This window comes from Streptomyces sp. NPDC025273 (assembly GCF_040638585.1).
Lineage (GTDB): Bacteria > Actinomycetota > Actinomycetes > Streptomycetales > Streptomycetaceae > Streptomyces > Streptomyces cinereorectus.
Genome location: NZ_JBEZYP010000007.1, coordinates 115,343 through 210,502 on the forward strand (window position 1 = coordinate 115,343; position 95,160 = coordinate 210,502).

The 95,160-nt window shown below is 72.4% G+C and carries 75 protein-coding genes, 2 pseudogenes and 1 riboswitch (1 of these 78 running past the window's edge); of the genes and pseudogenes, 20 read left to right on the forward strand and 57 right to left on the reverse strand.

The annotated features are described in order from the left end of the window. From AB0F38_RS14405 to AB0F38_RS14430, 6 genes are all read left to right on the forward strand, one after another. Positions 1-884: the 3' portion of a SulP family inorganic anion transporter gene (locus AB0F38_RS14405; protein WP_361891786.1), read on the forward strand. The gene continues 850 nt to the left of window position 1, outside the view; only the last 884 of its 1,734 coding nucleotides appear in the window; the start codon falls outside the window, past its left edge; the stop codon is at positions 882-884. Next, positions 881-1,306: an ATP-binding protein gene (locus tag AB0F38_RS14410; protein ID WP_361891789.1), complete on the forward strand. Its 426-nt coding sequence runs from the start codon at positions 881-883 to the stop codon at positions 1,304-1,306. The genes AB0F38_RS14405 and AB0F38_RS14410 overlap by 4 nt, the downstream gene beginning before the upstream one ends. A gap of 19 nt (positions 1,307-1,325) precedes the next feature. Next, complete coding sequence (locus AB0F38_RS14415) at positions 1,326-1,724, forward strand: STAS domain-containing protein (RefSeq protein WP_361891791.1); 399 nt, start codon at positions 1,326-1,328, stop codon at positions 1,722-1,724. A 49-nt stretch (positions 1,725-1,773) separates the two neighbouring features. Beyond that, a complete protein-coding gene (locus AB0F38_RS14420; protein ID WP_361892186.1) occupies positions 1,774-2,130 on the forward strand; it encodes a zinc ribbon domain-containing protein YjdM in 357 nt (118 codons plus the stop codon). Positions 2,131-2,299: 169 nt separating this feature from the next. After that, a complete protein-coding gene (locus AB0F38_RS14425; RefSeq protein WP_361892188.1) occupies positions 2,300-2,662 on the forward strand; it encodes a metalloregulator ArsR/SmtB family transcription factor in 363 nt (120 codons plus the stop codon). A 266-nt stretch (positions 2,663-2,928) separates the two neighbouring features. Beyond that, positions 2,929-4,350, forward strand: a complete 1,422-nt coding sequence (locus AB0F38_RS14430; protein WP_361891794.1) for a hypothetical protein — start codon at positions 2,929-2,931, stop codon at positions 4,348-4,350. On the opposite strand, the gene AB0F38_RS14435 is transcribed toward AB0F38_RS14430, so the two are convergent. Genes AB0F38_RS14435 through AB0F38_RS14445 form a run of 3 tightly spaced genes read right to left on the reverse strand, consistent with a single transcriptional unit; the run spans position 4,322 to position 8,552 of the window. Continuing rightward, complete coding sequence (locus AB0F38_RS14435) at positions 4,322-5,563, reverse strand: hypothetical protein (protein ID WP_361891797.1); 1,242 nt, start codon at positions 5,561-5,563, stop codon at positions 4,322-4,324. The two genes, AB0F38_RS14430 and AB0F38_RS14435, sit on opposite strands and share 29 nt — an antisense overlap. Then, entirely contained in the window at positions 5,560-7,293 is a 1,734-nt protein-coding gene (locus AB0F38_RS14440) for a lipopolysaccharide biosynthesis protein (RefSeq protein ID WP_361891800.1), read from the reverse strand. Before AB0F38_RS14440 ends, AB0F38_RS14435 begins: the two co-directional genes overlap by 4 nt. Continuing rightward, positions 7,290-8,552, reverse strand: coding sequence for a glycosyltransferase (locus AB0F38_RS14445; RefSeq protein WP_361891803.1), 1,263 nt, complete (start codon positions 8,550-8,552; stop codon positions 7,290-7,292). Before AB0F38_RS14445 ends, AB0F38_RS14440 begins: the two co-directional genes overlap by 4 nt. Before the next feature lie 117 nt (positions 8,553-8,669). On the opposite strand from AB0F38_RS14445, the gene AB0F38_RS14450 reads away from it, so the two are divergent. Continuing rightward, positions 8,670-9,119, forward strand: coding sequence for an adenylyltransferase/cytidyltransferase family protein (locus AB0F38_RS14450; RefSeq protein WP_361891805.1), 450 nt, complete (start codon positions 8,670-8,672; stop codon positions 9,117-9,119). Here AB0F38_RS14450 and AB0F38_RS14455 read toward each other — a convergent pair. Continuing rightward, positions 9,088-9,822, reverse strand: coding sequence for a CDP-alcohol phosphatidyltransferase family protein (locus AB0F38_RS14455; RefSeq protein WP_361891808.1), 735 nt, complete (start codon positions 9,820-9,822; stop codon positions 9,088-9,090). The two genes, AB0F38_RS14450 and AB0F38_RS14455, sit on opposite strands and share 32 nt — an antisense overlap. Positions 9,823-10,005: 183 nt before the next feature. Between AB0F38_RS14455 and AB0F38_RS14460 the strand changes: the two genes are divergently transcribed. Continuing rightward, on the forward strand, positions 10,006-10,374 hold the full coding sequence (locus tag AB0F38_RS14460) for a nuclear transport factor 2 family protein (protein WP_361891811.1): 369 nt from the start codon (positions 10,006-10,008) through the stop codon (positions 10,372-10,374). Positions 10,375-10,380: 6 nt separating this feature from the next. Here AB0F38_RS14460 and mnhG read toward each other — a convergent pair whose 3' ends face one another. The 9 genes from mnhG to AB0F38_RS14505 all read right to left on the reverse strand — a co-directional run bounded on the left by mnhG (position 10,381) and on the right by AB0F38_RS14505 (position 19,247). Further along, complete coding sequence (gene mnhG, locus AB0F38_RS14465) at positions 10,381-10,758, reverse strand: monovalent cation/H(+) antiporter subunit G (RefSeq protein ID WP_361891814.1); 378 nt, start codon at positions 10,756-10,758, stop codon at positions 10,381-10,383. Beyond that, complete coding sequence (locus tag AB0F38_RS14470; RefSeq protein WP_361891817.1) at positions 10,755-11,078, reverse strand: monovalent cation/H+ antiporter complex subunit F; 324 nt, start codon at positions 11,076-11,078, stop codon at positions 10,755-10,757. Before AB0F38_RS14470 ends, mnhG begins: the two co-directional genes overlap by 4 nt. Beyond that, positions 11,075-11,707: a Na+/H+ antiporter subunit E gene (locus AB0F38_RS14475; RefSeq protein WP_361891820.1), complete on the reverse strand. Its 633-nt coding sequence runs from the start codon at positions 11,705-11,707 to the stop codon at positions 11,075-11,077. Before AB0F38_RS14475 ends, AB0F38_RS14470 begins: the two co-directional genes overlap by 4 nt. Beyond that, positions 11,704-13,356 (reverse strand): Na+/H+ antiporter subunit D, encoded by a 1,653-nt coding sequence (locus tag AB0F38_RS14480; protein WP_361891823.1) that lies wholly within the window; start codon positions 13,354-13,356, stop codon positions 11,704-11,706. Before AB0F38_RS14480 ends, AB0F38_RS14475 begins: the two co-directional genes overlap by 4 nt. Next, positions 13,353-13,967, reverse strand: a complete 615-nt coding sequence (locus tag AB0F38_RS14485; RefSeq protein WP_361891826.1) for a Na(+)/H(+) antiporter subunit C — start codon at positions 13,965-13,967, stop codon at positions 13,353-13,355. The genes AB0F38_RS14480 and AB0F38_RS14485 overlap by 4 nt, the downstream gene beginning before the upstream one ends. Then, positions 13,964-16,867, reverse strand: a complete 2,904-nt coding sequence (locus AB0F38_RS14490) for a Na+/H+ antiporter subunit A (protein ID WP_361891828.1) — start codon at positions 16,865-16,867, stop codon at positions 13,964-13,966. Before AB0F38_RS14490 ends, AB0F38_RS14485 begins: the two co-directional genes overlap by 4 nt. 140 nt (positions 16,868-17,007) lie before the next feature. Then, a complete protein-coding gene (locus tag AB0F38_RS14495; protein WP_361891831.1) occupies positions 17,008-17,439 on the reverse strand; it encodes a (4Fe-4S)-binding protein in 432 nt (143 codons plus the stop codon). 282 nt (positions 17,440-17,721) lie between these two features. Next, a complete protein-coding gene (locus AB0F38_RS14500) occupies positions 17,722-18,123 on the reverse strand; it encodes a RidA family protein (protein ID WP_361891833.1) in 402 nt (133 codons plus the stop codon). After that, entirely contained in the window at positions 18,120-19,247 is a 1,128-nt protein-coding gene (locus tag AB0F38_RS14505) for an acyl-CoA dehydrogenase (RefSeq protein ID WP_361891836.1), read from the reverse strand. Before AB0F38_RS14505 ends, AB0F38_RS14500 begins: the two co-directional genes overlap by 4 nt. Before the next feature lie 113 nt (positions 19,248-19,360). Between AB0F38_RS14505 and AB0F38_RS14510 the strand changes: the two genes are divergently transcribed. The 3 genes and pseudogenes from AB0F38_RS14510 to AB0F38_RS14520 all read left to right on the forward strand — a co-directional run. Further along, positions 19,361-20,980, forward strand: coding sequence for an AMP-binding protein (locus AB0F38_RS14510; RefSeq protein ID WP_361891838.1), 1,620 nt, complete (start codon positions 19,361-19,363; stop codon positions 20,978-20,980). 4 nt (positions 20,981-20,984) lie between these two features. Further along, on the forward strand, positions 20,985-21,809 hold the full coding sequence (locus AB0F38_RS14515) for a PaaX family transcriptional regulator C-terminal domain-containing protein (RefSeq protein WP_361891841.1): 825 nt from the start codon (positions 20,985-20,987) through the stop codon (positions 21,807-21,809). Positions 21,810-21,854: 45 nt separating this feature from the next. Further along, positions 21,855-22,670: pseudogene (locus AB0F38_RS14520) on the forward strand (GNAT family N-acetyltransferase); the annotation flags it as partial. A 448-nt stretch (positions 22,671-23,118) separates the two neighbouring features. Here AB0F38_RS14520 and AB0F38_RS14525 read toward each other — a convergent pair. Both AB0F38_RS14525 and AB0F38_RS14530 read right to left on the reverse strand, forming a co-directional pair. After that, the gene (locus AB0F38_RS14525) at positions 23,119-25,416 is read right to left on the reverse strand and encodes a bifunctional salicylyl-CoA 5-hydroxylase/oxidoreductase (RefSeq protein ID WP_361891844.1); all 2,298 of its coding nucleotides are present in this window, start codon (positions 25,414-25,416) and stop codon (positions 23,119-23,121) included. A gap of 4 nt (positions 25,417-25,420) precedes the next feature. Next, positions 25,421-26,248, reverse strand: a complete 828-nt coding sequence (locus tag AB0F38_RS14530) for an enoyl-CoA hydratase family protein (protein WP_361891847.1) — start codon at positions 26,246-26,248, stop codon at positions 25,421-25,423. A gap of 324 nt (positions 26,249-26,572) precedes the next feature. Between AB0F38_RS14530 and AB0F38_RS14535 the strand changes: the two genes are divergently transcribed. After that, on the forward strand, positions 26,573-27,034 hold the full coding sequence (locus tag AB0F38_RS14535; protein ID WP_361891849.1) for an ATP-binding protein: 462 nt from the start codon (positions 26,573-26,575) through the stop codon (positions 27,032-27,034). Here the strand turns inward: AB0F38_RS14535 and AB0F38_RS14540 are convergent. The 17 genes from AB0F38_RS14540 to AB0F38_RS14620 form a co-directional block, all read right to left on the reverse strand. Continuing rightward, complete coding sequence (locus AB0F38_RS14540) at positions 26,985-28,460, reverse strand: amino acid permease (RefSeq protein WP_361891852.1); 1,476 nt, start codon at positions 28,458-28,460, stop codon at positions 26,985-26,987. The two genes, AB0F38_RS14535 and AB0F38_RS14540, sit on opposite strands and share 50 nt — an antisense overlap. A gap of 222 nt (positions 28,461-28,682) precedes the next feature. Further along, a complete protein-coding gene (gene argF / locus AB0F38_RS14545) occupies positions 28,683-29,684 on the reverse strand; it encodes an ornithine carbamoyltransferase (protein ID WP_361891855.1) in 1,002 nt (333 codons plus the stop codon). A gap of 125 nt (positions 29,685-29,809) precedes the next feature. Continuing rightward, on the reverse strand, positions 29,810-31,042 hold the full coding sequence (locus AB0F38_RS14550) for an arginine deiminase (protein ID WP_361891857.1): 1,233 nt from the start codon (positions 31,040-31,042) through the stop codon (positions 29,810-29,812). Between the two features lie 67 nt (positions 31,043-31,109). Further along, entirely contained in the window at positions 31,110-33,653 is a 2,544-nt protein-coding gene (locus tag AB0F38_RS14555; protein WP_361891859.1) for a polynucleotide kinase-phosphatase, read from the reverse strand. Further along, complete coding sequence (locus tag AB0F38_RS14560) at positions 33,650-35,146, reverse strand: 3' terminal RNA ribose 2'-O-methyltransferase Hen1 (protein ID WP_361891862.1); 1,497 nt, start codon at positions 35,144-35,146, stop codon at positions 33,650-33,652. Before AB0F38_RS14560 ends, AB0F38_RS14555 begins: the two co-directional genes overlap by 4 nt. Before the next feature lie 43 nt (positions 35,147-35,189). Continuing rightward, positions 35,190-36,125 carry a homocysteine S-methyltransferase gene (mmuM, locus tag AB0F38_RS14565; RefSeq protein ID WP_361891865.1) on the reverse strand — a complete coding sequence of 312 codons (936 nt, stop codon included), beginning with the start codon at positions 36,123-36,125 and terminating at the stop codon, positions 35,190-35,192. Positions 36,126-36,199: 74 nt separating this feature from the next. Then, entirely contained in the window at positions 36,200-37,123 is a 924-nt protein-coding gene (locus AB0F38_RS14570) for an LLM class F420-dependent oxidoreductase (protein ID WP_361891868.1), read from the reverse strand. Between the two features lie 40 nt (positions 37,124-37,163). Continuing rightward, on the reverse strand, positions 37,164-37,688 hold the full coding sequence (locus AB0F38_RS14575; protein ID WP_361891871.1) for a DUF6099 family protein: 525 nt from the start codon (positions 37,686-37,688) through the stop codon (positions 37,164-37,166). A gap of 135 nt (positions 37,689-37,823) precedes the next feature. Then, entirely contained in the window at positions 37,824-38,183 is a 360-nt protein-coding gene (locus AB0F38_RS14580) for a nucleotide pyrophosphohydrolase (RefSeq protein ID WP_361891874.1), read from the reverse strand. Then, positions 38,180-39,433, reverse strand: coding sequence for an ATP-binding protein (locus AB0F38_RS14585; protein WP_361891877.1), 1,254 nt, complete (start codon positions 39,431-39,433; stop codon positions 38,180-38,182). Before AB0F38_RS14585 ends, AB0F38_RS14580 begins: the two co-directional genes overlap by 4 nt. Positions 39,434-39,440: 7 nt before the next feature. Then, on the reverse strand, positions 39,441-39,854 hold the full coding sequence (locus tag AB0F38_RS14590; RefSeq protein WP_361891880.1) for a cell division protein SepF: 414 nt from the start codon (positions 39,852-39,854) through the stop codon (positions 39,441-39,443). Between the two features lie 75 nt (positions 39,855-39,929). Next, a complete protein-coding gene (locus tag AB0F38_RS14595) occupies positions 39,930-41,213 on the reverse strand; it encodes a cytochrome P450 (RefSeq protein ID WP_361891883.1) in 1,284 nt (427 codons plus the stop codon). Further along, positions 41,210-41,824 carry an ATP/GTP-binding protein gene (locus AB0F38_RS14600; protein WP_361891886.1) on the reverse strand — a complete coding sequence of 205 codons (615 nt, stop codon included), beginning with the start codon at positions 41,822-41,824 and terminating at the stop codon, positions 41,210-41,212. The genes AB0F38_RS14595 and AB0F38_RS14600 overlap by 4 nt, the downstream gene beginning before the upstream one ends. Continuing rightward, the gene (locus AB0F38_RS14605; RefSeq protein ID WP_361891889.1) at positions 41,802-42,155 is read right to left on the reverse strand and encodes a DUF742 domain-containing protein; all 354 of its coding nucleotides are present in this window, start codon (positions 42,153-42,155) and stop codon (positions 41,802-41,804) included. Before AB0F38_RS14605 ends, AB0F38_RS14600 begins: the two co-directional genes overlap by 23 nt. Next, positions 42,152-42,574 carry a roadblock/LC7 domain-containing protein gene (locus AB0F38_RS14610; RefSeq protein WP_361891891.1) on the reverse strand — a complete coding sequence of 141 codons (423 nt, stop codon included), beginning with the start codon at positions 42,572-42,574 and terminating at the stop codon, positions 42,152-42,154. Before AB0F38_RS14610 ends, AB0F38_RS14605 begins: the two co-directional genes overlap by 4 nt. Then, positions 42,571-43,974 carry an ATP-binding protein gene (locus AB0F38_RS14615; RefSeq protein WP_361891894.1) on the reverse strand — a complete coding sequence of 468 codons (1,404 nt, stop codon included), beginning with the start codon at positions 43,972-43,974 and terminating at the stop codon, positions 42,571-42,573. Before AB0F38_RS14615 ends, AB0F38_RS14610 begins: the two co-directional genes overlap by 4 nt. An 81-nt stretch (positions 43,975-44,055) precedes the next feature. Beyond that, a complete protein-coding gene (locus tag AB0F38_RS14620) occupies positions 44,056-45,054 on the reverse strand; it encodes an MBL fold metallo-hydrolase (protein ID WP_361891897.1) in 999 nt (332 codons plus the stop codon). A 400-nt stretch (positions 45,055-45,454) separates the two neighbouring features. Between AB0F38_RS14620 and AB0F38_RS14625 the strand changes: the two genes are divergently transcribed. Continuing rightward, complete coding sequence (locus tag AB0F38_RS14625) at positions 45,455-46,348, forward strand: sugar isomerase (RefSeq protein WP_361891900.1); 894 nt, start codon at positions 45,455-45,457, stop codon at positions 46,346-46,348. 71 nt (positions 46,349-46,419) lie between these two features. Here the strand turns inward: AB0F38_RS14625 and AB0F38_RS14630 are convergent, their stop codons facing one another. Together AB0F38_RS14630 and AB0F38_RS14635 are read right to left on the reverse strand one after the other, a co-directional pair. After that, complete coding sequence (locus tag AB0F38_RS14630; RefSeq protein ID WP_361891903.1) at positions 46,420-46,944, reverse strand: hypothetical protein; 525 nt, start codon at positions 46,942-46,944, stop codon at positions 46,420-46,422. 420 nt (positions 46,945-47,364) lie between these two features. After that, a complete protein-coding gene (locus tag AB0F38_RS14635) occupies positions 47,365-48,225 on the reverse strand; it encodes a LysM peptidoglycan-binding domain-containing protein (RefSeq protein ID WP_361891906.1) in 861 nt (286 codons plus the stop codon). A gap of 4 nt (positions 48,226-48,229) precedes the next feature. Then, a riboswitch (cyclic di-AMP (ydaO/yuaA leader) is annotated at positions 48,230-48,415 on the reverse strand. A 358-nt stretch (positions 48,416-48,773) separates the two neighbouring features. Here AB0F38_RS14635 and AB0F38_RS14640 point away from each other — a divergent pair. After that, on the forward strand, positions 48,774-49,010 hold the full coding sequence (locus AB0F38_RS14640) for a hypothetical protein (RefSeq protein ID WP_361891909.1): 237 nt from the start codon (positions 48,774-48,776) through the stop codon (positions 49,008-49,010). A gap of 97 nt (positions 49,011-49,107) precedes the next feature. Here AB0F38_RS14640 and AB0F38_RS14645 read toward each other — a convergent pair whose 3' ends face one another. The 3 genes from AB0F38_RS14645 to AB0F38_RS14655 form a co-directional block, all read right to left on the reverse strand. Further along, on the reverse strand, positions 49,108-49,734 hold the full coding sequence (locus tag AB0F38_RS14645) for an SMI1/KNR4 family protein (protein ID WP_361891912.1): 627 nt from the start codon (positions 49,732-49,734) through the stop codon (positions 49,108-49,110). A gap of 323 nt (positions 49,735-50,057) precedes the next feature. Beyond that, positions 50,058-50,264 carry a ferredoxin gene (locus tag AB0F38_RS14650; RefSeq protein WP_361891915.1) on the reverse strand — a complete coding sequence of 69 codons (207 nt, stop codon included), beginning with the start codon at positions 50,262-50,264 and terminating at the stop codon, positions 50,058-50,060. 94 nt (positions 50,265-50,358) lie between these two features. Next, positions 50,359-51,579, reverse strand: coding sequence for a cytochrome P450 (locus tag AB0F38_RS14655; protein WP_361891918.1), 1,221 nt, complete (start codon positions 51,577-51,579; stop codon positions 50,359-50,361). 420 nt (positions 51,580-51,999) lie between these two features. Here AB0F38_RS14655 and AB0F38_RS14660 point away from each other — a divergent pair, with 420 nt between their 5' ends. After that, positions 52,000-52,395, forward strand: a complete 396-nt coding sequence (locus AB0F38_RS14660; RefSeq protein WP_361891921.1) for a helix-turn-helix transcriptional regulator — start codon at positions 52,000-52,002, stop codon at positions 52,393-52,395. A 226-nt stretch (positions 52,396-52,621) separates the two neighbouring features. Here the strand turns inward: AB0F38_RS14660 and AB0F38_RS14665 are convergent, their stop codons facing one another. The 8 genes from AB0F38_RS14665 to AB0F38_RS14700 all read right to left on the reverse strand — a co-directional run bounded on the left by AB0F38_RS14665 (position 52,622) and on the right by AB0F38_RS14700 (position 59,484). After that, positions 52,622-53,074 (reverse strand): flavodoxin family protein, encoded by a 453-nt coding sequence (locus tag AB0F38_RS14665; protein WP_361891924.1) that lies wholly within the window; start codon positions 53,072-53,074, stop codon positions 52,622-52,624. 145 nt (positions 53,075-53,219) lie between these two features. Beyond that, positions 53,220-54,038: an enoyl-CoA hydratase/isomerase family protein gene (locus AB0F38_RS14670; protein ID WP_361891927.1), complete on the reverse strand. Its 819-nt coding sequence runs from the start codon at positions 54,036-54,038 to the stop codon at positions 53,220-53,222. Then, on the reverse strand, positions 54,035-55,225 hold the full coding sequence (locus AB0F38_RS14675) for a cytochrome P450 (protein ID WP_361892191.1): 1,191 nt from the start codon (positions 55,223-55,225) through the stop codon (positions 54,035-54,037). The genes AB0F38_RS14670 and AB0F38_RS14675 overlap by 4 nt, the downstream gene beginning before the upstream one ends. A gap of 232 nt (positions 55,226-55,457) precedes the next feature. Continuing rightward, complete coding sequence (locus AB0F38_RS14680) at positions 55,458-56,846, reverse strand: cytochrome P450 (RefSeq protein ID WP_361891930.1); 1,389 nt, start codon at positions 56,844-56,846, stop codon at positions 55,458-55,460. A gap of 68 nt (positions 56,847-56,914) precedes the next feature. After that, positions 56,915-57,505, reverse strand: coding sequence for an ATP/GTP-binding protein (locus AB0F38_RS14685; RefSeq protein ID WP_361891933.1), 591 nt, complete (start codon positions 57,503-57,505; stop codon positions 56,915-56,917). Then, positions 57,480-57,854 (reverse strand): DUF742 domain-containing protein, encoded by a 375-nt coding sequence (locus tag AB0F38_RS14690; RefSeq protein ID WP_361891936.1) that lies wholly within the window; start codon positions 57,852-57,854, stop codon positions 57,480-57,482. The genes AB0F38_RS14685 and AB0F38_RS14690 overlap by 26 nt, the downstream gene beginning before the upstream one ends. Beyond that, positions 57,851-58,255 (reverse strand): roadblock/LC7 domain-containing protein, encoded by a 405-nt coding sequence (locus AB0F38_RS14695; RefSeq protein WP_056789331.1) that lies wholly within the window; start codon positions 58,253-58,255, stop codon positions 57,851-57,853. The genes AB0F38_RS14690 and AB0F38_RS14695 overlap by 4 nt, the downstream gene beginning before the upstream one ends. Further along, positions 58,252-59,484, reverse strand: a complete 1,233-nt coding sequence (locus AB0F38_RS14700; RefSeq protein ID WP_361891939.1) for an ATP-binding protein — start codon at positions 59,482-59,484, stop codon at positions 58,252-58,254. The genes AB0F38_RS14695 and AB0F38_RS14700 overlap by 4 nt, the downstream gene beginning before the upstream one ends. 622 nt (positions 59,485-60,106) lie before the next feature. Here AB0F38_RS14700 and AB0F38_RS14705 point away from each other — a divergent pair. Then, positions 60,107-60,922, forward strand: coding sequence for an SAM-dependent methyltransferase (locus tag AB0F38_RS14705; protein WP_361891942.1), 816 nt, complete (start codon positions 60,107-60,109; stop codon positions 60,920-60,922). Positions 60,923-60,989: 67 nt separating this feature from the next. On the opposite strand, the gene AB0F38_RS14710 is transcribed toward AB0F38_RS14705, so the two are convergent. Next, positions 60,990-62,057, reverse strand: coding sequence for a glycoside hydrolase family 43 protein (locus AB0F38_RS14710; RefSeq protein ID WP_361891945.1), 1,068 nt, complete (start codon positions 62,055-62,057; stop codon positions 60,990-60,992). A gap of 332 nt (positions 62,058-62,389) precedes the next feature. On the opposite strand from AB0F38_RS14710, the gene AB0F38_RS14715 reads away from it, so the two are divergent. Continuing rightward, positions 62,390-62,971, forward strand: coding sequence for an MSMEG_1061 family FMN-dependent PPOX-type flavoprotein (locus AB0F38_RS14715; protein ID WP_361891948.1), 582 nt, complete (start codon positions 62,390-62,392; stop codon positions 62,969-62,971). 258 nt (positions 62,972-63,229) lie between these two features. Here the strand turns inward: AB0F38_RS14715 and AB0F38_RS14720 are convergent, their stop codons facing one another. Beyond that, entirely contained in the window at positions 63,230-64,798 is a 1,569-nt protein-coding gene (locus AB0F38_RS14720; protein WP_361891951.1) for a pectate lyase, read from the reverse strand. 45 nt (positions 64,799-64,843) lie between these two features. Between AB0F38_RS14720 and AB0F38_RS14725 the strand changes: the two genes are divergently transcribed. From AB0F38_RS14725 to AB0F38_RS14735, 3 genes are all read left to right on the forward strand, one after another. Beyond that, positions 64,844-65,038, forward strand: a complete 195-nt coding sequence (locus AB0F38_RS14725; protein WP_361891954.1) for a hypothetical protein — start codon at positions 64,844-64,846, stop codon at positions 65,036-65,038. A gap of 433 nt (positions 65,039-65,471) precedes the next feature. Further along, on the forward strand, positions 65,472-65,804 hold the full coding sequence (locus tag AB0F38_RS14730) for a GYD domain-containing protein (protein WP_361891957.1): 333 nt from the start codon (positions 65,472-65,474) through the stop codon (positions 65,802-65,804). Positions 65,805-65,810: 6 nt separating this feature from the next. Beyond that, positions 65,811-66,329, forward strand: a complete 519-nt coding sequence (locus tag AB0F38_RS14735) for a flavodoxin domain-containing protein (protein WP_361891959.1) — start codon at positions 65,811-65,813, stop codon at positions 66,327-66,329. 78 nt (positions 66,330-66,407) lie between these two features. On the opposite strand, the gene AB0F38_RS14740 is transcribed toward AB0F38_RS14735, so the two are convergent. The 10 genes and pseudogenes from AB0F38_RS14740 to AB0F38_RS14785 all read right to left on the reverse strand — a co-directional run bounded on the left by AB0F38_RS14740 (position 66,408) and on the right by AB0F38_RS14785 (position 95,137). Next, a complete protein-coding gene (locus tag AB0F38_RS14740) occupies positions 66,408-67,757 on the reverse strand; it encodes an FtsX-like permease family protein (RefSeq protein ID WP_361891962.1) in 1,350 nt (449 codons plus the stop codon). A gap of 48 nt (positions 67,758-67,805) precedes the next feature. Continuing rightward, positions 67,806-69,344: an ABC transporter permease gene (locus tag AB0F38_RS14745; protein ID WP_361891965.1), complete on the reverse strand. Its 1,539-nt coding sequence runs from the start codon at positions 69,342-69,344 to the stop codon at positions 67,806-67,808. A gap of 2 nt (positions 69,345-69,346) precedes the next feature. Continuing rightward, positions 69,347-70,084, reverse strand: a complete 738-nt coding sequence (locus tag AB0F38_RS14750; protein WP_361891967.1) for an ABC transporter ATP-binding protein — start codon at positions 70,082-70,084, stop codon at positions 69,347-69,349. Between the two features lie 271 nt (positions 70,085-70,355). Further along, the gene (locus AB0F38_RS14755; protein WP_361891969.1) at positions 70,356-71,015 is read right to left on the reverse strand and encodes a DUF4389 domain-containing protein; all 660 of its coding nucleotides are present in this window, start codon (positions 71,013-71,015) and stop codon (positions 70,356-70,358) included. A 5-nt stretch (positions 71,016-71,020) separates the two neighbouring features. Further along, positions 71,021-71,161, reverse strand: a pseudogene (locus AB0F38_RS14760) (BON domain-containing protein); the annotation flags it as partial. Between the two features lie 8 nt (positions 71,162-71,169). Then, a complete protein-coding gene (locus AB0F38_RS14765) occupies positions 71,170-71,823 on the reverse strand; it encodes a CBS domain-containing protein (RefSeq protein ID WP_361891971.1) in 654 nt (217 codons plus the stop codon). A gap of 416 nt (positions 71,824-72,239) precedes the next feature. Beyond that, positions 72,240-72,422 carry a hypothetical protein gene (locus AB0F38_RS14770; RefSeq protein WP_361891973.1) on the reverse strand — a complete coding sequence of 61 codons (183 nt, stop codon included), beginning with the start codon at positions 72,420-72,422 and terminating at the stop codon, positions 72,240-72,242. Between the two features lie 123 nt (positions 72,423-72,545). After that, positions 72,546-73,199, reverse strand: a complete 654-nt coding sequence (locus AB0F38_RS14775) for a type VII secretion system-associated protein (RefSeq protein ID WP_361891976.1) — start codon at positions 73,197-73,199, stop codon at positions 72,546-72,548. Continuing rightward, entirely contained in the window at positions 73,192-73,944 is a 753-nt protein-coding gene (locus tag AB0F38_RS14780; RefSeq protein WP_361891979.1) for a type VII secretion system-associated protein, read from the reverse strand. The genes AB0F38_RS14775 and AB0F38_RS14780 overlap by 8 nt, the downstream gene beginning before the upstream one ends. A 67-nt stretch (positions 73,945-74,011) precedes the next feature. Beyond that, a complete protein-coding gene (locus tag AB0F38_RS14785; RefSeq protein ID WP_361891982.1) occupies positions 74,012-95,137 on the reverse strand; it encodes a lonely Cys domain-containing protein in 21,126 nt (7,041 codons plus the stop codon). Positions 95,138-95,160 lie beyond the last annotated feature (23 nt).

Consider the following 95,160-nt stretch of genomic DNA (forward strand, 5'->3'; position numbering starts at 1 on the left):
GGCACGACCCCGACAGGGAACTCTTCGGGCAGGGCATCGCGAATCTGGCCGCCCCGTTGTTCGGCGGTGTCCCCGCCACCGCGGCGATCGCCCGCACCGCGGTCAACGTCCGCACCGGAGCCGTCTCCAGGCTCGCCGCCCTCACCCACGCCGCCGTCCTCGCGGTCATCGTCTTCGCCGCCGCACCCCTCGTCTCCAAGATCCCCCTCGCCGCTCTGGCGGGAGTGCTCCTGGCCACCGCGGTCCGCATGGTGGAGGTCGGTGCCCTGCGCGCGATGGTCCGCGCGACCCGCTCCGACGCGATCGTGCTCGTCCTGACCGCGGTCGCCACACTCGCGCTCGACCTGGTCTACGCGGTCGTCATCGGCCTGGTCGTCGCGGGCGCGCTCGCGCTGCGGGCGGTCGCCGACCAGGCCCGCATGGACCAGATCGACTTCACGGCGGACCTGCCCGGCGAACACAGCGAGGAGGAACACGCCCTGCTGGCCGAGCACATCGTCGCCTACCGCATCGACGGGCCGGTGTTCTTCGCGGGTGCCCACCGCTTCCTCCTCGAACTCTCCGAGATCTCCGACGTCCGCGTCGTCATCCTGCGGATGGCGCGCATCACCACGATGGACGCCACCGGCGCGCTGGTGCTCAAGGACGCCGTGGAGAAGCTCAACCGGCGCGGCATCGCCGTCATGACCTCCGGGATACGCCCCGGCCAGCGGCGCGCCCTGGACTCCGTCGGCGCCCTGGACCTGCTGCGGAAGGAGGGGCGGGAGTACGCCACCACGCCGGAGGCCATCGCCGGGGCTCGCGCCCACCTGCATCACACCGGGATCCTGCCGCCCCTCCCCGGCCGGACCGCCACCCCGGTCAAGGAGGCGGCTTCCCGATGACCGTCAACCTCGAAGCCCTGCCCCTGCGGCATGTGCTGACCGTGCCCGCGATGGGCTCGGCGGTCCGGCTCGCCCGCGAGACCACCGAGCAGGTACTGGCCGAGTGGGGCATAAGGCGGCACCACCCCACGGTCGACCCGGCGCTGCTGATCCTGTCCGAGCTGGTCAGCAACAGCGTCCAGCACGCCGCCGTGCTCTCGCCGAACGTCACCGTGATCTACGCGGCCGGGGCGGACACCTTCGCCTTCGCCGTCCACGACCGCCATCCGTACCAGCCCGCCCTGTTCGCGGCGGTCGCCGGTGACCGCGGCAGCGGACTGACCACGGTCATGGAACTCACCCTCGGCCTGGGCGGCACCGCCGTCATCCGCGGCGACGCGGACGGCCAGGGGAAAAGTATCTGGATCACCCTCCCTCTGTGAAGGACCGAGGCAGCAGCAGATGACCATCGAATGGAGCTACACCACCCGCCCCGGCCTGGGCGTCCTCTCCCTGGCCGGATATCTGGGACCCGAGGCGGTCGGCCGTTTCACCGGCGCGATCGGCTGGGCCCTGGCACGCGGTACGGGGCCGGTCATCCTCGACCTGACCGGCCTGCGCGGCTGGTCCGCCGGGGGGCAGACGGCCGTGGCCCAGGCCGCCCGCCGGCTCGCGGACGAGGGACGGCGCCTGGAGCTCGCGGCCATCCCCCCGGACGGCTCCCTCGTCCCCGACGCCGCCCATCCGCCGATCCCGGTCCACTGCGACCTGACCGCCGCCCTCGCCGCCCACCAGGTGACCGCCGAGGAACAGAGACGGTGGTGCAGCGACGAGTGGCCCGGCGCGGTATCCAAGGCCTGACGCGAGAGACGCACAGGAACGAACGAGGCGAGGAAAGACCATGAGTGATGTGCACGAGACGCTGCCGCCGTGCCCCGCATGCTCCAGCGCGTACACCTACGAGATGGGCGCGCTCCTGATCTGCCCCGAATGCGGCCACGAGTGGTCGCCCGCGTCCGCGGAACCCGCGGGCGGCGGCACCGAGGACGGGGTGGTCAGGGACGCGGTCGGCAACGCGCTCACCGACGGCGACACGGTCACGGTGATCAGGACGCTGAAGGTCAAGGGGAGTCCGGGCGGGATCAAGGCGGGCACCAAGGTACGCAACATCCGCCTGGTGGACGGCGTGGACGGCCACGACATCGACTGCCGGATCGACGGGTTCGGCGCCATGCAGCTCAAGTCCGCCGTGGTCAAGAAGGCCTGACCGTCCCGTCCGCCCACGGCAGAACACACCCGCGAGGCCGTCACGGGGCGGTGGGGCGCGAGGATGTCCCCATGGCGAACAGTTCTGGGTGGATGCGATGCACGAGGCACGTACGACGACGGCCGTCCGGCAGCGGCCCGGCGGCCCGTACGGGCGCGGGGCGGACGTGGTGAGCGCGCCGCTCTACCAGCTGAAGGCGGAGTTCTTCAAGACCCTCGGGCACCCGGTACGGATCAGGGTGCTGGAACTCCTCAGCGAGCGGGAGCACGCCGTCTCCGAAATGCTGGCGGAGGTGGGCATCGAAGCGGCCCACCTGTCCCAGCAGTTGGCCGTACTGCGCCGGGCCAACCTGGTCGCCACCCGCCGGGAGGGCTCGGCCGTCCACTACTCGCTGGCCAACCCGCAGGTGGCGGAGCTGCTCCAGGTGGCCCGCACGATCCTGTCCGGGGTGCTGGCGGGCCAGGCCGAGCTGCTGGCCGACCTCAAGGCCGCCGAACCCGGCGCCGTGCCCCGCCGGCGCAGATCGCCCTGAGGGCCGGCCCCGCGAACCCCGGTGTCGTCGTGCGCCCACCGGAGGTCGCGGGACAGCCCCTGGACGGCCCCGCCCCGAAACGGGGCCGTCCCCCGGCGGCACCGGTCATCGGATCACCCCAAGTGGGTTGATTCGTTAGAGTGTTCACCGACCACGAGGTCGGTGAACGGGGGGCCATGACGTCCGTGCACGAGGCGCCTGCGGCCGTGCCCGCTCCGGGGCCGGGGACCGGCCGGCGCCCGCCGTTGCTCCCCCCGGCGAAGCCCATGTCGTGGACTATGCTGTCCCGGGCGCTGTCGGTGCCGCTCATCCTGGGGCTGGTCTGCTTCCTGCCCGCGGTGATCGCCGCCCAGCCCGGTTCGGGCGTCCGTGACAACGCGTACTGGCTGCAGCTGGTCCTGACCTGCTACGCGGGGGCCCGGCTCGCGACGATGATCCTGTCCACCCGGCGGCGGCTGCTGCAGGGCGTGTTCTGGATGTTCGTGTACATCGCGATGGGGGTCGCGCCGTTCGCGCAGGCCGTCATCGGGCAGACGCCGACCCCGATGGTGGGGCCACGGTCGGATCTGGTGACGGCGGTCTCGCTGATCCTGGTGGGCTGTGCCGCGTTCGACCTCGGGGCGCTGCTGGCGTCCCGGCGTCCGCTGACCCGCCGGCCGAGCACCCCGGACGGGCGGGGCCCGGCCACCGCGCACCGGGTCAGGCTGCGGCTGCTGGTGCTGCTGGCCTTCGCGGCGAGCGGCTACTACGTGATGAAGCTGGGCGGCCCCGCCATCTTCTTCTCCAGCCGGCAGGAGATCAGCGCCTCGGTCGCGGTCAGCGGAGTCGCGGCCACCGGGTCGAACGTGGGATCGGCCTTCCTGAAGGGCTTCGGCACCGTGCCCGCGCTGCTGGCGCTGCTCTTCTGCACCCGGCGTCTGGTGACCTCGCGCCGGGCCCGGCGCTCCCCCTCGGCCGTGCTGGTCTGGGCGGCGCTCGTGGCCCTCAACCTGGTCGTCAACAACCCCATCTCCAATGCCCGTTACTGGTTCCTGACGGTCCTGGTGTCACTCCTGTTCACCGCGTTCCCGAGCAGCTCGGCGATGTACCGCTCGGTGCTGGCCATGGGGGTGGTGGGGGCGCTGGTGCTGTTCCCGTACGCCGACCGCTTCCGGTACGACGACGAGGGGTACCGGCCCGTCCAGTCCGCGTCCGTCTTCGAACCACTGGCCACCAAGGACTACGACCAGACGGTGATGTTCGCCAACACCATCTCCTGGGTCGACACCCGGGGCCACACCTACGGCCGGCAGCTGGCGGGCACAGGGCTGTTCTTCGTGCCGCGTGCGGTGTGGAGCGGGAAACCGGAGGACACCGGTGTCCGGGTGGGCCAGTGGATGGGGATGAACATGACCAACCTCTCGGCGCCGCTGTGGACCGAGTTCTGGGTGGACTTCGGCCCGGCGGGCATGGCCGGCGGTCTCGCCCTGATCGGTTACGGAGCGGCCCGCACCGACCGGCGGTACGCGCTCGCGGTGCTGCGGGACGGCCCGGGCAGTGTCCTGGCCATCGCCGCGCCGCTCATCGCCGGGTACACCTTCATCCTGCTCCGCGGGCCGCTGCTGCAGTCGGCGGGCAAGCTCGCCATCGCCGCGCTGTGCCTCCTGCTGGTGACCAGCTTCAGGCGGAACCGGCCGCGTCCGCACTGACCGGGTCCGGTCGCGCGTCCTCCCGGCGGCGCAGCCGGGCCACCCGGGTCCAGGTGGCGACGGCCTTGCAGACGGAGCCGAGGCACAGCCCCCAGGCCGCCCCCGGCACACCGGCCAGCGCGTAGCCGCCGGCCAGGAGGGCGACGGCGAGGAGCGAGAAGACCACCTGGACGGACAGGGTCGTGCGGGGGTCCAGCATCCGCAGGGCCAGCAGCCCGCAGGTGCCGACGGCCATCGCCGCGTACTGGCTTCCGGTCGCGGGAAGCAGGGCAGCCGCCGTGGGCCAGGTGTCGCCCAGCAGTTGCCGGCCCGCCGCGTCGGGCAGCAGGGACAGGACGATCGTCCAGGCCACGGCGGTCGCGGCGAGCACGGCCGCGAGGGCGGCTGTGGCACGAACGCGACGGCGTTCGCCGTCGAGCCGGCCGAGGAGCGGGGGGCCGAAGCCCGTGGCGGAGGTGTAGAGCACGTTGAGCGGCCCGAAGAGCGTGGTCGCCCCCCGCAGCGCGCCGACCACCAGGGGGCTGCCGACGGCACCGAGCCCCAGGACGGACAGCTGGCCGGCGGCGTTGCCCACGCCGAACTCCACGACGAAGCGGCGGCCGAGGTGCCCGCGCCGCAGCAGGACCCGCATCCGCAGCGGTGTTCCGGCCGCCCGGCGGTGCAGCAGGACGGCGGACAGCAGCAGGGCGGGCAGTGCGGACAGTCCCCAGACGAGGACGAGCCGCGCCGCCCCCGCCCCGTACGGCTGCACGGCCAGCGCGCCCAGGACGCAGACCAGCCGCAGGGTGTCGCCCGCCAGTGCGGCGTGCGGCAGACGCAGCGTGGAGAAGGCGTAGCGCATGGTGTCCTGGCCGAGGACCACGGGCAGGACGAGTCCCAGCATCACCAGGGCGCGCGCCGTGTCCCCCGGGAGGAGCAGGCACACCGCGGCGAGCGGGACACCGGCGGCGGTGGCGGCCAGCAGGGTGAACACGACCGCCGACCTGCACGCCCCGGCCCTCTCCTCGTCCCCGCCGCGCCGCAGCACCAGTGGCTGCCCGGTGTAGGCGCCGAAGACGCCGAGCAGCACGGTGAAGACGAGGTACACCGCCGAGAAGCGGGCGAAACCGGCCACGGTGGAGAGCCGGGCCGCCGCCACCAGCACCAGGATGTTGGTCAGTGCGGCGACGCCTTGGTCGGCGACCGAGCAGGCGATCGCGGTGCGTGCCCTCACCGGCGCCCGGCGGGGGCGCCGAACGGGAAGCGCAGTCCGAGCGTATCGGTGGGGTCGCCGGTGCTCTCCGGCCCTTCCGCGCCGTCGGACGGGGAGGCGGGACCCGGGTCGGGGTCTCCGGCTCCGGGACCCGGGCCGCCGCGCCGCCTGCCGCCTCCGGACCTCTTGTGCGTCCGGCGGCCCTCCTTGAACGCGAGCCGGCTGCGGCCCGGCTGGAGGAGTGCCCCGAGCACCGAGCCGCCGGACGCCCCGATGACCTCACGGATGCGTTCCAGGTCGCTGCGGTGCACTTCGCGCGGGTCGCAGACGATCACCACGCCCTCCACCCGGTCGACCAGGGCCACGGCGTCCGCGTACGACAGGACGGGCGGGGCCAGCACGATGACGACGGTTCCCGGCCGGTCGCCCTCGGCGACGATCCGGCCGACGGGTGCCGAGGTCAGCGCACGGGGCACGTTGTCGACGGGCCGGCCCGCGATCAGGGTGAAGGCACCGGAACCCGGTACCTCGACCGTGGCGCGGCTGCCCGAGGGCCAACTGCCGTCCTCTTCCTCGCTGGTGGCCCAGCGGGGCCGGGCCTCGCGCGCCGCCGGGCCCAGCTCCGCGGCCAGCGAGGGCGTCCGCAGGTCGGCCTCGACCAGCAGGACCTCGCGGCCCATCTCGGCGAAGGCGGCGGCCAGGTTGGCCGCGGCGGCGGCCGCCGCCGCGTTGTCGCCGCGCGGTGCCGTGACGAGCAGCCGGCGGCTCCGGGCGAACGCCGGGTCGTAGGCGAGCCGGAAGGCGACCGCCCGGTACTCCTCGGCGAGCCTGCTGCCGCCCCGTCCGATGGCCAGCGGCTCCCGCGCGGATCCGCGCTCCCGGGGCAGTGTGCCGAGCAGCGGGGCGCCCAGCGAGCGGACGAGCTCGCGGGTCGAGCGTACGGCCGGGTCGAAGACGAGCCGCACCCAGGAGAGCAGCAGTCCCAGGGCGAGTCCCACCAGCCCGCCGAGTCCCAGCAGCAGCGGCAGGCCGGCGCCGGTGGGCACGGTGGGTTCGACGGGCTTCTTGTTCAGATAGCCGGGGGTGGTGTCGAGCGCCTTCAGCTCCACGATCTTCCGGTTGAGTTCGGAGATGGCGACGACGAGGTTGGCGCGGGCGCTGTCCGTGTCCTCGGCGCCGGTCCCGGCCGTCTGCTCCTCCAGCTGGTCGCGCTGCTCGACGAGCGGCTGCAGCTGGGCGCGGTAACCCTCGGCCATGTTCTCGATGCTGCCCTCGGTGCGCTGTCTGCGTATCTCCAGGTAGGCGTTGGCGAGCGCGTCGGCCCGGGTCTTCGCCAGGGCGGGGGTGCCGGCGGTGTAGGAGAAGCGCAGGGTCAGGGTGTTGGGCGGGTTGGTGACCTGGAGGCCGGCGAGCAGCTTGCCCGCGTCGACCGGGTCGCCGTTCCCGGCCAGGCTGCGGGCGGCCAGGGTGCCCACGGTGTCGCTGACGGCGGTCTGCCGCTCGGAGCCGATGTTGATGCCCTTGTCCGCCGACGCGCCGGTGGCGAAGGGGTCGGCGGTCGCCGAGCGGACCTGCACCTCGCCGGTGGCGGTGTAGGTGTCCTCGCCGCCCAGGGCGAGGAAGCCGCCGCCCAGCAGACCGGCCACCACGCCCCCGGCGAGCAGCGCGCGGTAGCGCAGGAGCTGGCGGAACTGGTCCCGCAGCAGGGCTGGTTCGTCCTGGTCCTCCAGGGTGCGGATCGGATGCGTCATCGGCGTGCTCTCCCTTGTGCGTCCCCGAGGACCTCGGTGAGCAGGGCGTCGAAGCGGGCGAGGCCCGCTTCCCGGCTCAGGTGGTGTGCGACGTACCGGGGCCCCTGCGCGCCCAGGGCGTCCGCCGCCTCCGGGTCCTCGGCGAACTTCCGTACGGCGGCGAGGAGCGCGGCCGGGTCCTCGGGAGCGACGAGGGTCCCGGCTCCGGAGCGGCGTACCTCCTCGGCGGTGCCGCCCCCGTCGGCCACCGAGGCGACGACGGGGCGGCCCGAGACGAAGTACGAGGTGAGCTTGGACGGCACGCTCATGTCGAGCACGGAGGCCCGCTGGGTCACCGCGAGCACATCGGCGGCGGCGAGCACATCGGTGAACTCGTCCGCGCCGGCGGGCGGCAGGAAGTCGATGTTGGGCAGTCCCCCGGCACGCTCACGCAGCCCGTCGCGCTGGTTGCCGTCGCCCATCAGCACGACGCGGATGTCCGGGGCCAGCCGGGCCAGCTCCACCAGCACGTCGAGCCCCTGTTTGAGGCCCATGTTCCCGGAGTGCAGCAGCACCGGGGTGCCCTCGCGCCAGCCGAGCCGGGCCCGGGTGGCCGCCCGGTCGCCCGAAGGGCGGTCCACATGGGTCCAGTTCGGGACGAGGCGGATGCGCCCGGGGTCCACGCCCAGGGCGGTGACCCCCGGCACGAAGCTCTCGTGGATGACCCCGACCACGGCGGCCCCGCGCAGCGCGTACCGCTCGGCCGCCGCGGCGAGCGCCGCGGCCCTGTCCCCGCCGCGGATGCCGCTCTGCGCGGCGGCGGCCCCCATCAGGTCCTGGACGACGGGTATGTGGGGGACGCGATGGCGGCGGGCGATCCGGGCGGCGACGACGCCGCCCGCGAGGCTCGGCATCTGGGAGATCACCGCGTCGGGCCGCCCCGGCGGCGGGGCGAGCATCCCGTGGGCGAGCACGGACGCCTCGAACGCGGCCCTGCGCAGGGCGCTCTGCCGGGGCGGCACGTAGTGGCGCCGCCGGTGCACGCTCACTCCCTCGCGGACCTCGTGCTTCCGCCACACCCCGCGGTACCGCTCGTCGACGCGCCAGGCCGGGTAGTGCGGCATACCGGTCAGGACCTGGGTCCTGGCACCCGATGCCGCCCAGTGCTCGGCGAGCTGGGTGGCGTACGGGCCGATGCCCGTCAGTTCGGGGGCGTAGTTGGTGGAGACCACGAGAATTCTGCGGTTCTCGAACGGTTGGTGACGCTCAGCAGCGGACATCGGACGATCGCCTTCCCCCCGGAACAGCCTCCCCTTGAGCTTATCCGTTCACGGCTTGCACAAGTGTTCTTCACAGTAAGGTCGTTGGACCAGTTCCACCGTGGGGGGAGAGAACGGATGGTGCAGCACAGGGTCGGTTACGCACCGGGGGTGTACGACCTGTTCCACGTCGGCCACCTGAACATCCTGCGGCATGCCCGCAGCCAGTGCGACTACCTGGTCGCCGGGGTCGTCTCCGACGAGATGGCCGCGCTCGCCAAGGGCCACAAGCCGGTGATTCCGCTGACCGAACGTCTGGAGATCGTGCGGAGCGTGCGTTTCGTGGACGCGGCGTTCGTGGAGACCGTTCCGGACAAGGTCGAGACATGGCAGCAGGTGCGCTTCGACGTCATCTTCAAGGGCGACGACTGGCGGGGCACCGAGAAGGGGCAGCGCCTGGAGCGCGACTTCGCCGAGGTGGGCGTGGAGGTCGTCTACTTCCCGTACACGGTGCACACGTCCAGCACCCAGCTGCGCCGGGCACTGGATGTGCTCGTCAGCCGGCCCGGAGCGCTCTCAGCTCCCTGAACCACTTGGCCAGGAAGGCCACGAGGAACAGGGCGTGCACGGCGGCGAGCAGGGCGTATCCGGCCCGGAACACCGCGGGTGCGCCGAGCAGCAGGAAGACCAGGCAGAACACCCCGTAGTCCGCGGGCAGCAGCGCCACGGCCCGTGTCCGGGACACCGGGGCCGTGGTGCCGCCGACGGACGCGGGTGCGGTACGGGCCGCCGCCTTGCCGAGCTGCTCCCGCAGGAGGCCGGCGCAGAAGGTGAGCACGGCGGTGAACAGGAATCCGAGCGGAAGCAACAGCCATGCCTCGGAGGGCAGTTCGGTGAAGCGGTAGAAGGAGATCAGTACGGCGGTGTGGACGAGGATCATCTTGGCGCAGTCCACGACATGGTCGAGCCACTCACCGTCCGGCCCGCCCCGCCCCGTCAGCCGGGCGAGCTGCCCGTCCGCCGAGTCGAAGGCGAAGCCGACGGCCAGACCGGCGTACACGCAGACGCCGAGCCACCAGGCGGGTTCGGCGAGCGCCACGGCCGCGAGGGCGGAGATGGTGAACGCGGCGCTGATCAGCGTGACGTGGTTGGGCGCCAGTCGGGCGCGGTAGGCACCCGCCGCCAGCAGGCGTCCGGCCGGCCGGTTCACGTACCGCGAGTACAGCGAGACACCCTTGGACGACTTCTGTGCGCCGCGCAATTCGCGCAGCACCGTACCCGTGCTTTCCATACGCCCCCCAGCGCCCGGCCGAACCGTCCGGTGCATCATGGCAGACATGCGGTGACGGGCAAGGGTGCGGCCGGTCCGACGGCCGCATGACCTGGCAGGTAATCGACGTACCGCCGGCCCCCGGGACAGGCTGTTCCTGTCGCCACGGACCACCGTGGCGGCGGACCCCGGAAGGAACCGACCATGACCGTTCACGAGGACGCCGTCCAGCGCTACTTCGCCGCCTGGAACGCGGACACCGCCGAGGAGCGTGCGAAGGCGGTGGCCGCCGCCTTCACCGAGGACGCCACGTACACCGACCCGCTGGCCGAGGTACGGGGCCACGAGGAGCTGGCCGCGGTGATCGGCGGCGCGCGGGAGCAGTTCCCGGGCTTCGACTTCGTGCCCACCGGGAAGCCGGACGCGCACCACGGCCTGGCCCGCTTCACCTGGGACCTGGTCTCGCGGGCCGACGGCTCGGCCCCGGTGGCCGGGTTCGATGTGATCACCCTGGCCGGGGACGGCCGGATCAGCTCGGTGAGCGGGTTCCTGGACCGGCTGCCGGGAGCCTGAGCAGCGTCAGACCTGCTCGGGGCCCGGCTCGGGCCCGGACTCCGTGAGCTGTTCGTCGAGGTCGTCGAAGAGCAGTTCGCCGTGCACGACCTGACCGGTCCGGTAGGCCGACCGTGCCACCAGATGGGACGCCACCGGGCTGGTCAGCAGCTGGAAGAACCCGACGAGGGCCAGCGTCGCCAGATCCATGCCGCCGCGCAGGCGCAGCGCGACCCCGGCCAGCACCAGCAGCAGGCCGAGGGTCTGCGGCTTGGTCGCGGCGTGGCTCCGCGACAGGACGTCGGGCAGCCGCAGCATGCCGATCGCGCCGAGCAGACAGATCACCGCGCCCGCGAACACCAGGGCGGCACCGGCCGTGTCGCTGATCTGCAGCAGGACGTTCATCGCGGCTTCTCCTTCCCGGCGGGCGGCCGGCGGGCCGGCGGCCGGTCGCGTACGGCGATGAAGCGGGCGATGCCCACCGATCCGGTGAATCCGAGGAAGGCCAGGACCAGCATGACCGGGAAGTAGAACGAATCCAGGGCGAGCGCCGACCTGGCGCCGAGACCCCCGATGATCAGGGCGGCGCAGACATCGAGTGCGATCGCCCGGTCCAGCATGGAGGGACCGCGCCAGATCCGGACGAGCAGCAGCGCACCCGCGACGACGAGGACCACCACGGCGGCGGTCAGCAGCACACGGTCGACGGTCTCGGGGCCGCTCATGCCCTGTCCCTCCCTTCGCCGGGCGGCTCGGTCCGGGGCGGCGGGGCGGACACCCGGTCGATCTCGTCCCTGGTCCCGAACGCCCGTACCGTCAGGGCCTCCAGCCGCCACACGGAACGCCGGGCGGCCTCCAGCGTCTCCGGCCGGTCCGCGTCGAGTACGTGCAGGAAGAGCGTGCCGGTGGCCCGGCGCACCTCGATGACGGATCCCCCGGGCACGTTGGACACGGCGACGGCGGTGGCGGCGAGCATCAGGTCGCTGCGGCAGCGCAGCGGTACGCCGATGACGGCGGGCCGGTGCGGACGTCCGGCGAAGATCTGCCGGGTGACCTTCACGCCCGAGGTGTACATGTCGTAGAGGAGGTACCCGGCGAAGACCAGGATGCCCCACGGGTGGAACCGCAGCCCGAGGTCGACCTTCGGCAGCGGGAACGCCAGGCAGACGACCACCGCGACGACCACGCCGGTGACGACGTTGGCCCAGGTCAGGGTGGACCACAGCAGCACCCAGACCAGGGTGAGCCAGGCGATCAGCGGCAGGTCCAGCACGCGGCCCCGGCGGCCGGGGAACACGTAGCTGAAGGGCGGCAGGTCGGGGTCGCGGAAGAACAGGGTGACGAAGCGCCTCACCGGCCGAGCACCTCCTCCACATAGGGGGTCCGCGCGATGAGTTCGGCGGCCGAACGGTCGGTGTACGCGGCCAGGGGTCCGGCCAGCACGGTGAAGGCGAGACCGAACGCGACGGCCCCCGCGGTGGCCGCGGTCATCGCCCCGGGCGGCCGGGTCGTGGTGGTGACGGCCTGTCCGTGGAGGGTTGCCGCGACGGCCCGCCCTGCCGGTCCGGGGGCGCCGGAGACCCGTTCGTCACCGGTCCCGGGGATCCGGTCGGGGCCGGTGTCGACGTCGTCCTCACTCTCGTCGGCGGACTCCAGGACCGTGCCGAAGGCGGCCTGGTCCGGGGGTTCGGCGCGCCAGAAGGCCAGGTTCCACACCTTGGCCATCACGTACAGCGTGAGCAGGCTGGTCACGGTCGCACCCGCGACGAGGATCCAGGCCCAGACCCCGCCGTCGGCGACACCGGCCCGCATGAGGCCGAGCTTCCCGATGAAGCCGGACAGCGGGGGGATCCCGGCGAGGTTCATCGCGGGGACGAAGAAGAGGACCGCGAGCAGCGGGGCGGCTTTGGCCAGTCCGCCGAGCCGGGTGAGCTCGTTGGTGCCGCCCCGGCGTTCCATGAGTCCCGCGACGAGGAACAGCGTGGTCTGGACGGTGATGTGGTGGGCGACGTAGAAGATCGCGCCGCCGTAGGCGTCCCGGGTGGCGAGGCCGATCCCGAAGACCATGTAGCCGATGTGGCTGATGAGGGTGAAGGACAGCAGTCGCTTCAGGTCGGTCTGCGCGACCGCGCCGAGGATGCCCACGACCATCGAGGCGAGCGCGGCGGCCATCAGCAGGTCACCGAGCCGGTTGCCGGGGAAGAGCAGGGTCTCCGTGCGCAGCATGCAGTAGATGCCGACCTTCGTCAGCAGGCCGGCGAAGACGGCGGTGACGGGGGCGGGGGCTGTCGGGTAGGAGTCGGGGAGCCAGGCGGCGAGGGGGAAGACGGCGGCCTTGATGGCGAAGACGGTGAGCAGCATCGCCTGGATCAGGGTCTGTACGCCGAGCGGGAGTTCGGGCAGCCGGACCGCCAGCTGGGCGAAGTTGACCGTACCGGTGGCGGCGTAGGTCATGGCGATGGCGGTCAGGAACAGCATCGAGGAGAACAGCGAGATGATCACGTACGTGGAGCCGGCCCGGATCCGGGGGCCGGTGCCGCCGAGGGTGAGCAGGACGAAGCTGGCGACCAGCATGATCTCGAAGCCGACGTAGAGGTTCACGAGGTCGCCGGCGAGGAAGGTGCACGACACCCCGGCCACCAGGATGAGGTAGGCGGGGTGGAACACCGCGACGGGTGTCTCCTTGTCCCGGTCGGCCATGCCCTGGCCGAGCGAGTAGACCAGGACGGCGAGGGTGACGGCCGAGGAGACGGTGAGCATCAGCCCCGACAGCCGGTCGGCGACCAGGGTGATGCCGAGCGGCGGGGCGAAGTCGCCCAGGTGCACGGACAGCGGGCCTTCTCGGTCGGACACGACCATGAGGACGACCGAGAGCCCGAGTACGGCGCTCAGCACGGCGACGCTGATGACGCGCTGGACGCGGGCGAGCCGGGTGCCGATGGCGAGGCTCAGCCCGGTGGCGCAGAGCGGCAGCAGCACCGGCAGCGGAACGAGCGCGTTCATCGGGCGGCTCCTCGGTCGGGGTCCTGGCCGTGGGTTCCGGGTCCGGCGTCGCCCGGGTAGTCCTCCGGGTCGGCTCCCAGCACGTCGTGCCACAGGTCGCCGCCGGCGTCCCGGCCCCGGGCCTGGAGTGCGCGGTCGGCGCGCAGCCGGGCGCGCAGCCGGTGGCGCTCCTGGCGGTAGCGGGCCCGTTCCTCGGGGGTGCGGCCGGACTCCGTCCGGTACTCCTCGCGCAGTTCCGCCCACTCCCCCAGCACCTCGGCCCGCAGCACGATGCGCCGGTCCTCCAGGTCGTCGTGGACCTCGTCCGTGCCGGTCAGCTGGTGGCTGCGGTAGGCCATGGCCAGCAGGAACGCGGTGGTGGCGAGGGTGATGACGAGGGCGGTCAGTGCGATGGCCTGCGGCAGCGGGTCGGTGACCCGGCGCAGCGGTACGCCGTAGAGGAGCGGTGCCGCTCCCGCGGAGCCGGTGGCGCAGAGCACCAGCAGGTTGATGCCGTTCCCGGCGATCACCGCGCCGAGCAGGATGCGGGTGAGCGGCCGGGTCAGCATGAGGATGCCGCCGACCGCGCAGAGGACCACGGCCGTGGCGAGGAGCGAGACGCTGACCGTCATCGGCCGGGGCCCTCCGCCCCGGTGCCGGGGGCGGGGGCGAGCGCGCCCGCCGCCCGTTCGATCTGCCGGTCGACCTTGGCTCCCAGTGCCCGGACGATGTCCAGGACCACGCCGAGGACCAGCAGGTAGATCCCGGAGTCGAAGAGGACCGGCGTCGCCAGGTGGTAGTCGCCGAACACGGGCAGGCGGCCCTGGTACGTCCACGCGTGGAGCACCGTGCCCTCCGCGAGGCCGAAGAGGGCGACCCCGGTGGACAGGAACAGGCCGAGCCCGGTGAAGAGGCCGGGCTGCAGCGGGGCGGCCTCCGCGAGTTCGAACCGGCCGCCCGCCAGGTAACGGGTGATGAAGGCGAGACCGGCGACGAGTCCGCCGACGAAGCCGCCGCCCGGCATGTTCTCCGCGCAGAACAGGAGATACAGGGAGAGGACGAGGATCGGGTGGAAGACGAGCCGGGCCACCACCTCGAAGACCACGGACCGGTGTTCGGGCGCGAGGGTCGAACCGGCGGCCAGCCAGTCGCGTTCGGGGGCGGTGTCGTCGCCCTGCGGGAGTCCGGTCAGCCCGCGGGTGGTCAGTGACCAGGCGGTGGCACCACGCAGTTCCTCCCGCGTCATGGGTCCTTCGCTGCGGCGGTGCAGGTAGATGAGGCTGGTCACGCCGACCGCGGCGGCGGCGAGCACGGCGGACTCCCCCATCGTGTCCCAGGCGCGCAGGTCGACGAGGATGGTGGCCACCACGTCCTTGAGCCCGTCGTGGGCGACCTCCTCGACCATCGCGGCGCCCGCCGGGGCCGCGACGCGCGCGGCGCCCGCCACCCACACGACCACGCCGAGTGTGGCCGCGGCGCCGAGCGCCACGGGTACGCGGATCGCGCGCCGCCAGGAGCTGACCGACTCCTGGAAGCGCACCGGCATACGGCGCAGCACCAGGACGAACACGATCATCGACACGGTCTCGACGCAGAACTGGGTGAGTGCCAGATCGGGCGCGCCCTGGACGACGAAGAGCAGCGCGGCGCCGTACCCGGTGAGTCCCGCCAGGACGACGGCCTTCATCCGGCGGCTGACGGTCAGGCAGAGCAGGGCCGCCGCGCAGGTCAGCACGGCCACGGCGCCCTGGAGCGGGGTGTCCCAAACCCGAGGGGCGACCGCTCCTTCCCAGGGACGGTCGGTGATCAGGACCGCCAGCTGTCCGACCAGCATCACCAGCAGGGTGGTGGCCAGGTACACGGACAGGGAGCCGCGCTGGACGAATCCGGTGATCTGGAGGGCGAGACGTTCCAGGCCGAGCAGGAGATGGCCGAAGACGCTGTCGGCGGTCGGCCAGGCGACCCGCCGGGAGATCCGGGTGACGGTGGTGCGCGCCGTGAAGAGCACGGCGCCGCCCGCCCAGGTGAGGGCGGACAGGAGCAGGACCGTTCCGAAGCCGTGCCAGAGTGCCAGGTGGTAGGGGTGGGCGGGCGCCGGGAAGGCGTCGGCGTACGCGGCGAACAGCCGGTCCGTCCACCCGGCCCCGGGGCCGAGGACCAGACCGGCCACGGCGAGCAGCGCGGGCGGGGCCGGGAAGAGGGCGCCGACACGGCGCACGGGGGTGTCCGCGACGCCGGGCTTGCGGAAGAACGCTCCCCACACGAAGCGGAGGGTGTACGCCACGGTGAGCACGGAGCCGACGACGGTCGCGGCCAGCACCCAGCGGTCCGAGGTGTCGCCGTGCTGCAGGGCGTGGAAGGCCGCCTCCTTGGCGGCGAAGCCGAGGAGCGGCGGCAGCGCGGCCATGGAGGCCGCCGCGAGCACGGCGACCGTGCAGACGTACGGCAGCGCGCGGCCGACGCCGGACAGCCTGCGCAGATCACGGGTGCCGGTCGCACGGTCGACGATCCCGGTGACGAGGAACAGCGCGGCCTTGAACAGTGCGTGGCCCAGGATCATCGCGGCGGCGGCGAGCGCGGCGTCCCGGGTGCCCGCCCCGGCGAGGACGACGAGGAAGCCGAGCTGGCTGACGGTGCCGTAGGCGAGGACGAGTTTCAGGTCGTTGAGGCGCAGCGCCCGCCAGCCGCCGAGCAGCATGGTCGCGGCGCCCAGCACGAGGACGACGGGCCGCCAGACGGGGACGTCGGCGAAGGCGGGGGCGAGCCGCGCCACCAGGTAGACGCCGGCCTTGACCATGGCCGCGGCGTGCAGATAGGCGCTGACGGGGGTGGGGGCGGCCATGGCGTTGGGCAGCCAGAGGCTGAACGGCCAGATCGCGGATTTCGCCAGCGCGCCGCACAGGACGAGGACGACGGCCACCGACACGGCGAGGGTCGCCTCCGGTGGGTCGGCGACGATCGCGGAGATCCGGTAGGTGCCGGCCGCCTGACCGAGGATCAGGAAGCCGACCAGCATGGCGAGGCCGCCGAGCGTGGTGACGGTGAGGGCCTGGAGGGCGGAGCGGCGGTTCTGTTTCCGTTCGCTGGCGTGACCGATCAGCAGGTAGGAGAAGACCGTGGTCAGTTCCCAGAACACGTAGAGGGAGATGAGGTCGTCCGCGAGGACCAGGGCGAGCATCGCACCGGCGAAGGCCAGCAGATTCCCGGCGAACGAGGCCAGTTGCGGGGAGTCGTCCGTGAAGTAGGAGGCGCAGTACAGCAGGACGAGCGTGCCCACGCCGGCCGCGAGCAGCACCATCAGTTCGGCGAGCGCGTCCAGCCGCAGGCCCACCCCCACGTCGTACGCCGGGATCCACTCCCAGGTCCAGGTGACCGCCCGTCCGGCCGCTGCGGTGCTCCACTGCGTCGCCGCCCAGACGGTGGCGGCCGCGGGAGGCAGCGCGAGCACGAGGAAGGCGTGCCGGCCGAGACGCCGCACCAGCGGACGCGCGCAGGCCGCCAGGGCGAAGTGGCAGACGATGAGCGCGATCACGCGGGGGCATCCGGAACGAAGGGCACCGAATACAGATATATCGCCCGGCCCCGTTCACCCGTCCGGCGCGCCGCGCGCCCCTCCGGCCGCTGTTTCCCGCCGGTTCGGACCCGACGGGGCCGGGTCGCCGATGAGCCGGTTCACACGTGGCGGGCGCAGGCTCCGCTGTGGTCGCAGAACGGCACGTTCCCGGTCCTGCCGCAACCGCAGACCATCACCCGGGTCTCCTGGCGAGGGCCTTCCGGCGTGGCCACCTCCAGGTCCCCGCGCACATGGACGACCCCGTCGGCGTGCAGGGAGACATGCGTCGGCAGGTCGGGGACCTCGTCGGCCATCCCGTCGGTGCGGTGGTAGCGGAGCGCCCCGCTCGGGCAGCGGTGGATGACGTCGGCCACGTCGTCGGCCGGGGCGTTCCGGGGCATGATCCACGGCCTGCGTCCCACCTGGAAGACGTCCGGCAGCCCGTGGACGCACTCCGCGGCATGGAGGCAGCGGTGCGCGTCGTAGCTCACGGTGATGCCGTCACCCTCGTACGACCTGGTCGCGGGGTGCGGGGGCGGTTCGCTGGTCACCGCGGTCCCTCCCTCTGCGGGCCGGTGCTGGATACCTGCCCCTCCAGGCTGACCCCGGAGCAGGCCGGCCGCTACTCGAGCGGATCGGCCTGCGCCGTTCCCCGGATCCATGTGTCCGACTTCTCATCGGTCTTGACCGGTCACCGGCCGGCATCCCCTGCGCTCGCGCGCGTCACGGGCGGACCGGCTCGACACCCATGTCGTGGCGGACAGCCCCGCTCCCCGGACGGACCGGCCGCCCCGGCCGCGTCACGCCGCACCGCGCCCCCGTCGAGCCGTTTCTCAGTCGAGCACCGCGATGCCGTCGAGCTCGACCATGGCCTGCTCGTCCCAGAGCCGGGCCGCTCCGATCACCGCCATCGCCGGGTACTCGCGCCCCGCGAGCCGGCGCCAGATCTCGCCCAGTTCGGGGGCGTGGGCGCGGTAGTCGGCCACATCGGTGGCGTACACGGTGACCCGGGCCAGGGCCGCCGGGGCGCCGCCCGCCGCGCGCAGGGCGGTGAGCAGATTACCGAGCGCCGTCTCGAACTGCTCGGGCAGGGTGGCGCCGACGACCTTCCCGTCCCCGTCCAGGGCCGTCTGGCCGGCCAGGAAGACCAGCCGGCCGCCGGTCGCGGTCACGGCGTGCGAGAAGCCGGCGGGCGGGGCGAGTTCGGTGGGGTTGATCCGGATGATGGGGTTCATGCGGTCGTCTCCTGGGTCGCGTACAGCTCCTTGGCGATGATGGTGCGCTGTACCTCGGTGGCGCCCTCGTAGATCCGGGGCGCGCGGACCTCGCGGTAGAGGTGCTCGAGCAGATGGCCGCGGCGCAGCGCGCGTGCGCCGTGCAGCTGGACGGCCGCGTCGACGACGTACTGGGCGGTCTCGGTGGCGTACAGCTTGGCCATGGCGGCGCGCCCGGGCACGCCGGGCTCGCCCGCGTCGTGGGCCGCGGCGGCGGCGTACACCAGGAGGCGGGCGGCCTCGGTGCGGGTGGCCATCTCGGCGACCTGGTGGGAGACGGCCTGCAGATCCTTGAGCGGGCCACCGAACGCGGTGCGGTGCGCCGTGTGCTCCAGGGTGGCGTCGAGGGCGGCGCGCGCCATGCCCACGGCGAACGCGCCGACGCTGGGCCGGAAGAGGTTCAGGGTGTCCATGGCGACCCGGAAGCCCCGGTCCGTCTCCCCGAGGACGTCCTGCGCGGTGACGGGTACGCCGTCGAAGTCCAGGGTGCCGATGGGGTGCGGGGAGAGCATGTCCAGGGCCGTGCCGCTGAGCCCCGGGCGGTCGGCGGGGACGAGGAAGGCGGTGACGCCGCGGGCTCCGGCGCCTTCGGTCGTGCGGGCGAAGACGGTGTAGAAGTCGGCCTCCGGGGCGTTGGAGATCCAGCACTTCTCGCCGGTCAGCCGCCAGCCGTCCGGGGTGCGGCGGGCGGCGAGGGTGAGGGCCGCCGCGTCCGACCCGGCGCCCGGCTCGCTGAGTGCGAACGCGGCGACGGCGCGGCCCGCGCGCACCTCGGGAAGCCAGCGTCCGCGCTGGGCCGGGGTGCCCGCCTGGACGACGGGGTACGTGCCCAGGCCCTGCAGGGCGAGTGCCGTCTCTGCCTCGGTGCAGCCGCGCGCCAGCGATTCGCGCAGCAGGCACAGGTCCAGCGCACCGGAGCGCAGCATCCGGTCCAGCAGGCCGTGCTCGCCGAGTGCGGCGAGCAGCGGGCGGTCGACCCGGCCGGGGGCACCCTTCTCCGCCAGCGGGCGCAGTTGCTCCCGGGCAAGTGCGTACAGCTCGTCACACCAGGCGGTCTGACCGGGTTCGAGCGAGAATGCCGTCATACCGGCGCCTCTCTTGTCGCGACGTATCGCTGACTCGTTGCGGACTTATCGCGGACCGTTGACTACCGTCACCCAAACGATACGCTCCAAGGGCGACAAGGGGGCGTTGCTTCATGAAGCCGTCAGATACCGCGAGTGCGCACACCGACACGTTCGCGCGCGACCATCTCCCACCCGCCGGCCAGTGGCCCGAGCTGGTCTTCGACCTGCCCGAGCTGCGGTATCCGGACCGTCTGAACTGCGGTTACGAGCTCCTCGACCGGACCGCCGACCGGCTCGGCGCCGACCGCCCCGCCTTCCGCACCGCCGACGGCGGCGTCTGGAGCTACGGGGAGCTGCGGGACCGGGTGGACCGGATCGCCCACGTGCTGACCACCGATCTGGGTGTCGTCCCCGGCAACCGGGTCCTGCTGCGCGGCCCCACCACCCCCTGGCTCGCCGCCTGTTGGCTCGCGGTGATGAAAGCGGGTGCGGTCGCCGTGACGGTGCTGGCCCAGCAGCGGCCGGCGGAGCTCGCCACGGTCTGCTCGCTCGCCCGGGTCGGCCACGCGCTGTGCGACCTCAGGTCCGTCGACGACCTGGAGAGGGCGCGGGTGCCCGGACTGCGGATCACCCCGTACGGCGGCGGCTCCCCCGACGACCTGACGACGCTCGCCGCGGCCCGGCCGGGGCCGTACCCGGCGGTGGACACCGCCGCCGACGACGTCGCGCTCATCGCCTTCACCTCGGGCACCACCGGACGGCCCAAGGGCTGCGCGCACGTCCACCGCGACGTACTGGCCGTCGCCGACACCTTCGCCCGCCACATCCTGCGGCCGGTCCCGGAGGACGTGTTCACGGGCAGTCCGCCGCTGGGCTTCACGTTCGGCCTCGGCGGTCTGCTGATCTTCCCGCTGCGGGCCGGCGCCTCGGCGCTGCTGCTGGAACAGGCCGGGCCCGGACAGCTGCTGTCCGCCCTCGCCGCCCACCGGGTCTCGGTGCTGTTCACCGCGCCGACCGCGTACCGCCTGATGCTCGACGCCCTCGACGGCCACGACCTCTCCGCCCTGCGGCGCTGCGTCTCGGCCGGGGAGAACCTGCCCGCCGCGACCTGGCACTCCTGGTACGAGCGGACGGGTCTGCGCATCATCAACGGCATCGGCGCCACCGAACTGCTGCACATCTTCATCTCGGCGGCCGACGACGCCATCCGCCCGGGCACGACCGGCATCCCCGTACCGGGCTGGCGGGCACGGGTGGTGGACGACGCCGGCGAGGAGCTGCCCGACGGTGAACCCGGCCTGCTGGCGGTGCGCGGCCCGGTCGGCTGCCGCTACCTCGCCGACGATCGCCAGCGCACCTACGTGCGCCACGGCTGGAACATCACCGGCGACACGTACGTCCGTGAGGCCGACGGATACTTCCGCTACGTCGCCCGCGCCGACGACATGATCATCTCGTCCGGTTACAACATCGCCGGCCCCGAGGTCGAGGAGGCGCTCCTGCGCCACCCCGACGTGGTGGAGGCGGCCGTGGTGGGCAGGGAGGACGAGCTGCGTGGCCAGATCGTGGCGGCGTACGTGGTGCTCCGCCCGGGCGCCGAGCGGTCCGCCGACGCCCTGCGCGGGTACATGAAGTCCGAGCTGGCTCCGCACAAGTGCCCGCGCCTCTTCGTATTCCTGCCCGCGCTCCCCCGGACGGCGACCGGGAAGCTCCAGCGCTTCCGGCTGCGCGGCACGGGCGCTCTAGAGTGATCGCGTGGCCGAGCACACCCCCCGTTCCCTGATCGTCACCCTCTACGGCGCGTACGGGCGTTCCCCGGGCAACGCGCCCCTGGCGGTGTCCGAGCTGATCCGGCTGCTGCAGGCCGTCGGCGTCGACGCCCCGTCCGTGCGCTCCTCCGTCTCCCGGCTCAAGCGCCGCGAGCTGCTGGTGCCCGCCCGGACGGCGGACGGCGCGGCCGGGTACGCGCTGTCGCCCGACGCCCGTCAGCTGCTGGACGACGGCGACCGGCGGATCTACCGGCATCCGGCACCCCGGCTCCAGGACGGCTGGGTGCTCGCCGTGTTCTCCGTGCCGGAGGCCGAGCGCCACAAGCGGCACCTGCTGCGGTCCCGGCTCGGCCGCCTCGGCTTCGGCACGGCGGCGCCCGGGGTGTGGATCGCCCCTGCCGGGCTCTACGAGGAGACCCGGCACACCCTGGAGCGGCTGGAACTCGCCCCGTACGTCGAGCTGTTCCGCGGGGAGCACCTCGGCTTCGCCGCGACGCGGGAGTCCGTGGCGCGCTGGTGGGACCTGGACGCGGTCGCCCGGCTCCATCTGGACTTCCTGGCGCAGCGGGAACCCGTGCTGCGGTCCTGGGAGGCACGGCCGGCCGGGACGGTGCCGGATCCGGAGGAGGCGTACCGGGACTACCTCCCGGCACTGGATTCCTGGCGGCGGCTGCCGTACGCGGATCCTGGGCTGCCCGAGGAACTGCTGCCGAAGGACTGGCCGGGGGCCCGTTCGGCGGAGGTGTTCGGCCTGCTGCACACCCGGCTGCGGGACGCCGGGGCGCTGTTCGTTCACCCGCGGGCCACCTGATGAAACCCGGATGCCCGCCGGCCGGTCGAACCGGCACGATGAGGCATGACCTGGACCTTCACCGATGACGTCGATGTTTTCCTGGACGCGGCCGGGGCCTCACTGGCCGCGCGGCCCGTCGAGAACACCCTGGTGCTGACCGTCACCGAGACGCTGCGGCGCGGCGGCCCGCACGCGTACGGCGAGGGCACCCCGGTGCTCGGCTGGTGGCGCGGGGACGGCGGCGAGGTCGCGGGGACGCTGGTGCGGACTCCGCCGTATCCGCCGCTGCTGGGCACGGTGGCCCCGGAGGCGGTCGCCCCGCTGATCGAGGTCCTCCCGATGAGCGGGGTCGACGCGGACCGCGCCACGGCCGTCGCCCTAGCCGCGCACTGGCCCGGCCATCGCGTCGAGCAGGAGCAACGGCTGTACCGTCTGGGCGAGTTGACCCCACCTTCGCCGGCCCCCACCGGTCGGCCCCGTGCCGCGACAGGCGCCGACCGGACCCTGTTGGTGGACTGGCATCGGGCGTTCGCCGGACAGGTCGGCCAGCCCGGCACGCATGCCGGGCGGCTCGTCGACGAGCGGACGACGGACGGCGGGCTGACGCTCTGGGAGGACGCGGGGGCGCCCGTGTCGATGGCCGGGGTCTCCCGCCGGATCGCGGGCACGGTCCGGGTGGCGACCGTCTACACACCGCCGGAGCACCGGGGGCGGGGGTACGCGGCGGCGGTGACCGCCGAGGTGAGCCGGGCGGCGCGGGCGGCGGGCGTGCGGGAGGTGCTGCTGTTCGCCGACCTCGCGAACCCGACGAGCAACGGCGTGTACCGGCGCATCGGTTACGAGCCGGTATCCGACCGGCTGTTCATCACCGCGGAGCCCCAAGTGACGGACGGGGACGGGGATGCGCCCCGGGGGCAGGTCTGGCTCGTGGCCGCGAACGTGGTGCGGTGGCGGCGGTACGGGGACGGCGGACAGGAGCTGCGGCCGGGCACCAAGTCCTATCGGGGCGGCTCGAAGGTGCATGTGATCGCGACGTATCCGGGAACGGCCCACGAGCAGCTGACCACGATCGGGCGAGGACGCCACACGGGCACGTACATCACGATCGACATGGCGACGCGCAACCTGCACACCTTCCGCGCCGTGCCGGTCCACAGCCCGACCGTGCTGCGGCTGTGCGACGAGGCCGGCGTGGGCGGCTGCCTGTCGGGCCGGGAGGACGCGGACGAACTGGCCGCCCTGCTCGGACGGCTGGCGGCCCAGTACCGCACCACCTCGTGGGGCGCGCCTCATCCGCTGCCCTGCCGCTGCCATGAGTGTCTGACGCTCAGCCCAGGGTGAGCCGGGGCCTGGGCGCGTCGGTGCGGCCCGTCGGCGGGGTGCGGCTGCCCGCGCGGTACGGGAGGGGCCAAGGGGCGCCCGGACCCTCGTAGCCCTGTTCGGCGGCGGCGTGCAGGGTCCAGTGCGGGTCGTACAGGTGGGGGCGGGCCAGGGCGCAGAGGTCGGCGCGGCCGGCGAGGAGCAGCGAATTGACGTCGTCCCAGGAGGAGATGGCGCCGACCGCGATGACGGGGATGCCCAGGGCGTTGCGGATCCGGTCGGCGTACGGGGTCTGGTAGGAGCGGCCGTACTCGGGGCGTTCGTCCGGGACGACCTGGCCGGTGGAGACGTCGATGGCGTCGGCGCCGTGTGCGGCGAAGGCGCGGGCGGTCCCGAGGGCGTCCTCGGGGCTCGTGCCGCCCTCGGCCCAGTCGGTCGCGGAGATCCGGACGGTCATGGGCCGGTCCTCGGGCCAGACCTCGCGGACCGCGTCGAAGACCTCCAGGGGGAAGCGGAGGCGGTTCTCCAGCGGTCCGCCGTAGGCGTCGGTGCGCCGGTTGGTGAGCGGGGAGAGGAAACCGGAGAGCAGATAGCCGTGCGCGCAGTGCAGTTCGAGGAGGTCGAATCCGCAGCGGGCCGCCCGGCGGGCGGCGTCGGTGAACTGCGCGCGGACGGCGTCGAGCCCGCCCCGGTCCAGGGCGTACGGGATCTGGCTGACCCCCGGCACGTACGGGACCGCGGAGGCGGCGCCCACGGGCCAGTTACCCTCGTCCAGCGGCTGGTCGATGCCGTCCCACATCAGTCTCGTGGAGCCCTTGCGGCCGGAGTGGCCGAGCTGGACGCCGATCGCCGCGCCGGGGGCGGAGTCGTGGACAAAGCGGGTGATCCTGGTCCAGGCCGCTTCCTGTCCGTCGGTCCACAGGCCGGCGCAGCCGGGGGTGATGCGGCCTTCGGGGCTCACGCACACCATCTCGGTCATGGTGAGACCGGCACCGCCCAGTGCGCGGGCGCCGAGGTGGACGAGGTGGAAGTCGCCCGGCATCCCGTCGGCTGCGGAGTACATGTCCATGGGCGAGACGACGACGCGGTTGCGCAGTTCGAGGCCGCGCAGCCTCAGCGGCGTGAACATCGGCGGAGTGCCCGGAGGGCAGCCGAAGTCCTGCTCGACGGCCCCGGTGAAGCCGGGGTCGCGCAGCCGGAGATTGCCGTGGGTGACACGGCGGCTGCGGGTGAGGAGGTTGAACGCGAACCTCCGGGGCGGCTGGTCCACGTACTGCGGAAGATCCTCGAACCAGCGCAGGCTCGCCGCCGCCGCACGCTGGGTGGACAGGACGACCGGGCGGCGCTCCTCCTCGTACGCGGCGAGGGCAGTGGGCAGGTCGGGCTGTTCCTCGATGCAGGCGGCCAGCGCGAGGGCGTCCTCGACGGCGAGCTTGGTGCCGGAGCCGATGGAGAAGTGGGCGGTGTGGGCGGCGTCGCCGATGAGGACCGTGTTGCCGTGCGACCAGCGGGAGTTGGTGACCGTGGCGAAGGTGAGCCAGCAGGAGTTGTTGGAGCGCAGCGGACGGCCGCCGAGGGCGCCCGCGAAGACCTCGGCGCAGCGTTCGATGGCCTCGGCGGTGTCGCAAGTGTCGAGTCCGGCCGCCCGCCAGACCTCTTCGCGCGCCTCGACGATGACGGTGGAGGCGCCGGGCGAGAAAGGGTAGGCGTGCAGCTGCATCACGCCGTGCTCGGTCTCGGCGGTCTCGAAGCGGAAGGCGTCGAACGCGAAATCAGCGGCGAGCCAGATGTAGCGGTTGCGGTGGGTGGTGATCCGGGGGCCGAATTCGGCGGCGTGGGCCTCGCGGGTGGCGCTGTGCACCCCGTCGGCGGCAATCACCAGGTCGTGGCGGGCGGCGAGCTCGGCGGCGGGCGGGGCCACGGTCCGAAAGCGCAGACGTACGCCGAGGGATTCACAGCGCGCGTGCAGGATCCGCAGCAGCCTTCGGCGGCCGAGGGCGGCGAAGCCGTGGCCGCCCGAGGTCTGGACGGCGCCCCGGTGGACGACGTCGATGGTGTCCCAGCGGACGAACTCGTCCCGCAGCGCCCGGTACACGACGGGGTCGGCGTGCTCGATGCCGCCGAGTGTCTCGTCGGACAGGACCACGCCGAAGCCGAACGTGTCGTCGGGTGCGTTGCGCTCCCAGACGGTGACCTCACGGCGAGGGTCGAGCCGCTTGAGGAGGGCCGCGGCGTAGAGCCCGCCGGGTCCGCCGCCGATGACCGCGATCCGCCTGGTGCCCGGCCCCGGGCCGAAGGAGGGCATCGCGCTACCGGCCTTGCCACTTCGGCGGCCGTTTCTCGGTGAAGGCGGCATGGAATTCGGCGTAGTCCTCGCCGGTCATCAGGAGGGCCTGGGTGGCGGCGTCCATCTCCACGGAGGCGGCCAGCGGCATGTCGAGCTCGGCGGTGAGCAGCGCCTTCGTCCGGGCGAGGGCGAGGGCGGGACCGTCGGCCAGCCGGCGGGCGAGCGCCGCGGCCTGCGCGTCGGCCCGTCCCTCCTCGGCGAGCTCGCTGATCAGCCCGATGCGTTCCGCCTCGGGGGCGCGGACGGGTTCGCCGAGCATCAGGAGCCGGGTGGCGTGGCCGAGGCCGACGACACGGGGCAGCAGGTAGGCGGCGCCCATGTCGCCGCCGGAGAGGCCGACCCGGGTGAAGAGGAAGGCGAAGCGGGCGGACGGGTCGGCGACGCGGAAGTCCGCGGCGAGGGCGAGCACGGCTCCGGCCCCCGCGGCGACCCCGTGCACGGCGGCGACGACGGGGAAGGGGCATTCCCGCAGCGCCCGGACGACCAGGCCGGTCATCCGGTTGAAGTCCAGGAGCTGCGCGGTGTCCATCGCGAGCGTGGCGCCGATGATCTCGTCGACGTCGCCGCCCGAGCAGAATCCGCGTCCCTCCCCGGCGAGCACGAGCGCGCGCACGGCGCCTTCCCGGGAGAGCTCGGCCAGGAGGTCACGCAGGTCGGCGTAGGCGCCGAACGTGAGCGCGTTGAGCTTCTCGGGGCGGGCGAGGGTGACGGTCGCCACACCGTCGTCCATCGTCAGGCGCAGGTGCTGCCAGCGCTCCGTGTGCGGGGCGGAGCCGGTGAACGGGCTCATGGAAGGGTCCCCTCCAGCCGTCGGGCTGCTGCTGATCCGCTTCGAAGTTATCACTCATGCGTGACTTCCGTCATGAGAGCGCGATAAGCGGTGCGCGGGGCCGATGTGGCGAAGGTCCCCTTTGCACCGGTCGGCCGACCCTATGTCTGAGGCGCTGCACTTCGTATGGTTGGGCGCAGGAAGTCCTGATACGGGACTCCTGGTGCAGCCGTCCCCCCGCTACCGCGGTCCCGGGACACCGGTCCTGGAACAACGGTCCGGGAACCGCGGACCCGGAACACGAGTCCCGTACAGGAAGTCCCGCTCCCGAACGGAAATCCCACCTTGCCGCCCGACGCCCCCGCTCCCCCGCCCGTACCCGCCTCCTGGCGCATCGCCCTGCCGCACTCCACGGCCGCGGTGCCGATCGCCCGCGCCATCGTCCGGACGGCACTGGCGGACATCGAGGCGCGGGCGGACAGCGATACCGCCGAGCTCCTCACCGCCGAACTGGTCGCGAACGCCGTGGAGCACACGGACGGCTCCGAGCCCATCGAGCTGGTGGTCGAGCTCATGGCGACCTTCTGCCAGGTGGAGGTCCACGATCGCGACCCGGACCCGCCCGGCGACCTGTCCCGCCCCGGCCCCGGGAGCGAGCCCGACCCCTGGCAGGAGCACGGCCGCGGTCTGCTCCTGATCCGCACCCTCAGCTCCGCGTGCGGACACCGCACCACGGAGCACGGCAAGGCGGTCTGGTTCACCCTGCCCTCGATCCCGGAGCAGCCGGGCCCGTCCCCGCAGAGCTGACCAGCCGCGACCTGCCGCGCCCGTAACCGGCGTAGACGAGCGCGCCGACGGCCAGGAAGACCACGAACTGCACCCAGGTCGTCCAGCCGGTCCCGTACATCAGATACACGCAGAACGCGATGCCCAGCACCGGGCTGAGCGGGTACAGCGGCACCCGGAAGGAACGCTTCAGTTCCGGGTCGCGGCGGCGCAGCGCGATCACCGCGATGTTCACGACCGCCATGATGGCGAGGGTCCCGATGGTCGTCAGGTTCACGACGACGTCGAGCGACGAGAAGGCGGCGGGAAGCGCGAAGAGGGCCGCCACGATCCAGGTGTTCGCCACAGGGGTACGGGTCCGCGGCGAGACGCGCTCGAAGACCCGCGGAATCAGCCCGTCGCGGGACATCGACATCAGGATCCGGGTCTGGCCGTACATCACCGCGAGCACCACGGAGGCGATCGCGACGACCGCGCCGAACGCGATGATTCCGCCGCCGACGGTCGAGTCGGTGACCTGGTTGACGACCAGCGAGAGCGCCGCCGGCTTGTCGGACACGGCGTCCGCGCCCAGGGCGCCGATGGCCCCGAGGGCGACCGCGCAGTAGAGCAGTGTGACGATACCGATGCAGATCATGATCGCGGCGGGGATGTTCCGCCGGGGGTTCCTGACCTCCTCGCCCGCGGTGGTGATGGCGTCGAAGCCGATGTACGAGAAGAACGCCACCGAGGCACCGGCGGTGACCCCGGCCACGCCCTGGGTGGCGAACGGCGAGAGGTTCTGGTCCTCGTACGCGGTGAAGGCGATCGCGCAGAACGCGACGAGGATGCCGATCTTCAGGACGGCCATCGCCGCCGTGGCACCCGCGCTCTCCCTGATCCCGCGTACCAGCAGCGTGGCGGCCATCATGATCACGACGATCGCCGGCAGGTTGATGAAGCCTCCGTCGGCGGGTCCGGACGAGACCGCCGCGGGCAGCTCCCAGCCGACGACGCTGTTCAGCAGCTCGTTGACGTACTGGCTCCAGCCGACCGCGACCGCGGAGACGGACACGCCGTACTCCAGCAACAGGCACCATCCCACGAGGAACGCGATGCGCTCGCCGAGCGTGGCGTAGGCGAAGGAGTACGAGCTGCCGGACACCGGAATGGCACCGCCGAGCTCCGCGAAGGAGAAGGCGGTGAAGATGCAGGTGATCGCGGCGAGGACGAAGGAGACCACCACGGCGGGTCCCGCCTCGGCGACGCTGTCGGACAGGCCCACGAAGATGCCGGTACCGACGATCGCACCCACGCCGAAACAGACGAGCTGGAACAGCCCCATGGTGCGCCGCAGGCCGTGCCCTTCCAGGTCGGCGCCGGATTCGGCGACCAGCAGGTCGGGGCTCTTGATGCGCGCCCGGTTCGCGCGTGACGGGCTCGCAGGGGCGTGGGGGGCCGGACTCATGGGGGGACGTTCTCTTCTCTGGTGGAGCGAGCGGGGGAGCCTGTGGGGGACTCGGGCCCGAGGGTGCGGTCCCGCCCGTGGGAAGGGCGCGGCCTGCGCCGGTGAGGGGGCGCGCATGAGAACGGGGTTCGGGCATGCGAGCCCGAACCCCACCAAGTGGCCTCATCATAGCCAGGAGCGCGCATGTACACCCCATAGGCGCAATCCGCTGCGATCTGCCCGCTACCCGGCCATGGTCGCCACAAGGACGGCCTTGATGGTGTGCATCCGGTTCTCCGCCTCGTCGAAGACCACCGAGTGCGCGGACTCGAAGACCTCGTCGGTGACCTCCAGCGCCGTCAGCCCGTGCCGCGCGTGGATGTCGCGGCCCACCTTCGTGCCGAGGTCGTGGAAGGCCGGGAGGCAGTGCAGGAACTTCACGTCGTCGTTGCCGGTGGCCCGCAGGACGTCCATGGTCACGGCGTAACCCGCGAGGGCGGTGATGCGCTCGTCCCACACCTCCTTGGGCTCCCCCATGGAGACCCAGACGTCGGTGGCGACGAAGTCGGCGCCCAGGACGCCCTCGGCGATGTCCTCGGTGAGCGTGATGCGCGCGCCGCTCGACTCCGCGAGCCGGTGGGCCCGGTCCACGACCTCCCGCGCCGGCCAGTAGGCCGTCGGCGCGACGATCCGGACGTCCATGCCGAGCAGCGCACCCGTGATCAGGTAGGAGTTGCCCATGTTGAACCGGGCGTCGCCGAGGTAGGCGAAGGTGACCTCCTCCAGCGGTTTCGCGCTGTGCTCGGTCATCGTGAGGACATCGGCGAGCATCTGGGTCGGGTGCCAGTCGTCCGTGAGTCCGTTGAAGACGGGGACCCCGCCGTAAGCCGCCAGCTCCTCGACGGCCCGCTGACTGTCGCCCCGGTACTCGATGCCGTCGAACATCCGGCCGAGCACCCGCGCGGTGTCCTTCACCGACTCCTTGTGTCCCATCTGGGAGCCGGAGGGATCGAGGTACGTCGTGGACGCCCCCTGGTCCGCGGCGGCCACCTCGAAGGCGCAGCGGGTGCGGGTCGAGGTCTTCTCGAAGATCAGGGCGATGTTCTTGCCGGTCAGCCGCCGCACCTCCTCGCCCGCCTTCTTCGCGGCCTTGAGCTCGGCGGCCAGAGCGATCAGGCCGCGGAACTCCTCGGCCGTGAAGTCCAGCTCCTTGAGGAAGTGGCGGCCTACGAGGTCTATGGCCATGGTGACTGCTCCTGGGTCGGGCTGCGGGCATGCGTGCAATGTCCCTGGAAGTCTATACGAGACCCTGCATCGCTATACAGACGGTCGGAGTCACCGAATGGTCACCGGGAGGTCACCGCGGGCGCTCACACCGGATCGCGCACCACCGGACAGCTCATGCAGCGCGGACCTCCCCGTCCCCGGCCCAGCTCGCTGCCGCGGATCTCTATGACCTCGATGCCCTGCTTGCGCAGATGGGTGTTGGTGGTGGCGTTGCGCTCGTACGCCACCACGACGCCGGGCTCCACGGCCAGCACGTTGCAGCCGTCGTCCCACTGCTCGCGTTCGGCGGCGTGGACGTCCTGGGTGGCGGTGAGGACCCGGATCGCGTCGAGGCCGAGCGCGGCGGCGATGGCCCGGTGCATGTGCTCGGGCGGATGGTCGGTGACCTTCAGCTCGCGGGGGCCGCTGCCGGGCTCGATCGTGTAGGACCGGAGCATTCCGAGACCGGCGTACTGGGTGAACGTGTCGCCGTCGATCATCGTCATCACCGTGTCGAGGTGCATGAAGGCACGGCGCTTGGGCATGTCGAGCGCCACGATCGTCCGGGCCGACCCGGCGTCGAAGAGGCCCCTGGCCAGCATCTCCACGGCCTGCGGGGTGGTGCGTTCGCTCATCCCGATCAGGACGGCACCCCGGCCGATGACGAGGACGTCACCGCCCTCGATGGTCGACGGGTAGTCGTGCTGCCCTTCCGACCAGTGGTGGAAGACGCCCGCCTCGGGGCCGGTGAACAGCGGGTGGTGCCGGTAGATCGCCTCGAAGTGCACGGTCTCGCGCTGCCTGGCCGGCCAGCGCATCGCGTTGATCGACACCCCGTCGTAGATCCAGGCCGAGGTGTCACGGGTGAAGAGGTGGTTGGGCAGCGGGTTGAGGAGGAAGTCGTCCAGGTCCATGACATGGAAGCGGACGGAGGTCGGCTCGGCGTGCCGCTCCAGGAACTCCCGCTTGGTCATCCCGCCGACCAGCGCCTCGGTCAGCTCGGCGATGGACAGTTCCTCGAAGGCGGCGCGCAGATGCTCGGTGGCGAGCGGGCCGTACTCCTTCTCCTCGAAGACCCGGTCGAGGACAAGCCGCCGCGCCACCGGGATGTCGAGGGACTCCCGGAGCAGATCGCCGAAGAGGTGGACCTCCACACCCCGGTCGCGCAGCACATCGGCGAAACCGTCGTGCTCCTCCCTGGCGCGCCGCACCCACAGCACGTCATCGAACAGGAGCGCGTCCTTGTTGCTGGGGGTGAGCCGCTTCAGCTCCAGATCGGGGCGGTGCAGGATGACGCGGCGCAGCCGCCCGGCCTCGGAATCGACATGGAATCCCATGCGTCCATCCTCACCGCGCGAAGCACCGTTCACCCTGCGAACCGCCAACCGATTCCGGAACGGGCCCCTAAAGCCGCGGGTCGACCGGCTCCGACTCCAGGGCGAGCACCGCGAAGACCGCCTCGTGGATCCGCCACAGCGGCTCCCCGTCGGCCAGCCGGTCCAGCGCCTCCAGGCCGAGGGCGTACTCGCGCAGGGCCAGCGACCGCTTGTGGCCGAGGAACCGCGAACGCAGCCGGTCCAGATTCTCCGGCCTGGTGTACTCGGGGCCGTAGATGATCCGCAGGTACTCCCGGCCACGCACCTTGATGCCCGGCTGGACGAGCCTGCCCTTCGCGTCCCGCACGAGGGCACCGAGCGGTTTGACGACCATGCCTTCGCCGCCCCGCCCGGTCATCTCCAGCCACCAGTCGACGCCGGCGCGCACCGAGGCGTCGTCGCCGGTGTCCACGACGAGGCGCCGGGTGACCTGGAGCAGCCCGGTCGGGTCGTGCTCGACGAGACGGTCCAGCCAGGCCAGCTGCTCGTCGTGCGGTACGCAGGCGAGCGAACGCCCCTGCACGGCGAGGACCTGGAACGGGGCGAGCCTGACCCCGTCGAGCCCCTCGGTACTCCAGCAGTAGCGGCGGTACGCCTCGGTGAACGCGCCGGCGTCCGCGGCACGCTCCCGCTGGCGGCCGGCGAGGGCGCCCACGTCCACACCGCGGGCCTCCGCCGCGGCCAGGGCGTCACCGGCCGCGGGCAGCACCGCACCCGACGCGGCGCCCACCGCCGCGTACTGCGAGCGCAGCAGCCCGGCCGCCTTCAGGGACCAGGGCATGAGCTCGGCGTCCAGCAGCACCCAGTCGGTGTCCCACTCCTCCCAGAGTCCGGCGGCGGTGACGGCCGTGCGCAGCCTGCCGAGGATCACCTCGGTGAGCGCCGCGTCGTCCAGGAACGGCCGTCCGGTGCGGGTGTGCAGTGCGCCGGTCGGGCCGTCGGCCCCGAAGCGCTCGCGGGCGGTGTCCGCGTCGCGGCAGACCAGGGCCACCGCCCGCGAGCCCATGTGCTTCTCCTCGCAGACGACCTGCGCGACGCCGTCCGCCCGGTACTGGGCGAAGGCCTCGGCCGGGTGCTCCAGGAAGCCTTCCTCGTGGGAGGTGGCGGTCGGGGCCATGGTCGGCGGGAGGTAGGCCAGCAGCCTCGGGTCGACGGCGAACCGGCTCATGACCTCGAGCGCCGCCGCCGCGTTCTCCTCGCGCACCGCGATGCGGCCCATCTGCCGGGTCTCCACGATCCGGCGGCCCTGCACGTCGGCGAGGTCCAGCGGCCGGCCCTCCCTGCCCCCGGGCGCCTCGGTCGTCAGCGGCTTCACCGGCTCGTACCAGACCTTCTCGGCCGGTACGTCGACGATCTCCCGCTCGGGCCAGCGCAGCGCGGTCATCCTGCCGCCGAAGACCGCTCCGGTGTCCAGGCAGAGAGTGTTGTTCACCCAGGAGGTGGTGGGCACCGGGGTGTGGCCGTAGACCACGGCCGCGCGGCCGCGGTAGTCCTCCGCCCACGGGTAGCGCACGGGCAGCCCGAACTCGTCGGTCTCGCCGGTCGTGTCCCCGTACAGCGCGTGCGAACGCACCCGGCCCGAGGTGCGCCCGTGGTACTTCTCGGGCAGGCCGGCGTGGCAGACGACCAGCTTGCCCCCGTCCAGGACGTAGTGGCTGACCAGCCCGTCGATGAACTCCTTGACCCGCTCCCGGAATTCCGGGTCCTCGGCGTCCACCCGCTCCAGCTGTTCGATGGTCTCGGCGAGGCCGTACGTGACCTGGACCCGCCTGCCCCCGAGGTAGCGGCCGAGCTTGTTCTCGTGGTTGCCCGGGACGCACAGGGCGTCTCCCGCGGCCACCATGGACATCACGCGGCGCAGAACTCCCGGGCTGTCGGGGCCCCGGTCGACGAGGTCGCCGACGAAGACCGCGGTGCGCCCCTCGGGGTGCGCGCCGTCGGCGTAACCGAGCTTGCCGAGCAGGGACTCCAGCTCGGCGCTGCAGCCGTGGATGTCGCCGATGATGTCGAAGGGGCCGGTGAGGTGCCGGAGGTCGTTGTAGCGGCGTTCCAGGACGACTTCGGCGCTGTCGGCCTCCTCCTCGGTGCGCAGGATGTGCACCTTGCGGAAGCCTTCGCGCTCCAGTCCGCGCAGCGAGCGGCGGAGCTCGCGGCGATGGCGCTGGACGACGTGACGGGGCATGTCCGCACGGTCGGGGCGTCCTGCGTTGCGCGCGAGGCAGACCTCCTCGGGCAGGTCCAGCACGATGGCGATGGGCAGTACATCGTACTCCCGGGCGAGCCGCACGAGCTGCTTGCGGCTCTCGGCCTGCACATTGGTGGCGTCGACGACGGTGAGCCGTCCGGCGGCGAGCCGCTTGCCCGCGATGTAGTGCAGGACGTCGAAGGCGTCACGACTGGCACTCTGGTCGTTCTCGTCGTCGGCTACGAGGCCGCGGCAGAAGTCCGAGGAGACGATCTCGGTGGGCCTGAAGTGCTTGCGGGCGAAGGTGGACTTGCCCGAACCGCTGGCGCCGACGAGAACCACGAGGGACAGGTCGGTCACCGGCAGGGTGCGAGAGGTACTGGTCATGCGGCCTTCGTCTCCTTCGTCGTGTCGTCGGTCCCGCCGGACGCCGCGTCCGCCGTGGTCATCGTGAAAACGGCCATCTGTGTGGGCGGCCCCACCTCGGGGTCGTCCGGTCCCACGGGCACGAACGTCACCGCGTAGCCGTGGCGCCCTGCGACCTGCCCCGCCCAGTGCCGGAATTCCTCCCTGGTCCACTCGAAGCGGTGGTCGCCGTGGCGCACGTGTCCGGCCGGGAGCGTCTCCCAGCGGACGTTGTACTCGACGTTCGGCGTGGTCACGAGCACGGTCCGCGGTCGTGCCGAGCCGAACACCGCGTATTCCAGGGCGGGGAGCCGCGGCAGGTCGAGGTGCTCGATCACCTCGCTGAGCACCGCGGCGTCGTACCCCTTCAGCTGCTTGTCCGTGTAGGTGAGCGCGCCCTGCCGGAGGGTGACCCGGCCGGCCTGCCGCTCCCCCATCCGGTCCAGCTTCAGCCGTCGCGAGGCGATGGTGAGGGCGCGCATCGACACGTCGAGACCGACGATCTCGGTGAAGCGGACGTCCTTGAGCAGCGCCTGCACCAACTGGCCCTGCCCGCAGCCCAGGTCGAGCACCCGGCTCGCACCGGCGGCGCGCAGTGCCTCCAGGATCGCCGCCCGGCGCTGCTCGGCGAGCGGGACCGGCCTCTCCTCCGTGTCGGTGGTCTCGTCCACCGCGTTGTCGACGCTCTCCACCTCCAGGTCGTCCGACTCGGCCAGCCGCACGAGCTCCAGCCGCTCCATCGCCTGCCTGGTCAGCCCCCAACGGCGGGACAGGTAGCGGCTGGTGATCAGCCTCTGCTCGGGGTGGTCGGCCAGCCAGCCCTCACCGGCACGGAGCAGCTTGTCCACCTCGTCGGGCGCCACCCAGTAGTGCTTGGCGTCGTCGAGCACCGGCAGCAGCACGTACAGCTGGCGCAGCGCGTCGGCGAGCCTCAGCTCCCCCGCCAGCACGAGCCGCACGTAGCGCGAGTCGCCCCACTCGGGGAACTGCTCGTCCAGTGGTACGGCCACGGCGTCCACCCGGGTCCAGCCGAGCGGCCCGAAGAGCTTGCGGACCAGCTCGGCGCCCCCGCGGGCCGGCAGGGCGGGCACCTCGATGCGCAGCGGCAGGGGCTCCTGGGCCCGCTCGGGCATGGCCCGGCAGGCCCCGTTCAGCGCGGACTTGAAGACCGTCGTCATCGCGACCGAGAGCAGGGACGATGCCGCGTAGGGCCGGTCGTTGACGTACTGGGCGAGCGCCGCGTCGGGGGCGCCGCCCCGGCCCTTGCCCTTTCCGCGCCGCACCAGAGCCACCGGATCCACCTCCAGCAGCAGCGCGGCGGTGCAGCGCTCCGCGGACGCCTCGGGGTAGAAGACGTGCGCGGTGCCGTGCGCGGTGGAGAACGCCTGTGCCTTCTCGGGATGCTTGTGCAGCAGAAAGCCGAGATCGGTGGCGGGACGCTCAGGGCTGCCGGTCGTACTGATAGTCAGGAACACCCGTCCGAGTATGGCTTCGCGCCCCTCCCCCCACCAGGCATTTTCACGACCCGGTCAGCCCTTGCAGCGCGGCCAGTTCGGCGATCTCGGACGGGCCGACACGGCAGCAGCCACCGACCAGCCGGGCACCTGACCGCTGCCAGTCCCGCACCCGCCCCGGGTCGAAGGCGCCGTGCCCCGTCCACGTCCGCCCCTTCGCATCCCACTCCTCGCCGCTGTTCGGGTAGACGACGACGGGCTTCCCCGTCACTGCCGCCGCCACCTCCACCGCACGGTCCGCGTCGGCCGGATCGCAGCAGTTGACCCCGACGGCCACGACCTGGTCGACCCCCGCTGCCACCTCGAACGCCTCCTCCAGCGGCTGGCCGGCCCTGGTCCGGTCCCCGGCCACGGTGTACGAGAGCCAGACGGGCACCCGGAATTCCTGGACCACCCGCAGCAGCGCCTCGGCCTCGTCGATGTCGGGCACCGTCTCCAGGGCGAGCACATCGGGCTCCGCCGCGGCCAGCGCTTCCACCCTGGGCCGGTGGAAGCGCTCCAGCTCCCGGCCGGTCAGACCGTAGCGGCCGCGGTACTCGCTGCCGTCCGCGAGCATCGCCCCGTACGGTCCGACCGACGCGGCGACCCACACCTCCCGCTCCGAGACCGCACCGGCCCGGCGGGCCAGCCCCACGCTGCCGGCGATCAGCTCGGCGGCCCGGTCCCGCTCGATGCCGCGCCGCTCGAATCCCTCGAACGTCGCCTGATAACTGGCGGTGATGAGCACCTGTGCCCCCGCCCGCACATAGGCCGTGTGGGCGGCCTCGATCTGCTCCGGCGCGTCGGCCAGGAGCCGGGCCGACCACAGTGCGTCGGACAGATCGCACCCCTGCGCCCTCAGCTGGTTGGAGAGACCGCCGTCCAGCACGACGGTCCCCTCGGCAAGCGCGTCGCCGAGCGTGCGACCGGGCGGGACGCCCGGGGTTCGGAGGGATGACACAGCTACTCCTGTCTTCACGACGGCCGGGCCAGGTCCGGCTCGGCTCGGCTCGATTCGGCGCACCTCGGCTCAGCTCAGCTCAGCTGCGACTGGACCTGCGACGAGATGAGTTCCAGATGCTCCAGGTCGTGCAGGTCCAGGACCTGCAGGTAGATCCGGGACGCGCCGATGGCCGCGTACCGGCCGATCTTGTCGACCACCTCGGCGGGTGAGCCGGCCAGCCCGTTGACCCTCAGGTCCTCGACGTCCCGGCCGATGGCGGACGCGCGCCGCGCGACCTCGGCGTCGGTCCGGCCGACGCAGACCACCAGGGCGTTGGAGTACACCAGGTCGTCCGGTGCCCGGCCGGCCGCCTTCGCCGCTTCTGTGACCCGGCCGAACTGCTTCTCGCTGTCCTCGATCGACGCGAAGGGCATGTTGAACTCGTCCGCGTACTGGGCGGCCAGCCTGGGGGTGCGGACCGCGCCGTGCCCGCCGATCAGGACCGGCACCTTGGCCTGGGCCGGCTTGGGCAGTGCGGGAGAGTCGGTGAGCTGGTAGTACGTGCCGTCGTAGCTGAATGTCTTGCCGGCCTCGGTCCCCCACAGGCCGGTGACGATCGCCAGCTGCTCCTCCAGCCGGCCGAACTTCTCCTTCGGGAACGGAATGCCGTACGCCTTGTGCTCCTCCTCGAACCAGCCCGCGCCCAGGCCCAGCTCGACCCGGCCTCCGGACATCTGGTCGACCTGTGCCACCTGGATGGCCAGCACACCGGGCAGGCGGAAGGTGCCCGCCGTCATGAGCGTGCCGAGCCGGATCCGCTTGGTCTCGCGGGCGAGGCCGGCCAGGGTGATCCAGGCGTCGGTCGGGCCGGGCAGCCCGTCCCCGGCGCCCATGCGCAGATAGTGGTCCGACCGGTAGAAGGCGTCGAAGCCGAGGTCCTCGGTGGCCTTGGCGACGGTGAGCAGCGTGTCGTAGCTCGCCCCTTGCTGGGGCTCGGTGAAGATTCGCAGATCCATGCCTCCATCCTGCACCCTCGGATCCACCGCACCCGTCCGCTCATGACGGGCCGGGCAGGAAGCCCGCCGGTCCGCGGATCACTCCGTAGGGGCCGTCACGCTCCTGGTCGGGCTCCCGCTCGCGCTCCTGTTCCGCAAGCCGTCTCAGCATGCCGTGCACCCGGTCCACCGACTCGTCCACGGCGTCTATCGCCTCGATGCACTGCCAGTAGAGCCCCTCCTCCTCCGTCTCGCAGGCAACGCCGACGAGGGCGATCCCCACGTCACCCAGCAGCCGGACGAGTGCCTCCAGCGACCGGGGCACCGCGGCCACTTCGGAGAGCTGGGCCGCCCGCACGCCCCCCGCCGGCACCAGCGGGTGGTCGAGCAGCGCGGCACCGGGCCCGCCGATCTCACCGAGGCCGCGCGCCTCGGTGCGCAACTCCGCCGGCCCGCACCGCACCAACTGCCCGCCGACCGCGCGGGCGAGAGCCTGCGCCTGCCAGACCTCCGCCATGATGGCCGGTGCACCCCGGCTCTCCGCCAGCGCCCGCCGGCCCGCCTCGATCAGTCGCTCCGCTTCCATGCGATTCCCCCGTCGCCCAGACCGTCCGTACGAAACCCGTTCACCTATGCCATTACCCACAGTGAGGGGAGCGGCACCGTAAAGCCAGAGGAAATCGGAAATCTGTGGACAGGAAGTCGACTGTGGATAAGTCGATCACTTCGAAGAGTGACCATCCGGCGAATCAGAGCGGTCGGGCACCGGAAAACGCGTCTCGTTCCGTTCGATCTTCGCGGCCAGCGCCGCCAGCGCGTCGACGCCCAACACCTCGCAGAACTGCAGCAGATAGGCCAGGACGTCCGCGACCTCGTCCGCGACGCGGGCCGCCGTTCCGGGGTCCTCCATCACCCGCGACGACTGTTCCGGCGTCATCCACTGGAAGATCTCGACGAGCTCCGATGCCTCGACGCTCAGCGCTGCCGCCAGGTTCTTGGGGGTGTGGTAGGGCTCCCAGTCCCGCGCCGCCGCGAATGCGGCCAGCCGCCGCTGCAGTCCCGCTACATCGAATTCCGTCACGGTGCCAGGTCTACCACTGTCACGCCCTCCGTCCCGCGGGCGGATGCCGCGGTCGCCTCCGTGACGGTCGCCAGCAGCCGCGTGTGTCCGGCCGCGCAGATCGACGTGGCCAGTGCGAGCAGCTCCCCCCGCTGCCGCGCGTCCAGACTCCGGTCGAACCCGTCGGCCAGCACGGTGAGTGACTGCATGGCCGAGGGCACCTCCGCCGCCGGGTCCACCACCAGGACATGAGGCCCGGTCAGCAGGACGAGGGCGAAGGCCAGATACCGGAGCTCACCGTCGCCGAGGCGTCCCAGAGGTGTGCTGTGCCCGGGTCCGCGCTCCGTCCGGGCCTGCACCCTGCCGTCCGCGAGCCGCTCGACGGTCAGTCCGGTCACCTGTCCCGCACACCCCGTGTGCGCGCTGGCGACCAGCCGGGCGTGCCGCTGCGCGCACTGGCCGTGGGTGCGGTACAGCACCTCGGCGAGGTTGTCGCAGCTGGACGTCAGCCGCCCTTCACCGACCGGCACCGCCGCCCGCATCCGCCGCGGCTGCGGATCGCAGAGGAAGGCCGACCGCAGGGCCACCACCGCCTGCTCGGCGGCGGCCAGCACCCGCAGCTCCCCCTCCGTCGTGCCCGCGACCCGCAACGGCAGCAGCGCGGTGCCGAGCCGGTCGTCGGGGAACGGGGCCCGCGTCACCGGGACCGCTCCCGCGGTGTGCCAGGCCGCCTGGACGGCCGACCGGCCCGGATCCCGCAACGCCGTGCTCAACAGGGTCGCGCCGCCGTCCGACAGGCGCTCACCGACGATGCGGAGGGTGGGCTCGGCCTGGACGGCCAGTTCCAGCCTCACCGGACCGGCCGGTCCCTCCACGGTGCATCCGAGCCGGAATCCCCGCCGGCCCTGCGCATCGGCCCCGGCCCGTTCGGGCACCCAGGCCACCGGGTCGGGGAAGACGTCCTCCAGCGGGTCGCCGGCGGCCAGCCGCGCCAGCGCCTCGTACCCGCACAGAGCAGTCGACTTACCGGCGCCGCTGCCCCCGGCGAGCAGGGTGAGCGGGCCGAGCGGGATGACGGCACGACGGTGCGAGGCGAAGGCGGCGAGCCGGAGCTCGCTGACGACGGGGCGGGCCGGTCGAGCGGGACGGACGGCGCCGGCGGGGCGGGCCGCACGACCGGACGACGACGTCGCAGTGGTGCTCCCCGTGGAGATCACAGTCATGAGCGGACCGTACGCACGCCCTCGACCGGCGAACCGTTCCGCCCGCACAACCTTCCTACGATTGAGGTACGCCCGCCGCCGTGACCCCCTCGACCTCCATGCCCACCGGAGCGAGCAGGAAGACGTTGCGGTCCACCCGGTGCATCCCGCTGCCGAGCCCGAAGACCACGCCGCTGCTGAAGTCCAGGATCCGCTTAGCCACGTCGCTCTCGGCTCCGGTCAGGTCCAGCAGCACCGGGATCTGGGCCACCAGGTACTCGGCCACCTCGCGGGCGTCCGCGAACACCTGGACCCGCAGGACGACCAGACGCCGCTGCTCGGCGGTCTCCTCCGCCGGGACCGCACGGTGGTCGACCCGTGAGGGCCATTCGTTACGCCCCCTCAGGGGTACGACCTGGGCGAGCCCTTCCCACTGCTCGTCGGTGGCGTCATACCTGTCGTACCTGTCGTACCTGTCGTACCTGCTCACAGAACCACCCCGTCCGTATGCCGGTTGGCTGTGCGCCGGCTGCGCTCGCTTTCCATGGGGCAATTCTCTCGCCCCTCACCCGTTCGGCGTACCACCGACACGGGCCGGAACGTGATCGGCACCCTCCGGTGCGCGACGGACGTCCTGTTCGGAGAGCGTGTCGAGCGGGGTGAAACGGACCGGAAGGTGGGCCGGAGCGCGGTGGAAGGGGCCGGGCCTCCAGACCAGTTCGCGGGCCTCGACGGCCAGTTCGAGGTCGCAGAGCTGGCTGGTGAGCTGCTCGATCGCGGTGATCGCCATCAGCAGGGCGGGCTGCTTCGCGGGGCACCGGTGCGGTCCTGTGGACCAGGCGAGATGGGCGCCGTCGCCGGAACGCGCGGCGGCATCCGAATCGGCCGGCGGCGACTGCGTGTTGGCGGCTGCGAAGGAGACCAGGAGCAGTTGCCCCGCCCGGAGCGGTACGCCGTGGAACTCCGTGTCGTGCCGAGGGTAGTGCGCCCCCATGTTGGCGATCGGCGGGTCCCGCCACAGCACGTCGGCGATGGCGTCCTGCGCGGTCGTCGCACCGCCGTGCAGGGAACCCCCGTAGCGGGTGTCACTGAGCATGCGCAGCAGTGCGTTGCCGATGAGATTCGTCGTGGGGTCGTGGCCCGCGCTCATGATGAGTGTGATCTGACGCACGGCCTCGTCGTCGTCGAGGCCCGCCGGATGCTGGAGCAGGTAGGTGGTGAGATCGCGGCCCGGCCGGGACCGCCGGTCCGCGACGAGGCCCGAGACGACTCCGACCAGGTCGGCGTACGCGGCTGCCGCGTCCCCGGCCGAGTCCATCATGCCCGCGATGCCCAGGATGATCCGCCGGCTGTCCTGCGGTGCCACGCCGAAGGCCGCGGTGAAGACGTGCAGGGGGAGCCTGCGGGCGTACTGGGCGATGAGATCGCCGGTGCCGGTGGCCGAGAACTCCCCGATGAGCCGCTGGGCGACCCGGGAGACCTCGGCCCTCAGCAGGTGCGGTTCGATCAGGCCCAGGGTGTCGTTGATGGCGTCGCGGTAGCGGGCGTGGACGGCACCGTCGCTGAACAGCGCGGTGGGCCGGTAGCCGAGCACCGGCAGGACCGGCGAGTCGGCGGGCACGCCCGCCTGCCAGGCACGCGGGTCCTTGGTGAACGTCTCGGTGTCGCGCAGCAGATCGACGGCCGCCTGGTAGTCCGTGACGAGCATGGCGTCGGTCCCGGGGGCGATGCGGACCCGGGCCAGCGGCCCCTGGTCCCGTAGCCGGCGGTAGTGGCCGTGCGGATCGGCGGCGAAGCCGGGGCCGTACAGGGCGAGCGGCTCGTAGGGCGAGGGCGCGGACAAGGTCATGACAGGTCCTGGGACGGGGGCAGGCGGGTCAGCGCGTGCTCGGCGAGGGCGATCAGGGCGTCGATGCTGCCGCGTCGCTCGCGGGCGTCGCACTGCACCAGCGGGGTCCGTGGGTCGAGGTCGAGGTGCTTGCGCAGCACCTCGTCCGTGTGGGCGGGGGCGTCGGGGAAGCGGTTCACGGCGACGGCGTACGGCAGTCCCTGCTCCTCGACCATGTCCATGACGGCGAAGGAGTCCCCGAGACGGCGCGTGTCGACGATGACGAGGGCGCCGAGCGCACCGCGCGCGATGTCCTCCCAGAGGGGGAAGAAGCGTTCCTGCCCGGGGGTGCCGAACATGTACAGCACCAGGTCGTCCTGGACGGTCAGCCGGCCGAAGTCGACGGCGACCGTGGTCGTGGTCTTCTCCGGAAGGCCGGCGGTGTCGTCGAGTCCCGTACTGGACTGCGTCATCGCCTCTTCCGTGTGCAGGGTCGGGATCTCCGACAGCGTACGGATCAGGGTCGTCTTGCCCACGCCGAAGGGACCCGTGACGACGAGTTTCATCAGGGTCTCGGCGGCACTCGGCAGGTAGCCGATGCCGCCCCGGTCAGTGGAGGGAACGGAGTCCAACGAGCAGCCTCTCGACGAGCGACCGGTCGATCTCACCGGCGCTGGGTATCGGTGGTCGAGCGTGCAGATGTCCGGCGGCCACGAGGTCCGTGGCCAGGAAGACCGTGGCGCTGACCGGCAGGTCCAGATGGGCGGCGCACTCGACGACGGTGAGGGCTCCCGGCTCCAGGAGTTCACACAGCCTGCGCTGCTCCGCACCGGTGTCCGGCAGCAGGGCCGCATCCGTACGGATGAGCACGGCGAGCCGGTCGAGCGTGGGGCCGGTGGGAGTGGAGCGGCCACCGGTGACGAGGTACGCGGGAATCAGGCGGCGCCCTGGGCCGGGGGTCATGGCCGGGCGGCACCGTCCGGTTGGCGGGTGGGGGCGTGCATCGCCCGGGTCAGCGCGGTGACCTGCACCTGCATCTGGTACGCGATGTTGCCCAGGTGCGCGTCGGGGGCCGCGAACAGGGCCAGGGTGGTGTTCCTGCCCGCGGGGACGACGATGGCGAAGCCCAGTTCGGACTCCACGACCGTCTGGGCCAGGCGGGGCGACTCCGCCTCGGTGAAGGCGGTGGTGAAGGCACGGGCCGACGCGTGCAGTGTGGCCGTCATCGCGGCGACACGCTCGGCGGAGGCGCGGTCCAGGCCGGGCGACGCGCCCTCGACGAGCCCGTCGCCGGTGGCGACCACGGCGTGCTGCACGCCGGGCAGCTCCAGCAGCGGGGTCAGCACCCAGGCGAGATCACCGGTGGTGGGGGTGGTGCTCACGTCTCGTCTCCTTGGTCGTCCGATGAGGATGCCGGGGGCGTGGGGACGCCTCCGCCGGGCGCGTCCCCGCCCGGTGCCTTCCTGCCGCTGAGGGTGCCTTCCTGGAGCGCCGCCCAGGAGGCTCCGGCCTGTTCGGGGGTACGGGCCACGGGCTCGTCGGCCTCCTCGCGGGAGGCGGCCGGAGCGGCGGCGGGTGCCCGGCGGGACCTGCGGCGCCGGCTCGGCAGCCCGGCCACCGGCCCGGCCGCGGCGGGGGCGACCGGCTCGTCGGGCGCGGGGACGCCGAAGCCGCCGCCCTCGGGGTCCTCCGGGCCGGCCGAGGCATCGGCGGGCACGGCGCCGTGCGCGTGCACGGGCTTCGGCGCGAGCACCGACAGCGTGCGGTCGTCGTCCATCACGGTCAGCAGATGGGACGGGATGCGCAGCATCGTGCGCATGCCCCCGTACGGGGACGACTCGATGTGGCAGCTGAAGCCGTACCGTGCGACGAGCCGTCCCACCACAGCGAATCCGGTCTGCGGCGGATCCCCGAGCTCGGTGAGCAGCACCTCGTCGGGTCCGGCCAGCAGGGCGCGGGCCCGCTTCAGCGCGTCGTCGTCCATGCCGATCCCGGCGTCGTCGACCAGGACCATGGCGCCTCGCCCCGCGGTCTGCTGGACGGTCACCGGCACCTCGGTGTCCGGGTGCGAGTACGCCGTCGCGTTGGCCAGCAGTTCGGCGAGCGCGATCGCGAAGGGCTCGGCCGCCCGGGCGACGAGTGCGAGCCGCTCCTGACGCAGATGGTTGGCGACCTTGATCCGCTCGTACCCCGCGACCCGGGACTGGGCGCCGAGCACGACCTCGACGAGCGAGGAGTTCTGCCGGGCGAGTCCGGGCCAGGCGTCACAGAGCACGGCGGTGGCCTGCGTGCGGCGCAGGGCCAGTTCGTTGCGGAAGTCGAGCTGCAGGATCCGCGGGTCGTCGTACTCGTGCTGGAGCTCCTGCAGCAGGTGCTGCGACTGGTTGAGCAGCGACTGGATCTTCGCGGAGGTGCCGCGCATGGCGGACCGGGCCGCCGCGTCGACCCGCCGGCGTTCCTCCAGGACCGCCGTGCCCGCGGCCTGTACGGCCTCGGTCAGCAGACGTGCGGCGTCGCCCTCGATGCCGCCCGCCTCCCGCAGTCCGGGCACGGGCGCGGCCCGGTGGGAGAGGGCGGTGGCCGCGGCGGGGATCCGCTTCTCGCCCAGCTGGCGTATCTCCTCGGTGAGGGCGAGCGTGCGGGCCTCCGCGGCCTTGAGCTGACGGTCGATCAGCTCGACCCGGGCCGCCGCCCCGTACGCGTCCCTCCGGGCCCGGTCCGTCTGCACGACGGCCGCTGTCGCCGCCACGGAGGCGATCAGTGCGACGATCCATCCCAGCACGGCGTCACCGCGTCTCTGTTGTCGGGCACGGCAGGCACGCCGCGGGGCGGCGGGTCGTCCGTCGGTGGCTCCGGCCCGGCGTCACGCCGGTCCACCGCCCGCGCGGGACGCCCCGGTCTCCTGCGCCACCGCCGCGACCTCGGACATGACCTGCAGGACGTCGGGCAGCTCCGCGCCGCCGTCCAGGTGCCGGTACTCGCTCCCGATGGTCACCACCAGCCGCTCCGGCAGCCCCAGGGCGGGGTGGCGCCGCTCCCGGATCACCCGGCGCGCGGCCTCGAGCGCGGGCACGCCTGCCGTGTGGAGGGCGTGGGCGCGTTCGCGCACGTACGAGAGGTAGCCGATGTGCTCCCGCACCCCGGCCGGACCGAGCACCGGCCCGTGGCCGGGCACGATCACCTCGGCGCCGGTGGCCAGTACCCGCTCGCAGGCGTCGATCACGTTGCTCAGCGGGCCGGCCCAATGCACGGGGTGGTCCCCGGGTCGCTCGGAGGTGGAGGAGAAGATGACGTCGCCGCTGAACACCGTGCGCTGCGTGGGCAGGTACACGATCAGGTCGCCCGCGGTGTGCGCGGGCGGCAGGGCGGACACCTGCACCGCGTAGTCCCCCAGAGTCAGTTCGAGCTCTCCGGTGAAGAAGGTCGTCGGACGCACCGGCTCGGTGGCCGACCAGTCGAACATCCCGAAGTGGCGGCCCAGGTACGCGCCGAGGGGTGTGGCCGGATCACCCCCCGCCACCAGGGCGTGCTGCTGCCGCGGGGTGGGCTCGTGACGGAGATGTTCCTTGGCCTCCCGGGTCGCGATGATCTCCGCGTCCGGAAGCACCCCGGCGCCCCAGAAGTGGTCCCCGTTGGCATGGGTGACGATGACCCGGTCGACGCTCACCCCGTCGGGCAGCAGCTTCTCGCTCTCCGCGAGGAACTGGCCGGCCAGCGCGCGGTCGTACGGGGCGTCGATCCAGAGCGCGCCGCGCGGCGACACGAGAAGCCCGCAGTTGGCCAGCCCCCAGCCCCGCCTGGCCGGAACCCATGCATGCAGGCCCGCGCCGAGGTCGACGATGTCTCCACCCGTGATCGACATGGGGCGATTATGCCGACCTCGGTCCGACCGCGCGTTCGAACTCAGCCAACCCATGCTCCCATTGACGCAAAATCGCCCCTCACCTCGGCCGTGCGTCACGCGCCGGTGACCGTGCGGGGTTGCCGGGCCCCGATCACCTCCAGAACCTTCCGGACAATTCCGGGATATCGCCCGTCGATATCGAGCCGCTCGACAGATACCCCCACCGAAGCAGCAGAACCTCATCGCGCCGACTACCCACCGAGCATGGCCGAAAATAGTCCCCGCCATGACTCCTGAAACGCAAGAAGAATGCTTGTTCTTGCTCGATCGAGACAAGTAACATGCAGAATTGAACAAACAGGTGCCGATTTCACCCAGACATCCCAGGTGCGAACAGCAGCGGAAGCGGAGTGCGGACATGTCCCATGTCGAAACCGAGACAGCCGGCCAGCCGGAGTGCTGGCGTCGCGCCGCCCGGGTCGCGGCCGACCGGGCCGACGTCCTGCCCGCCACCGGTGAGCGCATCGCCGTGGTCGGCTGCGGAACGTCGTACTACATGGCACAGGCATACGCCTCGCTCCGCGAGGACTCCGGTCAGGGCGAGTCCGACGCCTTCGCCGCGTCGGAGTTCCCCTTCGGCCGCTCGTACGACCGGGTCGTGGCCCTGACCCGCTCGGGCACCACGACCGAGGTGCTCGACCTGCTGACCCGGCTGCGCGGCACCGCCCGCACGGTGGCGGTGACGGCGGACCCGCGGACCGCGGTGATGACGGCCGCCGACGAGGCGATCGTGCTGGACTTCGCCGACGAACGGTCCGTGGTGCAGACGCGGTTCGCCACGACCGCACTCACCCTGTTCCGTGCCCATCTCGGGCTGCACACCGACGACGTCGTACGGGACGCGGAGGCGGCGCTGGCCGGGCCGCTGCCCGAAGGGCTGCTGGAATGCACCCAGTTCAGCTTCCTGGGCCAGGGCTGGACGGTCGGACTCGCCAACGAGGCGGCGCTCAAGATGAAGGAGGCGTCCCTGTCCTGGACGGAGTCGTATCCGGCGATGGAATACCGCCACGGTCCCATCAGCATCGCCGCGGCTGGGACGGCGACCTGGATGTTCGGCCCCGCGCCGGAGGGCCTGGCGGAGCAGGTGCGGGCGACCGGCGCCCGCTGGGTGGAAAGCGGCCTGGACCCGCTGGCCGACCTGGTCCGGGTCCAGCGGCTGGCGATCGCCCGCGCGGCGGCCCGCGGCCTCGACCCGGACCTTCCCCGTCACCTCACCCGATCGGTGGTGCTCGACGGAGCCACCGCGGGCTGAGTCACGGCACGGCCGGGCGGGTGCCGGGCGGTTCGCCCGCCCGGCACACCGCTCCACGGACCGTGTCGCGGTCAGTCCTCTTCGAAGTAGGCGTCCAGCGCGGCGTCGAGCTCCGCCGTCCACTCCTTGAGGCTGCTCCGGGCCTCCGCCTCGACCTCGGCGTTGAACCACCGGCGGCTCGACACGTGCACCGTGACGGTGAACCGACGCCCGAAGCGGGCGGTCTTGACCTCGACCGCGCCGATCTCGCTCCAGTCGAACTCCGCCTCCTGGTCGTCCAGCGTGAACCGGACGCCGTCCCGGTCCACCCGGATGGATCCGCGCCGGTCGCTGACCTCGAAGACGGGCCCGTCGGCCTCGTCACCGTCCTCGCGCGAGGCCGGGGCGGCGGGCTCCTGCCCGGCGTCCCGCGGCGCCTGCGCCGCCTCGGCACCGGCGGGCACACCGGACGTCTCGGGCTCTTCCGGCACCTCCGACGCCTTCTCCGCTCCACCCTCCGTCCGCGCGGGGGCAGGGGCCGTCAGGCCGGGGATGTACGCCGGGTCCGTGCCCGCGGCGAACTCGGGCTTCGTGTTGGAATCTATACGCTGCTCCACGGCGGGCAGTATGGTCGACGAACCTGTACGTGACCAGTCGCCCTACGGCCGGGCACCGCGGCACTGCGGCGGAATCCACCGGAACGCGGCGGCGTCGCGCCGGCCCCGGCCGACGGACATGCCCGGCGCACGGCAGGCACCCGCACGAGCGGCCGACCGGAGTTCCCCGTCGCTCACGCCACGACGATCACGAGCAACTCCCCCGCCCCCAGGCATGGTTGCCCCCGTCGGCACGGGCGGGGAAGCCGCGGTGCGGGGCCGCGGCCCGGGGAACACCGACACCCCCGCACCCGCGGCAGGCTCGTGCCGCATGCCGACCGATCGCCGCCGCCGCCGCGCCGGACACGAACGACGGGTGGTGCGGGTTCTTCCGAACCCGCACCACCCGTCGTCGGTGCTCCGCTGTCACACGGCGGAGCCTCAGTAGGCGCCGAACACGTTGTCGATCGAGCCGTACCGGTCGGCGGCGTAGTTGCACGCGGCCGTGATGTTGGCGACCGGGTCGTAGCTGTCCATCGACGTACCGGGCACGTGGTAGGCCTGGAAGGTCGGGTCGATCACCTGCAGCAGGCCCTTGGACGGGATGCCCGCGGCGGCGTTCGAGTCCCAGTTGTTGATGGCCATCGGGTTGCCCGAGGACTCACGCATGATGTTGCGGTGGATGCCGTCGTAGCTGCCCGGGATGCCGTGCTCGGCCATGACCGCCAGCGACTCCTTGATCCAGCCGTCGAGGTCGTTCGTGTACGCGGCGGGAGCGGCGGCCGGCGCCGCCGCGGGCGCGCCCTGCGCGGCGAGCGCGGTGCCGGTGCGGTCCGAGCGGTCGGCACGGTCGGCACTCCGCTCGGCGGAGGCGGACGCCTTGGATTCGGCCTTGTCCGCCGTTCCGGCCTTGTCCGCCGACTTGCTCTCGGCCTTCGCACCGATCGTCAGCTTCAGACCGGCGTGAATGAGGTCGGGGTTTCCGCCGACGGCCTTTCGGTTGTCGGCGTACAGCGCCTTCCAGCCGCCTTCGACGGAATGCTCACGCGCGATCTTGGAAAGGGAATCGCCAATGATCACGGAATAGGTGACGGGCGCGGACTTCTGCGCGGCAATCGCCTTGCCTGATACGGCAGTCGACGTGGTCACCTTTTCGACGGCGACCGGCTGCGCCGGTGCGGCGAAGGCTCCGGTCGCGCCGATCACGGGAAGGGCGAGAGCAGCTCCGCCCGTGCTCACGGCGATGATGCCGCGGGTCAGCGAACTGGTCCTGAAACGACGGTGCTTACCCTTTGCGGGCATGGTGAATTCCTCTCCGCCGCCTGCGAAGTGAGCTGTCGGGTTCGGGCTGGAGATGCCCGGCCGCGTGTGCATGCGACTTCACCCCGAGCCGCTCCGGGTACCGGATCGGCACTTACCTGGGTCCCCCGCTCCTGCCGTACGAGATGTGGTCGGGTTCCCGGACGGCGGCAGGATTCGGCGTTCCATCCGGAGTGAGGGTGACCGTAGGCGAGGAATAGCGAAAGGAACAAGCCCCGAATTCGTGATCACAATTCACTTGCAAGATCGATCCATCGGAATTCATGTAATCAACCCCACACCCACGATGCCAACCTTCTTGGCGCGCAAGGGAACCGGTCGACATGTCGATGCGTCCGGGACCCGCGGGAGTGACCCTGGTCACGGGGTCCGAAAAGGGCGATTTGCGACCACCTGAAACCACTCGGGTCGCACGAAATGGCCTTTTATGAATTACGGGATGAATTACTGATAACTCACTAAATCGGGCATACGGCTCATTGGTACGTTTCAGGGCATATCAGCGGCAGCCGCGTGGAATCGATCAGCGCATGACCGACAGCGCACGCCCTCACCCCACGAACCCGCGGATCACCGTCCTGCCCGTCCAGCCCGGCGATCCGCCGTTCCGCATCATGGAGATCGACGGAGAGATGGCCGGCCGGGCGACCTCGATGACGGACGTGCTGTTCATCGCGCGGGCTGCCGGCATCAGGGTCCATGACCTCGACGACCCGGCGGCGGTCCGGTGGGTGGGCGGCGGCAAGTTCACCTGGAGGCCGCACTGAGCCCGGCGCACACCGCACGGGGCGTCGCCCTGCCTGCGCGCCTCCCCGACCGTGCGTCCACGCCGCGCCACCACACGAGCATCGTGGCGCCGTCGCCTCAGCCGGCCGGAAGTTCGCCGGTCCAGGGGTCGAGGCCCGCCCTGCGTCGGGCCCGCTGGACGACCCGGCTCACGAACGCGTGCGACTGGCGCCCCCTCATCCCGTCCACGCTGAGGGGGACGGACTCGAAGCTGCCGGCCAGCAGCCTCCGGAGGAACTCGGCCATCCCGAAGCGGTACACCGCGAAGGTCGGCACGGTGTGCCGGCCGCAGACCACCACGGGCCAGCGGTCGGGGTCCTCGTCCGTCGTCAGCCAGCAGAGGATGTCCGCCTCGGTGGTCGTACCCCAGGCGAGCAGCGCACCGGGATCGAGCACCAGATCCGTCCCCGCAGGATCGGCCCAGACCTCGTCGGCCTCCACCCGCCACACCTCGCGGACGGCACCGGTCCCGTCGGCCATGGCATCGGCCGGGCGGCACCCGTCCGGCGCGTCCGCGGGCAGCGGCCGGTGCACGACGATCACGTCGTCGACCGACCCCTCCCCGTAGGCCCTCATGAAAGCCTTGTAGTCGGCGGGGAAACAGGCCCCCCACCGTGCTTCCGCGACGGCCCAGTCGACCTGCTCGTCGGTGCCGTACGTCGTCGGCAGCAAGCGCTCCAGTGCCTCGATGGGCCGGGGGATCACCGGCCGCCTCCCCGTACGCGCACACCTCGTAACGCGCATCCGTGCCCCGGATTCCGGCCGCTCACGCTCCGTCCCCACACCAGCGACTCCCCGCCTGTCCCGTGGAAGGACCTGTTCCTCCCTCAGGCCCAGCGACCGGCGGGCCGCGAACATCACACCGGCCGGCCCGGAACACCCCCGCGGGCGGGGTGGGGCCGTGCTGGTGTCCGGGAAGAGTCGCCGGCGCCGGGCCTGCTCGGTGGCGCCGGTGCGGGATTCCGGGCGCCGCGGCTGTGGTCAGTCCGCCGCGGAGGCTCCGACGACCAGGACGGATGGGGGCTGGTTCACGTGGCCTCGGCCTCGTCCAGGCCGATGGCGGCCGCGGGGCACACCTCGGCCGACTCGCGGACCGCGGTGTGCAGGCGGGCCGGTGGTGCGGCGTCGAGGAGGACGACGATTCCGTCGTCCTCCCGCTGGTCGAACACATCCGGTGCGACCAGCACGCACCGGCCCGCGCCGCAACAGACGTCCTGGTCGACGGTGACGTTCACGGATGCCTCTGGGCCGGTGCCGGTGGGCCTGAGCGCGCCTGCCGCGCTCGGGTCCGCTCGTTCTGCGTCCGCTTCCGGTGACGGCCCGCCGCGCTCACCATCTGACCGGCACCTCGGCCAGCCCGCCGACGATCAGCCCCTCCAGCCGGCGCAGGCCTTCTGCGGGAACCGCGAGTTCCAGGGAGGGGAGCCGGCGAAGGAGCACGTCCAGCACCGTCTGCAGCTCCGTGCGGGCCAGGGCCTGTCCGAGACAGGAGTGGGCACCGGCGCCGAACGCCAGGTGAGCGTTGGGCGTGCGGTCGAGCATCATGTCCTCGGCACCGTCGAACACGGTCCCGTCGCGGTTGGCCGCGGCCATGCTGCACAGCACGGTCGTTCCGCGTGGCAGTACCGCCCCGCCCACCGCGGTGTCCTCACCGATGTACCGCGGCATACCGATTCCGGGGTTGGCGTCGAAACGCAGCGCCTCCTCCACCGTCGAGCGCACCAGCGACCGGTCGGCCAGCAGCCGCTCCCAGCGGCTCCGGTCGACGAGCAGCATGGCCACCATCTTGGCAATCATGTTGGCGGTCGTCTCATGGCCGGCGACCAGCAGCGCCTGCCCGGTGGCAACCAGCTCCCGGTCCGGCATCCCGCCGCCCCCGGCCTGCCCGGATCCGATCAGGGAGCTGAGCAGGTCGTCGGCGGGCCTGGCCCGCTTGGCGTCGATGTGACCGCTCATGTAGTCGTCGAACTCGGCCTGCGACGCGGCGACTTCTCTTTGGGTGTAGCGATTGAGGTTGAGAACGCTGTCGGACCAGTGGGCGAATCTCTCCCGGTCCGAGTCCGGCACACCCAGCAGGTCGCAGATGACCCACACCGGCAGCGGGAACGCCAGCGACGACTTGAGGTCCGCGGGGTGCCCGTGTTCCAGCATGTCGTCGATCAGCCGCTCGGTCATCGCCTCGATGCCGGGCCGCAGCGCGGCCATGCGCTTGGCGGTGAACCACTTGACCACCGACCGACGCCACCGCTGATGCTCCTCCCCTTCCTGGGGAAGCGCGGTGACCATGCCCTCGTTGAACACGCCGCCGGATTCGCTGTCGGAGATCCGGGCCGCGTCGTCGGCGTTCAGCAGCCGGGAGAACCGGGGGTCGGACAGGACCTGTTTGACGTCCTCGTACCGGGTCAGCAGTGACGCCTCGTCACCGCTGGGCAGCTTCACCCTGGCCACTGGACACTGCTGCCGGAGACTCGTCCATTCCGCCGGGGGCCCCAGGGCCGTGGGGCCGGAGATCGGGTAGCTCAACACCTCTGATACGTCAGCCGGTTCCATGAGCCCTCTCCCTCGTCCGAAGCCGTCCTGAGGGCGTTCAGGCAATCCGTCCGGCCGGTCCCGGTCAAGCAACCGACGCGGCGATGGCCGAGATGGCCCCACTCCCGCCGCCGGGGGTTCCGCCCCGCTCCGCCCGTCCGCGACCCGCTCCAGGTGGACGTGGTGGTGGTGATTCCGCTTCCGGTGGCGGCCGGTCCGGCAGGGGCCGGAGGGATCCAGGAGGGCGACTACGGCTCCGACGGACGATCGGACTTGGCGGAATCCCGCCGGGCCGTCCCGTCCTGCGGAGCGCAGCCCGGGACGCCTTCGGGATCGTCGGAGCGACGAGTCGAAGGCCATCGCCGTCGCGGACCGCCCCACCGTACGGTTGCCGGGCAGCCCCTCTGCGGGGCAGAACTCCCTGCGCCTAAGGTGTGGCACATGCAGTCCTACACGATCGGGCAGGCGGCGCGTCTCCTCGGCGTCAGCCCCGACACCGCCCGCCGCTGGGCGGACGCCGGCCGGGTCGCGACCCATCGCGACGAGAGCGGGCGCCGGCTCGTCGACGGCCGTGATCTGGCCGCGTTCTCCGTCGAGGTCGCCCAGGCGGGCACCGGCGAGGAGGAGGTCTCGTACACCTCCGCGCGCAACGCCTTCCCGGGCATCGTCACCGCGGTGAGGCTCGGTGACGTCGCGGCCCAGGTCGAGATCCAGGCGGGCCCTCACCGGCTCGTCTCGCTCCTCACCCGGGAGGCCGTGGAGGAGCTCGGCCTCGAGGTCGGCATGCAGGCCACCGCCCGTGTGAAGTCGACCAGCGTGCACATCGACCGCACCTGAACCGCCCGGCACAAACGCCCCCGCCGGGCCGCCACCGAGGCCCCCCGGCCCCGCGGAACGGCGGGGATCCGTCAGTGCCTCGTTCCGCGCCCGGTGCGTGAGCGTCTCCCCGGTGCGCCCGGGCGGCCCCGACGTCCGGTGGGACGAGAGCGGGGGCACGTCCTGCCGGGTATGCGCGAGGCGGGCCGGACGGCCGAGCTCGGCAGCCTGTGACGGGCGGGCCCGGTCAGTCCATCAGCCCGGCGGCGATCGTCGCGCCCAGTTCCCAGCACGCCTCGATGTCGGCCTTGCCGGGCTCCCCCGTCACCGTCACGGCGTCCGCCGCACGGCGCCAGCCCAGGCCGGTCGTGATCGACTCCATGCCCCGCACGGCTCCGGTGACGTCGTTGCCTCCGTGCACGTAGTAGCCGAAGGGCCGGCCCTGCGTGGAGTCCAGGCAGGGGTAGTACACCTGATCGAAGAAGTGCTTCAGTGCACCGGAAAGGTAGCCCAGGTTGGCCGGGGTGCCGAGGAGATAGCCGTCGGCGGCGAGCACGTCGGACGCCGTGGCGGCGAGCGCCGCGCGCCGGACGACCTGGACGCCCTCGATCCCGTCCGTCGTGGCGCCGGAGACGACGGCCTCGAACAGCGCCTGGCAGTTCGGCGACGGAGTGTGATGAACGATCAGCAGAGTGGCCACGCCTACGAACCCTGCCGTCCCCCGCCCTCGGCCGCAAGCCGGATCCCGGCGGGCCCGAGGCATGGGGCGCGACGCGACGTCGGCACCGCCCGCCCTCGCACCCGGACGGGCGACGGCACGACGCGGTGGGGCGACGGCCGCCGCTTCACCGGACCGGGACCGGATCAGCCCCGCCGGTGCCGCGCGTCCGCCTGGTCGCTGCGGCGACGGAGGCCAGGAGCTCGGCGTCCAGCAACGAGGGATCGCCCAGCCGGGTGGGCGCCGCATAGGAGTTGAGCACGGCCTTGGTGACCCGCAGGGCGGCCTCGGGGCGGCGGACCATGGGCCTGGTCCACGCACGTACCGCCTCGTCGAGCTCGTCCTCGGGCACGACGCGCTGCAGGACGGACAGGCTGAACGCCTCCGTCGCGTCGAAGGCCCGGCCCGTGAGTATGAGTTCGCGGGCGCGAGCCGCACCCACCTCGTGGATCAGCCGGGGAAGGACGCCGCCCCAGGCGGTGGGCAGCCCGAGGGCCAGCTCCGGCAGTCTGAAGCTCGCGGTGTCGGCACCCACCCGCAGGTCGCAGGAGAGCGCGAGGGCGAGACCGGCTCCGATGACCTTGCCGTGCACGGCGGCGACGGTCACGGCCTGGCTCGTGGAAAGGGCCTCGCAGACCCGGCGGGCCTTGTCGCCCGCGATGCGGATGCCGCGCCCGGTGGGGTCGTCCTCCAGCCAGTCGGCGAACTCGGCGCGGTCGCCGCCGAGGCAGAAGTCCTCCCCGGCTGCGCTCAGCACGAGCACGCGTACCTCGGGGTCCGGCACCGCGAGGACGTCCAGCAGACCGTCCAGCATCGCGCCGCTGACAACGTTTCCGTTCTCGGGGTCGTTCAGTTCCACGCGCAGGACGGGTCCCTCGCGCAGGGTGCGCACCGGCCCGGCGGCCGGTTGCTGCGACTGGAGGAAGCCGGGCATCGAGAGCTTCATATCGCCACGCTCAGCGAGGTGACCCGTCGGAAGACCATGCGGGAGGCGAACACGGGGGGCGACACGGCCCGCAGCGTGGGGAAGCGGCGCAGGAGCTGGGTGAGCATGGAGCGGGTCTCCAGTCGGGCGAGGGCGGCGCCCAGACAGTAGTGCGCACCGCCCCCGAAGGTGAGGTGGGTTCCGGCACGCAGGATGTCGAAGGTGTACGGATCCGGGTTGCGCCGTGGGTCATGGTTGGCGGCACCGTACATCACGTGCACCATGGAGTCCTTCGCCACCGGGACCCCTGCCAGCACCGTGTCGTCGGCGGCGACGCGGGTGTTGATGTGTATGGGCGGGTCGTACCGGAGGGCCTCGTCGATGGCCGCATCGATGTGCTCGGGGTTCTCCCGCAGCCAGGTCCAGCGGCTCGGTTCTTCGAGCAGGTGCCACACCACGGACGAGAGCAGCGTGGCGGTGGTCTCCAGCGAGGCGATGGTGATGAACATGGTCAGCCGGTAGAGGACCTCGTCCGCCGCCTCACGGTCGGGTTCGAGCTCGTCCCAGGTGCGTATCCAGCCGCTGAGCACGTCGTCCCCGGGAGTGGCGCGCCGTTGCCGGATCAGCTCGGTGAAGTACGCCCTCAGTCGTATCGTCGCCTCCGCGGAGACGGCGAGCTGGCTCCTGCTGGGCAGCAGCTCCTGTGCGTAGACCTGGTCGTGCGTGATCTCCAGAAGGTGCGGGTAGTCCTCGGGGGGAAGGGACAGCCACGACCCGACGGTGCTGATCGGCAGCTGTTCACTGACCGTCTCCGCGAAATCGGCCGGACCGGCACGCAGTCGCTCCGCCAGGTCGTCGAGGAGGCGGGTGACGTCCCGGTCGACGTCCGGGGTCATCCGCTCGATGGTCGATCGGTCGAAGAGGTTCCCCAGGCTGCGCCGCTGGCACGTGTGCTCGGGGGCGTTGAGGCGCGAGAGGGTCTTCGTCATCTCCTGGGTGGCGGGGGCCTCCCAGCGCTCGGTGTGCGCCTGCCGCTCCTGCCACGCGAAGTCCGGTGCCAGCCACTCGCGGCCGCGAAGGACCTGGTTGCACGCGTCGAATCCGGTGACGAAGTAGGCGCCTCCCCAGGGGGCGGGCACGACGTCGCCCTTGGATCTGAGCTCACCCAGGAGGGGGTAGGGGTCGGCCTGTCCGTCCGGGGAGTTCAGGCGCCTGAGGAGTGAGACAAGGGTGCGGCGATCGACGGGGGGTCTGGCGGTGTCGCTGATGGTGCTCACGCAGAGATCCTTGCCTTGACGCCTGGTTACCGCCAAGAACCTCCCCTCCGCTTATCGGTACCATGCATGAATCGGTGTTGTCCATGTCACAGTTGGGGCGTCTGTTGCCACCGCGACACGTGATGATTGCGTGAAGCACGCGACGCGGTGGCAACAGGGAGGCTCACACCCGGAAGACGTCCAGGAAGGAACTCCACCAGCCCTTGGTCTTCCTCTGCGGCTCCGTGGCCTCGCGGTACGTCGGCGACGGACCGACCCGATCGACCATGAGCGAAGCGGACGCGGACTGTCCACTTGTGGAGGTATGGCGCATCGCGCTGGGCGTGAACCGGACCGGCAGCGATACCAGGGCCCGGTGGAACGGCCCTGGACGCCATTCCGCTTCCGAGGCGGGGCGGGCCAGCGTCAGGTCCGGCAGGACATTGAGGATCTTCTCGATCGCGGTGAGGGCGATGAGCTGGGCGGGAGACTTCGCCGGGCAGACGTGAGGACCCGCTCCCCAGGCGAGGTGGGCGCCCTTGCTCAGGGTCCGCCGCGCGGCGGTGAGCGCGGGATCACTGTTCGCCGCCGCGAAACTGATCAGTACGGGAGTGCCCGCCCTGAGTATCGTGTCGCCGAGCTCGATGTCCCGGACCGGGAAGTGCGTCGCGTAGTTGGCGATGGGCGCGTTGTCCCAGAGCACCTCGTTGAGCGCGTCCTCGACGAGCATCCCCGAGCCTGCCCGGTCCGACCCGGGGACGTCCCCGGCCAGCATCAGGAGCAGCGCGTTGCCGATGAGGTTGCGCTCCGGCTCGACGCCCGCGCCCATCAGCATGACGAGCTGGTCCTTGAGCTCCTCGTCCCGCAGGCCCGCCGGGTGCTGGATGAGCCAGGACGTGATGTCCTCGCCGGGCACCCGCCGCTTCAGTGCGACGAGTTCCATCAGACAGGACGTCAGCTCGGCGTTGGCCCGCAGCACGTCCTCGCCGTCGAAGATCGCCGACATGTAGCGGGTCAGACGGTCACCGATGTCGCTGGGGCACCCGAAGAGCTGGTTGAAGAGCAGCAGCGGCAGGAGCTTGGCGTAGTCGCTGAGCAGGTCGGCGCTGCCTCGTTCGATGAACTGGTCGATGAGGTAGTCGGCGATGCGCTCGACATCGCGGCTCAGCCGGCTCGCGTTGAGACGGGCGAGGCTCTCGGTGACCGCTTTGCGCAGGCGAAGATGCTCGGTGCCGTCCGTGAACAGACAGTTGGGACGGTAGGCCATCATCGGCAGCACCGGGCTGTCGAGCGGGATCCTGCCCTCCTGCAGCGCGGTCCAGCGCCGGGAGTCGCGGGCGAAGAGCGCCGGGTTCTGCAGCACGCGCAGGGCCGCTTCGTGTTCCACGACCAGGGTCGCCTCGACGCCGGGTGCCAGCTCGATCGGCGCGACGGGGCCGTGTGCCCTGAACGCGTCGTAGACGCGATGGGGATCCGCCGCGAACTCCGCCCCGTACAGGGAGGTCTGCCGTCCCTGGTGCATGGGGCACTCGGGGGGCGGGGTGTCGTCAGTGGCTCTCGGACGAGAGTCCATGTGTGCTTCCTCTGCAAGATTCGCGGGGCCGTGGCGGGCACCGCGGTGGACGGCGGAAGAGAACGATGTCAGGCGGCCCGGGCGAGGAGATGCCGGACCAGCGTGATCAGTGTCCTCGCGGACGAGTCCCGGTCCCGGGCGTCGCAGTACACGACCGGGGTGTCCGGCAGCAGGTCGAGGGCCTCACGCAGCTCCTCCTCCTCGTGCCGGGTGTGGGGGTCGAAGCTGTTGACCGCGACGGCGTACTCCAGTCCGTACTTCTCGACCAGGTCGATGACCGGAAACGTGTCGGCGAGCCGGGCGGGGTCGACGAGGAGCAGGGCGCCGAGCGAGCCGCGCGCCATGTCCTCCCACAACTCCACGAAGCGCTGCTGGCCGGGTGTACCGAAGAGGTACAGCACCAGCTCGTCGCTGAGTGTCAGACGCCCGAAGTCCAGCGCGACCGTGGTGGTCTGCTTGCCCGGAGCGCCTCTGAGGTCGTCGATGTCCGCGGCGGCCTGCGTCATCCGCTCCTCGGTGCGCAGCGGCTTGATCTCGGAGAGAGTACCGATGAGCGTCGTCTTGCCCACGGCGAAGTGCCCGATGACCAGGATCTTCACCGCGCGCTGTACCGCGTCCGGCACATAGATGTTCTCAGCCGAAACGGGCCTGGAGTCCATGCAACACCTCCTCGAGGATCTTCTTGTCAACGAGCTGAGCGGGGGGCGGGACCTTTCGTCGCAGTAAGTGCCCCTGGTCTGTCAGGTCCTTCAGCAGGAGGCGCACCACGCCGACCGGGAGTTCCAGACGGCCGGCCACCTCGGCCACCGACAGGTAGCCGCCGGAGCACAGCTCCCAGATCGCCCGGATCTCGGGGCTCGGATTCCGGTACGGCTCACGGTCGGGAGCGATGGTGACGAGCGTGACGAGGGTCAGCTCGTCCGGCTCCGGCAGTCCGCGTCCGCCGGTGATGACGTAGGACCGGACGAAACCGCTGCTGACCTGCTGTTCCTCGCCCGGCGACGTCACGTGCCGCTTCCCGCACTCTGGCGCGGAGGTGTGGACATCGCCTTCCCCAGAGCGCTGACCAGCTGCTGCATGCGGAAGGACATGGCCTCCATGTCCACGTCGGCCACGGCGGCGGCGGCGAGGTAGGCCCCGCTGCCCGCCGCGATGAGGAAGATCCAGCCGCCCTCGTACTCGAGGAGTGTCTGCCGCCATCTGCCGGGCGACTGCCGTCCGACGAAGGGGGCGACGGCCCGGCTCAGTGACTGCATCGAGCTCATCGCGGCGGCGACGGTCTCCGCGTCGTCCCTGCCGATCTCGTCGGAACTGGCGAGCAGCAGGCCGTCGGCGGAGACGAGGATCGCGTGCTGAGCGCCGGGTACCTGGAGTACGTCGTTGAGCACCCAGGACAGATCGGGGTTCACTGGATCTCAGGTCCTTCCATGGTCGTCATGTCACGCCCGGACCGGGTTCCGCGCTGGAATGCGCCCAGTCGGGATGCCGTGGCCTCGTTGCCGGGCGCCGGCTCAGGCTCGGAGCCGGCCGGAGGCACCACGGAGACGGGGCTCTGCCGGCGGCGCTTGGGCAGGCCGCCGGCGGTGGTGTCCTTGACCGTGGGGCGCGCGGCGGCGGGCTGTACGGCGGAGGGGAAGAGGGGGGTGGGGGCCGGTGCGGGGGCCTCCTGCAGCGAGTGCGCCGGCGCCTCCTCCCACACGTCTCGGGCGGCGGGCGGCGGAGGCACGTCGCCGCTCAGCAGCTCATCGGGCAGGAGAACCACTGCGCGCACGCCTCCATAGGGGGATACCGAGTCGACCGAGACCTTGAATCCGTAACGGGCGGCCAGCAGGCCGGAGACGGCGAACCCGAACTGCGGGGGGATGCCCAGGCTGGAGACGCTGATCGCGGCCTGGGGGGCGAGAAGTGCCGCCGCGCGGTCCTTCTCCTCCTGGGCCATGCCGAGGCCCGCGTCGTCGACGATGATGCAGACGCCCCTCGGGACCGCCTGGATGTTGATCTCGACCGGGGTGCCGGGCGCGGAGTAGTTGGTCGCGTTGGCCAGCAGCTCGGCCAGAACCACCGCCACCGGCTCCACGGCGCGGCTGACCACCGAGAAGTTCACCTGCCCGTTGATCCGCACCCGGTCGAACTGCCGGATACGGCCCTGGGCGCTGCGGGCCACGTCGTACGCCGAGGCGACGGTCTCCCGCCGTCCGAGCCAGCCGCCGCACAGCACCGCGATGCCCTGCGCCCGTCGGCCGAACTGGCTGTTGGTGTGGTCGACGGCCATCAGATCCTCGAGGATCCGGGGGTCGTCGCCGTACTTCGTCTGGGCCTTCTCGATGACCAGCTGCTGTTCGTCCGCGAGACCCTGCAGGGTGCGTACCGCGGCTTTGAGGACTGTCTTCGTCTCCTCCTCGGCGTCCTTGCGGACCTCGGACAGCTCGGTGTCGTGACGACGGGACAGGTCGGCGTTCGCCGCCTGGAGCTGTTCCCGGTGCTGCAGCAGCGTCTCGCGCTCCCGCAACAGTTGTGCGTTCTGTCTGCGCAGCCCGATATTGGTCATGCGAGCCCGCAGGACGGCGCCCACAGCGACCAGGGCGACCAGCGCTACGACAGCCAGTGCCCAAGTGGTGGGGCCGTTGGGAAATGTCATGAGACTCACTTCAAGTGCCATGGCTATGGATACGTCTTGGTACCCGCTCGGCATGCCGCACTGACCGGGGCTGGAAGTACCACGGCGCGGGCATGGCCGGGAAGGCCACTCCAAAAGTGGAACTACGGAATGCACCCCTCGGGGTGCCCCCCACACCGTCAGCCCAACTGGAAGTTAGATGATCTTATCATCGTGCGTTTGGGTAATTCCCTATACCTACCGTGCACTTACTGCCGTAATGGGACCCCGTGGCGTCATGGAGACCGTGTGAAGGTTTCGCGGGGGTGCGCACGGCTGCCTTGCCGGGACGAGGCGTCCGTGGCTGAAAGTGAACGCGAACCGCCCCTCGCACGGATTGCGCACGCCACCCGGGAAGGGGCGCGAGGGCGGAAGCGAGGCAGGTCGGGACGGCCTCCCCCGCGATGCCGTCGATCACCGCGTGGGGCGGGCCGGAGAACCATGCACAGGGCATGAAGAGCGTGTTCCGGCCGGAGGGCGACATCCGTGCCGCGACCTCGGGGACGGCTCGGGCCCGGACGAACTCGGCTTCCTTGAGAACTCAGTTGCCTATTCTGGGTGCGAGCGGATCAACCACATCTTCTTCACGCACCTGGAGTTCGCCATGTCCCGTCCGGGCAACGACGCCACCGCGCCGCACATCGACACCAGCAAGCCCCATCCCGCGCGGATGTACGACTGGTTCCTCGGCGGCAAGGACAACTACCCGGTGGACGAGGCGATGGGCCGGCAGATGCTCGCCGTCGAACCCGGTGTCCCGGTGATGGCGAAGGTGAACCGTGCCTTCATGCACCGCGCCACCCGCTGGCTGACCGGCCAGGGCATACGGCAGTTCCTCGACATCGGGACGGGGATTCCCACCGAGCCCAACCTCCACCAGGTGGCGCAGCAGGCGGCACCCACCACCCGGGTCGTCTACTGCGACAACGACCCGATCGTGCTGGCCCACGCGGAAGCGCTGCTGAGCGGCACCCCGGAGGGTGCCATCGACTACGTGCAGGCCGATGCCCGTGACGTGGACGTCATCCTCGAACACGCCGGCAGGACGCTGGACTTCGGCAAGCCCGTCGCGCTGTCGCTGATCTCGCTGCTGCACTTCGTGAGCGACGAGGACGGCGCCTACGAGCTGGTGGACCGGCTCACGGGCATGCTGGCGCCGGGCAGCCATGTGGTGATCTCCCACCTCACCGCCGACTTCCATCCGGAGGAGGCCCGCCAGGTGGATGAGATGTACAGGAGGAACACGCTCACGCTGGCGCCGCGCGACCGCGCCCAGTTCGCCGCGTTCTTCGAGGGACTCGACCTGGTCGAGCCCGGCATCGTGGCGGCCGAGGCATGGCACCCCGAGCTCGGTGACCCGATCCCCGGCCACGAGAACGTCGTCAGCGCGGGCTACGTGGCGGTGGGGCGCAAGCCGTAGCCGGCTGTACGGCGACAGTCCCGGGCGGGTGCCCGGGACCCACGCGGGAAGCGCCCCGGACCCCGCCCTACTCGAAGAACTTGAGGCTCCAGCCGGTGTCGGTGGTCGGGCCGGGGACGTCGGCGCGGCTGTAGGTGGTGTCGCCCCACCAGGCGAACGTGCCGGTGTACCAGTACCGGTTCTCCCACGCGTACGGCGTTCCCTTCGCGACCGCGTGGAACATCAGGGGAAACCTCGGGCCGGCGGGCGGGCTGGTGCCGATGTCGCCGTTGAGCAGGACGAAGCTGTGGTGGCCGGGGCCGTTGACGTACAGCGTCGGGTCCCAGCCCGACATCATCGTCGCGCGGTCGGAGCCGAACAGGCAACCGTTCGACTTGTACCAGTCCCAGACGTACGTCGGGTCGCCGCCGGCCCGCAGTCGCAGGTCGGCCAGGCAGTACTGGTCACTCCAGCTGCCGTTGGCGGAGTACACGATGTGCAACTGTCCGTCGGGGTCCCTGACGGCCTCGGGGCTCTCGTTGATGAACGGGTTGCCGACCACCCGCTCCCAGCCCTCGCGCGGCTGCGAGATGACGTACCGCGCGCCGGTCGGCGTGGTGGGACTGCTCATCCGGGCGATGTAGAGGTTCTGCTCCACGTCGGTGTCACCGGCCCAGCCGGACCAGACGAACCAACGCTGCCCGTTGAAGGTGAACAGCGTCCCGTCGATGGCCCACTTGTCGTCGGGCAGGGCCAGTCGCGTCTCCCTGGTGTATCCGCTGTCCGGGCCGGCCGAACTGATGACGTACATCCGGTGGGCCGATCCACGGCCGGCCGAGAAGTAGATGTAGTACCGGCCGCCGTCCGTCACGATCTCCGGCGCCCAGACCTCACCACGGCCGGCGGTGTCCGACCACACCTGCCGGGCGGGCGCCGAGGCCAGAGCGGCCGTGGACGACGCCTGCCGCACGGCGATGCCCCCACCGGTCGACTGCACCGATACGTAGGTGCTGCCGACCCGGATCACACTCGGGTCCGCGGCCCGGATGGTCTGTTCCGCCTGCGCCGGTTCGGCGGACGACAGGGACATCACGGCAGCGAGGACACCGCAGAGCACGACGACGGCGGCGCCGGAGAGAAGGCGAGAGAGCTTCATGGTCCCCGTTCCATGGTCGGCCTCCGCCGCGACCCGGAGCCGACGGGGGGATTTACATCGATGGAAGAGCACTCCCCCCAGCATCTCCACCGGTCCTGGACATGTCAACGCCCTGAGCGCCCGCGCGCCGACGGGTCGCGCCGCGCGTACACCCCTTGAGGGCGCCCCCTTCACGGCGTCGTCAAAGCTTCAAGTAAGGTGACCCTAACATCAGAGAATCAGCCACAGACCCTGGCACGAACCGGACCCGGCCGGAACCCGATGCGGGCACGCCCGGCCCGGGCCGGGCCCCGCCCTCCGGCCCTTCGCCCTCCCCCGACCTCGGAGTTCGCATGTCGCACGGCCCCTCGCCCACCCTCGCCACGGCTCCCGTCACCCGCGAGGGGTACGTAGAAATCGGCTCGGGCGCGGCACTCCGTGAACTGCTCGGCACTCCGCACCCGATCGTCATCGAGAAGGTCAGGCAACAGCTCGACGCCGAGGATCTGGCCGTGCTGGCCGACTCCTCGTTCTGCGTGCTGTCCACCTCGAACGCCGCGGGCGACTGCGACGCGTCGCCGCGCGGCGACGTCCCCGGATTCGTCCACGTCGTGGACGGCTCGACGATCGCCCTGCCCGAGCGCCAGGGAAATCGCAGGGGCGACAGCCTGCGGAACATCCTGGAGAACCCGCGTGCCGGCCTCCTCCACCTCGTCCCCGGCAGCAAGGAAGTCCTCCGGCTCAACGGCCGGGCACGCATCCTCACGGACGCGCCGTTCTTCGACCTGATGACGGTGAAGGGCCGCCGCCCGGACCTCGCGATCCTGGTCGAGATCGACGAGGTCTTCAAGCACTGCCCGCAGTCCCTCCAGCGCTCCGCGATCTGGCATCCGGAGACCTGGTCCACGGCATCGGCATCAGCGCCGGCGGCGTAGGCCGGTCGGCCCGGATCATGCTCGACGTGCGGTGGCGAGGGTGCCCGACCCGGCCCTTCGCCGCCGACGGACGGGGCGGGGCCACGGGGTACGGCCTGCCGGGTCCGGCCCGTCGGCGGTCGGGGGCCGTCGCACACGACGGCCCCCGTGCCGGACGTCGGGGCGGGTGGAGGTCGCGGCGTGGTCGCCGGCCTGCCCTGCTTCGGGTCCGGGCGCTTCGCGTGGTGCCGGTCCCGGACGGACGCCGGGACCGCACCACTAGCCGGCGTACGTCTCGTACTCGGCGATCTTCGGTGTGCCGGTCGAGCTGGTGATCTCGAAGGTGATCTTGCTCAGCGAGGTCCGGGGGACGGCGATGACGCCCGCACCGCTGCCGGAGGTCAGAACGGCGCCGGTGTCGCCGTTGAGGACCCTCCAGGAACCGATGCTGCCCGCCGAGCCCGATGCCTCACGGATGTTGATGCGGGACACGGTGGTGGCCGAGGACCACTTGACCGAGACGGAACCGGTCGATCCGGCCGGCGACCAGTAGGTGCTCAGGCTGCCGTCCCGCACATTGCCGAAGCTCGTGCCGCTCGCCTTGCTGGAACCGTCGGCGCCGGCACCGATGCTGAGGTTGGTCCCGCCGGGCTGGGTCGGGTCAGGTGTGGGGGTCGGGTCAGGCGTGGGCACGGTGGGGTCCGGGGTGGGAGTGGTAGGCGTCGGAGTCGGCGTCTGCGGCGAGCAGTTGCCGTTCGAGACCTTCAGTCCCTTGTCGGCACCCGCCGTCTGCGTCACGATGTCCGGCACGCAGCCGGCCGCATCGAGGCTGAAGGAGTACGGGATGCTGACCGTGGTGTTGGACCGGGGGTCGGGCCCGGCAGGGTTGTTCTCGCTGCTGCGGCTGGACCAGGTCACGTTGTCGAACGTGTTGCCGCCGACCTGCCAGTAGCCGGCCGCGTCGGTGTAGAAGGTACCCAGGACGTCCTTGGAGTCCTTGAAGTAGTTGTTGTCCACCTTGGCGCGGGCCCCTGCCCGGGAGTTGATCCCGGACTCGTTGAGCTTCACGTAGTAGTTGTTGTACATGTGGGCTATGCCGCCACGCAGCAGGGGCGCACGGGAGTCGATGTTCTCGTACAGGTTGTGGTGGTACGTGATGAAGCCGTTCGAGAGCTCGGTCTCGCTGGACCCCACGAGGCCACCGCGACCGGAGTTGCGCAGGGTGCTGTAGGACAGGGTCACGTACTGGGTGTTGTCCTTCATGTCGAAGAGGCCGTCGAAGCCCTCCGACTCGCCACCCGACGCTTCGAGGGTGGTGTGATCGACCCAGACGTTGCGGACGTCGCTCTCCATGCCGATGGCGTCACCACCGTTGGACGTGGGCGAGCCCGACTTCTTGACGTTCCGGACGGTCACGTTCTGGATGATGATGTTGCTGGACTCGCGGATGTGGATGCCCAGCTGGTCGAACACGGCTCCGCTGCCGACCCCGACGATCGTGACGTTGCTGATCTGCTTGAGCTCGATCACGCCCGCGGCGGTGTTGCAGCTGTCGCCCGACACCTTGGTGGTGTTGCCGTGGTTGATGGTCCCCTCGACCTCGATGGTGATCGGCGTGCTGCTGCCGGCCCGGCCGCACAGGGCCTGGTGGATCGCGGTCCCCGTGGTGGCCCGCACCGTCTGCCCGCCCGCACCGCCGGTGGTGCCACCGTTCTGGGTGGCGTAGCCGGTGGCACTGCCCGTCACCGCCGCCGAAGCCGAGGGCATCGACACGACCACACCGGTCGCGGCCGCCAGGGCCGTTGTGGCCAGTGCCGCGTAGAGTCGCAGCGCGACTGGTCTCCTCATGCTCATTTCTCCCTGTTCGTTCGGATGTCGAGACAGTTAAGTGTCATGCGCATGTCATTACAGGCCGACGAAAAGCCGCCGGACCGTGCCGAGCGGGGCCTGACCGGCCCGGCCACGGTGTCGTTCCTCGCCGCGATCGAGCCGCCGTTCCGTTGCGACCCCGCCCGCCCTCCCAGGCGCGCCGCCCCATGGTCGCGCTCCCACTCCCCGCCGGCGGGCCGCCGGATCGCGACGCCCTGACCAGCACGACCGGGCCCGCACGGACCGGTGTCAGCCCATGCGGAAGTCGCGGCGGGCGCCGTGACGCCACACCCACCGGAACGAGGCCCAAGAACGGGGAAAGCGCTTTCTGTCCGTGACAATAGAGCTGCTCCTGCGGACCTGACAAGGCTCTTGCCGTATGCGGAATGAACACCTCCGCCAACCGCTCTCCGCGTGATCCCGGTCGGCCGGGGAGCGAAAGGCGTCGAGCGGGCAGCGGTGTGTCCGCGTGCACGTCCCCGGACACTGCACGGCGAAGTCTGCTTACTCCGGAATCAGGTTGGAAAAGGCTCACTCGCCGTCACTGGTGGGCTGTGCCGGTCACAGTGCCCGCTGTTCGGGGGATCTGCGGGACTATCCGGCGGCTTTCAACCCCGCGCGGGCATCTGTGAGGGGAACGAAGGAGAGACTGATGCCGCTCTATCTGTCGAGGTTCAGCTACACGCCGGAGACCTGGGCGAGGCTGATCGAGCACCCCGAGGACCGCGCCGAGGCCGCTCGGTCGTACATCGAGTCCGTCGGTGGGAAGCTCCACGGCTTCTGGTACGCCTTCGGTACCCATGACGGCTATAACCTGTGGGAAGCTCCGGACAACGTGTCCATGGCTGCGGTTGCGCTGGCGATCAGTGGGGGCGGCGCGCTCAGCTCTTTCGAGACGACCGTTCTCCTGACCGTCGATGAAACATTGGATGCTCTGGGCAGAGCCGGGCAAGTCCGGTATCGGGCTCCCGGCGCGGAGCGGTGAGTTGCAATGGTCTCCGTTGGGGTCCTCTGCGCGTCCGAGCACCACTCCACGCAGGAGATCGCCGACCGGATCGGTGAGCGATTGCGCCTGAACGGACACCATGTGGAGATCCAGGCGCTGCCCGCGTCCTCCGAGGGGCGAGGGCCCTCGCCGGGCGATGCGCTTGTGCTGGGCAGCGCGGTCCATGACGGCGCCTGGCTGCCAGCGGCGGAGGGCTTCGTCAGGAGCAACGCTGATCGCATGGGCGACCAGCCGACGTGGATGTTCAGCGTCGGCATGGCCGCGGCTTTGCCCGGGCTGTTGCGCCGGCTTGCCGAACGCAAGGTGCAGCCGCGTATTCCTGCTCTCGTCGAGGTCGTCCGTCCTCGGGACCATCGGCGTTTCTCGGGCGTGATCCGGCGCGAGCACCTCGACCGGAAGGGTGTCTTGTTGTTCCGGTTGCTCGGCTGTCGCTACGGGGACCACCGGGATTGGGCGGCGATCGACGCCTGGGCGGACGACATCGCCCGAGAGCTCGACGCATGACGAGGCGGCGGTGCGCCGGGAAGTGGATTTCGTGCCGGCGGCGCCTCACCGGGTTGGCCAGATGAGCTGGGTTGCCCGTCATTCGGTGACACGGACCGCGAGGGCCGGGCGGATGGCGGCCGCGCGCCGCGCCGGCCCGATCGTGGCCAGCAGCGAGGCGGCGAAGGTTGCTGCCGCCAGGCCGCCAACGCTGGCCCATTCGACGGGGAACCCTCCTTCGAGGCCCTCGAACGCGGCGCTGTTCTGGTACATCAGCCAGGTCGTCAGCACGCCCAACAGGGAACCGAGCACGATTCCCTCCACCGCGACGAAGGCGCTCTCCCACAAGAAGGACCGCTGCACGGTTCGCGCCCGGAAGCCGAGGGCCCGGAGGATTCCGATGGTGCGGCGGCGTTCGCGTACGGCTCGGACCATGACCACACCGAGGCCGGTGATGCCCACGCCGAGGCCGAGGACGAGGAAGCCCTGCATGAGGCGGAAGAAGGCGGTGCTGGAGTCGAACTGGCGGCGGATGTCCGACTCGATGGGTGTGGCGACCAGGCTGGACGAGAGCTGCTCGCCCTGCAGCCTGGTCGCCAAAGCGTCGGGGGTGGTGCCGGGGCTGGTTCGCACCAGCGCGGAGGCGTTCTGTGCCTGGGCGCCGTAGAGCTCGCGGGTTGCCTGCTCGCTCATCACCACGGGGTATGTGGTGGAACTGGCGCCAGTGCCCGGGTAGAAGAGCAACCCGTTGCTGAGCACGCCGGCGATGACCTTCTGCTCGCTGCGGCCCGTTCGGGGATCCGTCAGGGTGAGGGTGTCTCCGGGGTCGTAGTAGTCGCCTGCCGGGCCGCCGGTGCTGCCGAAGAAACCGTCGAGCACGACGAGGCGGGGGTCGGAGGCGAGAGCCCGCCATACCGCGGGGTCGTTGGCCAGGCCGGGCAGCCGCTCTCGGAACGTGATGCCGGTGATCGCCCCGTCGGGTACGCCGACGACCGCGGTGTCCAGCGGTCGAGGGCTGCGGCCACCCGGATCCGTGGCCCGCCCGGTGGCATTGAGCAGTGGCGTCACGGCGGAGATCCCGGCGGCCGAGGGGCCGGCCCGCAGATCGGGGACGAGTCGTTCGTCGGCGACCTGCGGGTTGTAGTCCAGTCGCAGGGAGTATCCGGCGGTGGCATCGGCGACGACTCCGTCGACGCCGGCGCGGAGAATGCCCGAGATCTCCGTCAGGAGCACGAGGACGAACACGATCAGGGTGTACATCACGAGCGTCGCGCCGGTCCTGAATCGTTTCGCCAAGGGATACGCGACGGCGAGCCGCGCCGCCAGGCCGCCTTCCGTCGGGCGCTGGAGGAGTCGCCGCACGGGGCGGAGGAGCGTCTTCTGGTTGTCGCTGACGAGCACCACGGCGGAGAAGGCGGCGAGGGCGCCCTGGATGACGTACACGGACATCGACGGCGTGTCGAAGATGCGGGGGCGTACGACGGGTGCCAGGAGCGTTCAGGCGAGTACGGTCCCGGCGACCAGGGTAGTGACCGTGTGACGGGGGAGGACGCGCAGCAGCGCCGGGGTGGCGAAGACCAGGGCGAGCGCCGGCATGAGGTACGTCGCGTCGGGCTGGCTGCGCGCCACGGCCGGGGCCGCCACGAATGCGCACAGGACGGCCAGGGCGGTGGAGACCACGAGCGAACGGCGGCGTGGACCCTGCCCGGGCGTGGCGGGGAGGTCGCGGATGGCGGCGATGATGTTGAACCTGCTGATGCGCACGCTGGTCGCGAGGATCGCGGCGAAGGCGACGAGCAGGCCCATGGCGAGTCCGTTGAGGACGCTGGTGGGCGTGATGGCGAACGCGATGCGGATGCTGCTTCCGCCGACCGACCAGCCCTGGAAGATCTGCGCGGCCACCACGGCGACGCCCCAGCCGACGGCGACCCCGATGGCCGCTCCCGGCACGGCGGACAGCAGCGCGTACGTCGCCCCTTCGAGAGTGAAGGCCCCGACCAGCCGCGAGCGCTTCATCCCGACGGCCCGCACCATGCCCATCTGGGATTTCCGCTCCTCGCCGAGCATCACGAAGATGTTCACGAGAAGTAGTGCGCCCGCGATGATGCTGAAGCTGCCGATCATGAGGAACAGGGCTCCGAGGGAGTCTCCGGCTTGCTTGGCGTCCCGCAGGACGGTGTGCTTCGGGGTGTCGATCGCCGTCTGGCCGGCGAGCGGGCCCAGAGTCTGCCGGATGTCGGTGGTCACGCGGTCGGTCAGGGCCTCGCCACTTTCGACGCCGCCTCGGTTGGACACGAAGGTGACAGAGCGCGGCTCCGCTCCGGCGCTCCGGGCGGCGGAGTCCAAGGCCTTCGGTGGCAGGAACACGTCGCGGTTCAGTCTGCCGCCCAGTCCCACGCCGGCAAGGCCCTGCTCCGGCACCACACGCTCGACCCGGTACGTCTGCGGTGCGCCGAACAGGTACACCGTGATCGGATCCCCGGCTCCCACGCTCAGGGACCGGGCCAGCGGTTCGTTGACCACGACCTGGCCGGGCTTCGGGTTCGGTCCGCCGAGACCGGAGTCGCCACCTGCCGCGCCGAAGCGCGACGCCTGGTCGAAGTCCATCTGCCAGGCAAGGACGCGCGGCTCGGCGACCGTTCGGTCACCGGCACCGCTGACGGCCGATGCCTGGGCGGCCTGGGCGTTCAGGACTCCGTCGACGTCCGGATCGCCGGCCAGGTCGGCCAGACGTCCGGTGACGGCGCGCCCGGTCGGTCCGGGGGGCGCGACGACGCGTTCGTCCACGGGTCCCAGGGTGCGGTACGCCTCCTGTCGTACGGAGAAGTTCAAGGTGTCGCCGACGACCAGAGCCCCGATGACGATGGCCGTTCCGAGTATCGATCCGCCGATCACCAGCGCGGCCTCGGTGCGCCGGCGGGCGACCTGTCGGAACGCCAGCCGTCGTGACACTGGCTGCCGGACGGCCACCAGTACCAGGGCCGCGAGAGCCAGCGCCAGGACGGTGAGCAGCGGGACGAGGAGGTTCGGGTACATGGTCAGCCCATGGGGATGTCACTGATCGCGGCCGGGGTGGTGACGGCTTGGTGGACGTCGTCGACCAGTTGCCCGTCGCGCATCCGGATCAGTCGGGGGACGCGGGCGCCGATGGCGTTGTCGTGGGTGACCAGGACGATCGTCTGGCCCTCGTCCTGGTTGAGTTCGCACAGCAGGTCCATGACCTGGTCGGCCATCGTGCTGTCGAGGTTGCCGGTCGGTTCGTCCGCCCAGACGATGGCGGGCCGTCCCGCGAGGGCGCGGGCGATGGTAACCCGCTGCTGTTCACCGCCGGACATCTCGCTGGGCCGGTGCTCGACCCGGTGGCCGAGACCGACCCGGTCGAGTATGTCCAGGGCCCTGCGACGCGCCTTGCACGGCCGGGTGCCCACGAGCAGCAGGGGCAGTTCGACGTTCTCCACGGCGGAGAAGACCGGTATGAGGTTGAACGCCTGGAAGACGAAGCCCATGGTATGGGCCCGGTGTTCCGTGCGCGCCGCGTCCGACATGGCGAACAGGTCGTGGCCGTCGACCTCCACCCGGCCGCCGTCGATGTCGTCGAGGCCGGACAGGCAGTTCAACAGGGTGGTCTTCCCAGAACCAGACGGTCCCATGACCCCCACCATCTCCCCGTGGCGCACGAGGAGGTCCAGGTCGAGCAGGGCCGTTACCTCGACGGAGCCCGTCCGGTAGATCTTGCTGACGCCGGTGGCGACGAGGAGCGCCTGGTCGGTGTTCATGGTCTCCATCCCAACCTTCGGAGGGAGCGCTGCGCTACGGCCGCCCAGGCCCGAGAAGGGGCCGAAGGACCCAATCGCCGGAGTGCCTCGGGAAGGCCGTTCCGAGCTGTCCGCCGACGCTGTCCATCGGCGCGGGCAGGCGTCCGCCGTCAGACGTCTGTGGCGGCTCGGGCGCGTCTGCGGACAGCGGTGGCGGCCAGGCTGCCCCGGCCGTCGCTGTGACGGCGAGGAGGACGAACCCCCACGTGTAGTCGTGGGCGAGGAGGCGCCGTCAGCGCGCGGCACCCACGGTCGGCTCGTGACCGCCCTGGTCGAGCCGGAAGGGCGGGTAGGCGTCCGTCATGAGGCTCGCGTAGGCGGCGACGCGCAGGACCCAGCGGTTCAGGCCGACGACCAGGGCGAACAGGTCACGCGGATACCGGTCGGTGAAGGCCACGGCGAAGCCCGCGATGAGGGTGAGGAGCGTGATCAGGCCACCGCTCCACCAGTGCACCTCCATCCCGCCGGTGAAGAAGGCGATCACCAGGTAGTGCGGGATGGCGAGCAGCCACCACTTGACCAGCACCTGCGAGCGGGAGAGCCGCTCCGGGTAGGCGATGTCGAGCCGGGCGGGGTAGTCGGGTTCGGGGCCCAGGCTGAAGGCCGGGTAGCGGTCGGTGCCGAGTGCTGCGTACGAGTAGTACGACACGCGCCATGACCAGCGGAGTACGCCGAGGTTGAAGTCGAACAGGCCCCGGGGGAAGCGTTCGGTGAACAGGATGGCGAAGAACGCGATCACCGTCACGACGAAGAAGGCGATCCAGAGGAAGAACAGCACGATCCAGTGCGGGATCACGAGGATCCATTTGACCAGCCACAGCCAGCGGGACAGGCGGCTGTCGAGTTCGGCCGTCACCGTCACGGGAGCGTGAGGTGCACTCAGGTTGTCCATGATCGTCACTCCCTCGACAGGTCGTCTTCCTCGTACGTGAGCCGGTCGACGACCCCCACGACACCGTCGACGCTGTTGCAGAGCCGGAGCAGCACCTGAGCGAGGCTGCGGCGGCGGACCGTGCCGCTGAGCGTGACCCTGCCGTTCTTGGTCATCACGTCAGCGACGGTGAACGGCTGGGTGGCCATGACTCTGTCACCTCATCGCGCGTAGGGTCAGGGTTCCGCGCCGTGTCGTCCTCGTGGAAGGAGAGCCGGTCCACGACGGCGACGACGCCGTCCACGCGCTCGGCGAGTCCGACCAGCGTCAGGGCCTGACTCCGGCGCCGGACTCGGCCCCCCAGCGACACCACGCCGTCGAGGACGTGCATGTCCACCGCGTCCGCGGGCAGCTCCATGACATCTGAGAGGACGTCCTCACGGATGCGGCGCCGTATCTCCGAGTCCGGGCGGAGGTAGACACAGAGCAGATCGCGGCGGGTCACGATGCCTACCAGTCGCTCCTCCTCGTCGACCACGGGAAGGCGCTCGACTCCGCGGCGCACCATGAGCCGTGCCGCGTCCGCAACTGTCTCCTCGGCGTGAACGGTGACGGCCGGCGTGGTCATCAGGTCCCGCACAGCCAGCTTGTGGCGGGCAAGGAGGTCGCTCTCGGAGACGACTCCGACGACATGGTCGTCGTCGTCCACGACCGGAACCCCGCTGATGTCGTGCTCGGCGAGCATCTTGGCCACTTCCTTGAACGACGTCGCAGGGACGGCGGAGAGCACGTTGTCGGTCATCAGACCGCCGACGTTCATATGCTTCATCACCGCGCCTCCCGTTCGAGGGTCCGAAGGGTGCTTCCTACGTCACCACCCTCCGACGCGCGGGCGGGGCCTGCGAGGGCCGAACGGCCCACCCTCAGGACTGAACGGGCTCGTCATTGCAGGGGTCGCGTCCCGCCCGGCCGAGGGCGGGGACCGTTGGTCCCGTCATTGCCCCAGCGGCCCTCCGGCCTGTCGAGGCCAGCTGCCAGAGTGGAAGAAGGTCTCTCGGCCCTTGGGAGGAGAAGCCATGAACGGAACCACAGCCCGCTCCGGCCTGAGCAGGGTGGTCGTCGGTGTGGACGGATCACCGTCCGCAGACGTGGCGGTGATGTGGGCGGCGGCTGAGGCGGCGCTGCGGGGCAGCACTCTCTCAAGGGGAAGGCGAGTTCACCGGCCGAGGGTAGAACTCGGTTCGCTCACCGGCACGGTGAGCAGATGACGTGGGTGCTGTTCAGCGGCAGGGCGCCGTGGTGCGGTGCGTCCAGCTCCGCCGTGAGGGCGGCCACGACGGCCGGGAACCCGTCCGGCCGCGCGGACGGCCGCGGCCGGAGCGCCCGCCGGTCCGCACAGCTGACGCCGGACGCGATCGAGCCCTTCACCACGCCGTCCGCGCCGCCTGGCAGGGAGCTCAGCGGCCACCTCGGCGCGGACCCATGGACTCGCGGCGCACCACCGACGTCGACGGCGCCGCCGGCGCCGTGACCGTCACCTGGTCGTGGCGGTCACGTGCCAGGGGCCGCCGTCTCCCGGCGGGCTCCCGGCTCCCCCGACGGAGCCGCCGTCTCCTCCGCCGCCTCGTGCAGCACCTCCGCGAGCCCGTCCGTGGGCAGCACCATGCTGACCGGGGCCGAGCTGTTGAGGCACAGGCTGTAACCCGGAGGGATCCGGCCGAGCAGGTCTGCGACAGGAAGCTGTTCGAACCCCAGCTGCCCGGCGGCCCGGAGGTAGCGAGGGGAGGTGTAGACGGGCACCACGGCGGTGCCGTCGGGCGCCGACGCGCTCACCGGATCGCCGTCAGCCGTGACCAGCACGGCGACCTCGGCCCCGGCCAGGGCGGCGGTGACGTCCTCCGCCGGGCCGTACCCGGTGGTGGCGAGCTGGATGGCGCGGTCCACGTCATCGGCGGGCTCGGGCCATCCCATCGCCTCGGGTGACGGCCTGTATTCCTCGTTGTCCTCCCACTCGACGATCTCGCCCTCGGAGTCGGAGCGCCACTGACCCACCACGGCCCATGCGGGTGGCGGGCCCTCGCCCTGCCAGGCGGGATCGCTCAGGTAGAGCCAGTGGTCGGGTGCCAGCCTGGCGGCCTGGACGAACTCCTCGGGAGGTGCCGGGTCCACGGGGGCGGCGGGGGATTCCGCGCCGGACTCACTCATCTTGTCCTCGCTTGCTGGGGGTATCCGAGTCGGTGCTGGGGCGCCTGGCGGTCCGGGGCGGGGAGCCGGGTGCGGATGCGCGCGTCGTCTGCCGGCACCGTGCGCGCAGATCGTCCGCCGGGACGAGCAGGGCGGCCGGGGCGGACGAGCTGAGGAACATCACGTCCCGGCCGGGCGGCAGCCGGTCGAGGAGGTCCGGGAGCGTCATCATCACATGCGCGGGCAGGCGCGCCGCCGGTGCCCGTGGCGGCACCGGGAAGACGGGCACCGCCAGCGCGCCGCCGGGTGCCCGCGTCCACGCCGGCTCCCCGTCCTCGGCCGTGCACACGGCCACCGCGCCGGCTTCCGCGAGGGCCTCGGCGACGTCCGCGTCAGGACCGTAACCGGTGGCGGCCAGGTGCACGGCGGCGTCGGCGTCGTCCACCGGTGCGGCCCAGCCGAGCGCGGCGGGCGAGGGACGGTAGTCCGCGTTGGCCTCCCACTCGACGATCTCGCCGTGGGCGTCGCTGCGCCAGCGGCCGAGTACGGCCCACGGGGGCGCGGGCTCGCCCTCCGTCTCGCCGAGCCAGTGCCGGTCGGTCACCGACAGCCAGTGGTCGGGGGCGGTTCGGGCCGCGGCGACGATGTCCTCGGGCGGCACGGGGAAGTCCGGCCCGCCTCGCGCGACGGTCAGGTGCGCACGCGCCGGCCCTGATGCGGGGATCGGCCCGCGGGCGCCGTCCGGCTGTCCGTCAGAGGTCGGCATGGGGTCGCTCCAGACAGTCATGCCGCGCGGATGCCCGGCTCGCGGAGGAAGACACGAAGACATCTCATCACCCGTGCGCACCCCCGTCGTTCCCCGCCCCCGTGCCGGCGGCCTTCCCGGCCTCTCCACCCCTGCCGGCCTCCAACTCGGCCAGCAGTGCCCGTGCGTGCTCATCCGGGAACAGCCCTTCACGGGCGACGAAGGCCCGCAGCTCCTCCTCGCTCAACGGATGGACGTCCCAGTACCGGCCCCAGTTGTCGGCGTAGACCGACGCCGCCGTGCGGTCGATCTCGTCCAGGGCGTGCTGGGCACCGGTCATCACCTCGTGGAAGCTGTGGTGGCCCACGCCCACCAGCACGCTCAGCAGTCCGGTTCTGATCAGGCCGAGGTCCACGGGCACACCGGCGAGCCGGGGCAGCCGGGCCACGTGCGTGAGGATCCGGTAGGCGCTGCCCGAGGTGCCGGTCAGCACCAGACCGGCGGAATCCTCCGAACGCGCCTGGAAGTCGGCGGACATCGGCAGCGTGTGCACCAGGCCGGCGGGTGACCAGAGCAGGGCCCCCTCCCGGACCGCGAGGCGCCGTTCGGCCGGGCTCAGCACCGGGCTGACCTCGTGGGGCAGCAGCGGCGTCCGCAGCATCGCGTCCAGCTCCTCCATCTCCTGCGCCTCGTCCTCGGGGTCGAGCTCGGCCGCGAGGAGTTCGGCACGCTCCTGCTCGTATCGCTTGAGCCGCTCGCTCGTGTGCCGGTCACGGCGCTCCAGCGAGATCACCGGATGCGGGGGCTCGACGCCTCCCAGGAGGTAGGGGACGAGTTGCCTGGCGACGCCGTTGAACAGGAACGTCACCCGCTCGCGCAGATTGCCGGACTCCACCACCCGCGCGAGGTTCTCGTACGAGGTCCCGACGGCGCCGCCGTCCTCCCCGCTGTCGCTGCCGAACATCCGGTAGTCCGTGCGACGGTGCAGGGCGATCAGCCAGAGCGACCGCACGACCTTGCCGAACTCCGCGTTGACCTGCTCGTTCTCGCCCAGGTACGCGGCCAGCCGCTGCTCGAAGTACAGGGCCTCCTGCGCGTAGCGGACGCGTGCCAGAACCCAGTCGGGCGCGGCCGGATCGCCGGTCTCCTCCGCCGGCTCCGGGGAGTCGTCCGGGTCCGAGTCGTCATACCTGGACAACAGCGGACGCGGGTCGTCGTCCGGGTCCGAGTCCGAGTCCAGGGACAGTGCCGGGAACGATTCGAGCACCGGGCCGGCGGCCGGCTCCGCCGGGCCCGCGAAGTCCGCGTCGACGACGGACGTCCCGCCGCTCCCGGTGGGCGACGCGAGCGGTGTGAAATGCGGGTTGGCGACGTACGGTCCGAGCGGGATGCCGTACGCCATGGGCTGCGCGCCACGGATGTACCGGCGGTCGACGCCACCGGGGAAGAGCACTTCCTCCTGGTCGGGGAAGGGCGAGGCCAGGCCCAGGGTGGCGTTCACGTCGATGCCGCCGGGGACCTGGACGTCGTAGCGCCAGCGGTAGCGGCGGTACAGGGCGGGGGCGCCCATCGGGTTCGCGCGGGCGCTGTCGCGCACGTAGTCGCGGTTCGCGGTCGCGCTCGCGAAGACGGTGTGCGGGACCAGTGCGCTGCCGCCGTAGACGTGGTCGACGATGTGCACCATGTCGGAGCCGTACGGCTTGAGCCCCTCGGCGAAGACCTGCTCGGGCCCGTCGGGGCTGAAGCGGTACAGCGGGCCGTCGTGATCGCGCCACAGTGCCTCGGGGAGCGTGCCGCCCGCCAGCGCGGCCGGGTCCGCGGCGGTGGTGGCCGGGTCGACGGCCGGGGTCGGGCGCACCGGTCCGGTGGCGGGCCAGCCGACGGGTACGGGCTCGTCGCCGGTCGGCGGGTCCGTCAGCATGCGGGAGGAGGCGACGAGTCCGCGGCCGGGCAGGTACCAGTCCCAGGCCGGACCGCTGGAGTGCACCTGCCCGGTCATGTCGGTGACACCGCCGGCGGACGGGCCGTCGGGGTTGTATTCGCCACGCAGTCCGAGCGCCGGTATCTCGGCCACGAAGACGTGGAAGTCCGGATCGGCCTGGCCGTAGCCCCATACCGTGTGCCGGTCGGTGGAGGCCGCTACCGGGAAGGCCTCCAGCGTCGCCGCGAACCGCTCGTCGAACTGTCCGTCCGCCGAGTAGGGCAGGGTCCCTCCCGCCGGCGTCACCCCGTCGGCGTCGGTGCTCGCGCTCCACTCGGCGGTCGTCGCCGGGTTCACCCGCGCGTCGCCGCTCGCCGCGTTCACCGTGTCCGTCTCGGCGGCGGAGGGGATCCGCGGCACGGTCCGGCGCCAGACGCCGGGCCGCCGCGCGTCCGAGGCCTGCGCCGTCGCCGTGGTCCGGGTGTCCGGTGCCCGCGAATCCGTCCCCGGGCCGGTCCCGGGATCCGGCTGCGGCCGCCCGTCCTGCTGCGGAAGGGCCGTGACGTGGCCCGGTCGCGCCGCGCTGCCCCCGGACACCGTGAACGCGCCGTCGTAGCTCCACACGGTCCGGTCGTTCCTGCGGGAGAAGCGCTGCAGTGCGCGCCGCTGTCCCGTGCCGATCCCCGGCACCAGCAGGGCCACGGGGCGGTGCCGGCTGATCAGCGACAGCTCCGGGTCGGACTCCAGCAGCGCGAAGAACTCCCGCACACCGACCTGCACGGTCCCGCCCGGCAGCCGCAGGAGCACCGCGCCGGCTGTGTTCGTCTCCGCGTGCACGAAGTACGGAGCGGCGGCGCCCTCCTGGGTCCAGGGTGCGAACTCCAGGGTGGTGGTGTCTGCGTCGGCACCGGTCCTGGCGACGTACAGGCGCGAGGGCTCCAGCCCGCCGGGGGTGGGCGTGGGGCCCCAGTTGCGGCCCTGGAGTGCCCCGCCGGGCGTACGGATCCGCCCCTGGTCGGCGAACGCCCCCAGAGTCTCCAGGTGGAAGACGGCCAGTTCGCCGGCGTGGCCGGAGTCCCGTCCGGCGGCGACGGCCTGTTCGGTCAGTTCCCGCAGCCGGGCCTCCGCGGACGCGTCCCACGGGGCGCCGGCGGGCAGGTGAAGTGCCGTGCGCCCCCACTCCTCCCGTTCCGGAGCGGGCTTGGCGTCCAGGAGCCGGGAGGCGCCGGTCATCGCCCACAGCGCGCGGGCGTACGCGCGGGGCGTGAGCGGACCGGTGGGCATCCGCAGCACCGCGAGCACCGCTGCGTCCCCGCCCGTGGCGAGCCGGTCCAGCGCGGCCCGCAGGGCGGGCGCGTCCCATACGGCGGTGAGCGCGGAGTCCGGGTCCGCGGCCAGGGCGCGGTCGAGCACGGCCTCGTAGTCGGCCGGCCGCGGGTCCGGCCCGTCGGGCGTCTGAGCGAGCACCTGCCACAGTTCCATGCGCAGCGGGGTCAGCGCGCTCAGGGCCGGGTCGTTCGCCCGCAGCGTCTCCAGCGCGCCGATCCCGCGCAGCAGCCGCTCGTAGCGGCCGCCCGGCACACCGCGGTCGGCCTCCACCTCGTTGCCGAAGACCTGCCGCAGCGCGCGCACCAGCCGCAGGGCGCGCGGCCCTTCGTCGTCCCAGGCGGGCAGGCCGGTGGGGCGCGGGAGCGGGCGCAGCCCGGCCGCCTCGGTCAACTCCGCCGTGCCGTCCACCGGTTCGGGCAGGAAGGTCTCGATGCTCGCCAGGGTGCCGTCGGGCGTCGCCGCGAGCAGCCGCACGGTGTCGTTGTAGCCGGTCCTGCCGGTGGCGGCGGTGGTGGTACGGCCGCTGTGGTTGGCGGTGTGCTGCGCGAGCGCGACCTCCTCCAGGGGGTCCTCGACGAGCGGTGCGGGCCTGATGAGGGACTGCTCGCGCACCGGATCGCCCGCTACGGCGCCGTAGCAGCTCGCGACGTGCAGCTCCTCCCCGGCCGCCCGCGCGACCACCTCGGGCAGCCCGCCGATGTAGCGCCCGCCGTCCTCGGCGCCGAGCAGCAGCACCCGGCCGTCCTTGTGGACGAGCTTCAGCCCGCCCGGCACGCCGTGGGCGTGGAAGGTGTAGACCGAAGCCTCCGTGTCCGGGGCGGTCTCCTCGGCGTCGACCGTGTGGTAGGTGTCGCCGAGGCGGAGCACGTGCGCGCGCTCCCGCATGCCTCGATACAGCCGCAGCCGTCGCTCCCGCAGCCGCCTGCGGCCGTCGTCCGGCATCGACTCGCGGCCCTCGAAGCGGTGGTCCGCCCCGACCAGCGGGCGGGTGTCCACGTCGCTGTCCCGGAACCGGACACCGTCCACCGTGACCCACTCGCGGTCCACGGACCTCCCGCTCCCGTCCGGTGGCGGATCGAACGGAACCCAGTCGCCGTACGCGTCCTCGGGGTCGGAGTCGACGAGCGACGGCACGTGCGTGAGCGCACCGGCGGGGACTTCTGCCGTGGCCTCGTCGGCGGGGCTCAGAAGGCGTCCGTCGCCGCTGGGCGCCCAGACCCTGCGGCCCAGCCGTTCCGCCACGGCTCGCGCCAACTGCCCGTCCTGGGCTCCCGCGTAGGGGCTCACCAGCACCACCGGGACGTCGCGCGGCAGTGACACCAGTGCGGGGTCGGCTGCCAGCAGGTCCGCCACCGCTCGCGGACCGAGCTCCCGGCCCGCGGCGAACAGGGACTCGTAGCCGCCGTCGGCCGCCACCACGTAGGCCCCGGCCCCCCAGGGCGCCGCCTCCTGCGAGACCCTCCGCAGCTCGCCGTCCCGCTGCTCGTGGAGCAGCATCCGCGAGGCGTCGACGCTCCTGATGCCAAAACCGGTCCAGTCGCGCCCGCGCGGGGTGCCCCGGCCGTCGGTCATCAGCGTGGCGCCGGACAGCAGCGGGTCCGAGCCCGTACCGACGTGGCCTGCGGACGGAGGTGAGGCGGTGGACCAGGTCTCGGAGGTGGCCGGGGAGGAGACGGGCGAGGCCGGTGCGAAGGACGCGTCGGTCGCCGTGGTGAAGGCCCAATCGGCGTCCAGGGCGGCGGCCGGCGGGGTGACCGGGACGGTGGGCACCGGTGCCGGGGTCGTCCCCGTGCCCCGCGCCGCGTCCCCGGCCGTGCCCACCGTGCCAGGCCGCGGCCCGGCGGGGAGCGGCGGCTCGACGGGGCGCGGGCCCTCCTGGGTCCCGGGCGGGTCGACGGGCCGTGCCTCGTACCAGTCGGCGGCCGTCGGGCTGCTCATGCTGACCAGCGAGTCGACGAGGGTCGGCACCGCGGTGCCCGAGTCGTCCGTCCCGGACAGGTTCGCCGGGAACGGGCTCCACCACACGCTGCGGCCCAGCCGCTGGGCGATCACGTCCGCGAGGCCGGGCGCCGGCCCACCGAGCCCGGTCGCCAGGAGGAGGACGGGGGTCGTCACACTCTTGCGGCTCAGTTGGGCATCGGCTGCCAGCAGTTCGGCGAACTCCTCGGCGGACACGGCGTAGGAGGCGCCGCCGAAGCCCACGTGGAGACGGTCGCTGTTCTGGAAGTCCACGTACGTGAGCACCGGATACGGGACGGGCCTGTCCTTGCCGTTCGCGTCCTGTCCGGCCCAGGGGGCGTCGGCGAGCCCGTCCGGCGTCCGGAATCTGCTCAGTTCCGACGGGAGGACCGAACCGTCCTTCCAGTCCCGGCCGCCGCCCGTGGCCGGCCCCATGGTCGTGGGCGCCGCGGACCGGTCGAAGGCGCCGCGCGCCTCCAGGTCGTACGCCGCCGCGACGTCCGGGTCGGTCATGTTCCGGCCGGCGGCGAACCCGCGGGTGAGCAGCGTCAGCGCCTCACCGCGCAGCGCGTCGTCCACCTCGGTGCCGGGGTCGAGGTGCCGCAGCCTCGCCATGAGGGCGTCCGCGTCCGGACCGGCCGCGTCCCGCGTCTCCTCGGCCTTGACCCGCGCCCGGAACAGCCGCGCCCGCTCGGCAGTGCCCACGTCGCCGGGGCCGGACAGGGCCAGTGCGGCGACGGCCGCCTCGTCCACCGCCGCCGTGTCCTGGAGCCACCGGGCCGCCGAGTGCAGCACCGGCAGGCCGACGAACCGGCTCACCGGCAGGGAGGGTTCCGACTGCCATGCCTGGGCCGCCGCGGCCAGCACGCGGCGGGTGACCTGGCGGTCCACCCCGGACACGGCCTCCGGGTGCGCCGCGACCACCCGGCGCAGCAGGTCGGGCGAGAACGGGCCGGTCGGGCCGAGGTCCGGGTCGGTGTGCCACATGTTGACGAGCGCGGCGGTGCCCCGGACCAGGGCCGCGTAGTCGGCGGCGTCCTCCACGTCGGGCCCGAAGACCGCCTTCAGGGCCCGCACCACACGCAGCAGCTCGGCGCGGGTCCGCGGCGACGGCGCGGTGTCGAACCCGGCTCGCTGCGCCAGCCGGTCCAGCTCGGCGTCACCGGGCTCCGGACGGCTGGTCTCCCACCACCACCGGCGTCCGCGCGCGTCGGTGAAGAGCACCCGCACGGGGTCGTCCTGATAGCTGAACGCCCCCTGCTGGTCGTAGGACAGACGCACCGTGCGACCGGTGGCGTTCGCCAGGTGCTGTCCCATGGAGAGGGCGTCGTCGGCGAGCGGATCGGCTGCGAACGGTACGCGGAAGGAGTCGCCGGCCTGCGAGAGGTCCTGCACGGCGGTGTCCTGCGGGGTCGAGGAGTAACAGACCACCATGTCGATCCAGTGGTCCTCGGGCAGACTCGACAGGCTCTTGCGCCGTCGCAGCCAGTCCCCCGCCTCGTGCCCGTCGGCCGCCCTCGATCCGCCGCCGGCCAGGGGCAGCACCAGGCGGCCCGGCAGACCATGGCCCGCCAGGTGGTACGCCTTGTCCTTCGGACCGGGGTCCACCAGCGGGAGCTTGGCGGAGTACGTGCCGGTGGAGCGGTTGAAGTGGACGAACAGCGTCATCCGGTCGAGCAGGCTGAAGTTGTCCTCGCGCGTCCCGGTGAGTTCACCGGGCTCGTGCAGGCTGCGTCCGATCTGCTGTCCGGTCAGGGTGCTGACGATGGGCTGGGTCAGCACGTCGCGGTGCCAGTCCGGGGCGCCGTCCTCGGCGTCGGGCGCCAGGCCCGGCCGCACCGCGACCCAGGACCCGTGCGGCAGTCCGTCCTGCCGGATCACGGCGATCGTGCTCTGCCCGGCCGGATCGGGGTGGCGCCGCGCGAGACCGCTGTGGACCCATACGGTGTGGCCGGTGCGCTCCGCGAGCTTGCGCGGCAGTTCCAGGTACCGGTCGCCGGCGAACGGGACGGCCAGGACGATCGGAGTGCCGTCCGGCAGGCCCTGCCGTGCCGGGTCGGCCGCGACCAGCTCCACGAACGTGTCGACGTCGAGTTCCCTCGTCGTCCCGTCGGGCAGCCGCGTCACGACCCTGTCGTGGTGCCCGTCGGCCAGAACGGCGTACGGGGTCACGTCCCACGGCCACGGGGAGAAGTCCGAGTGCCCCGTGGGGATGAAGCCGCCCGCCTGGTCGGGCTTGAGGTGTTCCACGAAGATGCCGTCGAATTCGACGACTTCGGGTCCGGCCCAGTTCAGACCCGGAGCCCTGGATCCGCCCACGGAGACGTACTGGGCGCGGTCCGCGGCGAGGACGCCCGCCTCCTCGAGGGCGAACGCGGAGAGGGCCGCCAGGCTTGCCGCCCGCCCGGCCGCGAGCGCCCGTTCGACCATGGTGTACAGGTCCCTGCGCGTCTCCGGGCCGACGGGGACCACGGGGTCGAGATGGAGGACCCGCCGGGCGACCGCGTCCACGTCGAACGCCCCGGCACGCAGTGCGCGGTCCTCGCGGCGCAGCGCGTCCAGGGCCTCGACCGCCGCCGCGTGCCCCGGCGAGGTGAGGGCGACGGTGGCCTGCCTGCCCAGGTCCGCGCGGCTCACCGGAACGGGCAGGCCCGCGGTGTAGCCCTGGCCGGGCATGCGCGCACGGCCGCGCGAGGTGATCTTGAAGTCCCTCGCGGACAGTCGGGTGCGATCCGCCGGCAGGTTCTCCTGGAGGGTGTCCAGCGCGTGGCCGAGCTTCTGGACGAACAGTTCGTGCGCGGTCCGCGCACGCTGGTCGCCCCTCTGCCGGGCGGCCCGTTCCCGCTCCTGCGCGGTGCCGGCCTGGCGGGCGTCGGCGCCGTATCCGGCGATGTCGGTCTTCGGCAGCGGCACCCGCGTGCGCCGGTTGCGCAGTCCGGCCCTCGCGACCTGGAACGCCAGTCGCTCAAGGCTCTCCTGCGCGTCGGCGGAGGGGCGCGTCTCCCCCTGGCCGTACGTCACGAGACTCAGCCGGGGCAGGGGGGCGAGCGGCCGGGCCGGTGCGGAGGCGGTGGGCGCGGCGAACACCGGCTGCCCGCCCGCGTCCAGAACCGTCATGTCAGGGCCGGTCGTGTCCGCGTCGGCCATGTCCAGGTCGGGTGCGTCCGGACCGGTCAGATACAGGTCGGCGAGGCCCGTTCCGGGCAGCTCGAAGTCGAAGCCGCCGGCGTCGATGCCGTCCCAGGCCGAGGTGTCGATCTCGCCGAAGCCGTCAGCGTGCGGGCCGAGAACGTCCAGGACCGACATGTCGATGTCGCCCAAGCCGTCACCGTCCGGGTCGAGGACATCCAGGACCGACATGTCGATGTCGCCCAAGCCGTCACCGTCCGGGGCGGGGACGTCCACGGCCGACATGTCGATGTCGCCGAAGGTGTCACTGTCCGGGTCGAGAACGTCCAGGACCGACATGTCGAAGTCGGGCATGTCGGCGCCGGTCCCCGACTGCGCCACCGGCACCGTGTCCGTGGCGGGCGCGGTCCAGCGCTGCCGCAGGCCCAGGCCGGAGCGGAGGGTGTCGGCCAGCTGCGCTGCCGACGCCGGTGCGGTCCCTGGGCCGGTCCCCGCGCCCAGCAGGTGATCGGCGACCCTGCGCACCGCGTCGCGGTAACCGTCACCGGCGTACCGGGAGTCGGCGAGGGCCGCGTGCGGCTCCGCCGGCAGCACCAGGGAGACGGCGGTGTCCCAGGCGCGGGTGGTGCCGGTCTCGTCCGTACCCTCGGCCGCCGCGCCCGCGAAGTCGGCGTACGCCCGCGCCCACAGGCGCCGCGAAGCGTTCGCGGCCGCCGTGTGCATCGTGTCCGACCAGGCGCCTCGCCCCGCCATTCCTGCCCGGACCGCGTCCAGGGGTGAGAGCGCGCTCGCGGGCAGCCGGCCGTCGCCGCGCAGCGCCATCTCGGTCCGCTGGCCGACGGAGAGCGTGATGCCCGCGGCCTCCAGCTCCTGCGAGCCGACGGTCTCGTCCCCGGCGGGCCGCGGCGGGGCGGGCGGCAGGTCGCCATCGAGCAACTGCCCGGCGATCCAAAGGCGTTCGTGGGCATGCCTCAGGACGACCGGGGCCGCTTCCCCCGTGTCGGAGCCGTCACCCCGGCCGCCGGCGGCGCTCTCGCCGGTGATCCGCGCCGCGCCCAGCGTGTCCGGGGCGACGCCCAGGGCCCACAGCCGCGCCTCGGCGTCCTCCAGTGCGCGGCGCGCCTCGTCGACCCCGGCCCGGGCGTCCGCCGCCGTCCCGTCACCGTCGGCCCGCTCCGTCGCCGCGGCGTCGGCGGTGGCCTCGCCGAGCGCGGTCAGCGCCCGTGCGTGCGCGGCCCAGGCCGCGTCCAGGCCGGCGGTGGCGGCCTCGGCGGGCGGCGCGGTGCCGGACGCCACGGCAGTGCGGCGCGCCGGCGCGTTGGTCGCCGCCGCCGGGCCCGGGGTGGAAGAGCGGTCGCCCTCGGGGGGTGTGGTCCGCCCCCAGGTGCCCGCCGTGGCCGGCCGGCCGTCCGGGCCCGGCAGCATGGCGACGGTGTACGTCCCGGTCGCCGGGTCGTGGTGGAGCGTGGTGGCTCCGTGGGTGGCCCACCAGTTCCGGGCCGAGTTCCGGGCGCCCTCACCCGGGATGCTGCCCTCGACCGGCCGTGCACCGGACGGCCTGCCGTGCGGCACCACGGCGATGACCTCGGCGTACCCGTTCTCGCCGAGCAGCTCCGGGTCACGGAAGACGAGTTCGCCGAACTCCTGCGGCGGCACCGGTCCCTGCATGTAGAGCCCGTCGGCGTCACCGTCGGCGACGTACACGAACGGTGTCGGACGGTGCGGGTCGGCCGCCCAGGGCGCGGGCTCGGTGCCGACGGGTACGAGCGAACCGTCGGGCGCGTACCCCAGCAGGGTGACGACGCTCGGGTCGAACTCGCCCTCCGGCCGGGGTGTGCCGTCCAGGGCCCGGCCCCAGGCCGTGCCTTCGTCGTCCGTCAGGAGCCGGTCGGACTCCAGCGCGCCCTGCTGCTCCAGGTGGTGGGCGGCCACCTCGTGGAGCAGCCGCGGATCACGGCCGGCCGCCGCCGCCCGTCGTGCCACGAGGACCGCTTCGCCGAACCGTGCCGGGTCGGGGGCGGGCAGGTGCAGCACCGCGGCGGCGAACGTGCCCGGATCCGCCTGGGCGGTCACCGTGGCGACCTTGAACGACGCCCACAGCAGCCGCGACCACTCGGCCTCGCCCACCGGTGCCATGGCGTCGAGCCCCAGGACCTGCCGGGCGATGCCCTCGCGGTGGGGTGCCGAGGCGAGGTCCGTCAGCATGTGGACCAGGTGCGGCAGCCCGATCCAGCCGGTCAGCGGGCCCCGATGCCCGGAGTCCCACAGACGGGCCGCGTCCGTCAGCAGGCTCCGGTGACCGTCCGGGGTGAACTGCGGGGTCTGCCCCGGCGGGAGCCCGTGGTACCGGGTCAGGAGCTGCTCGTACAGGTCCAGGGTGAACTCGCGGGCGCCGTCGCGGTCCAGCTGCGGATCGGCCTCCCGCATCAGGTCGAGGGCGCCCATGCCGCGCAGCAGGACGGGGTACTCCGGGCTCTCGTCGGCCGTGGGGCCGAAGATCTGGCGCAGCGCCCGGACCAGCCGCAGGGTCCGTTCCCGTACCGCCTCGGTGGCGGGTCCCGGACCGTGGTGCAGCCCGGCGTCCCGGGCCCGCCCGTCCAGCGCGTGCCCGGCCGGCTCCGGACGGAACTCGACCCAGTGGTAGGCGCGCCCCCGCGCGTCGGTGTAGAGGCTGATGTAGGGCTCCTGGTCGCCGTGCCGTGGCTGCACGGTGGCGTTCATCAGGACGGTGGCGAACACCGTGCGGCCCGTCTCGTTGGCCGTGTCCTGGCCGACCGCGACGGCCGCGAGCGGGTCGGGCACGAAGGGCAGCGGACCGTCGATGTGCAGTCCGTGCATCTCGCCGATGCCGGCGGGCGTCGCCGCGTAGCAGACGAGCAGCACCACAGGGTGCTCGGGGGCGAGCGAGGCCAGGCTGCGGCGGCGGGCGAGACTGCGGGCGAACCGCGGCCCGTCGTCCCGCCGCTCCCCCTCCGGGGTGTGCCACATGACGGTGCCCGGCAGACCGTGGTTGTTGGGGAAGTACGGGGCCGGCAGGCCGCGTTCGACCCACGGCACGAGGGAGGTGGCCCCCTTGGCCTCGTAGGCGGTGCGCTGGAACACGTAGGACGTGACGGCCCCCAGCCGGCTGTGCGCCAGCGTCCGCGACCAGCCGCCGTCGTCCGAACCGGCGAGGTCCATCGAGATGTAGCCCGTGGACCGGTGGCCGTGGTGGGCGATGGACAGCGCGCTGACCCGGTCGCCCTCCGCGCCGGCGGGCGGGGTGGGCGCCGTGGCCGGCGTGTTGGCGAACCACTGGCCCCGGGGCGCGAGCTTCTCCTCGTCCAGCAGGAGGACCACCGAGCGGTCCGGGGTGTTCGGCAGCCGCCCGATGACCGACCGGCCGGTGGTGGCCCACACCTCCCGGCCGAGCCGGTCGGAGAGGCCGCGCGGCAGGTCCAGGGACGCGGCGGCGGGCCGGTCGACGTGGAGCAGCAGCGGCCCCGGCCGGCCCGCCAGGTTCCGGTCGAGGGCCATCAGCTCGTGGAGGACCTCGGGCGGTACGGGGCGCGCGAACCCGCCGAGCCCGCGCACCACGACCCCTTCGGACCGGCCGGCGAGCAGCACGAGGTACGGCTCGGGGTGGCCGGGCGTGGGGCGCCACGGCGCGGCCTCGGGACCGCTGTGACCGGTCGTGCCGTCGGGGGCGCGCGAGATCCGGCCGGTGCTGCCCGGATCGAAGTCGGCCGGCAGGGGCCGGCCGAGCCAGTTCCAGCCACGCGGGCGGCCCTGGGCGTCGGTGAGCCGGAAGTCCTGGTGGAACGCCCCGCGTTGGGCCAGGTAGTGGGCGGACAGCGCTGCCGGGCTGCCGGCGCCGGCCGTGAACGGGGCCGTCACCAGCCGTACGAGGGCGCCGCGCGCCGAGGGCGTCACCGTGTCGGAGGGGTCGAGCAGCAGTACCCGGCGGACCAGCGCGTCCAGGTCCAGGAAGCCGCCGCTCAGCTCGGGGTCCCCGGCCCGGAGCCGGTCGAGCCGCTCCAGCGCCCCGGCGGCGCGCTCCCGGTCGACGCCGTTCAGGGCACCCAGGCCGTACAGCGCGTCGAGGACCGCTTCGCGGTGGGCCTCCGCCTCGTGGGGCGGTACCTCCCGGGGGGTGGCGGCGGTGCCCCGGTGCGCGGCGGGAGGGCCGGGCATCTGGGCGACCGGGTGGTTCGGCTCGGAGGCGACGGGCCGGGTGTGGATCGGGCGGTGGGTGAGCGTGGCGCGGGTGCCGGTCCCTCCCGTGCCGGTGTCCGTGGAGGACTTCGGCTGCAGCTCGTCCAGCAGTGCCTGGGCGTGCTCGTCGGGGAAGAGCCCGTCCCGCGCGACGTTCTCCCGCAGCTCCTGCTCGTCGAGCGGATGGATGTTCCAGTACCGGCCCCAGTTGTCCGTGTAGTCCAGAGCCGGGTCATGGCCGGGCACGTCGTTCAGTGCCAGCTGGGCGCCGCGCATCACCTCGTGGACGGTGTGGTGGCCCACCGTCAGCGAGATGGCCATCATCCCGGCCCTGATCAGACCGAGGTCCAGGTCGACACCCCACTGCTCCCGCATCCGGGCGGCGTGCAGCATGAAGCGGTACGTGGACCCGGCGGTGCCGGTCGCCACCAGTCCGCCGGAGTCCTCCGAACGCCCCTGGAAACCGGCGCTCATCGCGATGTCGTACACCGACGTCGCCGGCATCCAGGTCAGCCCGGCCTCGTCGACCGCGAACCGGCGCTCCGCCTCGCTCAGCGGCGGACGCGCCTCGTCGGGCTGCGCCGGGTCCGCGACGGGCTGCGGCAGCTCCTTGAGTGCGGCCTGCTTCTGCGCGGGCGACATGTCCGACGCCTGGATCTCCGTGGCGCGCCGCATGTACGCGGTGTAGGCCTCCCGCTGCCGCCGGCTCGGCCGTTCCTCGGCGATCTCCGGATGCTGTTCCTCGGCGCCGCCGAGCATCTCCGGCACGAGGTCCCTGGAGATCCCCTCGTACAGGAACGCCACGAGCTCCCGCAGGTTCCCGCTCCTCACCACCCGCTGGAGTGCCTCGCGGGACGTGCCGACGACACCCGCCTTGAACTTGCTGGTGTCGCCGAACGTCGCCAGAGCGCGCGGATACCGTTGGCGGGCCTGTGCCCAGGCGGCACTCGCCATCTTGCGGAACTCTGCGGTCACCGCCTCGTGCTCGGCCAGGTACTCGCCCAGCCGCTTGTCGAAGGCGGCGGACTCCTCCGCGTAGCGGATGCGTGCCAGGACCCACGGGGGTGCTTCGCCGTTCCTGCGCTCCGGGCTCGCCTCTGCGGAACGGCCCGGCGGCCGCGACCTGGCGCGCCCGGTGGCGGGTACGGATTCGGTGGTCGCGGACGGTGGGACCACCGGCTCGGTGGTGCTCGGCCGCGTGGGTGCGGGCTCCTCGCGGCGGGACGGTTCCTCGACGGGCGTGGCGCGGCCCGACTGCCCCGGCGGGACCAGGCGGTGATCGTCGATCCCGATCGTCACCACACGCCCCTGGGCCGGGTCGGTGGCGCTGCGCACCCGCTTGGCGGACTTGGTGAGGCCGAAGTCCCGTACGCCGACGCGCGACCCGCTCAGGCCGGTCTGAAAGGTGTCCAGGACCTGGGTCAGCCTGGCCGCGAGCGCCTTGGCGACGGCGTCCGCCCGCTCCTGGCCGCTGGCCTGCGAGCGGTTGCCGTGCCCGGTGAGGGTGACCGACGGCATCGGCAGGCCGTGGGCCCGGTTCCACAGGCCGGCGCGTGCCAGCGACAGGGCCAGGCCGTCGATCGTGCCGTCCGCGTCGGCGGGGATGCCGCGCTCCCCCTCCTCGAAGCGGATGGTCTGCTGGTACCGGCGCGGCGCGTGGCCGTGCAGCACCACCGTCGTCAGCGGGTTGGCCACCGCGGGCGAGGACTCCGACAGCAGCGCCGCGTTGACCTCGTGCGCCGACTCACCCGGCCGCTTGCTGTACGCGCGGAAGGACCACAGGTCCTTGCTCTCCATCACCGGCGCGGCGGCCCGGATCAGCTCCTTGGCGCGCGAGCGCGCCCGTGCCGCCTCGCGCAGCGCCAGCGCGTGCTCGGTCCGGTCCTCGTCGAAGTACCACGGCAGCTGTTCCGCCTGGTGGACCTCGGCCAGGGCCCTGGCCACCCGTGCGAAGCCCTGCAGGCGGTCGGTCTCCCCCTCGTCCGCGGCTCTGTGCCGTGCCTCGGCGACGCGCTGCTCGGCCTCCCCGGCCAGCCGGGTGAGTTCGTCCTCGCCGTAGCGGTCGAGGTTCTCGTCGATCACGCCGTCGAGGAGCTCGGCCGGGATCTCGCTCCGGGAGTGGGTCTCGTTCTCCAGCGTGATCTGGTGGGTGCCGTCCTCGCTCGCCAGCACCACCTGCGCGAAGTGGTAGGGGGCGTGCGGGCCCACCGGGTCGCCGGGCTTGGCGTGGTTGTGCGTGAACAACTGCGCGCCGCTGTCGTTGGTGGTGCTGACCGACTGGATCAGGTAGCCCTCGCCGACGCCCGCCCACGCGTACTCGTTGACGCCGATGCGCCGCGCGGCCGAGGCCAGCGGGGTGCGCAGCGGATTGTCCGGCGGCTCGAAGCTCAGGGCGCGGCCGTAGCGCTCGCCCGGTGTGGGGGCGCCCACCACGCCGCCGGTGTAGCGGTTGTCCCGTCCGGTCTGGCGGGCGGCCCAGCGGGGGGTGACATCGGTGGCCGAGCGCGTGCCCTCGGCGACCTCCGCCAGTGCCTGGGCCAGGTGGTGGGTGCCGGTGACCTCCCGGCCGTGCTGTCCGTTCACCGGGGCCGTCGAGACGACGCCGCCCCTAGGGCCCCGGAAGGCGATGTGGGACAGGGGCGCGGTCGCCGCACCGGCCACCATCTGGGCGAAGTCCCGCGTGAAGGCGTGCTCCGAACCTCCCGAAGCCGTCAGGAACTCCGGCTCCACCCGGAACAGCGGCTCACCGTACGCCCCGTCCTCCTTCGGCAGCATCACACCGGTCGACTCGTCGGCCTTCAGCCGGATCCCCGCCCCTGCCGCGGCCAGTCGCGCGGACGAGCGCTCGATCGCCGCACGGGTGGCGTACACCTGTCGGCTGCGGCCGGCCGCGCCGTCGTCGGCCGCGAGCATCGCCAGCGTCCGGTCCTCGGAGATGTGCAGCGGCGGCCGGTCCGCCATGGGGATGTTCCCGTGGTCCTGGCGCGGCAGGACCAGCGCGTCGGGTCCGGTGCCGGCCCGGACCTCCCCGACGGACCGCGGCAGCGGCCGGGTGAACAGGATCCCGGTGCCGCGCTTGTCGATGACGCCGTAGTCGCGCGTCGTCAGCGGCCGGGGGCGGCGCGCCTCGATCTGCCGTTCGAGGACGGCCTGGTCGGCCAGACGGTCGAACTCGGCGTCCCCGTCGCTGCTGGACCGGTCGTCGTCGCTGTCCGTGTCGCTCTCGCTGCTGAGGTCGCGGGCTCCGGGCAGTCCGGCGTCCGCGGTCGGGTCGGTCGAGGCCCAGCCCGCACCGGTGTCACCCTCGCCCAGGTCGAGCATGAGGTGGCGGGTCCCGGTCGTCGGATGCGTGGCCACGCCGACCGGTGCCTCGGGATACCAGACGCGGCGGCCCGTCGTCCCGGCGACGAGGGACGCGACGGTCGCGGCGTACCGCGGGGGCAGCGCCAGGACGATGTCCGCGCCGCGGGGCCTGCGGGAGTCGTACGAGATGAGCATGGCCAGCTCGTCGGCACTGTCCACCCGGAAGGTCCGGCCCTGGATGGCGATCTCGACGGCCCGGCCGGCCGCTTCGGCCACGACCAGGTACGGGTTCTGCCACGGAGCGGGCCGCGGGACGACCCGGCCCCGACCGCGCACGGCGTAGGACTCCAGCTCGGGGGTGGGCTGTCCCGGTCCGGTGAAGTCGCGCCCGGTGGCGTTCCCCTCGTCGTCGCGCAGCAGCGTGCCCTCGTCCAGGGCGCCCCGTCCTGTCTCGATCTGCCGCTCGACGAAGTACAGGGCGAGGTCGTCGGCGCTCGCCACGTCGTCCGAGGAGGCGTCGAGCGCCAGGGAACCGAGCAGCAGGAAGTCCGCCGGGCCCGGCCGGGCCCCGCCACCCATGTGCAGGACCTGACGGGTGACGCGGATCAGGCCGTTGCGCAGCGCCTGTGACGTCCGGTGCGAGCCCGCCTCCGCGCGGACGAGGTCGTACAGCGCCTCGGAGGTCTCCCGGAGCCGGGTGCGCGGAACGGTGGCCCGGTGGGGACCGAAGAGCATGTCCAGCCAGCCCGGTTCGGCCCACAGGGGGCTCTCGTCCTCGTCGTCGGAGTCGGACTCCTCCGCCGGCGGGGACAGGTCACGTCCGGGCGGCAGCGGGGGCGGCACCGCGCCGTCCGGACCGGTCCGGGGGGAGGCCGCGGGGAGCGACACCGGGTCGACCCATGCCGGTTCCCGGAGCTCCGCCGTCGCGTTCTTCCGCGCGTCGGCCCAGCTCGTCCCCTCCGGCGGGGTGTGCGGCTCGATGTCCCCGGCCACCGCCGCCCACAGCTGGAGGTGACGCGGGCGCAGACCGCTCTGCGCGAGGCCGTCGGGGGCCTGTTCGCGGAACGGGCCGAGCAGGCTGCCCGGCGCGTCGAGCCGGTCGGGGTTGCTCTCGTCGCGCGTCTCGTCCCGCAGGAACAGCTGGTGCGCCAGCTCGTGCGCGAACTCCACGGGGTCGGCGTCGGCCCACCACGCCCGCTGGTTCATCCGCTGGTCCCGGCCGACGAGATCGACCGTCAGGTGGGGGTTCTCGTCCGGGCCGACCGACTCGACGGTGACGTGCAGCCGGTCGCCGTTGGGCAATTGGTGTCCCGGCCGGTTGTAGAACGCCTCCACGCCCTGGAGCACCCGCGTCATGACGGCGTCGGTATCGGTCTGCCCCTCGCCCCGGCGCAGGGTGAGCCGCACGGTCAGGTCGGTGACGGTCTCGCCGCCGTGGGTGAAGCGCCGCACGTCGAAGGCCGACCGCACGACGATGCGCGGCCGGTCGTCGAGGCGGGCGCGGGGGGCGCGGGGCTGCGGCCCGGACTCCGCCTCCGTGGCGGCGCCGGTGGTCTCCCGCAGCGGGATGCGCAGCGCCGTGTCGCCGTCGCCCTCCGGCACGAGATACAGGGCCGAGGGGTCCGCCACGATCCGGTGGGGCGCGGACTCCTGGTCCAGGTCCGCCATCACGAGCGCGAGCGTGTCCATGTTGGCCACGCGGCCGATCCAGCCGCTGTCGCCCCGCAGGAGCGCACCCGTCCCCGCGTGCACGAAGTCATGGCCGAACCGCGTCCACCCGGTCGGCGGGATCTCCTGCCCTCCGGGGAGCCTGATGTGCCCGGTGTCGGCGACCTCGTAGCGGAAGGGCTCCGAGCGGGACTCGGCGGAGCGCGTGTAGTCGAACCACCGGTTCGGCTGCGGGCCCGTGGTGGCCGGTGCCTCGTCGGCGGTCCCGAAGGCCGCGGCCTTGCCCTTCCCGGTGTCCGCGGGCACGTCGGTCACGGGCACGTCGGTCACGGGCACGGTGGTCACGGGCACGGTGGAGCGCGGGTCGACGCCGTAGCGGGGCCGCATGACGGTGACCGGGCGGCCGATCGGCCATTGCTCCGCCACCGGGTCGAGACCGTCGTCGGGCGAGCCGCCCCGCAGCCCTCCGGGCAGGGATCCGCCGCGCGGCCCTCGGGTGGCGATCTGCCGGGGGCCGCCGCGGTGATCGTCGACCGTGATGTCCACGGTGGCGGTGCCCCCGTCGCCGGTGGAGGGCCGGCGGCCGCGCACCGAGACCGGTTCCACGGTGAACAGGTCGGCGGTGAGGTGCGGTTGCGGGGTTCCCTCCTGGAATTCCGCGAGTGCCCCGGCGAGCTCCTGCCGGAAGGAGGCCGCGACCGCCTCGGTACGCGTCCTGGTGAGGTCACGGCCGAGCAGGCGGGTGCTGCGCAGCCCGCTGATCCTGACATCCGGCAGCGGCAGCCCGTTGGCGACGTTCCACAGCGCGGTCCTGGCCACCACCTTGGCCAGGTGCCGGACGGGGTGCTTCGCGGTCTCGGGCGTCTGCTGGGCGTCCTTGGCGAAGGAGACGGACACCGGCAGGGCCAGCTGGCCGCGGAGTACGACGGCGGTGAGCGGATTGGCCACGGCGGCGGGCCTGTCGCCCAGCAGTTCGACGTTGGTGTCATGGGGCGACTCGCCCGGACGCTGCGCGTACATCCGCATGTACCACTGGTGCTTGCTCGGGATGACCGCTTCGAGCTGGCCGACGCGGAGCGCGGCCGCGCGGGTGGCGCCCTCCAGCGTGCGCTCGGCCGCGGCACGCTCCGGAGAGCCGGCCGGCGCTGCCAGCATCTCCGTCCGGGCCTGGTGAGCCCTGATGAGGGCCAGGGTCAGGTCGCGGTGGCCACGCAGCTCCGCGAGGTGCTCGTCGTCCCCGGCCTCCTCTCGCCGCTCGATCTCCTGGCGCAGTCGTGCCGCGTTCTCCCGCAGCTCGTCCAGCTGGAGGGTGTCCAGGTTCGCCCGGACCGCTCTGCGGTGCCGGTGGGTGGTCACCGAGGCACGCGCGTGGTTCTCCAGGGAGATCTGGTGGCTGCCGTCCTCGCTGGCCAGGACCACGGTGACGAAGTGGTAGCCGAAGTGCGCGCCGCCGGCGGCACTCTGCGGCTTGGCGTAGTTCTGCTCCAGGCTCGGCTGGCCCTGGTCCCCGGCCGCCGCGACGGACTGGACGACGTAGCCCTCGCCGATGTCGGCCCACGCGTGCTCGTTGATCCCGATCCGGCGTGCGGCCTCCGAGACGGCGTCGCGGCGTGGGTCGTCCTGCTGGTCGAGGCTCAGCGCGCTGCCGTACGCCCTGCCGGGCAGCAGGCCGCCGTGGCCGCCGGCGGGCCGGTCGTCCTGGCGGACGAGGGAGGCCGCCCACCCCGGATCCGCCGATTCCGGGCGTATGTCGCCGTCCGCGACGCGGCTCAGGGTGTCGGCGAGGTGGTGGGTACCGGTGACCTCGGCCCCGTCGGAGGCGTTGACCGGTGCCGTGACCACCGGGCCGCCCCCCGGGGCCCGGAAGACCATGTGCGACGTGCGGGAGTTGTCGGCCAGCATGTCGGCGAAGTCCCGGCAGATGTCCTCCGTGGAGCGGCCGGACCGGGTCAGGAAGACGGGGGCGACGCGGAACAGCCGCTTGCTGCCCCCGTCGGGCGTGGGCAGGATGATGCTCAGGTCCTCGTCGGTCCGCAGCCGCACCGCGAGGCCCGCCCGCGACAGCTTGACGGAGGCGCTCGCGACGGCCTCCGGCGTGGCGAAGACCTGCTGCCCGTACGCGCCGTCCTCGACCGCGAGCGTACGGTCGGGGGAGATCCGCAGGGCCGGCCGCTCGTCGACGAGCGTCTGGTTGTACTCCTGCGCGGACATGGCGATTTCGGGGGCGCCCTCCGTCCCCGTCAGAGCCCGCGGAGTCTGCCAGGCGCCCCGGTGCCCGCCGGGCTTGCGGAACAGCACGCCCTCGCCGCTGTCGTCCACGACGCCGTAGTCCGTCGTCGTCAACGGGTCGGGCGTGCGTGCCGCCAGCGCGTCGCCGTTGTGGGAGCCGGCGTCGGAGTCATCCTCGTACAGGCCGATGATGTCGTCGAACTCGCCTGCGACGGGGGCGTCCTGGCCCGGTTCGATGGAGGTCCACACCCTGCCGACGCCGTCCCCGACGGGGCCCGACGTGATGCGGTCGGTGCCGGTCCGCCAGTCCGTGGACGGACGGGGGGCGTGCTCCGAGTACCAGACCCTGACGCCGGTCAGGTCGGCGACGTGCTGGGCCAGGTCCGCGATGTCCTGGTGGGGGAAGGCCAGGACGAGGTCGGCGTTCGCGGGCCGCGCGGGGTCCCGTGCGACGAGCCGGGCGAACTCCCCGAGGTCGTCCAGGGCCAACGTTCCACGGGGTGTGTTCAGCAGGACCGAGTCCCCGCTCTCCTGGGCGAAGACCACGTACGGGTCCGACCACGGCGCGGGCCAGGTGCTCACCCGGCCGTCCTCCCCCTCCACCGCGTACGAGTCCAGGGGCGGCACCTGGTCCCCGGTTCCGGTCCAGTTCCGCACGGTGCCGTTCTCCGACACCAGCGCGGTCCTCCTGTCCAGGGCGGCGTCGTGCCGCCTCAGGTACGAGGCGAGGGCGTCCTCGTCGGCCAGGTCGGCCGGGGACGCGCCGAGAGCCAGCGACCCGAGGAGCAGAAGGTGCCGCTCACTCACCGCGGCGCCGGGACCGAGGTTCAGCACCCGCCTGGTCAGGTCGTGGAGTGCGACGCGGGCGCCGGTGGCCGCGGACGACGGCTCCGGGTCCCCCTGGGCGAGTTCCCGCACCGACGCCGCCGTACCGACGAGCATCTCGGGCGAGTAGTCGTGCCGGGCCGCCGGCCCGAAGAGCAGGTCGAGCCAGGCCTCGTGCGCGGTGCCAGGGGTGCCGTCGTCACTGTCGCTGTCGGAGTCGCTGGTGTCGTCGGTGAACCGGAACTGCGCCAGTGCCTCGGCCTCGGACCGCGAGGGATGCGGCCGGCCGGAGAGCGTGCTCAGCTCGTACGCCTCCTCCTCGCCCAAAAGGCCTGGCAGGTCGTCGGCGGTCGGGGACGGCGGCAACGGCACGGACGCCGCGTCCTGCACCGACAACAACGGCGCACCCTCCACAACCGGCGGAACCACATCCGCCGACGACGAGACCCGCCCCGTGGAGACGTCCTGCCCGGTGCCGTCCTCCTCGACCACGACACCCGGCAGGTCGTCGGCGGTCGGAGACGGCGGCAACGGCACCGACGCCGCGTCCTGCACCGACAACAACGACGCATCCTCCACCACCGACGGAACCACATCCGCCGACGACGAGACCCGCCCCGTGGAGACGTCCTGCCCGGTGCCGTCCTCCTCGACCACGACACCCGGCAGGTCGTCGGCGG

Bases quoted from the DNA above. Each gene is read 5' to 3' on its own strand.
- AB0F38_RS14410 (WP_361891789.1), top strand. From the start codon at position 881: ATGACCGTCAACCTCGAAGCCCTGCCCCTGCGGCATGTGCTGACCGTG.
- AB0F38_RS14415 (WP_361891791.1), top strand. From the start codon at position 1,326: ATGACCATCGAATGGAGCTACACCACCCGCCCCGGCCTGGGCGTCCTC.
- AB0F38_RS14430 (WP_361891794.1), top strand. From the start codon at position 2,929: ATGTCGTGGACTATGCTGTCCCGGGCGCTGTCGGTGCCGCTCATCCTG.
- AB0F38_RS14440 (WP_361891800.1), bottom strand. From the start codon at position 7,293: ATGACGCATCCGATCCGCACCCTGGAGGACCAGGACGAACCAGCCCTG.
- AB0F38_RS14445 (WP_361891803.1), bottom strand. From the start codon at position 8,552: ATGTCCGCTGCTGAGCGTCACCAACCGTTCGAGAACCGCAGAATTCTC.
- AB0F38_RS14450 (WP_361891805.1), top strand. From the start codon at position 8,670: ATGGTGCAGCACAGGGTCGGTTACGCACCGGGGGTGTACGACCTGTTC.
- AB0F38_RS14455 (WP_361891808.1), bottom strand. From the start codon at position 9,822: ATGGAAAGCACGGGTACGGTGCTGCGCGAATTGCGCGGCGCACAGAAG.
- AB0F38_RS14460 (WP_361891811.1), top strand. From the start codon at position 10,006: ATGACCGTTCACGAGGACGCCGTCCAGCGCTACTTCGCCGCCTGGAAC.
- mnhG (WP_361891814.1), bottom strand. From the start codon at position 10,758: ATGAACGTCCTGCTGCAGATCAGCGACACGGCCGGTGCCGCCCTGGTG.
- AB0F38_RS14470 (WP_361891817.1), bottom strand. From the start codon at position 11,078: ATGAGCGGCCCCGAGACCGTCGACCGTGTGCTGCTGACCGCCGCCGTG.
- AB0F38_RS14480 (WP_361891823.1), bottom strand. From the start codon at position 13,356: ATGAACGCGCTCGTTCCGCTGCCGGTGCTGCTGCCGCTCTGCGCCACC.
- AB0F38_RS14485 (WP_361891826.1), bottom strand. From the start codon at position 13,967: ATGACGGTCAGCGTCTCGCTCCTCGCCACGGCCGTGGTCCTCTGCGCG.
- AB0F38_RS14500 (WP_361891833.1), bottom strand. From the start codon at position 18,123: ATGAACCCCATCATCCGGATCAACCCCACCGAACTCGCCCCGCCCGCC.
- AB0F38_RS14505 (WP_361891836.1), bottom strand. From the start codon at position 19,247: ATGACGGCATTCTCGCTCGAACCCGGTCAGACCGCCTGGTGTGACGAG.
- AB0F38_RS14510 (WP_361891838.1), top strand. From the start codon at position 19,361: ATGAAGCCGTCAGATACCGCGAGTGCGCACACCGACACGTTCGCGCGC.
- AB0F38_RS14525 (WP_361891844.1), bottom strand. From the start codon at position 25,416: ATGCCCTCCTTCGGCCCGGGGCCGGGCACCAGGCGGATCGCGGTCATC.
- AB0F38_RS14530 (WP_361891847.1), bottom strand. From the start codon at position 26,248: ATGAGCCCGTTCACCGGCTCCGCCCCGCACACGGAGCGCTGGCAGCAC.
- AB0F38_RS14540 (WP_361891852.1), bottom strand. From the start codon at position 28,460: ATGAGTCCGGCCCCCCACGCCCCTGCGAGCCCGTCACGCGCGAACCGG.
- argF (WP_361891855.1), bottom strand. From the start codon at position 29,684: ATGGCCATAGACCTCGTAGGCCGCCACTTCCTCAAGGAGCTGGACTTC.
- AB0F38_RS14550 (WP_361891857.1), bottom strand. From the start codon at position 31,042: ATGGGATTCCATGTCGATTCCGAGGCCGGGCGGCTGCGCCGCGTCATC.
- AB0F38_RS14555 (WP_361891859.1), bottom strand. From the start codon at position 33,653: ATGACCAGTACCTCTCGCACCCTGCCGGTGACCGACCTGTCCCTCGTG.
- AB0F38_RS14570 (WP_361891868.1), bottom strand. From the start codon at position 37,123: ATGGATCTGCGAATCTTCACCGAGCCCCAGCAAGGGGCGAGCTACGAC.
- AB0F38_RS14575 (WP_361891871.1), bottom strand. From the start codon at position 37,688: ATGGAAGCGGAGCGACTGATCGAGGCGGGCCGGCGGGCGCTGGCGGAG.
- AB0F38_RS14595 (WP_361891883.1), bottom strand. From the start codon at position 41,213: ATGACCTTGTCCGCGCCCTCGCCCTACGAGCCGCTCGCCCTGTACGGC.
- AB0F38_RS14605 (WP_361891889.1), bottom strand. From the start codon at position 42,155: ATGACCCCCGGCCCAGGGCGCCGCCTGATTCCCGCGTACCTCGTCACC.
- AB0F38_RS14620 (WP_361891897.1), bottom strand. From the start codon at position 45,054: ATGTCGATCACGGGTGGAGACATCGTCGACCTCGGCGCGGGCCTGCAT.
- AB0F38_RS14625 (WP_361891900.1), top strand. From the start codon at position 45,455: ATGTCCCATGTCGAAACCGAGACAGCCGGCCAGCCGGAGTGCTGGCGT.
- AB0F38_RS14635 (WP_361891906.1), bottom strand. From the start codon at position 48,225: ATGCCCGCAAAGGGTAAGCACCGTCGTTTCAGGACCAGTTCGCTGACC.
- AB0F38_RS14640 (WP_361891909.1), top strand. From the start codon at position 48,774: ATGACCGACAGCGCACGCCCTCACCCCACGAACCCGCGGATCACCGTC.
- AB0F38_RS14655 (WP_361891918.1), bottom strand. From the start codon at position 51,579: ATGGAACCGGCTGACGTATCAGAGGTGTTGAGCTACCCGATCTCCGGC.
- AB0F38_RS14660 (WP_361891921.1), top strand. From the start codon at position 52,000: ATGCAGTCCTACACGATCGGGCAGGCGGCGCGTCTCCTCGGCGTCAGC.
- AB0F38_RS14670 (WP_361891927.1), bottom strand. From the start codon at position 54,038: ATGAAGCTCTCGATGCCCGGCTTCCTCCAGTCGCAGCAACCGGCCGCC.
- AB0F38_RS14680 (WP_361891930.1), bottom strand. From the start codon at position 56,846: ATGGACTCTCGTCCGAGAGCCACTGACGACACCCCGCCCCCCGAGTGC.
- AB0F38_RS14685 (WP_361891933.1), bottom strand. From the start codon at position 57,505: ATGGACTCCAGGCCCGTTTCGGCTGAGAACATCTATGTGCCGGACGCG.
- AB0F38_RS14700 (WP_361891939.1), bottom strand. From the start codon at position 59,484: ATGACATTTCCCAACGGCCCCACCACTTGGGCACTGGCTGTCGTAGCG.
- AB0F38_RS14705 (WP_361891942.1), top strand. From the start codon at position 60,107: ATGTCCCGTCCGGGCAACGACGCCACCGCGCCGCACATCGACACCAGC.
- AB0F38_RS14710 (WP_361891945.1), bottom strand. From the start codon at position 62,057: ATGAAGCTCTCTCGCCTTCTCTCCGGCGCCGCCGTCGTCGTGCTCTGC.
- AB0F38_RS14715 (WP_361891948.1), top strand. From the start codon at position 62,390: ATGTCGCACGGCCCCTCGCCCACCCTCGCCACGGCTCCCGTCACCCGC.
- AB0F38_RS14720 (WP_361891951.1), bottom strand. From the start codon at position 64,798: ATGAGGAGACCAGTCGCGCTGCGACTCTACGCGGCACTGGCCACAACG.
- AB0F38_RS14725 (WP_361891954.1), top strand. From the start codon at position 64,844: ATGCGCATGTCATTACAGGCCGACGAAAAGCCGCCGGACCGTGCCGAG.
- AB0F38_RS14730 (WP_361891957.1), top strand. From the start codon at position 65,472: ATGCCGCTCTATCTGTCGAGGTTCAGCTACACGCCGGAGACCTGGGCG.
- AB0F38_RS14735 (WP_361891959.1), top strand. From the start codon at position 65,811: ATGGTCTCCGTTGGGGTCCTCTGCGCGTCCGAGCACCACTCCACGCAG.
- AB0F38_RS14740 (WP_361891962.1), bottom strand. From the start codon at position 67,757: ATGTCCGTGTACGTCATCCAGGGCGCCCTCGCCGCCTTCTCCGCCGTG.
- AB0F38_RS14745 (WP_361891965.1), bottom strand. From the start codon at position 69,344: ATGTACCCGAACCTCCTCGTCCCGCTGCTCACCGTCCTGGCGCTGGCT.
- AB0F38_RS14750 (WP_361891967.1), bottom strand. From the start codon at position 70,084: ATGAACACCGACCAGGCGCTCCTCGTCGCCACCGGCGTCAGCAAGATC.
- AB0F38_RS14755 (WP_361891969.1), bottom strand. From the start codon at position 71,015: ATGGACAACCTGAGTGCACCTCACGCTCCCGTGACGGTGACGGCCGAA.
- AB0F38_RS14765 (WP_361891971.1), bottom strand. From the start codon at position 71,823: ATGAAGCATATGAACGTCGGCGGTCTGATGACCGACAACGTGCTCTCC.
- AB0F38_RS14775 (WP_361891976.1), bottom strand. From the start codon at position 73,199: ATGAGTGAGTCCGGCGCGGAATCCCCCGCCGCCCCCGTGGACCCGGCA.
- AB0F38_RS14780 (WP_361891979.1), bottom strand. From the start codon at position 73,944: ATGCCGACCTCTGACGGACAGCCGGACGGCGCCCGCGGGCCGATCCCC.